This is a genomic window from Micromonospora sp. WMMB235 (assembly GCF_001855515.1).
In the GTDB taxonomy this organism is placed as follows: domain Bacteria; phylum Actinomycetota; class Actinomycetes; order Mycobacteriales; family Micromonosporaceae; genus Micromonospora; species Micromonospora aurantiaca.
The window spans coordinates 460,746-576,088 of the sequence record NZ_MDRX01000001.1; the positions used below are offsets into that span (position 1 = coordinate 460,746).

98 protein-coding genes and 1 riboswitch (1 of these 99 only partly in view) are annotated in these 115,343 nt (G+C 73.5%); of the genes, 66 read left to right on the forward strand and 32 right to left on the reverse strand.

Annotated elements, in window-relative coordinates; genetic code table 11:
• Positions 1 to 183 precede the first annotated feature (183 nt).
• From rph to mmsB, 7 genes are all read left to right on the forward strand, one after another.
• Complete coding sequence (gene rph, locus BFV98_RS01775) at positions 184 to 2,775, forward strand: rifamycin-inactivating phosphotransferase (protein ID WP_071094580.1); 2,592 nt, start codon at positions 184 to 186, stop codon at positions 2,773 to 2,775.
• Between the two features lie 48 nt (positions 2,776 to 2,823).
• Positions 2,824 to 3,192: a MerR family transcriptional regulator gene (locus BFV98_RS01780; protein ID WP_071094581.1), complete on the forward strand. Its 369-nt coding sequence runs from the start codon at positions 2,824 to 2,826 to the stop codon at positions 3,190 to 3,192.
• A gap of 42 nt (positions 3,193 to 3,234) precedes the next feature.
• Positions 3,235 to 4,329: a 12-oxophytodienoate reductase gene (locus BFV98_RS01785; protein ID WP_071094583.1), complete on the forward strand. Its 1,095-nt coding sequence runs from the start codon at positions 3,235 to 3,237 to the stop codon at positions 4,327 to 4,329.
• Positions 4,330 to 4,514: 185 nt separating this feature from the next.
• The gene (locus BFV98_RS01790) at positions 4,515 to 5,867 is read left to right on the forward strand and encodes an endo-1,4-beta-xylanase (protein ID WP_013286834.1); all 1,353 of its coding nucleotides are present in this window, start codon (positions 4,515 to 4,517) and stop codon (positions 5,865 to 5,867) included.
• A 201-nt stretch (positions 5,868 to 6,068) separates the two neighbouring features.
• Positions 6,069 to 7,208, forward strand: coding sequence for a multiple monosaccharide ABC transporter substrate-binding protein (chvE, locus tag BFV98_RS01795; RefSeq protein WP_071094585.1), 1,140 nt, complete (start codon positions 6,069 to 6,071; stop codon positions 7,206 to 7,208).
• A gap of 83 nt (positions 7,209 to 7,291) precedes the next feature.
• The gene (gene mmsA, locus BFV98_RS01800) at positions 7,292 to 8,830 is read left to right on the forward strand and encodes a multiple monosaccharide ABC transporter ATP-binding protein (protein WP_047890368.1); all 1,539 of its coding nucleotides are present in this window, start codon (positions 7,292 to 7,294) and stop codon (positions 8,828 to 8,830) included.
• The gene (gene mmsB, locus BFV98_RS01805) at positions 8,827 to 10,077 is read left to right on the forward strand and encodes a multiple monosaccharide ABC transporter permease (RefSeq protein ID WP_013286831.1); all 1,251 of its coding nucleotides are present in this window, start codon (positions 8,827 to 8,829) and stop codon (positions 10,075 to 10,077) included. Before mmsA ends, mmsB begins: the two co-directional genes overlap by 4 nt.
• 59 nt (positions 10,078 to 10,136) lie before the next feature.
• Here mmsB and BFV98_RS01810 read toward each other — a convergent pair whose 3' ends face one another.
• Positions 10,137 to 11,792 (reverse strand): glycoside hydrolase family 27 protein, encoded by a 1,656-nt coding sequence (locus BFV98_RS01810; protein ID WP_013286830.1) that lies wholly within the window; start codon positions 11,790 to 11,792, stop codon positions 10,137 to 10,139.
• 653 nt (positions 11,793 to 12,445) lie between these two features.
• On the opposite strand from BFV98_RS01810, the gene araB reads away from it, so the two are divergent.
• The 9 genes from araB (at position 12,446) to BFV98_RS01855 (ending at position 24,719) form a co-directional block, all read left to right on the forward strand.
• Positions 12,446 to 14,128 carry a ribulokinase gene (araB, locus tag BFV98_RS01815; RefSeq protein ID WP_030268479.1) on the forward strand — a complete coding sequence of 561 codons (1,683 nt, stop codon included), beginning with the start codon at positions 12,446 to 12,448 and terminating at the stop codon, positions 14,126 to 14,128.
• Complete coding sequence (locus tag BFV98_RS01820; protein ID WP_013286828.1) at positions 14,125 to 14,796, forward strand: L-ribulose-5-phosphate 4-epimerase; 672 nt, start codon at positions 14,125 to 14,127, stop codon at positions 14,794 to 14,796. The genes araB and BFV98_RS01820 overlap by 4 nt, the downstream gene beginning before the upstream one ends.
• A 97-nt stretch (positions 14,797 to 14,893) precedes the next feature.
• Entirely contained in the window at positions 14,894 to 15,889 is a 996-nt protein-coding gene (locus tag BFV98_RS01825) for an ABC transporter substrate-binding protein (RefSeq protein ID WP_013286827.1), read from the forward strand.
• Positions 15,890 to 15,961: 72 nt separating this feature from the next.
• Positions 15,962 to 17,503, forward strand: a complete 1,542-nt coding sequence (locus tag BFV98_RS01830; protein WP_013286826.1) for a sugar ABC transporter ATP-binding protein — start codon at positions 15,962 to 15,964, stop codon at positions 17,501 to 17,503.
• Complete coding sequence (locus BFV98_RS01835; protein WP_013286825.1) at positions 17,500 to 18,570, forward strand: ABC transporter permease; 1,071 nt, start codon at positions 17,500 to 17,502, stop codon at positions 18,568 to 18,570. Before BFV98_RS01830 ends, BFV98_RS01835 begins: the two co-directional genes overlap by 4 nt.
• Positions 18,567 to 19,559 (forward strand): galactofuranose ABC transporter, permease protein YjfF, encoded by a 993-nt coding sequence (gene yjfF, locus BFV98_RS01840; protein WP_013286824.1) that lies wholly within the window; start codon positions 18,567 to 18,569, stop codon positions 19,557 to 19,559. Before BFV98_RS01835 ends, yjfF begins: the two co-directional genes overlap by 4 nt.
• Positions 19,560 to 19,585: 26 nt before the next feature.
• Complete coding sequence (gene araA / locus BFV98_RS01845) at positions 19,586 to 21,088, forward strand: L-arabinose isomerase (RefSeq protein WP_013286823.1); 1,503 nt, start codon at positions 19,586 to 19,588, stop codon at positions 21,086 to 21,088.
• A gap of 248 nt (positions 21,089 to 21,336) precedes the next feature.
• Complete coding sequence (locus tag BFV98_RS01850; RefSeq protein WP_071094586.1) at positions 21,337 to 23,412, forward strand: RICIN domain-containing protein; 2,076 nt, start codon at positions 21,337 to 21,339, stop codon at positions 23,410 to 23,412.
• Positions 23,413 to 23,729: 317 nt separating this feature from the next.
• Positions 23,730 to 24,719 carry a LacI family DNA-binding transcriptional regulator gene (locus BFV98_RS01855; RefSeq protein ID WP_030268480.1) on the forward strand — a complete coding sequence of 330 codons (990 nt, stop codon included), beginning with the start codon at positions 23,730 to 23,732 and terminating at the stop codon, positions 24,717 to 24,719.
• 54 nt (positions 24,720 to 24,773) lie between these two features.
• On the opposite strand, the gene BFV98_RS01860 is transcribed toward BFV98_RS01855, so the two are convergent.
• Genes BFV98_RS01860 through BFV98_RS01870 form a run of 3 tightly spaced genes read right to left on the reverse strand, consistent with a single transcriptional unit; the run spans position 24,774 to position 27,168 of the window.
• Positions 24,774 to 25,376, reverse strand: a complete 603-nt coding sequence (locus tag BFV98_RS01860) for a copper resistance CopC family protein (RefSeq protein WP_071094587.1) — start codon at positions 25,374 to 25,376, stop codon at positions 24,774 to 24,776.
• 20 nt (positions 25,377 to 25,396) lie between these two features.
• Positions 25,397 to 26,614: a Dyp-type peroxidase gene (locus tag BFV98_RS01865; protein WP_071094589.1), complete on the reverse strand. Its 1,218-nt coding sequence runs from the start codon at positions 26,612 to 26,614 to the stop codon at positions 25,397 to 25,399.
• Complete coding sequence (locus BFV98_RS01870; RefSeq protein ID WP_030268483.1) at positions 26,611 to 27,168, reverse strand: copper chaperone PCu(A)C; 558 nt, start codon at positions 27,166 to 27,168, stop codon at positions 26,611 to 26,613. Before BFV98_RS01870 ends, BFV98_RS01865 begins: the two co-directional genes overlap by 4 nt.
• Before the next feature lie 229 nt (positions 27,169 to 27,397).
• Between BFV98_RS01870 and BFV98_RS01875 the strand changes: the two genes are divergently transcribed.
• Positions 27,398 to 27,802: a Fur family transcriptional regulator gene (locus tag BFV98_RS01875; protein WP_013286817.1), complete on the forward strand. Its 405-nt coding sequence runs from the start codon at positions 27,398 to 27,400 to the stop codon at positions 27,800 to 27,802.
• Positions 27,803 to 27,840: 38 nt separating this feature from the next.
• On the opposite strand, the gene BFV98_RS01880 is transcribed toward BFV98_RS01875, so the two are convergent.
• From BFV98_RS01880 to BFV98_RS01905, 6 genes are all read right to left on the reverse strand, one after another.
• The gene (locus BFV98_RS01880) at positions 27,841 to 28,233 is read right to left on the reverse strand and encodes an SCO5389 family protein (RefSeq protein ID WP_013286816.1); all 393 of its coding nucleotides are present in this window, start codon (positions 28,231 to 28,233) and stop codon (positions 27,841 to 27,843) included.
• Between the two features lie 139 nt (positions 28,234 to 28,372).
• On the reverse strand, positions 28,373 to 33,838 hold the full coding sequence (locus BFV98_RS01885; protein WP_071094591.1) for a carboxyl transferase domain-containing protein: 5,466 nt from the start codon (positions 33,836 to 33,838) through the stop codon (positions 28,373 to 28,375).
• Between the two features lie 235 nt (positions 33,839 to 34,073).
• On the reverse strand, positions 34,074 to 34,304 hold the full coding sequence (locus BFV98_RS01890; RefSeq protein WP_071094595.1) for a DUF2188 domain-containing protein: 231 nt from the start codon (positions 34,302 to 34,304) through the stop codon (positions 34,074 to 34,076).
• Positions 34,305 to 34,436: 132 nt separating this feature from the next.
• Entirely contained in the window at positions 34,437 to 35,816 is a 1,380-nt protein-coding gene (locus tag BFV98_RS01895) for a rhodanese-like domain-containing protein (protein WP_071094597.1), read from the reverse strand.
• A gap of 39 nt (positions 35,817 to 35,855) precedes the next feature.
• Positions 35,856 to 36,200 carry a rhodanese-like domain-containing protein gene (locus BFV98_RS01900; protein WP_047890381.1) on the reverse strand — a complete coding sequence of 115 codons (345 nt, stop codon included), beginning with the start codon at positions 36,198 to 36,200 and terminating at the stop codon, positions 35,856 to 35,858.
• Positions 36,201 to 36,250: 50 nt separating this feature from the next.
• Positions 36,251 to 36,565, reverse strand: coding sequence for a rhodanese-like domain-containing protein (locus BFV98_RS01905; protein ID WP_013286811.1), 315 nt, complete (start codon positions 36,563 to 36,565; stop codon positions 36,251 to 36,253).
• Between the two features lie 195 nt (positions 36,566 to 36,760).
• Here BFV98_RS01905 and BFV98_RS01910 point away from each other — a divergent pair, with 195 nt between their 5' ends.
• Entirely contained in the window at positions 36,761 to 37,411 is a 651-nt protein-coding gene (locus BFV98_RS01910) for a bifunctional 2-polyprenyl-6-hydroxyphenol methylase/3-demethylubiquinol 3-O-methyltransferase UbiG (RefSeq protein WP_013476448.1), read from the forward strand.
• Positions 37,412 to 37,423: 12 nt separating this feature from the next.
• Here the strand turns inward: BFV98_RS01910 and BFV98_RS01915 are convergent, their stop codons facing one another.
• From BFV98_RS01915 to BFV98_RS01940, 6 genes are all read right to left on the reverse strand, one after another.
• Entirely contained in the window at positions 37,424 to 38,626 is a 1,203-nt protein-coding gene (locus tag BFV98_RS01915) for a sugar efflux transporter (protein ID WP_221488058.1), read from the reverse strand.
• A gap of 68 nt (positions 38,627 to 38,694) precedes the next feature.
• Positions 38,695 to 39,000: a DUF2470 domain-containing protein gene (locus BFV98_RS01920; protein ID WP_083395218.1), complete on the reverse strand. Its 306-nt coding sequence runs from the start codon at positions 38,998 to 39,000 to the stop codon at positions 38,695 to 38,697.
• Complete coding sequence (locus BFV98_RS01925) at positions 38,997 to 40,535, reverse strand: heme ABC transporter ATP-binding protein (protein ID WP_013476449.1); 1,539 nt, start codon at positions 40,533 to 40,535, stop codon at positions 38,997 to 38,999. The genes BFV98_RS01920 and BFV98_RS01925 overlap by 4 nt, the downstream gene beginning before the upstream one ends.
• Entirely contained in the window at positions 40,532 to 41,635 is a 1,104-nt protein-coding gene (locus BFV98_RS01930) for an iron ABC transporter permease (RefSeq protein WP_030268495.1), read from the reverse strand. The genes BFV98_RS01925 and BFV98_RS01930 overlap by 4 nt, the downstream gene beginning before the upstream one ends.
• Complete coding sequence (locus BFV98_RS01935; RefSeq protein ID WP_255367959.1) at positions 41,632 to 42,666, reverse strand: hemin ABC transporter substrate-binding protein; 1,035 nt, start codon at positions 42,664 to 42,666, stop codon at positions 41,632 to 41,634. The genes BFV98_RS01930 and BFV98_RS01935 overlap by 4 nt, the downstream gene beginning before the upstream one ends.
• The gene (locus BFV98_RS01940) at positions 42,663 to 43,490 is read right to left on the reverse strand and encodes a neocarzinostatin apoprotein domain-containing protein (RefSeq protein WP_071094599.1); all 828 of its coding nucleotides are present in this window, start codon (positions 43,488 to 43,490) and stop codon (positions 42,663 to 42,665) included. Before BFV98_RS01940 ends, BFV98_RS01935 begins: the two co-directional genes overlap by 4 nt.
• A 193-nt stretch (positions 43,491 to 43,683) precedes the next feature.
• On the opposite strand from BFV98_RS01940, the gene BFV98_RS01945 reads away from it, so the two are divergent.
• The 3 genes from BFV98_RS01945 to BFV98_RS01955 all read left to right on the forward strand — a co-directional run bounded on the left by BFV98_RS01945 (position 43,684) and on the right by BFV98_RS01955 (position 47,332).
• A complete protein-coding gene (locus tag BFV98_RS01945; RefSeq protein WP_071094601.1) occupies positions 43,684 to 45,177 on the forward strand; it encodes an HtaA domain-containing protein in 1,494 nt (497 codons plus the stop codon).
• A 92-nt stretch (positions 45,178 to 45,269) separates the two neighbouring features.
• Positions 45,270 to 46,433: a WxL protein peptidoglycan domain-containing protein gene (locus BFV98_RS01950; protein ID WP_071094603.1), complete on the forward strand. Its 1,164-nt coding sequence runs from the start codon at positions 45,270 to 45,272 to the stop codon at positions 46,431 to 46,433.
• Positions 46,430 to 47,332 carry a hypothetical protein gene (locus BFV98_RS01955; RefSeq protein WP_071094605.1) on the forward strand — a complete coding sequence of 301 codons (903 nt, stop codon included), beginning with the start codon at positions 46,430 to 46,432 and terminating at the stop codon, positions 47,330 to 47,332. Before BFV98_RS01950 ends, BFV98_RS01955 begins: the two co-directional genes overlap by 4 nt.
• Here the strand turns inward: BFV98_RS01955 and BFV98_RS01960 are convergent.
• Positions 47,329 to 48,903 (reverse strand): FMN-binding glutamate synthase family protein, encoded by a 1,575-nt coding sequence (locus BFV98_RS01960; RefSeq protein ID WP_013286800.1) that lies wholly within the window; start codon positions 48,901 to 48,903, stop codon positions 47,329 to 47,331. The two genes, BFV98_RS01955 and BFV98_RS01960, sit on opposite strands and share 4 nt — an antisense overlap.
• A gap of 40 nt (positions 48,904 to 48,943) precedes the next feature.
• Between BFV98_RS01960 and BFV98_RS01965 the strand changes: the two genes are divergently transcribed.
• The 4 genes from BFV98_RS01965 to BFV98_RS01980 all read left to right on the forward strand — a co-directional run bounded on the left by BFV98_RS01965 (position 48,944) and on the right by BFV98_RS01980 (position 51,445).
• Positions 48,944 to 49,555 (forward strand): RNA polymerase sigma factor, encoded by a 612-nt coding sequence (locus BFV98_RS01965; protein ID WP_013286799.1) that lies wholly within the window; start codon positions 48,944 to 48,946, stop codon positions 49,553 to 49,555.
• On the forward strand, positions 49,548 to 50,261 hold the full coding sequence (locus BFV98_RS01970; protein WP_013286798.1) for a hypothetical protein: 714 nt from the start codon (positions 49,548 to 49,550) through the stop codon (positions 50,259 to 50,261). The genes BFV98_RS01965 and BFV98_RS01970 overlap by 8 nt, the downstream gene beginning before the upstream one ends.
• A 67-nt stretch (positions 50,262 to 50,328) precedes the next feature.
• Entirely contained in the window at positions 50,329 to 50,847 is a 519-nt protein-coding gene (locus tag BFV98_RS01975; protein ID WP_013286797.1) for a hypothetical protein, read from the forward strand.
• A 37-nt stretch (positions 50,848 to 50,884) separates the two neighbouring features.
• Entirely contained in the window at positions 50,885 to 51,445 is a 561-nt protein-coding gene (locus tag BFV98_RS01980; RefSeq protein ID WP_013286796.1) for a DUF5872 domain-containing protein, read from the forward strand.
• Positions 51,446 to 51,514: 69 nt separating this feature from the next.
• Here the strand turns inward: BFV98_RS01980 and BFV98_RS01985 are convergent, their stop codons facing one another.
• Positions 51,515 to 52,708, reverse strand: coding sequence for an endo-1,4-beta-xylanase (locus tag BFV98_RS01985; RefSeq protein ID WP_013286795.1), 1,194 nt, complete (start codon positions 52,706 to 52,708; stop codon positions 51,515 to 51,517).
• A 210-nt stretch (positions 52,709 to 52,918) separates the two neighbouring features.
• Positions 52,919 to 53,923, reverse strand: coding sequence for a LacI family DNA-binding transcriptional regulator (locus BFV98_RS01990; RefSeq protein ID WP_013286794.1), 1,005 nt, complete (start codon positions 53,921 to 53,923; stop codon positions 52,919 to 52,921).
• Positions 53,924 to 54,100: 177 nt separating this feature from the next.
• On the opposite strand from BFV98_RS01990, the gene BFV98_RS01995 reads away from it, so the two are divergent.
• From BFV98_RS01995 to BFV98_RS02025, 7 genes are all read left to right on the forward strand, one after another.
• Positions 54,101 to 55,369: an ABC transporter substrate-binding protein gene (locus tag BFV98_RS01995; RefSeq protein ID WP_232236588.1), complete on the forward strand. Its 1,269-nt coding sequence runs from the start codon at positions 54,101 to 54,103 to the stop codon at positions 55,367 to 55,369.
• Entirely contained in the window at positions 55,366 to 56,364 is a 999-nt protein-coding gene (locus tag BFV98_RS02000; protein WP_013286792.1) for a carbohydrate ABC transporter permease, read from the forward strand. The genes BFV98_RS01995 and BFV98_RS02000 overlap by 4 nt, the downstream gene beginning before the upstream one ends.
• Entirely contained in the window at positions 56,361 to 57,227 is an 867-nt protein-coding gene (locus tag BFV98_RS02005; protein ID WP_013286791.1) for a carbohydrate ABC transporter permease, read from the forward strand. The genes BFV98_RS02000 and BFV98_RS02005 overlap by 4 nt, the downstream gene beginning before the upstream one ends.
• Before the next feature lie 39 nt (positions 57,228 to 57,266).
• Complete coding sequence (locus tag BFV98_RS02010) at positions 57,267 to 59,591, forward strand: glycoside hydrolase family 3 N-terminal domain-containing protein (RefSeq protein ID WP_013286790.1); 2,325 nt, start codon at positions 57,267 to 57,269, stop codon at positions 59,589 to 59,591.
• Between the two features lie 206 nt (positions 59,592 to 59,797).
• Positions 59,798 to 60,904 carry a glycosyltransferase family 39 protein gene (locus tag BFV98_RS02015; RefSeq protein ID WP_071094607.1) on the forward strand — a complete coding sequence of 369 codons (1,107 nt, stop codon included), beginning with the start codon at positions 59,798 to 59,800 and terminating at the stop codon, positions 60,902 to 60,904.
• Between the two features lie 113 nt (positions 60,905 to 61,017).
• Positions 61,018 to 62,886: a glycosyltransferase family 2 protein gene (locus BFV98_RS02020; RefSeq protein WP_071094608.1), complete on the forward strand. Its 1,869-nt coding sequence runs from the start codon at positions 61,018 to 61,020 to the stop codon at positions 62,884 to 62,886.
• Positions 62,880 to 64,034 (forward strand): glycoside hydrolase family 26 protein, encoded by a 1,155-nt coding sequence (locus tag BFV98_RS02025; RefSeq protein WP_071094610.1) that lies wholly within the window; start codon positions 62,880 to 62,882, stop codon positions 64,032 to 64,034. Before BFV98_RS02020 ends, BFV98_RS02025 begins: the two co-directional genes overlap by 7 nt.
• Positions 64,035 to 64,321: 287 nt before the next feature.
• On the opposite strand, the gene BFV98_RS02030 is transcribed toward BFV98_RS02025, so the two are convergent.
• The gene (locus BFV98_RS02030; RefSeq protein WP_225319553.1) at positions 64,322 to 64,498 is read right to left on the reverse strand and encodes a hypothetical protein; all 177 of its coding nucleotides are present in this window, start codon (positions 64,496 to 64,498) and stop codon (positions 64,322 to 64,324) included.
• A 34-nt stretch (positions 64,499 to 64,532) separates the two neighbouring features.
• On the opposite strand from BFV98_RS02030, the gene BFV98_RS02035 reads away from it, so the two are divergent.
• Both BFV98_RS02035 and BFV98_RS02040 read left to right on the forward strand, forming a co-directional pair.
• The gene (locus tag BFV98_RS02035; RefSeq protein ID WP_114920619.1) at positions 64,533 to 65,765 is read left to right on the forward strand and encodes an RNA-guided endonuclease TnpB family protein; all 1,233 of its coding nucleotides are present in this window, start codon (positions 64,533 to 64,535) and stop codon (positions 65,763 to 65,765) included.
• A 53-nt stretch (positions 65,766 to 65,818) separates the two neighbouring features.
• Positions 65,819 to 66,034: a YwqG family protein gene (locus BFV98_RS02040; RefSeq protein ID WP_255367961.1), complete on the forward strand. Its 216-nt coding sequence runs from the start codon at positions 65,819 to 65,821 to the stop codon at positions 66,032 to 66,034.
• A gap of 13 nt (positions 66,035 to 66,047) precedes the next feature.
• Here the strand turns inward: BFV98_RS02040 and BFV98_RS02045 are convergent, their stop codons facing one another.
• Complete coding sequence (locus BFV98_RS02045; RefSeq protein WP_071094614.1) at positions 66,048 to 67,373, reverse strand: aminotransferase class V-fold PLP-dependent enzyme; 1,326 nt, start codon at positions 67,371 to 67,373, stop codon at positions 66,048 to 66,050.
• A gap of 140 nt (positions 67,374 to 67,513) precedes the next feature.
• Between BFV98_RS02045 and BFV98_RS02050 the strand changes: the two genes are divergently transcribed.
• Together BFV98_RS02050 and BFV98_RS02055 are read left to right on the forward strand one after the other, a co-directional pair.
• Positions 67,514 to 68,404 carry a lipase gene (locus tag BFV98_RS02050; RefSeq protein WP_013476469.1) on the forward strand — a complete coding sequence of 297 codons (891 nt, stop codon included), beginning with the start codon at positions 67,514 to 67,516 and terminating at the stop codon, positions 68,402 to 68,404.
• Positions 68,405 to 68,527: 123 nt separating this feature from the next.
• Positions 68,528 to 71,215 carry a LuxR family transcriptional regulator gene (locus BFV98_RS02055; protein ID WP_255367962.1) on the forward strand — a complete coding sequence of 896 codons (2,688 nt, stop codon included), beginning with the start codon at positions 68,528 to 68,530 and terminating at the stop codon, positions 71,213 to 71,215.
• A gap of 64 nt (positions 71,216 to 71,279) precedes the next feature.
• Here the strand turns inward: BFV98_RS02055 and BFV98_RS02060 are convergent, their stop codons facing one another.
• Positions 71,280 to 72,038, reverse strand: a complete 759-nt coding sequence (locus BFV98_RS02060) for a class I SAM-dependent methyltransferase (protein WP_071094617.1) — start codon at positions 72,036 to 72,038, stop codon at positions 71,280 to 71,282.
• A 181-nt stretch (positions 72,039 to 72,219) separates the two neighbouring features.
• Between BFV98_RS02060 and BFV98_RS02065 the strand changes: the two genes are divergently transcribed.
• The 24 genes from BFV98_RS02065 to BFV98_RS02180 all read left to right on the forward strand — a co-directional run bounded on the left by BFV98_RS02065 (position 72,220) and on the right by BFV98_RS02180 (position 97,574).
• Complete coding sequence (locus tag BFV98_RS02065) at positions 72,220 to 74,499, forward strand: FAD-dependent oxidoreductase (protein ID WP_071094619.1); 2,280 nt, start codon at positions 72,220 to 72,222, stop codon at positions 74,497 to 74,499.
• Complete coding sequence (locus tag BFV98_RS02070) at positions 74,496 to 74,816, forward strand: putative quinol monooxygenase (protein WP_013286778.1); 321 nt, start codon at positions 74,496 to 74,498, stop codon at positions 74,814 to 74,816. The genes BFV98_RS02065 and BFV98_RS02070 overlap by 4 nt, the downstream gene beginning before the upstream one ends.
• Positions 74,813 to 76,039, forward strand: coding sequence for a cytochrome P450 (locus BFV98_RS02075; protein WP_030268518.1), 1,227 nt, complete (start codon positions 74,813 to 74,815; stop codon positions 76,037 to 76,039). Before BFV98_RS02070 ends, BFV98_RS02075 begins: the two co-directional genes overlap by 4 nt.
• 38 nt (positions 76,040 to 76,077) lie before the next feature.
• Positions 76,078 to 76,743, forward strand: a complete 666-nt coding sequence (locus BFV98_RS02080) for a TcmI family type II polyketide cyclase (protein WP_071094620.1) — start codon at positions 76,078 to 76,080, stop codon at positions 76,741 to 76,743.
• Positions 76,744 to 76,863: 120 nt separating this feature from the next.
• A complete protein-coding gene (locus tag BFV98_RS02085) occupies positions 76,864 to 79,014 on the forward strand; it encodes a sigma-70 family RNA polymerase sigma factor (RefSeq protein WP_071094622.1) in 2,151 nt (716 codons plus the stop codon).
• A gap of 186 nt (positions 79,015 to 79,200) precedes the next feature.
• Positions 79,201 to 80,559, forward strand: a complete 1,359-nt coding sequence (locus tag BFV98_RS02090) for a pectinesterase family protein (protein ID WP_071094624.1) — start codon at positions 79,201 to 79,203, stop codon at positions 80,557 to 80,559.
• 20 nt (positions 80,560 to 80,579) lie between these two features.
• Positions 80,580 to 81,950, forward strand: coding sequence for a cellulose binding domain-containing protein (locus tag BFV98_RS02095; protein WP_013286773.1), 1,371 nt, complete (start codon positions 80,580 to 80,582; stop codon positions 81,948 to 81,950).
• Positions 81,951 to 82,076: 126 nt separating this feature from the next.
• Complete coding sequence (locus BFV98_RS02100) at positions 82,077 to 82,460, forward strand: DUF1622 domain-containing protein (RefSeq protein ID WP_013286772.1); 384 nt, start codon at positions 82,077 to 82,079, stop codon at positions 82,458 to 82,460.
• Between the two features lie 67 nt (positions 82,461 to 82,527).
• The gene (locus BFV98_RS02105; protein ID WP_013286771.1) at positions 82,528 to 84,609 is read left to right on the forward strand and encodes a heavy metal translocating P-type ATPase; all 2,082 of its coding nucleotides are present in this window, start codon (positions 82,528 to 82,530) and stop codon (positions 84,607 to 84,609) included.
• Positions 84,610 to 84,703: 94 nt separating this feature from the next.
• On the forward strand, positions 84,704 to 85,111 hold the full coding sequence (locus tag BFV98_RS02110) for a molybdopterin-binding protein (protein WP_013286770.1): 408 nt from the start codon (positions 84,704 to 84,706) through the stop codon (positions 85,109 to 85,111).
• On the forward strand, positions 85,108 to 85,890 hold the full coding sequence (gene modA, locus BFV98_RS02115) for a molybdate ABC transporter substrate-binding protein (protein ID WP_071094627.1): 783 nt from the start codon (positions 85,108 to 85,110) through the stop codon (positions 85,888 to 85,890). Before BFV98_RS02110 ends, modA begins: the two co-directional genes overlap by 4 nt.
• Complete coding sequence (locus tag BFV98_RS02120; RefSeq protein WP_071094629.1) at positions 85,887 to 86,684, forward strand: ABC transporter permease; 798 nt, start codon at positions 85,887 to 85,889, stop codon at positions 86,682 to 86,684. The genes modA and BFV98_RS02120 overlap by 4 nt, the downstream gene beginning before the upstream one ends.
• A complete protein-coding gene (locus BFV98_RS02125) occupies positions 86,681 to 87,733 on the forward strand; it encodes an ABC transporter ATP-binding protein (protein WP_071094630.1) in 1,053 nt (350 codons plus the stop codon). Before BFV98_RS02120 ends, BFV98_RS02125 begins: the two co-directional genes overlap by 4 nt.
• Positions 87,734 to 87,828: 95 nt before the next feature.
• Positions 87,829 to 88,101 carry a hypothetical protein gene (locus tag BFV98_RS02130; RefSeq protein ID WP_071094632.1) on the forward strand — a complete coding sequence of 91 codons (273 nt, stop codon included), beginning with the start codon at positions 87,829 to 87,831 and terminating at the stop codon, positions 88,099 to 88,101.
• 49 nt (positions 88,102 to 88,150) lie between these two features.
• The gene (locus BFV98_RS02135) at positions 88,151 to 89,170 is read left to right on the forward strand and encodes a zinc-binding alcohol dehydrogenase (RefSeq protein ID WP_369830060.1); all 1,020 of its coding nucleotides are present in this window, start codon (positions 88,151 to 88,153) and stop codon (positions 89,168 to 89,170) included.
• A 2-nt stretch (positions 89,171 to 89,172) separates the two neighbouring features.
• A complete protein-coding gene (locus BFV98_RS02140; protein WP_071094636.1) occupies positions 89,173 to 89,571 on the forward strand; it encodes a 6-carboxytetrahydropterin synthase in 399 nt (132 codons plus the stop codon).
• 4 nt (positions 89,572 to 89,575) lie between these two features.
• Positions 89,576 to 90,613 carry a glycosyltransferase family 4 protein gene (locus BFV98_RS02145; RefSeq protein ID WP_071094638.1) on the forward strand — a complete coding sequence of 346 codons (1,038 nt, stop codon included), beginning with the start codon at positions 89,576 to 89,578 and terminating at the stop codon, positions 90,611 to 90,613.
• Positions 90,610 to 91,419: a class I SAM-dependent methyltransferase gene (locus BFV98_RS02150; protein ID WP_071094640.1), complete on the forward strand. Its 810-nt coding sequence runs from the start codon at positions 90,610 to 90,612 to the stop codon at positions 91,417 to 91,419. The genes BFV98_RS02145 and BFV98_RS02150 overlap by 4 nt, the downstream gene beginning before the upstream one ends.
• A 102-nt stretch (positions 91,420 to 91,521) precedes the next feature.
• The gene (locus tag BFV98_RS02155; protein ID WP_174361799.1) at positions 91,522 to 92,463 is read left to right on the forward strand and encodes a lysylphosphatidylglycerol synthase transmembrane domain-containing protein; all 942 of its coding nucleotides are present in this window, start codon (positions 91,522 to 91,524) and stop codon (positions 92,461 to 92,463) included.
• Positions 92,464 to 92,532: 69 nt separating this feature from the next.
• Positions 92,533 to 93,162: a GTP cyclohydrolase II gene (ribA, locus tag BFV98_RS02160; protein ID WP_071094641.1), complete on the forward strand. Its 630-nt coding sequence runs from the start codon at positions 92,533 to 92,535 to the stop codon at positions 93,160 to 93,162.
• Positions 93,159 to 93,848, forward strand: a complete 690-nt coding sequence (locus BFV98_RS02165; protein ID WP_013286759.1) for a RibD family protein — start codon at positions 93,159 to 93,161, stop codon at positions 93,846 to 93,848. The genes ribA and BFV98_RS02165 overlap by 4 nt, the downstream gene beginning before the upstream one ends.
• Before the next feature lie 107 nt (positions 93,849 to 93,955).
• Positions 93,956 to 95,635, forward strand: coding sequence for an extracellular solute-binding protein (locus BFV98_RS02170; protein WP_071094643.1), 1,680 nt, complete (start codon positions 93,956 to 93,958; stop codon positions 95,633 to 95,635).
• On the forward strand, positions 95,632 to 96,657 hold the full coding sequence (locus BFV98_RS02175; RefSeq protein ID WP_013286757.1) for a sugar ABC transporter permease: 1,026 nt from the start codon (positions 95,632 to 95,634) through the stop codon (positions 96,655 to 96,657). The genes BFV98_RS02170 and BFV98_RS02175 overlap by 4 nt, the downstream gene beginning before the upstream one ends.
• Complete coding sequence (locus BFV98_RS02180; protein WP_013286756.1) at positions 96,654 to 97,574, forward strand: carbohydrate ABC transporter permease; 921 nt, start codon at positions 96,654 to 96,656, stop codon at positions 97,572 to 97,574. The genes BFV98_RS02175 and BFV98_RS02180 overlap by 4 nt, the downstream gene beginning before the upstream one ends.
• Before the next feature lie 13 nt (positions 97,575 to 97,587).
• Here the strand turns inward: BFV98_RS02180 and BFV98_RS02185 are convergent, their stop codons facing one another.
• The 6 genes from BFV98_RS02185 to BFV98_RS02205 form a co-directional block, all read right to left on the reverse strand.
• Entirely contained in the window at positions 97,588 to 98,325 is a 738-nt protein-coding gene (locus BFV98_RS02185; protein WP_013286755.1) for an amino acid ABC transporter ATP-binding protein, read from the reverse strand.
• Positions 98,322 to 99,092, reverse strand: a complete 771-nt coding sequence (locus BFV98_RS02190; protein ID WP_013286754.1) for an amino acid ABC transporter permease — start codon at positions 99,090 to 99,092, stop codon at positions 98,322 to 98,324. The genes BFV98_RS02185 and BFV98_RS02190 overlap by 4 nt, the downstream gene beginning before the upstream one ends.
• A gap of 38 nt (positions 99,093 to 99,130) precedes the next feature.
• Positions 99,131 to 99,985, reverse strand: a complete 855-nt coding sequence (locus tag BFV98_RS02195) for an ABC transporter substrate-binding protein (RefSeq protein ID WP_013286753.1) — start codon at positions 99,983 to 99,985, stop codon at positions 99,131 to 99,133.
• A 109-nt stretch (positions 99,986 to 100,094) separates the two neighbouring features.
• Entirely contained in the window at positions 100,095 to 100,220 is a 126-nt protein-coding gene (locus BFV98_RS32535; protein WP_013286752.1) for a hypothetical protein, read from the reverse strand.
• A 33-nt stretch (positions 100,221 to 100,253) separates the two neighbouring features.
• Positions 100,254 to 100,364, reverse strand: a riboswitch (SAM riboswitch).
• 55 nt (positions 100,365 to 100,419) lie between these two features.
• The gene (locus BFV98_RS02200; RefSeq protein WP_013286751.1) at positions 100,420 to 101,070 is read right to left on the reverse strand and encodes a hypothetical protein; all 651 of its coding nucleotides are present in this window, start codon (positions 101,068 to 101,070) and stop codon (positions 100,420 to 100,422) included.
• A gap of 108 nt (positions 101,071 to 101,178) precedes the next feature.
• Positions 101,179 to 102,654, reverse strand: coding sequence for an NAD(P)/FAD-dependent oxidoreductase (locus BFV98_RS02205; protein WP_013286750.1), 1,476 nt, complete (start codon positions 102,652 to 102,654; stop codon positions 101,179 to 101,181).
• A gap of 181 nt (positions 102,655 to 102,835) precedes the next feature.
• On the opposite strand from BFV98_RS02205, the gene BFV98_RS02210 reads away from it, so the two are divergent.
• Positions 102,836 to 104,080, forward strand: a complete 1,245-nt coding sequence (locus BFV98_RS02210; RefSeq protein ID WP_013286749.1) for a hypothetical protein — start codon at positions 102,836 to 102,838, stop codon at positions 104,078 to 104,080.
• A 76-nt stretch (positions 104,081 to 104,156) separates the two neighbouring features.
• Here BFV98_RS02210 and BFV98_RS02215 read toward each other — a convergent pair whose 3' ends face one another.
• Positions 104,157 to 106,706: a hypothetical protein gene (locus BFV98_RS02215; protein ID WP_071098717.1), complete on the reverse strand. Its 2,550-nt coding sequence runs from the start codon at positions 106,704 to 106,706 to the stop codon at positions 104,157 to 104,159.
• Positions 106,703 to 108,037: an SWIM zinc finger family protein gene (locus BFV98_RS02220; RefSeq protein ID WP_071094644.1), complete on the reverse strand. Its 1,335-nt coding sequence runs from the start codon at positions 108,035 to 108,037 to the stop codon at positions 106,703 to 106,705. Before BFV98_RS02220 ends, BFV98_RS02215 begins: the two co-directional genes overlap by 4 nt.
• A gap of 59 nt (positions 108,038 to 108,096) precedes the next feature.
• Between BFV98_RS02220 and BFV98_RS02225 the strand changes: the two genes are divergently transcribed.
• Positions 108,097 to 108,639, forward strand: a complete 543-nt coding sequence (locus BFV98_RS02225) for a GNAT family N-acetyltransferase (protein ID WP_071094646.1) — start codon at positions 108,097 to 108,099, stop codon at positions 108,637 to 108,639.
• A 37-nt stretch (positions 108,640 to 108,676) separates the two neighbouring features.
• Entirely contained in the window at positions 108,677 to 109,087 is a 411-nt protein-coding gene (locus BFV98_RS02230) for a hypothetical protein (RefSeq protein WP_013286745.1), read from the forward strand.
• Positions 109,088 to 109,133: 46 nt separating this feature from the next.
• Here the strand turns inward: BFV98_RS02230 and pgi are convergent, their stop codons facing one another.
• Positions 109,134 to 110,768 (reverse strand): glucose-6-phosphate isomerase, encoded by a 1,635-nt coding sequence (gene pgi / locus BFV98_RS02235; protein WP_071098718.1) that lies wholly within the window; start codon positions 110,766 to 110,768, stop codon positions 109,134 to 109,136.
• Positions 110,769 to 111,015: 247 nt separating this feature from the next.
• On the opposite strand from pgi, the gene BFV98_RS02240 reads away from it, so the two are divergent.
• The 3 genes from BFV98_RS02240 to BFV98_RS02250 all read left to right on the forward strand — a co-directional run bounded on the left by BFV98_RS02240 (position 111,016) and on the right by BFV98_RS02250 (position 114,901).
• Positions 111,016 to 112,956 (forward strand): ABC transporter ATP-binding protein, encoded by a 1,941-nt coding sequence (locus tag BFV98_RS02240; RefSeq protein ID WP_071094648.1) that lies wholly within the window; start codon positions 111,016 to 111,018, stop codon positions 112,954 to 112,956.
• A gap of 77 nt (positions 112,957 to 113,033) precedes the next feature.
• Positions 113,034 to 114,083: an aldo/keto reductase gene (locus BFV98_RS02245; protein WP_071094650.1), complete on the forward strand. Its 1,050-nt coding sequence runs from the start codon at positions 113,034 to 113,036 to the stop codon at positions 114,081 to 114,083.
• Between the two features lie 275 nt (positions 114,084 to 114,358).
• The gene (locus BFV98_RS02250) at positions 114,359 to 114,901 is read left to right on the forward strand and encodes an RNA 2'-phosphotransferase (protein ID WP_030268561.1); all 543 of its coding nucleotides are present in this window, start codon (positions 114,359 to 114,361) and stop codon (positions 114,899 to 114,901) included.
• A 7-nt stretch (positions 114,902 to 114,908) separates the two neighbouring features.
• On the opposite strand, the gene BFV98_RS02255 is transcribed toward BFV98_RS02250, so the two are convergent.
• A protein-coding gene (locus tag BFV98_RS02255) for a sulfite oxidase (RefSeq protein WP_071094651.1) crosses the window boundary here: on the reverse strand, positions 114,909 to 115,343 show its 3' portion. The gene runs 849 nt beyond the window's last position; the window shows 435 of its 1,284 coding nt (coding positions 850-1,284); the start codon falls outside the window, past its right edge — the gene reads right to left on this strand; its stop codon occupies positions 114,909 to 114,911.

Genomic DNA, 115,343 nt, shown 5'->3' on the forward strand with positions numbered 1-115,343 from the left:
TCTGACTCACGTGACGGCAGCGGGTCAGGGCAGGGGTTCGTGGTGCGGCAAAACGAAAGGCAAGGAGACAGCTCTCCTCGCCACTATCAACGTATATCGCACCCCGGGTCTTGCCGCAAGGCCCCGGTGATGCCGCAGAATCATCGGCCGATGCGGGTCGAGCTGCGAAAACGGGGGCACGGCATGACCGGACGGTACGTGTGGCAACTGCACGAGGTCGACGAGACGCGGATCGCCGCGGTCGGCGGCAAGGGCGCGCACCTGGGGGCGTTGACGCGGATCGACGGGGTGCGCGTACCCCCGGGTTTCTGCGTCACCACCGACGCCTTCCGGCTGGTGGCGCGGACGCCGTCGCTGGCCGGCCCGCTGGACCGGCTCGCCCGCGCGGACGCGGACGACCCGGCGGCGCTCCGGACGGCCGCAGCCGAGGTGCGTCGCGTCGTCGAGCGGACCGCGCTACCGGGCGACGTCGCGGCGGCGGTCACCGCCGCGCTGGCCGGGCTCGGCGCGGACGCCGCGTACGCCGTGCGGTCGAGCGCGACCGCCGAGGACCTGCCGACCGCCTCGTTCGCGGGCCAGCAGGACACCTACCTGAACGTGGTCGGCACGGCCGAGGTGCTGCGGCACGTGAGCCGCTGCTGGGCCTCGCTGTTCACCGACCGGGGGGTGACCTACCGGCGGCGCCACGGCATCGACGACCGTGCCGTGGACATGGCCGTGGTGGTGCAGCTGATGGTCGTCCCGGACGCGGCCGGGATCATGTTCACCGCCGACCCGGTGACCGGGAACCGGACGGTGGTCTCGGTGGAGGCCGGCTTCGGTCTCGGTGAGGCCCTGGTCTCCGGCCTGGTGAACCCGGACGTCTTCACGGTGCGCGACGGCGCGGTGGCCGGCCGGACGATCGGCGCGAAGGCGCGGGCGGTGCACGCGGTGCCCGGCGGCGGCACCCGGGAGACGCCAGTCGACCCGGCGCGGCAGGCCCAGCCCGCGCTGACCGACGCGCAGGCGGTACGCCTCGCCGGGCTGGGCCGGCGGATCGAGGCGCGCTTCGGGTGCCCGCAGGACATCGAGTGGGCCCTGACCGGCGACGACATCCACATCCTCCAGAGCCGGCCGATCACCACGCTGTTCCCGGTGCCGGCGGCCGCCGACGGGCGGTTCCACGTCTACCTGTCGGTCGGCCACCAGCAGATGATGACCGACGCGATGAAGCCGCTGGGCCTGTCGATGTGGCGGCTGACCGCCATGGCGCCGATGCACGAGGCGGGTGGGCGGCTGTTCGTCGACGCCACGCCGCACCTGTCCACCCCGGCGGGTCGTACCGCGTTCCTGGGCATGATCGGCCGGGCCGACCCGCTCACCCGGGACGCGCTGGACACGGTCCTCGCCCGGGACGTCGTGCCGACGGCGCCGGACCCGGCCCCGGCCGGCCCGCCCGTGGGCGGCCCGCCGCCCTCGATCGACACCGACCCGGCGATCGTCACCACGCTCGTCGAACGCAGCCGGGAGTCGATCGCCGCCCTGCGCCGCGACGTCCGCGGCCGCTCCGGGCCCGAGCTGTTCGACTTCCTGATCGAGGCGTTCGCCGAGCACAAGCGGGTGCTCACCGACCCGTTGAGCGCCCAGGTGATCATGGCGGGGATGCAGGCCACCTGGTGGCTCAACGACAAGCTGGGGGAGTGGCTCGGCGAACGCGACGCCGCCGACACGCTCACTCTCTCCGCGCCCGGCAACGTCACCGCCGAGATGGGCCTGGCGCTGCTCGACGTGGCGGACGTGGTCCGCGCGTACCCCGAGGTGGTGGCGTTCCTGCGGGACGCCGCCGGCGACGGGTTCCTGGACGAGCTGCCGAAGCTGCCCGGTGGCGTCGAGGCGCGCGACGCCATCGCCGGCTACCTCGACCGGTACGGCATGCGCTGCGTCGGCGAGATCGACATCACCCGGCCACGGTGGAGCGAGCGCCCGGCCACGCTCGTCCCGCTGATCCTGGACAACGTCCGCACCTTCGCCCCGGGCGCCGCCGCGCGCCGCTTCGCCCAGGGCCGGGAGCGGGCCGAGGCGAAGGCCCGGGAGGTGCGGGACCGCCTGCGCGCGCTGCCCGACGGCGAGCGCAGGGCCGCCGAGACGCAGGCCGTGATCGATCGGGTACGGACGTTCGCCGGCTACCGGGAGTACCCGAAGTACGACATCGTGAGCCGCTACGCCGTCTACAAGCAGGCGCTGATGGGCGAGGCCCGCCGGCTGGTGCGCGCCGGTGTGCTCGCCGGTCCGGAGGACGTCTTCTACCTCACCTTCGACGAGTTCCGCGAGGTCGCGGCCACCGGCTCTGTGGACGCCGCGCTGATCCGCAGGCGCCGGGAGGAGTTCCGGGCGCACCGGTCGCTCACCCCGCCCCGGGTGCTCACCTCCGACGGCGAGGCGCTGAACGGCTCGTACCGGCGCGACGACGTGCCACCGGGCGCCCTGGCCGGGCTGGCGGTCTCGGCCGGCGTCGTCGAGGGGCGGGCGCGGGTCGTGGCGGACCTGGCCGGCGCCGACCTGGAGCCGGGCGACATCCTCGTCACCGCACACACCGACCCGAGCTGGACGCCGCTGTTCGTGGCCGTCGCGGGCCTGGTGACGGAGGTCGGCGGGCTGATGACGCACGGCGCGGTGATCGCCCGTGAGTACGGCCTGCCCGCAGTGGTGGCGGTGCCGGACGCGACCCGGCTGATCCCGGACGGTGGGCGGATCCGCGTGCACGGCACCGACGGGTACGTCGAGCTGCTGTCCTGACCGGTGCGGCATGCTCGATGATGGAGGTCCGGCGAGCGGGGAGGCGCGATGCGGATCGGGGAGCTGTCGGCGCGGACCGGGGTGAGCGCCCGGTCCATCCGGTACTACGAGCAGCAGGGCCTGCTCGCCGCCGTGCGCACCGCGAGCGGGCAGCGGGTCTTCGCCGAGTCGGCCGTGGACCGGGTCCGGCTCATCCAGCGGCTGTTCGACGCGGGGCTGAGCAGCCGCCGGATGGCCGAGCTGCTGCCCTGCGTGACCGATCCGGAGGTCCGTACCTCGTGGCTCACCGACCGGCTGCGCGAGGAGCGGACCCGGATGACAGCCGAGATGGCACGGCTCGCGAACGCCGTCGCGGTGCTCGACGACGTGGTGTCCGACATGACAGTGACCGAGGACACCCGGGATCCGGCCGCCTGAGCGCTTGCCCTTGACACCGGTGTCAACTCCTAGCGTCGGGTCATGAACGCGACCCTGGACACCGGATCGCCGGTGACGCCGCTGCTGGAACCCGTCACCGTCGCCGGGCTGCCGTTGCCGTCCCGCTTCGTGATGGCGCCGATGACCCGTAACCGCGCGCCGGGCGGCGTGCCGACGCCGGAGATGGCCGACTACTACCGGCGCCGCGCCGCGGCCGGCATCGGCCTGATCGTCACCGAGGGTGTGCTGGTCGATCATCCCAGCGCGGGGCACGAGGACACCGTGCCCCGGATGACCGCCGGCGCGGCCGAGGCCGGCTGGCGGGGCGTGGTCGAGGCAGTGCACGCCGCCGGCGGCCGGATCGCCGCGCAGCTGTGGCACCTGGGCAGCCTGCGCGAACCGGTCGACGGCCGTCCGGCGTGGACCCCCTCGGGGGTACGCGAGCCGGGCCGCCCCGCGCCGTACGCGATGACCGCGGCCGACGTGGACACCCTGCTCGCGGCGTACGCGAATGCAGCAGAGGTCGCGGTACGGGCCGGGTTCGACGCGATCGAGATCCACGCCGCGCACGGTTACCTGCTCGACGAGTTCCTGTGGCCGTACACGAACCGCCGGACCGACGCGTTCGGCGGCTCGCCGGAGCGGCGGGCGGCGTTCCCGGCGGCGGTGGTGCGCGCGGTCCGCGCGCAGGTCCCGGCGCGTCACCCGGTGATCGTGCGGTTCTCCCAGTTCAAGGAGCGGGCGTTCGACGCGCGGATCGCCGAGACCCCGGCCGAGCTGGCGCAGATCCTCGGCGCGTTCGCCGAGGCCGGCGCGGACGTGCTGCACGCCTCGCAGCGCCGCTTCTGGCAGCCGGCGTTCCCCGGCTCGCCGCTGAACCTGGCCGGCTGGGCGAAGCGTCTCACCGGCCTGCCGTCGATCACCGTCGGCTCGGTCGGGCTGCGGCGGGACTTCCTGCGCCCGGACGGCCCGGAGTCGGTGGCGGGCCTGGCCGCGCGGCTGGCGGACGGGGAGTTCGACCTGGTCGCGCTGGGCCGCGCGCTGCTGGGCAACCCGGCCTGGGTGACGCACGCCGCCGCCGGATGGCTGGGCGAGATCGTCGACTACCGCAAGGCGCACGAGGACGTGTACCCGTAGGACCGGGATGAGCCGAAGGGGTTGACGCCGGGGGATGTTATCGCTCACAGTCGATGGCAGGGCATGAGCGCCGCAAGGCTCACCGGGCGAGCCGCGCTGGTCGTACCTCGACACCACCGCCACCGGACGCGGGGTCGGGGAGTCGCACCACCACCATCGCGCAACCCCCCGGAAGAGGAATCCGCATGAGACGAAAGAGAGCCTTGCTGACCACCGGCATCCTGGCCGGCGCGCTCGCCGCCGGGATGGCGGTGGCGCTGGCGCCGGCCGCGAGCGCCGGCACCACGCTGCGCGCGGCGGCGGCCGAGAAGGGCCGCTACTTCGGCGCCGCCGTCGCCACCGGCAAGCTGTCCGACAACACGTACGCCACTGTGCTGAACCGCGAGTTCAACTCCGTGGTGGCCGAGAACGAGATGAAGTGGGACGCCACCGAGCCGCAGCAGGGGCGGTTCAGCTACACCGGCGGCGACCGGTTGGTCAGCCACGCCCGCGCGAACGGCATGTCGGTACGCGGGCACACGCTGCTCTGGCACGCCCAGCAGCCGTCGTGGGCACAGGGCCTGTCCGGCAGCGCGCTGCGCAACGCCGCGATCAACCACGTCACCCAGGTGGCCACCCACTTCCGGGGGCAGATCTACGCCTGGGACGTGGTGAACGAGGCGTTCGCCGACGGCGGCAGCGGCGGGCGCCGCGACTCGAACCTGCAGCGCACCGGCAACGACTGGATCGAGGCGGCGTTCCGGGCGGCCCGCGCCGCGGATCCGGGCGCGAAGCTCTGCTACAACGACTACAACACCGACGGCATCAACGCGAAGTCGACGGGCATCTACAACATGGTCCGCGACTTCAAGTCGCGCGGCGTGCCGATCGACTGCGTCGGCTTCCAGTCGCACCTGGGCACCACGATCCCCGGCGACTACCAGGCCAACCTCCAGCGCTTCGCCGACCTGGGCGTCGAGGTGCAGATCACCGAGCTGGACGTGATGACCGGCGGCAACCAGGCGAACATCTACGCCGCCGTGACCCGCGCCTGCCTGGCGGTGTCGCGCTGCACCGGCATCACGGTCTGGGGCGTGCGGGACTGCGACTCGTGGCGCGGCTCGGACAACGCGCTGCTGTTCGACTGCGCGGGCAACAAGAAGGCGGCGTACAACGCGGTGCTCGACGCGCTGAACGCCGGCGGCAACAATCCGCCGCCGACCACGACCCCGCCGCCGAACAACCCGACCACCCCGCCGCCGGGTCAGGGCGGGTGTTCGGCCTCGGTGTCGCTGAACTCCTGGACCGGTGGGTTCGTGGCGACGGTGAAGGTGACCGCGGGCTCGTCGGGCACCCGGGGATGGACCGTCACCATGACGTTGCCGGGCGGCGCGAGCATCACCAACACCTGGAGCGCCACCGCGAGCGGGAGCAGCGGCACGGTGCGATTCGCGAACGTGAGCTACAACGGCCAGCTCGGCGCCGGTCAGAGCACCGAGTTCGGGTTCCAGGGCAACGGCAGCGGATCGGGCATGACGCCCACCTGCTCCGCGACCTGAGCCGGGCCACCGCGGGGGCGGCGCGCCGTCGCCTCCGCGGTGTTCCGCTACGTCGTCCCGTCCGACCTGGACTGTCGTCTCTGTTACGAGAAAGAGACATGCGCATTTCGCGCGATTGGTTGACGGGGCAACTTGTGAGCGTTAACACTCCCCGTGAGGGTTACCTGTGTCACAGGGACCGCCACGACAGGGAGGACGCTCGTGCGCAGACGACTTCTGGCCGCACTCAGCGGTGCCGCGCTCGCGATCAGCCTGGCCGCCTGCAGCGGCGAGGGCGCGGGAGGCGGCGGAGACACCAGCTCGGCCAAGCCCGGCGACCTGACGATCGGCGTCTCGATGCCGACGCAGACCTCGGAACGGTGGATCGCCGACGGCAACTCGGTGAAGGAGAAGCTCCAGGCCAAGGGCTACAAGGTCGACCTCCAGTACGCCGGGGACGACATCCCGACCCAGTCGCAGCAGATCGACCAGATGATCACGCAGGGCGCGGACGTGCTGGTCATCGCCCCGATCGACGGCACCGCGCTCAGCGGCCAGCTCCAGGCCGCCGCGGCGGCGAAGATCCCGGTCATCTCCTACGACCGGCTCATCCGCAACAGCCCGAACGTCAGCTTCTACGTCAGCTTCGACAACTACAAGGTCGGCGTGGCGCAGGCCAACGCGCTCCTGGTCGGGCTCGGCCTGCTCACCAAGGACGGCGCCAAGGGCACCGCCACCGGCCCGTTCAACGTGGAGCTGTTCGCCGGCTCGCTCGACGACAACAACGCCGGGTTCTTCTTCAACGGCGCGATGGACACGCTGAAGCCGTACTTCGACGCCGGGACGCTGAAGGTCAAGTCCGGGCAGACCAAGATCGAGCAGGCCGCCATCCTGCGCTGGCAGCAGGAGACCGCGCAGAAGCGGATGGAGGACCTGCTCACCTCCAGCTACAACGACGGCAGCAAGGTCGACGGCGTGCTGTCGCCGTTCGACGGCCTGTCCCGCGGCATCATCACCGCGCTGCAGAACGCCGGCTACCGCGGCGGCGCCAAGAAGATGCCGGTGGTGACCGGCCAGGACGCCGAGGTCGCCTCGGTCAAGCTGATCAACGACGGCGTGCAGAGCTCGACCGTCTTCAAGGACACCCGGCTGCTGGCCGAGCAGGCGGTGATCGCCGCCGAGGCGTTCCTGCGCAAGGAGGAGCCGAAGGCCAACGAGACCAAGGCGTACAACAACGGCGTCAAGGTCGTGCCGGCGTTCCTGCTGCCGGTGCAGACCGTCTACAAGGAGGACATCAAGTCCGTCCTGATCGACTCCGGCTACCTGACCGAGCAGGAGGTCGCCGCGGGCCGGGCCGGCTGACCCGCGGCGACGGGCCCGGCGGCCGCCCGCGCCACCGGGCCCGTCCGCTCCGGACACCACGACCACGAGCAGGACGGATATCCATGAGCGATCACATCCTCGAGATGCGTGGCATCACGAAGACCTTCCCGGGCGTGACCGCGCTCCAGGACGTCTCGCTCGCCGTACGGCGTGGCGAGATCCACGCGATCTGCGGTGAGAACGGCGCCGGGAAGTCGACCCTGATGAAGGTGCTGTCCGGCGTCTACCCGGCGGGCAGCTACGACGGCCAGATCGTCTTCGACGGCGAGCCGGTCGGGTTCCGGGGGATCCAGGACAGCGAGGCCCGCGGCATCGTCATCATCCACCAGGAACTCGCGCTGGTGCCCTACCTGTCGATCGCCGAGAACATCTTCCTCGGCAACGAGCGCCGCGGCCGCGGCGGGCTCATCGACTGGCACCGGACCAACGCGGAGGCCGCGGCGCTGCTGCGGTCGGTCGGGCTGCACGAGAACCCGGTCACCCCGGTCATCCAGCTCGGTGTTGGCAAGCAGCAGCTCGTGGAGATCGCCAAGGCGCTGTCCAAGAAGGTACGGCTGCTGATCCTCGACGAGCCCACAGCGGCACTCAACGACGTCGACTCCGCGCACCTGCTGGACCTGATGCGCCGGCTGCGCGACCAGGGCATCACCTGCATCATGATCTCGCACAAGCTCGGCGAGATCACCGCCGTCGCCGACTCGACCACAGTCATCCGCGACGGCCGTACCGTCGAGACGCTGGACATGTCCGACGGCGCCGTCACCCAGGACCGGATCATCCGCGGCATGGTCGGCCGCGACCTGGCCGCCTTCTACCCGACCCGCAGCGTGACCCCCGGCGACGAGGTGCTGCGCATCGAGGACTGGTCGGTGCGCCACCCGACGCAGGACCGCCTGGTCGTCGACCGGGCCTCGCTGCACGTGCGGGCCGGGGAGGTCGTCGGCATCGCCGGCCTGATGGGCGCCGGGCGCACCGAGCTGGCGATGAGCGTGTTCGGCCGGGCGTACGGCCGGGACATCAGGGGCCGGCTGTTCGTCAAGGGCCGCGAGGTACGGGCGCGCACTGTCGCCGAGGCCATCGCCAACGGCATCGCGTACGCCACCGAGGACCGCAAGCACTACGGCCTCAACCTGATCGACGACGTGCGGGGCAACGTCTCGGCCGCCGCGCTCGACAAGCTGGCCCGGCACGGCTGGATCGACGGCAACCGCGAGATCCAGGTCGCCGAGCGGGGCCGGCGCGACATGAACATCAAGGCGCCGACCGTGATGTCGGTGGTGGGCAAGCTCTCCGGCGGCAACCAGCAGAAGGTCGTGCTGGCGAAGTGGCTGTTCACCGACCCGGACGTGCTGATCCTCGACGAACCGACCCGGGGCATCGACGTCGGCGCGAAGTTCGAGATCTACACGATCGTCAACCGGCTGGTGGCCGACGGCAAGGCCGTCGTGCTCATCTCCTCCGAACTGCCCGAGCTGCTCGGCATGTGCGACCGCATCTACACCCTGGCGGCCGGCCGCATCACCGGGGAGATGCCGGTGGCCGAGGCCACCCAGGAGAACCTGATGGAACTCATGACCAAGGACAGGGATCTCGTCCGATGACCAGCACGAAGCCTCCCCCCGCCACGAAGATCGCCGCGCCGGACACCGGCGCGGCGGCGACCCTGCACACCGGCACCAGCGATCCGCGCGCGCTGATCCTGGGCAACCTGCGGCAGAGCGGCATCTACATCGCCCTGGTGGTGATCGTGGCGCTGTTCGCGGTCCTCACCGACGGCGTCTCGCTGAGCCCCGGCAACCTGACGAACATCGTCCTCCAGTACTCCTACATCCTGGTGCTCGCGATCGGCATGGTCATCGTGATCATCGGCGGCCACATCGACCTGTCCGTGGGATCGGTGGTGGCGCTCACCGGAGCGGTCTCTGCGGTGCTCGTCATCCGCGAGGGCATGCCCTGGTGGGCCGGCGTCCTGGCCGCGCTCGCGGTGGGCGTCGCGGTCGGTGCGTGGCACGGGCTCTGGGTCGCGTACGCCGGCATCCCGGCGTTCATCGTCACCCTGGCCGGCATGCTGTTGTTCCGGGGTCTGACGCTGCGCGTGCTGGACAACATCTCGCTGTCGCCGTTCCCGGAGGAGTACCAGCGGGTCGCCGCCGGGTTCCTCAACGGTCTGCTGGGCGGCCAGGGCTACGACGCCTTCACGCTGTTCATCGGCGCCTTCGCCGTGGTCGGGTATGCGGTGAGCGTGTTCCGGACCCGGGTCGCCCGGGTGCGCCACGAGCAGCCGGTGGAGTCGTTCCCGCTGTTCGTGCTGCGGATCGTGGTGGTCGGCGCCGTGGTCATGTGGTTCGCCTGGCAGCTCGCCCACGCCCGGGGCCTGCCGATCGTGCTGATCGTGCTCGCCGTGCTCGTGCTCGTCTACGGCCTGCTCACCCGCCGTACGGTGTTCGGCCGCCAGGTGTACGCCATCGGCGGCAACCTGCCCGCGGCGATGCTGTCCGGCGTACGGGTGAAGCGGGTCAACTTCTGGATCTTCGTCAACATGGGCTTCCTGTCCGCCGTGGCGGGCGTGATCTACTCGTCCCGGTCCAACGGGGCCCAGCCGGCGGCGGGCAACATGTTCGAGCTGGACGCGATCGCGGCGGCGTTCATCGGCGGCGCGGCCGTCACCGGCGGCGTCGGCACGGTGGTCGGCGCCATGGTGGGTGGCCTGATCATGGCGGTGATGAGCAACGGGATGCAGCTCATGGGCGTCGACCAGTCCGTCCAGTCGGTGGTCAAGGGCCTGGTGCTGCTCGTCGCGGTGGCGTTCGACATCTGGAACAAGCGCCGGGCCGCCGGCGCCCGGTGACGGCCGGCCGGACGCTCGCCCCTTCGTCCGGCCGACCGCCGTTCACCGGCCGTAGCCGCTCACGCCCGGCTCCACCGTTGGTTGGCGTTGCCGTGGCAGGTCCAGACGATCACCCGGGTGCCGTTGGCGGTGCCCGCGTTGTCGACGTCCAGGCACAGCGACGGGAAGCGCCCGTTGCTCACCGTGCCGTTGCCGTTGATGGTCCACTGCTGGTTGGTGCCGCCGTTGCAGTCCCAGATCTGCACCCGGGTGCCGGCCGTCGCGTTCGTCGGCACGTCCAGGCACTTGCCGAGCACCTGCAACGCCTGGCCGTTGGCGGTGAACTGCTGGTTGGCGTTGTTGTGGCAGTCCCAGATCAGCGTCCCGGTGCCGTTCGCGGTGCCGGCGTTGTCCACGTCGAGGCACCGGCCGGACGACTCGCTGCGCAGCCGGAACGTGGTCGGGACCGGCGGCGGCGTGGTGGTGCCGCCTCCGCTGACCCGGTAGACGACGGTGCCGTGCGCGGGCACGCTGGCGGAGATCGTGCCGGTGCTGGTGGAGGTGGCGTCGGTCCATGCGTCGCGCAGCGTGAAGGAGTTGCCGCTCTTGCCCACCGCCGCCGCGGTGGTGGAGACGGTGGTGGTCGAGCCGCCCTGGTTGAACAGGGCGACCGCCACGTCGCCGTTGGCCAGCGGCTTGGCCAGCACCCGCCGGGTGCCGTCGAAGGAGACCTGGGCCGCCTGACGGCCGAGCGTGTCCTGGTTGATCGCGACCAGGTTCGCGTTGCGCAGGATCGCCAGCGTGGCCGCGTTCGCCGACCGTACGTCGTTGCCCATCATCAGCGGCGCGGCGAGGACCGCCCAGAGCGCGAAGTGGCTGCGCATCTCGGTGTCGTTCATGCCCCCTCGGCCGACCTCGAGCATGTCCGGGTCGTTGAACCCGCCGGGCGCGGCGTACCCGGCCAGGGGCACCGTGACGTCGACGATGTTCTGGATGCCCATCGGGTAGCCGTTGGTCTGGCCGGTGTTCCACGCGTTGGTGATGTCCTCGGTGGTCCGCCAGAGGTTCGCCACGTCGCTCCAGTTGCGCTGCGGCCCGGTCTTGGCGTGGTAGCTGTTGGGGTTGATGCTGTAGACGATCGGCCGGCCGGTGGAGGCCAGCGCGTCGCGCATGATGCCGAACCGCGCCACCTGGTCGTTGATGGTGCCGGTGGACGAGCACCAGTCGTACTTCAGGTAGTCCACGCCCCAGGCGGCGAACTGCCGCGCGTCCTGGTACTCGTGGTTGAGGCTGCCGGTGGCGCCGGGGAACGCGCCGCCGACCTGGGCGCAGGTCTTGTCCAGCGGCACCTGGTAGATGCCGAACAGCAGGCCCCGGGCGTGCAGGTAGTCACCGAGCGACTTCATCCCGCTGGGGAACCGCTGCGGGTGGGCCTGGAGGTTGCCCTGCGAGTCCCGGTTCGGGTCGAACCAGCAGTCGTCCACGACGACGTACTTGTACCCGAGGTCGCGCAGGCCGTTGCTGACGATCGCGTCGGCGGTCTGGCGGATGAGGGTCTCGTTGATGTTGCAGCCGAAGGTGTTCCAGGTGTTCCACCCCATCGGCGGGGTGCGGGCGACGCCGTTGTCCAGCGCCCGGGCGGGACGCGGGGCCACGGCCTGGTCGGTGACTGTCGCGGCGAGCGCCACCGCCGCGACGCCCAGGACGGCGAGCGTCCGTCGGGTCCATCTGCGCACTGATCCTCCTCGGTCGCCGGGCGCCGGCCGTGCCGGCGTCCGGTTGGGAGCGGCCCGCCGATCGCGCGGCGTCGCCCGGGGTGCGCGGGGACGTACGCGGCACGGCAGTGGAGAGGGGCCGGCCGGTCACCGGCGGGCGCTCGTGGGTGGTGGGTCCGGCGGTCGACGGGGTCGCCGTCCGCGTCGCCGCCCGGCTGCGGCGCCGGGGTTTCCCGGACGGCGGCGCCACGAAGCAGGGATGGCGAGAATGTTATCGCTGACATCAAACCCTGTAAATAGCGAGACGGTCCGCCCGGCCCACGTCGGCGACCGTTCGCGCGGGTGTCGGGGCCGGGAAAAGTGCCGCTGAGGGGCGCTCTGTGACCTCGAGAGGCCCTCTCCGCGGGCCGGAGCCCGCAGCGCCGATCGCGGCGGTTCGACGATCCACGAAGGCATTGATTGTTGTCGCTAACAAGGCGCTCGCCGGGACTCGGCGGCCGGACCGGAAGCGCGTCCGTGTGGATCTCCTCCGGGTGCGGCCCCGCCGGTCCGTGCCGCCCGGCCGCGGTGGTCCGGCGAGGGCGGTTCCTCGTTACGTAGCTGTTGCCCGGAGGTGTCTTGACGGATGTATATGTGAGCGCTAACACTAACTCCGTGACACGGCGGAGGTGCAAATGAGCGAAGTGGACGCGTCCGACCGGTACGTGATCGGTGTCGACTTCGGCACGCTGTCCGGGCGGGCGCTCGTGGTCCGCGTCCGGGACGGCGCCGAACTCGGTACGGCGGTGCACGAGTACCGGCGCGGGGTCATCGAGACCGCGCTTCCCGACGGCGGCCCGGCGCTGCCCCCGGACTGGGCCCTCCAGGATCCGGACGACTACCGCGACGTGCTGCGCCACGCGGTGCCGGCCGCGCTCGCCGAAGCCGGCGTGGACCCGTCCCGGGTGGTGGGCATCGGCACCGACTTCACCGCCTGCACCGTGCTCCCGACGCTCGCCGACGGCACACCGCTGTGCGAGATCCCGCAACTGCGCGACCGCCCGCACGCCTGGGTGAAGCTCTGGAAGCACCACGCCGCGCAGCCGCACGCCGACCGGATCAACGCGCTGGCGGAAGAACGCGGCGAACCGTGGCTCGGCCGCTACGGCGGCAAGATCTCCGCGGAGTGGCAGTTCGCCAAGGGCCTGCAGATCCTGGAGGAGGACCCGGAGGTCTACCGGCGCGCCGAGCGCTTCGTCGAGGCCGCCGACTGGATCGTCTGGCAGCTGTGCGGCGCCGAGACCCGCAACGTCTGCACGGCCGGCTACAAGGGCATCCGGCAGGACGGCCGCTACCCGTCGCCGGACTACCTGGCCGCGCTCGACCCCGGATTCGCCGACTTCGTGACCAAGCTGGACGGTCCGCTGCTGCCGCTGGGCGCGCGGGCCGGCACGCTCAGCGCCCGCGCCGCGGCCTGGACCGGACTGCCCGAGGGCATCGCGGTCGCGGCGGGCAACGTCGACGCCCACGTCACCGCCGCGTCGGCCCAGGCGCTGCGGCCCGGCCGGCTGGTCGCCATCATGGGCACCTCCACCTGCCACGTCCTCAACGGCACCCACCCGGCCGAGGTGCCGGGCATGTGCGGCGTGGTCGACGGCGGGATCAGCCCCGGCGCCTGGGGTTTCGAGGCCGGGCAGAGCGGGGTGGGGGACATCTTCGGCTGGTTCGTCCGCCACGCCGCCCCGGCGGGGTTCGACTCGCACGAGCGGCTCACCGAGGCCGCCGCCGCCCAGCCGGTCGGCGCGCACGGGCTGGTGGCGCTGGACTGGTGGAACGGCAACCGGTCCCTGCTGGTCAACCACGACCTCAGCGGGATGATCATCGGGCTGACGCTGGCCACCCGGCCGCCGGACGTCTACCGGGCGCTGCTGGAGGCGACCGCGTACGGCACCCGGATGATCGTCGAGGCGTTCGGGCAGGCCGGGGTGCCGGTCGACGACCTGGTGGTGGCCGGTGGTCTCACCTCCAACCGGCTGCTCATGCAGATCTACGCCGACGTCACGAACCGGCCACTGAGCATCATCGGCTCCGCCCAGGGCCCGGCGCTCGGCTCGGCCATCCACGCGGCTGTCGCCGCCGGGGCGTACCCGACGATCCACGAGGCGTCCGCCGCGATGGGGCGCATCGACGAGGCCGTCTACCGGCCCGTACCGGAGAACGTGCGGGCCTACGACGCCCTCTACGCCGAGTACCGCGCGTTGCACGACCACTTCGGCCGCGGCGCGAACGACGTCATGCTCCGCCTGCGGGCGATCCGCAACGCGGCGGTCGACGCCGCCGCGGACCGCGCCGCCGCGACCCTGGAGGTGGTCGGATGAACAGCCAGGTCGACGCGCTACGCGAGACGGTGGCGCGCCTGCACCGCGAACTGACCCGCTACGACCTGGTGGCCTGGACCGCCGGGAACGTGTCGGCCCGCGTACCCGGTCAGGACCTGATGGTCATCAAGCCCAGCGGCGTCGACTACGACGACCTGACCGCGGCGGCCATGGTGGTCTGCGACCTCAACGGCGCCGTGGTCGACGGCGACGGCGCCCCGTCCAGCGACACCGCCGCGCACGCCTACGTCTACCGCGCGATGCCCGAGGTCGGCGGCGTCGTGCACACGCACAGCGGGTACGCCACCGCCTGGGCGGCCCGCGGCGAGGCGATCCCGTGCTGGCTGACCGCGCAGGCCGACGAGTTCGGCGGGGAGATCCCGATCGGGCCGTTCGCGCTGATCGGCGGCGACGACATCGGCAAGGGCATCGTCAGCACGCTGTCCGGGCACCGCTCACCCGCGGTGCTCATGCGCAACCACGGCGTCTTCACCATCGGCCGCGACGCCCGGGCGGCGGTCAAGGCCGCGGTGATGTGCGAGGACGTGGCCCGCACCGCACACCTGGCCCGCGCGCTCGGCCGGCCGGTGCCGATCGCGCCGGCCGACATCGACTCGCTCTACGACCGCTACCAGAACGTGTACGGCCAACGCCCGTCGGCGCACTGACCCCGGACCGCGCCGCGCACCCCCCACCACCACATCCGGGCCGCTCCGGTTTCCGCCGGTCGCGCGCCCGGAACATCCAACCCCCGGAGGAGAATCGATGAGAAGCAGGAGCACGGCACGCACTGTCATCGCGGCGTTCGCCGGCGTGCTGCTCGCCGCCAGCATGGCCGCGTGCGGCAACAGCGACACCGGCGGCGGTTCCGGCGACGGCAACGACAAGATCGTCCTGGGCTTCTCCCAGGTGGGCGCCGAGAGTGGCTGGCGCACCGCCAACACCACCTCGATCAAGGAGGCGGCGGCCGAGGCGGGCATCGAGCTGAAGTTCGACGACGCCCAGCAGAAGCAGGAGAACCAGATCAAGGCGATCCGCAACTTCATCCAGCAGAAGGTCGACGTGATCGCCTTCTCGCCGGTGGTGGAGTCCGGCTGGGACACCGTGCTCAAGGAGGCCAAGGACGCCAAGATCCCGGTGATCCTGACCGACCGCGCCGTCGACTCGGCCGACAAGTCGCTCTACAAGACGTTCCTCGGCTCGGACTTCGTCAAGGAGGGCCGCCTCGCGGGCGAGTGGCTGGTGGAGCAGAAGAAGGCGGCGTCCGGCCCGGTCAACATCGTCGAGCTGCAGGGCACGACCGGCTCGGCGCCGGCCAACGACCGGAAGAAGGGCTTCGCCGAGGCGATCGCCGCCAACCCGAACCTGAAGATCGTCGCCTCGCAGACCGGTGACTTCACCCGCGCCGGCGGCAAGCAGGTGATGGAGCAGTTCCTCAAGGCCAACCCGAAGATCGACGTGCTCTTCGCGCACAACGACGACATGGGCCTGGGCGCGCTCGAGGCGATCACCGCGGCGGGCAAGGAGCCCGGCAAGGACATCACCATCATCACCGTCGACGCGGTGAAGGACGGCATGCAGGCCCTCGCGGACGGCAAGTTCAACTTCATCGCCGAGTGCAGCCCGCTGCTCGGCCCGCAGCTGATGGACCTGGTCAAGAAGGTCAAGGCCGGCGAGGAGGTGCCCGCCCGGATCGAGACCGAGGAGACCACGTTCACCCAGGAGCAGGCCAAGGAGGCACTGCCCAACCGCAAGTACTGAGTCACCCGGGGGTCGCCGTCGCAACCGACGGCGGCCCCCGTACCACCACCGTCGAAGAAGAGGTCCGATGGGATGACGGGTAACCGTCCGGTCCTGACCATGACCGGCATCAGCAAGACCTTCCCCGGGGTCCGCGCGCTGCACGACGTCGACTTCCGGCTGTTCCCGGGCGAGGTCCACGCCCTGATGGGCGAGAACGGCGCCGGCAAGTCCACCCTGATCAAGGTGTTGACCGGCGTCTACGGGACCGACGCGGGCGTCGTCACGCTCGACGGCGAGCAGGTCTCGTTCACCGGTCCGATGCAGGCCGCCGCGGCCGGTGTCAGCACCGTCTACCAGGAGGTCAACCTCTGCACCAACCTGTCGGTGGCGGAGAACGTCTTCATCGGCCGGGAGCCCCGCCGGCTCGGCGCGGTGCGCTGGGGCGAGATGCGCCGCCGGGCCCGCGACCTGCTGGCCCGGCTCGATCTCGACCTCGACGTCTCCGCGCCGCTCGGCTCGTACTCGCTCGCGGTGCAGCAGATGGTCGCCATCGCCCGCGCGATCGACGTGCAGGCCCGGGTGCTGATCCTGGACGAGCCGACCTCCAGTCTGGACGCCGGCGAGGTGGCGCAGCTGTTCCGGATCATGCGGCAGCTGCGTGACGAGGGGATCGCGATCCTGTTCGTCACCCACTTCCTCGACCAGGTCTACGGCATCGCCGACCGGATCACGGTGCTGCGCAACGGCACGCTCGTGGGGGAGTACCGCACCGAGGAGCTGCCGCAGTTCAGCCTGGTCGAGAAGATGATCGGCCAGGAGCTGGACGTGCTGGAGCGGCTCGACGAGCAGCAGAAGCGCGCCACAGTCGACGCCGGTGGCGAGGCCCCGCTCGTGGACGCCGCCGAACTGGGCCGGCGTGGCGCTGTCGCCCCGTTCAGCCTCCGCATCCACGCCGGTGAGGTGGTCGGCCTGGCCGGCCTGCTCGGCTCCGGCCGGACCGAGGTGGCGCGGCTGATCTTCGGCGCCGACCGGGCCGACCACGGCCAGGTACGGCTCGACGGCGGCCGGGCGCCCGTGCGCAACCCGATGCAGGCCATCGGCCAGGGCGTCGGGTTCTGCTCGGAGAACCGCCGGGCCGAGGGCATCGTCCCGGAGCTGACGGTACGGGAGAACATGATCCTGGCGATGCAGGCCGCGCGCGGCTGGCTGCGTCCGATCCCGCGACGCCGCCAGGACGAACTGGTCCGCAGGTACGTGGAGGCGCTGAGCATCCGCCCGGCCAACCCGGAACTGCCGGTTCGCAACCTGTCCGGCGGCAACCAGCAGAAGGTGCTGCTGGCCCGCTGGCTGATCACCGAGCCGCGCCTGCTGATCCTGGACGAGCCGACCCGCGGCATCGACGTCGGTGCCAAGGCCGAGATCCAGAAGCTGGTGGTGCAGCTCTCCGACGGCGGCATGGCGGTGCTGTTCATCTCCGCCGAGCTGGAGGAGGTGCTGCGCCTGAGCCACCGGGTCGCGGTCATGCGCGACCGGGAGATGGTCGCCCAGCTCGACAACGACGACACGCTCGACGCCGACCGCGTCATGCGCACCATCGCCAGTGGAACGCCCCGGGAGGAGGTGACCCCATGACCGCCGTCGCCGACCGCCTCCGCCCGCTGACCGGCCACCGCCTGTTCTGGCCGGCGCTCGTGCTCGTGGTCATGATCGCCGCGAACACCGTCTACCGTCCCGGTTTCCTCGCCGTCGAGGTCAAGAACGGCCACCTGTACGGCACGCCGATCGACATCCTCCGGCTGAGCGCGCCGCTGATCCTGGTCGCGCTCGGGATGACGCTCGTCATCGCCACCGGCGGCATCGACCTGTCGGTCGGTTCGCTCTGCGCGATCAGCGGCGCGATCGCCTGCCTGCACATCAGCGGGGCGGCCGACCAGAACAGCCCGGCCACGGTGGCCACCGCGCTGGCCCTGGCCTTCGGCGCCGCGCTCGTGCTCGGCGCCTGGAACGGGATACTCGTGGCGGTCATCGGCATCCAGCCGATCATCGCCACGCTGATCCTCATGGTGGCCGGGCGGGGCATCGCCCAGCTGGTCACCGAGGGCCAGATCATCACGATCAACTCCGGTCCGTACCGGGCGATCGGGCTCGGGCACTTCCTGACGCTGCCGCTGGCCATCCTGATCGCGCTCGCCGCCGCGCTGCTCGTGGCCGCGTTCACCCGCCGCACGGCGCTCGGGCTGATCGTCGAGTCGGTCGGCGGCAACGCCGAGGCCAGCCGGCTCGCCGGCATCCGGTCGCGGCGCATCGTCTTCCTCGTCTACGTGATCAGCGCCGTCTGCGCCGCGCTCGCCGGTTTCATGGTCACCGCGAACGTCTCCAGCGCCGACGGCAACGCCGCCGGCCTGTGGATCGAACTCGACGCGATCCTGGCGGTCGTCATCGGCGGCACCTCACTGGCCGGCGGCCGGTTCTCCCTCGGCGGCACCGTCCTCGGCGCGCTGATCATCCAGACCCTGACCACCACCGTGTACGCCATGAACATCTCGCCGCAGACGTCGCTGCTGTTCAAGGCGGTCGTCGTCATCGCCGTCTGCCTCGTCCAGGCCCCGGCGTTCCGGGCCCGGCTGCGCCGGCGACGGCGCGGGACCGAACCCGGCCCGGCGGCACCGCAGCGGGAGAAGGAGCAGGTGCCGGCATGAGCAGCACGTCGTTGACCACCGGCCGGTCCTGGCGGCCCAGCCTGCCCCGCCGGCACGTCCCGGTGCTGGCCACGCTCGCCCTGCTGCTGGTCATGTACGGCATCGGCGTGTCCCAGTACCGCGCCTTCTCCAACGTCCAGGTCGTCTTCAACGTCTTCATCGACAACGGCTTCCTGCTCGTCGTCGCGGTCGGCATGACGTTCGTGATCCTCACCGGCGGCATCGACCTGTCCGTCGGCTCGGTGGTGGCGATGACCGCGATGGTGTCGGCCGCGCTGCTGCGCGACGGCCTGCCCGCGGCCCTGGTGCTGGTGATCGCGCTGCTGATCGGCCCGACGCTCGGTTTCCTGATGGGCTGCGCGATCCACTTCTTCGAGATCCAGCCGTTCATCGTGACACTCGCCGGGATGTTCTTCGCCCGGGGCATGTGCACGTTCATCAGCGACGCCTCCATCTCCATCACCGACGGTTTCTGGACCTCGATGTCGCAGCAGCGCATCGGCGACCCGGCTGGCAACTTCGTGTCGATCAGCGTGCTGATCGCGTTCGCGGTGGTGCTGATCGCGGCGTACGTGCTGGCGTACACCCGGTTCGGCCGCAACGTGTACGCGGTCGGCGGCAACGCGCAGTCGGCGCTGCTGATGGGCCTGCCGGTGGCGCGGACCCGGATCGCCGTCTACACGATCAGCGGGCTCTGCTCGGCGATCGGCGGCATCCTGCTGTCGTTCTACACGCTGTCCGGCGCGCCGCTGATCGCCGTCGGGATGGAGCTGGACGTGATCGCCGCCGTGGTGATCGGCGGCACCGTGCTCACCGGCGGTTCCGGGTACGTCTTCGGCACCGTGCTCGGCGTGCTGGTGCTGGGCGTGATCCAGACGCTGATCACGTTCGACGGCAGCCTCAACTCCTGGTGGACCAAGATCGTGATCGGTGGCCTGCTGTTCGCGTTCATCCTCCTCCAGCGCCTCATCGGCATCCGGTTCAAGTGACGGTTCCTAGCGCGGAAGGCAACAACATGGCAACTCACCCCCAGCCCGAGGTCTGGTTCCTCACCGGCAGCCAGGGCCTCTACGGCGAGGACACCCTGCGGCAGGTCGCCGAGCAGTCCCGGCAGATCGCCGCGCGCCTGGACGAGTCGCCGGACATCCCCGTACGCGTGGTCTGGAAGCCGGTCCTCACCTCCAGCGCGGACATCCTCGCCGCCTGCCGGGACGCGGCCGCGCAGGGCGCGGTCGGGGTGATCGCATGGATGCACACGTTCTCCCCGGCCAAGATGTGGATCTCCGGGCTGGACGCGCTGCGCACGCCGCTGCTGCACCTGCACACGCAGGCCAACGTGGCGCTGCCGTGGGACGACATCGACATGGACTTCATGAACCTCAACCAGGCCGCGCACGGCGACCGGGAGTTCGGGTTCATCCAGACCCGGCTCGGGGTGGCGCGCAAGACCGTCGCCGGGCACGTCACCGACCCCCGGGTCGTCGGGCGGGTCGCGGCCTGGGCCCGCGCCGCGATCGGCTGGTCGGCGGTGCGGACGCTGCGGCTGGCCCGCTTCGGCGACAACATGCGCGACGTCGCGGTCACCGAGGGGGACAAGGTCGAGGCGGAGCTGCGCTTCGGCGTCTCGGTCAACACCTACGGCGTCAACGACCTGGTCGCCGCCGTCGACCAGGTGCCCGACGCGCAGGTCGACGACCTGGTCAAGGAGTACGACGACACCTTCCGCGTCGCGTCCGAGCTGCGGCCCGGCGGGGACCGGCACGACTCGCTGCGGTACGCGGCGCGCCAGGAGCTGGGCCTGCGTGCCTTCCTCGACGCCGGCGGCTTCCGGGCGTTCACCACGAACTTCGAGGACCTCGGCGGACTGCGCCAGCTCCCCGGGATCGCGGTGCAGCGCCTGATGGCCGACGGCTACGGCTTCGGCGGCGAGGGGGACTGGAAGACCTCGGTGCTGGTGCACACGCTCAAGGCGATGGCCGTCGGCGTGCCGGGCGGCACCTCGTTCATGGAGGACTACACCTACGACCTGACGTTCGGTCAGGAGCTGATCCTCGGCGCGCACATGCTGGAGGTGTGCCCGAGCATCGCCGCCGACGTACCCAGCGCGGAGGTGCACCCGCTGAGCATCGGCGGGCGGGAGGACCCGGTACGCCTGGTCTTCGACGCCGCGCCCGGCCCGGCGGTCGTGCTGGGCATGGTGGACATGGGGGAGCGGTTCCGGCTGGTCGCCAACGCGGTGGACGTGGTGCCGCCGCCGCACCCGCTGCGCCGGCTGCCGGTGGCGCGCGCGGTGTGGCGTCCGCAGCCCGACCTGGCCGGCTCGGCGGAGGCGTGGATCACCGCGGGCGGGCCGCACCACACCGTCCTCTCCCAGGCCGTCGGCATGGAGGAGCTGCGCGACCTGGCCGCGATGGCCCGGACCGAGCTGGTGGTCATCGACGCCGAGACGCGCCCCCACCGCTTCGCGGACGAGCTGCGCTGGAACCAGGCGTACTACCGGCTCGCCCGGGGTTTCTGAGCCGCCACGGGCCGCCTCGGGCCGCCCGTGCGGCGGGGTCCGTGTTACGCCTTGACGAACGGCATGTTATCGCTCACAGTCGATGGATAGGGTCACCGGCACCGCTCGCGGGCCGTTCCGGGCGCGATCTGCGCCGCAGTTGCCAGGGATCCGACTCCCGCCTGGGTGGGCATCGCTGTTAGCGATAACGCTGCCGTCGTCGGCGCGTACTGCCGTGCCCGGGCTCCGGTCGACGAAGGAGGATCGTGGTGACGGCTCGACTGTCCCGTGGACGTGGACGCCTGTCCCGGTTGCTGGCCGGGGTGGTGGCACTGCTTGTCGGCGGCGTGGTGGTGGGCGCCGTGCCCGCGCCGGTATCGGCTGCCACAGTGGACACCAGCGCCTACTACGTGCTGGTGAACCGCAACAGCGGCAAGGCGCTGGACCTGTACAACCAGGCGACGAACGACGGGGCGCGGATCACCCAGTGGACGCGCAACGACGGCGCCTGGCAGCAGTGGCAGTTCGTGGACTCCGGCGGTGGCTACTACCGGCTGCGGTCCCGGCACTCCGGCAAGGTGCTGGACGTGACCGGCGCGTCCACAGCCAACGGCGCGGCGGTGGTGCAGTGGACGGACCACGGCGGCACCAACCAGCAGTTCCGGCTGGCCGACTCCGACAGCGGGTACGTCCGGCTGATCAACCGGAACTCGAACAAGGTGATGGAGGTGCAGAACGCCTCCACCGCCGACGGCGGCAACATCGTCCAGTACGACGACTGGAACGGCGCGAACCAGCAGTGGCAGCTCGTCCGCGTCGGCGACAACCCCGGCAACCCGGGCAACCCGGGCGGCAGCTTCACCAACCCGGCCGTCTGGCAGGACTTCGCCGACGTCGACATCATCCGGGTGGGCGACGTCTACTACATGTCCGCCTCCACCATGCACTACTCGCCCGGCGCGCCGGTGCTGCGTTCCTGGGACCTGGTGAACTGGGAGTTCGCCGGGCACTCGGTGCCGCGGCTGGAGTTCGGCACCAAGTACGACCTGAGCGCCAGCGAGCAGGCGTACGTGGACGGCATCTGGGCGTCGACGCTGAACTACCGGCCGAGCAACCGCACGTTCTACTGGGCCGGGTGCATCGACTTCGCGCAGACCCACATCTACACCGCCACCGCCGTGGACGGCGCGTGGAACCGCCTGACCACCATCCCCAACTGCTACTACGACGCCGGCATGCTGATCGACGACAACGACACCATGTACGTCGCGTACGGCAACGGCACGATCAGCGTGGCCCAGCTCTCCGCCGACGGGCGCAGCCAGGTCCGGGCCCAGCAGGTCTACCAGACGCCGTCGAGCATCGGCACGCTGGAGGGCGCGCGCTTCTACAAGCGCAACGGCGCGTACTACATCTGGCTGACCCGGCCGGCCAACGGCCAGTACGTGCTGAAGTCCACGAACGGCCCGTTCGGCCCGTACGAGCAGCGGCAGGTCCTGCTCAACCTGCCCGGCCCGATCTCCGGTGGCGGCGTGCCGCACCAGGGTGGGCTGGTGCAGACGCAGACGGGCGCCTGGTACTACATGGCGTTCACCGACGCGTACCCGGGCGGCCGGATGCCGACGCTGGCGCCGATCAGCTGGACCTCCGACGGCTGGCCGCAGGTGCAGACCGTCAACGGCGCCTGGGGCGCGAGCTACCCCAACCCGCTGCCGACCCGCCCGGTCAAGCCGCTCACCGGCACCGACACGTTCTCCGGCACCACGCTCGGCGTGCAGTACGAGTGGAACCACAACCCGGACAACAGCAGATGGTCGGTGAACAACGGCCTGCGGTTGCAGACCGCCACCGTCACGAACGACCTGTACCGGGCACGCAACACGCTCACCCACCGCATCCAGGGTCCGACCTCGACCGGCACGATCGAGCTGGACTACTCGACCATGCGCGACGGTGACCGGGCCGGCCTGGCGATGCTGCGGGACAGCTCGGCCTGGATCGGCGTACGGCGGGACAACGGCGCCACCCGCGTGGTGATGACGAACGGCCTGACCATGGGCTCGAACTGGAACACCACGAGCACCGGGACGGAGATCGCCAGTGCGGCGGTGTCCGGTGGGCGGATCTGGCTGCGGGCGAACGCCGACATCCGGCCCGGCTCGGGCCGGCAGGCGCGGTTCTCCTACAGCACCGACGGGGTGAACTTCGTGTCGCTCGGTAACGCGCTGACGCTCAACAACGCGTGGCAGTTCTTCATGGGCTACCGGTTCGGCTTCTTCAACTACGCCACCCAATCCCTCGGCGGCGCGGTGACGGTGCGGCAGTTCTCCCTGACGACACCGTGACAACGGTCACCATTCGCGGCCGTTGACACATCTTCGACAACCCGGGGTGCGGCTCCGGCAATCGCCGGAAATGCCGCACCCCGGGCGCAATTCCACCCGCTCCGAGCTGCCTGTTCGTGCCACTGCGTAACGGAAGGGAATGAGCCGCCTGTCGATTCCCCGATATCGCCGCGCCACGGCGGGAACGGGCGATCAACGGTGCCGATACCGATGGGACCGCTGGCGTAGACTGTCGCCACCCGGGACGGTCCGGTCGAGATCGACCGGGTGTGGCCGCGGGCAGTGGCGAAAGTGAGGTGGCCGTGCGCGGTCCTGCGATGACGGACGTGGCCCGCCTCGCCGGGGTGTCGCACCAGACGGTCTCCCGGGTTCTCAACGGGCATCCCAACGTGCGTGAGCAGACCCGGTTACGGGTGCAGGCCGCCATCACCGAACTCGGCTACCGGCCCAACCGCGCGGCCCGCGCGCTGGTGACCGGCCGGTCCCAGGTGATCGGCGTGGTCGCGCAGAACACCACGCTCTACGGCCCGGCGTCGCTGCTCGCGGCGCTGGAGCAGACCGCCGCCGAGGCCGGCTTCGCGGTGAGCGTCGGCAGCGTCCGCGACCTCGACCACCGCTCCATCTCGGCCGCCGTGGAACGGCACCTGGCACACCGGGTCGCCGGCATCGTGGTGATCGCGCCGGTCGAGTCCGCCGGGGAGGCGCTGGAACGGCTGCCCCAGGACGTACCGCTGGTGACTGTCGACGGCGACCCGCGGCGACCGATCCCGCTGGTCACAGTCGACCAGGTCGCCGGCGCCCGGGCCGCCACCGAGCACCTCCTCGCCGCCGGGCATCGCACGGTGTGGCACGTGTCCGGGCCGTCGGACTGGTTCGACAGCGCCGGCCGCATCGAGGGGTGGCGCGAGGCGCTGCGGCAGGCGGGAGCCGAGATCCCGCCGCTGGTCCCGGCCGACTGGTCGGCGGCGGCGGGCTACCGGTGTGGGCAGATGCTGGCCCGGATGCCGGAGGTCACCGCCGTCTTCACCGCCAACGACCATCTGGCGCTGGGCGTGCTGCGGGCGCTGCACGAGCACGGCCGCCGGGTTCCCGACGACATCAGCGTGGTCGGGTTCGACGACGTGCCCGAGGCGGCGTACTTCATCCCGCCGCTGACCACCGTCCGGCCGGACTTCGGCGCTGTCGCCGCGGCGAGTCTGGACCTGCTCCTGGCCCAGATCGAGTCGCAGACCGTCGGGCCGCTGCGGCAGACGATCGCGCCGACGCTGGTGCCGCGCCGCAGCGTCGGCCCGCCGCCCGCCCGCTGAGGCGGTAGCGGCCCGCCTGCCCGTGGCCGACCCCCGCCGTGCGAGGTCCGGTCGTCAGTGGTCCGTTCGGCGAGCGCGCGCCCGGCGTGCGACCAGCAGCACGATTCCGGTGATCACGAGCAGACCGGCGACCGCCCCACCCGCCAGCAGCGCGACCGGCGGGCCGTCGTCGCCGGACCGCGCGCCCGAGGCATCCGGCTCGTCCGCGCCGTACACGCCAGCCGACGCGGCAACCGCCGTCGGCGTGGGAGCCGCCGATGCGGGAGCCGACGGTGCGGGCGCCGCCGGGTCGGCCACTGTGAAGCGGTACGAACCCTGGACCGGGTGGCCGTCGCGGGAGACCACCCGGTACGCGACGGTGTAGGTGCCGTTGCCCAGCGGCTCGTCGATCGTCACCGTGCCGGTGGCGCCGTCCACCGCCGGTGCGGAGGTGGGCACCGTGCGCTGGGCCGCGTCGCTGACCGTGATGGTGGTGAAGGAGGGGTTCAGCCCCTGCAGGAACCGCAGCGTGACCTGCGTGGGCGCGGCGGTGAGCCGGGCGTCGCGCGCTGGGGTGGCCTCCTGGAGCGAGTTGTGGGCCGCCGCGGGCGTGGCCGGGACCAGCAGCAGCGCGGTGAGGGCCGCGGCGAGCAGCGCGGTGACGGAACGGGTACGCATGACGCGCCTTCCTGTGGTGGTCAGCCGAGCAGTTGCGAGCCGATCCAGCCGCCCTCGGGGCAGCCGGGCGGTACGGCGAACACGGCGGAGCCGATCGGGGTGGTCCACTCGTTGAGCAGGTCGCGCTCGGCGAGCCGGCGCTGGACGGGCAGGAACTGCCGGGCGATGTCGGCCTGGTACGAGGCGAAGACGAGCCCGCTGTCCGCGGTCCCCTCCGGGGTCGGCACGCCGTCGTAGTTGTACGGCCGGCGCAGGATCTTCTGCCGGTCGTCGGTGACGCGGGCGCGGGTCAGGTGCGAAAAGTCGGGGATCACGGTGAGCCCGTCCGGGCCGAGCGCGGCGAAGTCCGGCTCGTCGTGTTCGGCCCGGCCGGTCAGCGGCGCGCCGGTGTCGATGCGCCGCCCCACGGCGAGTTCCCGGTCGGCGCGGCCCAGCAGGTCCCAGGTCTCCAGGTTCATGCTGATCCGCCGCACCACGAGCGTGGTCGAGTCCCGCAACCAGTCCGGTCCGTCGGTCACCCACACCGCGGTGTCCGCGGGCGTGCCGGGCTTCGGGTTGGCGGTGCCGTCGAGCTGCCCGAACAGGTTGCGCTGGGTACGCCCCGGCTCGGCGCCGGCCGCCCGGCGGAAGCCCTGCTGCACCCAGCGGACGACGGCGAAGGGACGGCTGTCCTTGACCAGGACCCGCTGGGCGTGGGCGACGGTGAGCGGGTCGTCGGCGCAGATCTGGAGCAGCACGTCCCCGCCGGACCAGCGGGGTTGCAGCCGGTCGATGCCGAACGCGGGCAGCTCGGCCACCGAGGCGGGCCGCCGGCCGTCGAGCCCGGCGGCGGCGTAGAGCCCGGGACCGAAGCCGAACGTGACGGTCAGCCGGGCCGGCAGGACGCTCAGTTCCGGCTCGGTGTCGGCCAGCGCCGGGCGGCCCTGGGTGAGCCGGGCCGCGTCGTCGGAGAGCAGCCGCAGCATCCGCCCGAGCGCCGCCCGGTCGGTGCCGGGGCGCAGCGTGAACGCGACGAACGCCGCGTGCGCCTGCGGGTCGGTGGTGACCCCGGACTGCCGGGCGCCGTGGAACGGCTCGACCGCGCTGCCGACCTGGGCCACCGGGACGGCGTCGCCGGGGCGTACCCCGGGAGGGCCGGAACGGACGGCGGTGAGGGCGCCGGCGCCGGCCAGCGCGCCCCCGGCGGCCATCGCGCCTCCGGTGAGCAGGCCGCGCCGGCTCACCCGCCTGCCGGTCATGACGCCGGGCTCGGGCCGTGGCCGGGCGCGTAGCTCTCCTGGGCGCCGGTGAACGGCTTCGCCACGGCGGTGAACGTCTGGGTCCGGCCGTCGGCGAAGGTGAGCGTGATGTCGAGCTGGTCGCCGGGGCGCACCGGGCGGGTCAGGTCCATCAGCATCAGGTGGTCGCCGCCGGGTTCCAGGGCGGCCTGGGAGCGGGCGGCGACCACGACGCCGCCCTGCTTCTGCCGCATCGCCATCTTCCCGTCGGTCATGGCCATCTCGTGGATCTCGGCCCGGGACACGTCGGTGGTCACGCCGGTGATCGTGACGTCGGTGTCGCCGTCGTTGGCGAGCGTGGCGAACGCGGCGGTCATGCCCTTGTCGGCGGCCTTCACCCACGGGTCGCGGACGGTGAGCACGCCCGCCGCCGCGCTCGCCGACGCCGAGGCGGACGCCGACGTGGCGGCGGACGGCGTGCCGGAGGATCCGCAGGCGGTGACCGACGCGGCGAGCACGGCGGCGCCGATCAGGGCCGCCGGGCGCAGGAACCGGCGGCTGGTGGTGCTGGGCATGACGTAGTCCCCTCGAAGATCCGGTGTTCGTACCGTTTGTCGGCGCGGTACGCCGGATAGTTCCGGCCGGGGCGGTCGGGCATGTCACACCCCGGGCGGCGGGCCGTCACGGACCCGGGATCGGCGGTGCGCCCGGAAGGCATAATGGTTCCGGGTGTCACGTGGCGCGCCGGGCGCGGCCGCGGCCGGACGAGGGTGCCGGGCGGGCGCCCGGACGAGGGAGGCGACGGTGACCCAGGCGACGACCGGGGCGACCCGCAACACCCGTCAGCGCGCCGAGGTGCTGGCGCTGCTGCGGGAGTTGGACGGCTTCCACAGCGCGCAGCAGCTGCACCAGATGCTCGTCCAGCGGCAGGCGAAGGTCGGCCTCACCACGGTGTACCGGACGCTCCAGATGCTCGTCGACAACGGCGAGATCGACTCGGCCCGGCTGCCCGGCGGCGAGCACCTCTACCGGCGGTGCAGCCAGAGCCGCCATCACCACCACCTGGTCTGCCGCCGCTGCGGCCGGGCCGTGGAGGTGGCCGGCCCGGCCGTGGAGCGGTGGGCCGACCAGGTGGCCGCGCAGCACGGCTTCACCGACGTCGGGCACACCCTGGAGATCTTCGGCACCTGCGACCGCTGCGCCGCCTGAGCCGCCGCGGGCGGTGACCCGCCCGCGGCGCGTCGCCGTCAGCAGTTGCGCAGTGCCGGTGACTGGTTCAGCAACTGGCCGCGGCTGGAGGTGAACCGGCGGTACGCCTCGGAGCCGGCCGCGCCGGGGCGGAACGCCGCCACCCGGTGGCAGTTCTGGAACGCCAGCGTCACCCCGAAGTGCCGTTCCAGGCCGGCGCGGATCGCGTCGCTGGCCATCGCGCGCAGCAGTTGCCCGCGCTCGGCGTCGCCCGGCGGCGGCACCACGTTGTCGGCGAACTCGGCGTCGGACGCGGCCAGGTCGGCGGCCACCCGGCTGACCGTCTCCCAGGCGTACGGCAGGGAGTCGCGGACGCAGGCGACGAACGCCTCCTCGTCCACGGGACCGGTCTCGGCGGCGTGCAGCAGGGCGGGCGGAACGGTGAGCGACATAAGTCCTCCGTCATCGCTAGCGAACACGGTTTCCATTACCGATTGAGCACATCATGCGACGGCAGGCCCGTCAAGGACCGGCGCACGCGAAACGGCGGGCGGACCCGAAGGCCCGCCCGCCGCCCGGCGGTGCAACATGTCAGCGCAGGCGCGCCTCGATCTCCTTGATGACGCGGGGACGCAGCTCGGCGGCGCGGATCACCGCGTCGACCGAACCGACCTCGACCGCCCGCTGGATGCTGTGCACCCGGTCGAACTCGGCGGCCACCTCGCCCAGCTTCTCCGCCCGCACCGACGAGCGCAGCTCGTCCAGCTCGGCGGTGAGCGCCGCCCGCTCGGTGCCGGCCGCGGCGGTGACCTTCCCCTCCAGGTCGCGTACCCGGGGATCGGCGGCCGTACGGGCGGCGACCTCGCCGGCGAAGACCACGGCGGCGGCGGGCGCGCCACCGAGCACCGAGGCGAACGACCCCTCGATCGCCAGCACCGTCATGTCCGGGTTGAGTGCCTTGGAGAACACCACGAACGCGCCGCCGTGGTAGCGCGAGATCACGCAGAACACGATCGGGCCGCGGAAGTTGACGATCGCCCGGCCGATCTCCGCGCCGTACTCCAGTTGCAGCTTGCGCATCGACTCGGGCGAACCGTCGAAGCCGGAGAGGTTGGCGAGCACGACCAGCGGCCGGTTGCCGCTGGCCGCGTTGATCGCCCGCGCAGCCTTCTTCGACGAGCGCGGGAACAGCGTGCCCGCGGTGTACGTGTCCGGGCCGTCGGTGGGCGGGAAGCCGTGCCGGGGCACCGAGCGGGACTCGATGCCGAGCAGGCACACCGGGATGCCGCCGAGGTGCACGTCCTGCACCACAGCCGTCTCCGCGTCGGCCATGCCGGCCCACCGCTCCAGCACCGGGTGGTCCTGGTCGGCGAGCGCCCGCATCACGGTACGGATGTCGAACGGCTTCTTCCGGTCCGGGTTCGCGGTGGCGGAGAAGATCTCGCCCACCGTGGCGAAGTCGCTGCCGGCCACCGCGTGCGGGTAGCCGCAGATGTCCCGGTCCACCGGGTCCATCGTGACGGCCCGGCGCGGCGCGTCCTCGCCCGGCGCGACGTACGTGTGGTCGTAGTGCGCCATCAGCACGTCCCGCGCGGCCGGCAGGTTCGGCGCCCAGTACTGCGCCTGCCCGTTCGGGCCCATCACCCGGTCGTAGCCGCCGATGCCGAAGTTGTCCTCGGCCGAGACGCCGCCGGAGAAGTCGAGCGACTGCTTGCCGGTGAGCACCATCGCCGAGTCCGGCGTCATGACCAGCACGCCCTTGGTGTGCATGAGCATCGTCGCCTCGGCGTTCCAGTACGGCTGGGCGCCGACGTTGATGCCCGCCACCACGATGTTGATCTCACCGCCGTCCTGGGTGAACTCGACGATGCGCTTGAGCGCCGCGGCCACCCAGTCCATGTTCTCGGTGCCGGAGGTCATCGAGATGCGGGCGCCGGCGCTCAACGCGTACCACTCCAGCGGCACGCCCATCCGCTGCGCGAGGTCCAGCGCGGCGATCACCCGCCGGCACTCCGGCTCGGACAGCGCGCCGAGGGACTTGGTCGGGTCGCCGAGCAGCACCACCCGGGTCACGCCCTGCGGATGCCGCGGTGTCGGCGTGGTCACCACACCGGCCACGATCGCCGCGGTGTTGCGGCCCTTCGGCCGGTCCACCGGCACCAGCGCGTGACCGGCGTCCAGGTCGTGCTCGACGAAGTCGCCCAGCAGGCCGGTCAGCTCGTACGGGTACACCGTGTTGCGGCCGGCCGCCCGCAGCACCTTCAACCGGTAGTCGTCAAGCGGCTCGACCGGCTCGGCCGGCGGCTCGCCCACCGTCAGCTGCGCGTGCCCTGTGACGTCGAACGTGATCCGCACGCCGACCTTCGTCAGCTCGCCGGTACGGCGGTCGCGCTGCCGGGCGATGAACAGGATCTCCTCCAGCTCGGCGCCCACGGTGGTCGGGCGTACCCGCCCGGCGATCAGCTCCATCTCCTCGCGGGTCAGCTCGCTCGGCGGCCACACGTAGACGACGATCCGGTTGGTCGGGAACCGCGACTTCGACGGCCGCCGCGACTGCGCCCGGCGGATCGAGTCGATGCAGGCCGCCACCGTGTCCTCGGTGGTCGGCAGCGCCACCAGGCGGCCGTCCTGATCCCGCAGCTCGGTCAGGTCACGTACCTGCGCGAACGCGACCAGCCGCTGGTCGGACGGGTTCTGCCGGGCGACCGCCTGGAACAGGTAGACCTCCTCGTCCAGCGAGGGCAGCCGGGTCAGGTCGAACTCGCGCAGCCGTTCCAGTTGCATCCGCTGCGCGATGTACGGGTGCAGGCCGCGGATCAGCCGCTCCTCGGCCATCCCGCCGCCCTCGGCCGGACGGAACGTGACGTGGTGGTGCATCACCGCGCCGCCGCGCCCGGCGACGGTGGTGGTGAGTCGGCGTACCTGCTGCGGCAGCGGGTGTGCGTTCACCACGTCCAGCAGCGCGGCGGCGGCGGCGTCCAGGTCCTCGGGCTGGTTCTCCCAGGCCAGGTAGACGTCCGCGTCGACGGCCTCGCAGTCCCGGGCCACCTCGGCCAGGCCGCGCAGCGCCTCGCCGAGCGCGTCGAAGCGGACGGCGGCCGAGACGACACTCGACCCGTCCCGCCCGGCCACCACGAACGTGCAGCCACCGGCGGTGCGGGTGCGGACCTCCGTGAGCGCCTTGTTGCCGTAGTACCGGCGGGTCAGCACCTCCAGCATGGCCGCGTTGTCCAGGTCGTTGCGGACCAGGCGCTGACCGAGCAGCCGGACCAGCGGCTCGGTGCTGCGGACCATCTCGGCGATCCGCCCGGCGCGGTCCGGCGCGTCCGGCTGCGCGTCGAGGTGCCGCAGGTGGGTGCGGACCTGGGCGTAGACGCGGGCCCGGTTGCGGCGCAGCAGCGGCTGGGCGAACCAGGCGAACACCACGCCCCGGGCCAGGTCGGCGACCACCGGGAAGCGGACCTGGGTGGCCGCGACGAGGCGTTCCAGCGTGAGACCGGCCGGCTCGCGCAGCGCCTCGTCCGGCGGCGGCTCGCGCAGCCAGGAGCGCAGCAGCGCGGCGATCACCGCGGCGTCCGCGGCGGCCCGCTGCTGGGCCAGGAAGATCCGGAAGACCGCGGCCTCCAGCTCGGGCGAGCGGTCCAGTTCGGTGACGCCGTAGTGGGCGAGCGCCTTGGCCAGGCGGGCCCGGAACGACTCCGGGGAACCGGCCCGCTCGACGTCGAGGCTCTGCAGGTAGGTGTGGAAGTACTCGCGGGCGCTGTGCACGTGCCCGCCCGGCCCGTCGTCGCCGCCGGGCCGGTTACGGCTCAGCTCGGCCAGGTCGGCGAAGACGTTCACCAGTTCCAGTTCCTCGGCCAGCGGCCGGTGCCCGGCCTCGGTGGCCGCCCGCCGCGCGTCCAGGTAGTCGTCGAGCACCCGGCGCTCGTCGTGCGGGTCCACGTCGTAGCCGAGCAGCAGCGAGCAGAGGTCCTCCTGGCCGCGTTCGGCGCGGGACCGCGCGGGCACGTCGGCGGGCGCGGTGGGCAGGTCCAGCTCGACAGCCGGTCCGGCCGGCCCGGCGGCCGCCTCGGCGTCGTCCTCCGCGACCGGCTCCAGGCGCAGCAGCGGCGCCCCGGCCTCCACCTGGGTGCCCACCGCGACCGACGACTCCTTGAGGCGGGCCCGGAACGGCGCCCGCAGCACCGTCTCCATCTTCATCGCCTCCAGCACCAGCACCGGCGCGCCGGCCTCGACCTCCGCGCCGACCTGAAGCGGCGTGGCGACCACCAGCGCCGGCATGGGGGAGCGCAGCACGCCGCCCTCGTCGCGGCTGACCCGGTGCGTCACGCCGTCCACCTCGACCAGGTGCACCGGGCCGTGGGTGTCGGTGAGCAGGCGGAACCGGGCGCCGTTGACGGCGATCTGACCGGTGTGCCGGTCGAAGCGGTCCAGCTCGACGTCGGCGGTGCGCACGTCGCCACCGGCCTCGACACCGACCCGGAAGCGGTGCGCGCCGACCCGGGCCACCCGCATCCGGTAGGTCACGCCGCGCAGCTTCAGGTCCAGCGGCCGGCCGCTGCGGTGCTGCACCTGCGGGCGTCCACCGGCCGCGGTGGACAGCAGCCGCTGCCGTTCGGCGGTCTCGTCCTCCTCGTACGCCTCGATCGCGGCTGCCGCCAGCGCGACGGCGGAGTGCCGGTGCGCGACCAGGCGGCCCTCGCCGCGCACCCGGTCGATCCAGCCGGTGTCCGCGCTGGCGTCGATCACCTCGGGCTGGTCGAGCAGGTCGAGCACGAAGCTCTTGTTCGTCGCGCCGCCGGCGATGACCACAATGGTGTTCGCCATCGCCCGGCGCAGGCGGCCCAGCGCCTCGTCCCGGTCCCGGCCGTACGCGATGATCTTCGCGATCATGGAGTCGAAGTCGGCCGGGATGGTGTCGCCCTCGCTGACCCCGGTGTCGACCCGGATACCCGGCCCGGCGGGCAGGTCGAGCCGGGTGATCCGGCCGGGGGAGGGCGCGAAGTCGCGGTCCGGGTCCTCGGCGTTGAGCCGGGCCTCGATCGCGTGGCCGCGCTCGACCGGCGGCTCGCCGGTGAGCCGGCCGCCGCCGGCCACGTGCAGCTGCGCCTTGACCAGGTCGAACCCGGTGGTGGACTCGGTGATCGGGTGCTCGACCTGCAGGCGCGTGTTGACCTCCAGGAACGCGAACAGCCGGTCGCCCGGGTGGTAGAGGAACTCGACTGTGGCCGCGCCCCGGTAGCCGACGGCGACCGCCAGCCGCTCCGCCGACGCCTTCAGCTCCGCGGTCTGCTCCGGGCTCAGCACCGGCGACGCGGACTCCTCGATCACCTTCTGGTTGCGCCGCTGCACCGAGCAGTCCCGTACGCCGAGCGCCCACGCGGTGCCCTGGCCGTCGGCGATCACCTGGACCTCGACGTGCCGGGCGCCGGTGACCAGGCGCTCCAGGAACACCACGCCGCTGCCGAACGCGCGAGCCGCCTCCTGGCTGGTGCGCTCGTAGGCGTCGGCCAGCTCGGCGTCGCTGCGGATCACCCGGATGCCGCGCCCGCCGCCACCGGCGGTCGCCTTGAGCATCAGCGGGTAGCCGATCGAGGCCGCCGCGCGCAGCGCGTCGTCCAAGCTCTCCACCGCGCCGCGGCTCCACGGCGCGACCGGCACGCCGACCTCCTCGGCGATCAGCTTCGCGCCGATCTTGTCGCCGAGCTTGCGCATGGCGTCGGGGCTCGGTCCGACGAACGTCACGCCGATCTTCTCGCACAGTTCGGCGAACGCCGGATCCTCGGCCACGAAACCCCAGCCCACCCACGCGGCGTCCGCGCCGGTCTCGACCAGCGCGCGCTCCAGGGCCTTGAGGTCGAGGTACGGGCGGGCCGACGCGGGGCCCAGGTCGTAGGCGACGTCCGCCTCGCGGACGAAGGTGGCGGTACGGTCTACGTCGGTGTACAGCGCGACGGTCTCGATCCGGCTGCCGGTCTCCGCGGCCAGTTCCCGGACCGCGTGGATGAGCCGCATCGCGGCCTCACCACGGTTGACGATGGCGACACGGGTGAACACGTGACCGTCCCCTTCGGTTGACCCACGGTGGCGCGCCGGGCGCGGCGATGCCCCCGGCTCGCCTCACCTTTCCGCCTATGCGCGGGCGGCGCCATGTCGTAACGGCCGAAGCCTGAGCGGGGACCGTTGTAGGAACCGAACAAAAGTTTTTAGCCAGCCACTCACTACCCGCCGGTACGCGATACGGCGCCGGACCCGCTCGGGTCCGGCGCCGTACATCGCCTGCGCTGCGTGCTCAGCCCGGGATCTCCCGGGGGTCGCGGCTGCGGGGGTACGTGTTCTTCTCGCCGATCGTGCCGTCCTGCTTCTTGATCACGTGCTCGGTGCCGCGCTCGGCCGCCATCTCCCGGCCGGCCGCCTCGGCCTCCGCCTTGGTGTCGTGGCGGCTGGTCGCGCGCTCGTTGCCCTCCGGGCGGTTCTTCCACTGCCCGTCCTGCTGGTAGGTGTCGATGTCGCCCTTCGCCATGCCGTCAGCTCCCTCGTTCGCGTGTCCGATGACAAATGTCTGCCCATGCGAGGGGAGTGCTAATCCTGGCGGCGCGATCGGACGGTCCGGGCCGGGCGGGGGAGGTGCCCCAACCCGGGCCGGACCGGTGGGTCACGCGGCGGCGTGCAGGCCCTGCCAGGCGCCGTAGCCGCCGAGCAGGTCGGACACGTCGGCGTGACCGGCGTTGCGCAGCAGGCTGGCGGCCACCGAGGAGCGGTAGCCGCCGGCGCAGTGCACGACGACGGGGCGGCCGGTGGGCACCTCGCCGAGGCGGTGGGTCAGCTCGGCCAGCGGGATGTGCCGGGAGCCGTCCACCGCGCCCTGCTCCCGCTCGCCGGCGTTGCGGACGTCCAGCACCACCGGCGCGTCCGGACCGTCGAGGGCCGCGCGCAGCTCGGTGGCGGTGACCCGGCTGGCCCGGGTCATCTCGGCGACCATCTCCAGGAAGGCGCCCTCGGGTTCGCGCAGGTAGCCGATCACCCGGTCGAAGCCGATCCGGGCGAGGCGGACGACGATCTCCTCCTCCCGGTCCTGCGGGGCCACCACGAGCACCGGCCGGTCGGGTGCCACGACACTGCCGGCGGTCTCGGCGAACCGGCCGTCGGCCGGGACGTTGAGCGCGCCGCGCAGGTGCCCGGTGGCGTACTCCTGCGGGTCGCGGGCGTCGACCACGACGGCGCCGTCGGCCCGGGCGGCCAGGAACTCGGCCGGGGTGAGTGGGCGGGCCGGCCGGGCGTGGTCGAACAGCTCACGCGCCTTGCGGTTGAGCACCGCGTCGAAGGCGAAGTAACCCGGCGCGGCCGGCTGCCCGCCGGTGACCAGGGCGAGGAAGCGCTCCTCGCTCATCGGCGCGCAGGCGTAGTTGGTGCGGCGCTGCTCGCCGATGGTGGACTGCCGCTCGGTGGACAGGTTCTTGCCGCAGGCCGAGCCGGCGCCGTGGGCGGGGAAGACGCGCACCTCGTCGGGCAGGCCCATCAGCTTGTGCTGCACGCTGTCGTAGAGCATGCGGCCGAGTTCCTCGGCGGTCACGCCGAACGAGGCGAGCAGGTCGGGCCGGCCCACGTCGCCGATGAACAGCGCGTCGCCGGTCAGCACGCCGTACGGGACCGGGTCGTCGGCGCGCTCGTAGACCAGGATGCTGATCGACTCGGGCGTGTGGCCCGGGGTCTCCATGATCTCCAGCGTCACGTCGCCGAGGCTGATCCGTTCGCCGTCGGCGAGCTTGCGGCTCGGGTACTCGGTCTCGGCCCGGCTCCCGTAGCCGATCCACGCGCCGGTCGCGGCGGCCACCTCCAGGTGCCCGGCGAGGAAGTCGGCGTGGAAGTGGGTGTTGACGACCCCCTCGATCGTCAGGCCGTGCGCCTTGGCGTCGGTGAGGTACTCGTCGATGTCCCGGCGCGGGTCGACGAGCACGGCCCGGCCGGTGCGGTCGTCGGCGATCAGGTACGAGGCCTGGGACAGGCAGTCGAGGTAGTACTGGGTGAACAACATCGGCCGTGCTCCTTCTCCTGGTGATGGACGGGCGTCTGCTCAGGCCACGTGGCCCGGCCTGCCGCCCTTGGCTCGTACCGCCAGCCCGGCGTTCGTCCACGCCCGCATGCCGCCGGTCAGGTCGTGCACCTCGTGGCCTGCCGCGGCGAGCAGCTTGGCTGCCCGTCGCGACCGCGCGCCGGAGCGGCAGACGGTCACCACGGGCCGGTCCGCCGGCACCTCGGACAGCCGGCCCGCGAGCTGGCCGAGCGGGATGTGCCGGGCGCCGGGGGCGTGTCCGGCCCGCCACTCGGCCGGCTCGCGGACGTCGAGCAGCAGCGCGCCCGCGCCGGACAGCGCCGCCGCCTCCGCCGGGGTGACCCGGGCGACGCGAGGGCCGAGCAGGCGGCGGAGGAAGCCGGTGCGCGGAGCGGCTGCCGTCTCCGGCCGGCCGGTCACGGCCGGCTGCCAGCGGTGACCGGGCGGCCCGAGCGCACCCAGGCGGAGGTGCCGCCGGCCACCGACAGGGCGGTGATGCCGGCGCGTTCCAGCAGCTCGGCGCCGACCCGGCTCCGCCCGCCGGCCTCGCAGATCACGTAGACGGGGCCGGTGCGCGGCACCTGCGCCATCTGGGTGGCCAGGTGGCCCAGCGGCACACAACGGGCACCCGGGACGTGTCCGCCGAGGTACTCGGCGGTCTCCCGGACGTCGATGACAGTCGCCCCGTCGGCGTGGGCGGTGGCGAACGTGGTCACGTCGACCTCGTGCATGGGCGTTCTCCTTCCGGATCCATATACCCCCGGGGGTATCTGCTCTCGACGGTAGCGCAGCGTCCGGCCGCCCGCCACCCCCCCGCTCGTCCGGTGTGCTCGTTTGCCGGAACGGCAAGGTTCCTTGCTGTCCGATCGGCGGCGGCGCACGATGGCGTGACCGGACGGGAGACGGCCGGCGGCGAGGAGGCGGACATGACGGGGCACCACCACGAGCAGCCGGCGGCGGACACCGACCCGGCCCGGTTCTGGGACGAGCGGTACGGCCAGCGGGACCGGATCTGGAGCGGCCGGGTGAACCCGGTCCTCGCCGAGGTCGCCGGCGCGCTGCCGCCCGGCACCGTGCTCGACCTGGGCTCCGGTGAGGGCGGCGACGCGGTGTGGCTCGCGTCGAAGGGATGGCGGGTTACCGCCGTGGACATCTCGTCCGTCGCGCTGGACCGGCTCACCGTCGAGGCCGAGCGGGCCGGGGTGGCGGACCGGATCACCACCGTCCGGCACGACCTGACCCAGGGCTTCCCGCCCGGCCGGTACGACCTGGTGTCCGCGCAGTTCTTCCAGTCGCCGCTGGTCCTGCCCCGGGAGAAGGTGCTGCCCCCGGCGGCCGAGGCGGTCGCGCCCGGCGGCCGGCTGCTCGTCGTCGAGCACGGCGCGCCGCCGCCCTGGGCCGGGCCCGACACCGGCCACCACCGGTTCGCCAGCCCGGAGGAGATCCTGGCCGCGATGAACCTCGACCCGGACGGCTGGGACACCGAGCGGCTGGGCGCGGCGCGCCGTACCGCCACCGGCCCGGACGGCCGGACCGGCGAGCTGATCGACCACGTGGTGCTGGTGCGGCGCCGCTGACCGCCGGGCCGGTCAGGCCCGCGCGTGCGGCCGGGTCAGCAGCAGCACCAGCAGCCCGGCCGCGCACAGCGCGGTGCTCATTCCGTACGCCCACCGGTAGCCGACCTGCGCGGAGAGCCCGAGCAGCGGACCGGCGAGCATGGCGCCGATCGGGAACGTGTTGGTGAACAGCGTGGTGGCCCGGCCCGGCTCGCCCGGCAGCAGATCCTGCACGTAGGCGATGCCGACACCGGACACCGCGGCGATGAACAGCGCGTTCACCGGCTGCGCGAGCAACAGGACCGCCACGCCCGGCGCCGTCGCGGCGGTCGCGTAGTAGGCGACCCCGCAGGCGCCGCCGACCAGGATCAGCGGCCGCAGCCGGACCCGCGCGGTCAGTGCGCCCAGCCCGAGCATCAGCGGGATCTCCAGCGCCGCGCACAGGCCCAGCACCAGCCCGGCGCGGGAGGGGTCGTCGTTCAGTTCGGCGTCGATGAACAGCGGCAGCGCCTGCACGGCGAGCGTCAGCGGGCACTGGAGCAGGACGAACGCGAGCGCCGTCAGCGCCAGCCGCAGCCGGGACGCGCCGGGCGGGGCGGGCACCGCGCCGTCCGGATCGCCGGGGACCGGCCGCGCCGGCAGCGGCAGCTCCTCCAGCCGGAACGCGGCCACCAGCGCGGCCAGCGCGTACATGACGGCGGCCATGCCGTAGACCAGGCGGAAGCCGCCGACGTCGAGCAGCACCGCGGCCAGCGCCGGCCCGGCCACCCAGGCCAGCGAGAACACGGTACGCATGAGGCTGACGCCGAACGCGGCCCGCCCCGGATCGTCCCTGTCGAACAGCGCCCGGGTGTACGCGAACGACTGCGGGAACAGCGAGTTCGCCAGCGCGGTGGCTGTCGCGGTCAGCCCCAGCAGGATCCAGTAGTCCCGGACGTACGCGGTCGTCCCCGCGCCCACCACACCGGCCAGCGCGGCGCCGACCAGCAGCGCGCGCCGGATCGGCAGGCGGTCCGACAGCCGGCCGATCAGCGCGGAGGCGACCACCCCGGACAGCGGGGCGACGACCAGGAACACGGTCACCCGTAACGGACTGGCGTGGACCTCGCGGTCGAGGAACAGCGACAGGAACGGCAGCACCACGGCGGTGGACAGACCGACGGTCAGGAAGACCACGCCCAGCGGGAGCAGCCGGAATCGGCCGGCGCGCACCGCCGGCCTCGTGTCCACAGCCATGCGGCGGACTGTACGCCGCGGCGGTGCGGCAGCCGACCGGGTTTCCGCAGCCCGGACGGTCCCGGTGCTCAGCCGGCCGGCCGGGGCGGTACGCCGGCCCGCTCGCAGGCCTCCCGGTACATGCGCACCACCTCCCGGCGGATCTGCGCCCGTTCGGCGAGCCGGTGGGCGAACGGGACGCGCACCGGGACCTCCGTGCCGCCGACCGTGACGGCGAAGTCGATGCCGTCGGCGTCCAGGCCGGTGGTGCGGGCCGCGGTGGCGTCCGGCCGGCCGCCGAGCGTACGGCAGATCAGCAGCGCGTCCCCGGCGTGGTCGTCGTTCATGTGCCGGCTGACGGCGGCGACCACCTCCGGCGGGAAACCGGCGCTCACGCGGCGCCCTCCCGGCCGCTCGCCGCCACCAGGCGACCCAGGTCGGTGAAGACCGCGATGTTGTGCTCGTACGCCACCAGCACCTCGTCGCGCAGCGCGGCCCGGCCGGCCTCGTCCAGCGCGAGCGCGTCCAGCCTCGCCCGGTAGGCGTCCTTGTACGACTTCGGGTCGCTGATCCCCGGGAACGTGTAGAACGACGCCCCGGCCTCCTCGGTCACCCCGTAGTACCGGGCCACGCAGCGCCCGATGTGCCGCCCGCCGGACAGGTCGCCGAGATAGCGGATGTAGTGGTGCGCGATGAACCGCTCGGGCGATCCGGCGCAGGCCGAGGTGATCCGCGCGGCGTACGCGACAGCGGCCGGAACAGGCTCCATCACCTCGCGCCAGCGCGGGCCGAGCAGGAACCGCAGGTCGGCGGCGAGCGCGGGCAGCCGGGTCAGCGCGTCGTCGACGAACGGGCCGGCCAGCGGGTCGTCGCGCATCGTGTCCGCCACGCCCTCCAGCGCCGCGTAGATGCCGTGGTGCGCGACGACGAGCGCGGTGTAGCCGGCGACGTCGAGTTCACCGGCGGTGAGCGCGGAGACGTACCGCTGGGACTCGGCGCTCCGGTGCGCGTCGCGTGTCTCGGCGCGCAGCCGGGCCGCGAACGTCTGTGTATCCATCTGCTGTCTCTCCTCGTCGGCTGACGGTCCTGCGGGCCGGCCGCGTCGGGGCACGATCAGCGGCAGCTCGTCACGGGGGTGGGGGACGACGTCGATGTCGTACCGGTAGACCTCGCTGAGCAGCGGGGCGGTGAGCACCTCGCGCGGTGTCCCGGCGGCGCGGACGCGTCCGTCGCCGAGCAGGGTCACGGTGTCCGCGTACGCCCCGGTCAGCGTCAGGTCGTGCAGCACCACGACCACGGCGTCCCCGGCGCGGGCCCGCTCCCGGGCGATGCGCATGACCAGTTCCTGGTGCCGCAGGTCGAGCGCGGCGGTCGGCTCGTCGAGCAGCAGCGTGGTGGCCCGCTGCGCCAGGACCCGGGCCAGCGCGGCGCGGGCCTGCTCGCCACCGGACAGCGCGGGGTACGGCCGGGCCGCGAAACGGGCGACGTCGCAGCGTTCGAGCACGTCGGCGACGACGGCGTCGTCCTGTTCCCGCTCCGGCCGCCCCGCCCACGGCGCCCGGCCCATCCGCACCACCTCCCCGACCGTGAACGGGAAGCTCAGCGTGTTGCGCTGGGTGAGCACGGCGCGGCGCCAGGCCAGCTCCACCGGGCTCCACGACTCGCGGGGCAGCCCGTCGACCTCGATCCGGCCGGCGGCGGCCGGCACGTCACCGCTGATCGCGCCGAGCAGCGTCGACTTCCCGGCGCCGTTCGGCCCGACCAGGGCGTGCACCTCGCCGGCGCGTACCTGAAGGTCGATCCCGTCGAGCACGGTCCGGCCGGCGCGCTCGACGCGCAGCCCGGCCACCCGGATCCGGAGGTGCCCGGCGGGCGCCGGGCGCGGCGGCCGGGCGGCGGCGAACCGGCGCGGCGTACGTGGGAGGCTCATCCCCAGCCTCCGGCCCGGTCGCGGGTGCGGCGCAGCAGCCAGAAGAACGCCGGGCCGCCGATGACCGCGGTGAGCACGCCGAGGGGCAGCTCCTGGTGCTCGACGAGGGTACGCGCCGCGAGGTCGGCGCCGATCACCACGACGGCCCCGCCGAGCGCGCTGGCGATCAGCAGCACCCGGTGGCCCGGTCCGGCGACCATCCGGATCAGGTGCGGCACGACCAGTCCGACGAAGCTGATGATGCCGGTGAACGCGACAGCGGCGGCGCCGAGAAGCGCGGTGACGACGATCAGCCGCAGCCGCAGGCGTTCGACGTTCACGCCGAGGTGCCGGGCGGCGGGTTCGCCGAGGGCGAGCAGGTCGAGGCGGCGCGCGTCGGCGCAGGCGACGGCGAGCCCGGCGAGCAGGCACGGCGCGGCGAGACCCACGGCCGTCCAGCTGGCCTGGGCGAGGCTGCCGAGGTTCCAGAACGCGATGGCCTGCACGCCGGACTGGTCGGTGACGAACATGAGCAGCCCGATCACCGAGCCGGCGACCGCGTTGACGGCGACGCCGGTCAGGACCAGCGTCACCACCTCGGTCCGGCCCCCGGAGCGGGCCAGCGCGTACACCAGGTAGGTGGTGGCGAGGCCGCCGGCGAAGGCGGCGAGCGGCACGGTCCATCCGCCCAGGACGGTGACGCCGGTGACGATGGCCAGGGCGGCGCCGACGGCCGCGCCGGCCGACACCCCGATGACGCCGGGCTCGGCGAGCGGGTTGCCGAAGACGCCCTGCATGACCGCGCCCGCGCAGCCGAGGGCGGCGCCGACGACGGCCGCCAGCAGCACCCGGGGGAAGCGGACGATCCAGAGCGCGTTCTCGCCCTGCGCCGCCGACGGCAGCGGACCGAGGTCCAGCCCGAGGCGGTGCAGCACGGAGCCGAGCACCTCGGCGGGGGAGATCGCCACCTGGCCGCGCCCGGCGGCCAGCAGGGCGACGAGCACGAGGGCGACGCCGAGCCCGGCCACCAGCACGGTGCCCCGCCGGCCGGGGGACCGGGGCGCGCCGGTGACCGTCGCCGGGGCGGCGGCGGGCGCGGGCCGCTTCCGTAGCGTGGTCACGACGGGTCCTCGCAGGAGTAGACGGCGCGGGCCAGCGCCTGGACGACCCGGCCGGAGCGGACGCCGAAGGTGAGCAGCGTGCCGTCGGCCATGTCGACGACGCGCCGGTTCGCCCCGGCCGGCGTCTGCGCCACGCCGGGCAGCTTCACCAGGCCGTCGACGCCGCCGACGGAGGCGAGCCCGGCGCTCATCACCAGGATCACGTCGGGCGCGGCGTTGATGAGGCCCTCGCTGGTCAGCGGACGGAACCTGGACAGCCCGGCGACGCTGCCGGCGTCGACGCCGCCGATCGCCTCGATCATCGCGTCGGACCCGGCGCCCCGGCCGCCGATCAGGTACACCCCGGCGGTGCCGCGCAGGTAGAGGAACGCGATCCGTGGCGCTCGGCCCGCCGGGGCGGTACGCCGGGCCTCGGCGGTCTCGCTCTGCACGCGGGTCACCAGCCGCTCCCCGGCCCCGGGTACGCCGAGCGCCGCCGCGACCGCGCGGATGTGGGCCGGTACGCCGTCGAGGGTCGGCTCGGCGCGTACCTGGACGACCGGGATACCGGCGGCGCGGAGCTGGCGCAGCACCTCGGGCGGTCCGACGCCGTCGTCGACGAGCACGACGCTCGGGTCGAGGTCGAGCACCGCCTCGGCGGAGAGGTCGTGCCCGCCCGGGGTGACCACCGGCAGGTGCGCGGCGGCGGGGAACGTGGTCGAGGTGTCCCGCCCGATGACGTTGCCGCCCAGGCCGAGGCCGAAGACGATCTCGGCGATCGAGCCGTGCAGGTTCACCGGGAGGATGCGGCTGACGTCGTCCACAGTCACCGTCGTGCCGTCGCCGGAGCGTACGGTGGCCGGCAGCGCTGGTGTGGGCGCCGGGCGGACCGGGTCGACGTCGGCGTCGTCCACCGTGGCGGTGACCGGCCCGCAGCCGGCGGCGGACGGCGTACCCGATCGGCCCGGCGCGGCGCAGCCGGTCGCCGCCATGGTCACCGCGAGCAGCGCGACGAGCGGTCCCCGGCCTGGTCGCGGGTGCGGGCGGCTCACCGGCCGGCACCGCGACGGCGCCGCCACCCGCCGAGGCCGAGCAGGACGGCCAGGGCCAGTGCGGCGGCCATCACCCCGGCGGTCCATCCGCGTCCGGCCCCGGAGGTGTCGCTGACCCGCGTGACGTGGAGGTCGGAGGCCGCGGCCTGCGACGGCGCCCCGGCCCCGGTCGCGGCGCCCGTCACCCCTGCCGCCCCCGCTGCGGCCGGCGCGCTGCCGGAGGCGGCCGGGGCCGGTGCGTCCTGCGCGGTGGTGGTCCGGGGCGCGGCGGCGGGCGTGGTCGCCTTCGGCGCCGGACCGGCCTTCGGCGGGGCGCTCGTGGCGCCGGCGGCGAACGTGACCGGCACCCGTACGTCCTGGGACCGGTCGGAGGCCCGGGTGTGGTCGGCGCGGGTGACGACCGCGCAGCGCCGGACGGTGCAGTCGACGTCGCCGATGGTGGGGGTCACCTTGACCGTCACCGAGAAGGAGCCGCCCGGGCCGTACGGCTTCGGCAGGCCCTCGGCGTAGGCGGGCGGGTTCGACGAGATCCACTGCGAGGCGCCCAGGCTGCCGGTGGTGTCGGCGCCGCCGCCGCACGGGGTGGCCGCCACGCCCGGTCCGTTGTCGACGCAGTACGCGACGTAGATGCCCTTGTCGACGTCGTAGCCGCGCCCGGAGACGGACACGGTGGCGCCGGAGCGGCTCAGGCCGGTGCTCGGGGTGACGGTGAGCTTCTGACCGCCGCTGCCGGTGGCGGTGCCGGCGTGAGCCGGCGCGGGCGTGGCGACGACGGCGGCGGTGAGCAGAACGGTGGTCAGGATGGTGCGGCGCCGTGCTCGCATCGGGCTCCTCACACGACAGGTCCGGCCGGGTGCACCGACCGGGCAATAACTTAGGTTTGGCTAACCTAAGCGGCAAAAGCGCAGGTGGCAAGGGGTCCGTTCGGTTGAAGATCTTGGGACGCTTCGTCGATCACCCGATCATATTAGGTTTGCCTAACCTAATGTCTTCGCTTCCCCTCCCGAGAGGAACAGCATGTTCAGATCCAGAGCCGGAGCCCTCCGGTCGATGCGCTGGGCGGCGGTGCTCGCCCTCGGCGTGTCGAGTGCGCTCGTGGGCGCCGGACCCGCCTCGGCGGCCGAGGCCGAGATCACCAGTGGCAGCCTGACCTGGGGTTTCAAGGCCAGCTTCCGCAACTACGTCAAGGCCGGCAACGGGGACCCGCCGATCGCTGTCAGCAACGGCGCCACTGTCAACGCCGACGGCACGTTCACGTTCCCGTCGACCGGCGGCACGCACGACGCCGCCGCCGGTACGACCAACGCCACGTACGGCGGCACAGTGGTCTTCTCGTACCCGGCGCACCTGCTGACCATCACGCTGGCCAACCCGACCGTCGCCGTCTCCGGCGGCACCGCCTCGCTGAAGGCGGACGTCGACCTGGCCACCACGATGACCGAGCCGGTCTCGGTGAAGCAGGCCACCGTCGCCACCCTCACCGGCAGTCCCGCCGCCGGCGGGAACACGGTGACCGGCAGCAACCTCGCCGCGGCGCTCACCAGCGTGGGAGCCGGCGCCTTCAACGGCTTCTACGCCGCCGGTGAGGCGCTGGACCCGGTGTCGTTCACGTTCACCACGGCAGGCGGCACCGCGCCCGCCACCCCGGCGGTGACCGTCGACCCGGCCCAGGGCCTCGACCCCGCCGGCGCGACTGTCACCGTACGCGGCACCGGCTTCGACCCGGACTTCAACGACGGGGCCGGCATCTACGTCTCGTTCGGACCGAAGGTCGACGAGCACTGGGCCAACGCCGGCGTCCTCCAGGTCACCAAGTGGGTCAACAAGACCAACGAGCCGACCGACGCCCGGGACCGGATGGCCGCCGACGGCAGCTTCACCACGACGCTGCCGATCAGCGCCGTCTACACCGACCGCAACGGCGACGAGGTGGACTGCACCGAGGTGCAGTGCTACGTCATCACGTTCGCCGCCCGCGGTTCGGCCGACCGCCGCCAGGACACGTTCACCCCGATCACCTTCACCCGGACCGGGGCGGGCGGGAACTCGGCCCAGCAGCGGATCACCAGCACCGTGACCGGCGGTCCGCTCAGCCTGAGCGTCGCCGGCGCGACAGTCGCCCTGCCGCCGGTCGGCAAGGGCGAGTACGCCCGGGCGCCGCTGAACACGGCCACGGTGGCCGACCTGCGCGGCGCCGGCACCGGCTGGAGCCTGGTCGGACAGGTCTCCGAATTCACCTCCGCCGCCGGTGGCGTCATCGCCGGGAACTACCTCGGCTGGGCGCCGACGGCGAGCGTGGTGGACGACCCGCTGGGCGGCACGACCGGTGCCGTCACCCCGGGCGCGGTGGCCGCTCCCGGCGCCGGTCTCGGTGAGGCCCGGGCCCTGTGCACGGCCGGAGCCGGGACCAGCAACGGCGTCTTCGCCTGCGGCGCCGAGCTCAACCTCGGTGTGCCGGCGTCCGCCGCGGCGGGTGACTACGTCGCCACGCTCACCCTGACCCTCTCCTGATTCACCGACCGGGTCGGACCTGGTGGGGCGCGGGCACGTCGCCCGTGCCCCACCAGCCGCCTCCCGGCGACCACCTCGCAGCGGAGCACGGAATGCCCCTCCTCACGCCCTCCACCCGCACCCCGCGGCGGCGCACGCCCGGCCCGGCCGCGCGGTTCGGCGCCGCGCTCGCCGCCGTGCTGCTCGCGGTGCTGCTCGGGCCGCCGGCCGCCGGCGAGGCCGCCCCCCGGCCCGCACCGTCCGCCGACCCCGGTGCCGTCCGCTGGGCGGTCCAGCCGTCCGGGCCCGGCGGGCCGACCGGGCGCAACTACTTCACGTACGACCTGGCGCCCGGCGACAGCGTCACCGACCACGTCGGCGTCACCAACCTCGGTGACCGACCGCTCACCTTCGCGGTGTACGGCACCGACGCGTACACCACCACCGACGGCGCCTTCGCGCTGCTGCCCTCCGACCGGGCCGCCACCGACGTCGGCGCCTGGATCGGCGTCGAGCGGCGAAGCTGGACCGTCCAGCCCGGCAGGCGCGCGGACATCCCGTTCCGCCTCACGGTGCCGCGCAACGCCACGCCGGGCGACCACACCGGCGGCGTGATCGCCGCGGTCGCCCAGGACGGCGTGACCGCCGACGGGCAGCGGGTCCGGCTCGACCAGCGGATCGCCGCCCGGCTCTACCTCCGTGTGGCCGGCGAGGTCCGCCCCGCCGTGACTGTCGAATCGGTACGCGTCGGCTACGACACCCCGCTCAACCCGATCGGCCGCGCCGACCTCACAGTCACCTACCGGATCCGCAACAGCGGCAACGTCCGCGTCGGCGGCACCGGCGCGGTGGTCGTCGACGGCCCCGGTGGCTGGACGCTGTCCCGGACCAGCCCGGTCGACCTGCCGGAGCTGCTGCCCGGCGCCGAGTTCACTGTCACCGAGCGGGTCACCGGGGTGCCGCCCGCGCTGCGGCTGACCGCGACAGTCGACCTCGCACCCACCACCGTCGACACCGCGCTGCCCCCGGTGCAGCGCACCGCGAGCGTGTGGGCGACGCCCTGGCTGCTGATCGCCGCACTGGCGGCCGCCGGAGCCTGGCTCTACCTGCGTCGCCGTCGTCGCCGTCCCACCTCGGCCGCGCCCTCCACCACGCCCGGGCCGGCGTCGGTGTCCGAGCCCTCGGCCGCTCCCGCCGGGCCGGCGGATGCGTCCGGGGCCTCCGTCGCGGGGACGGCCGAACCCCCGGCGGGCGGCGCGGCGGCCGGTGCCCGGTGACCCCGGTCCTGCCGGCCGCCGCCGCGATCCTCGCGCTGGCCGCGCCGGCCCCGGCGCCGCCGTACACCCCGGACGGCACCGCCGTCGCCGCCCCGGCCGCGCCCTCGTCCACTGCGGCCTCCGCGGCGCCGCGGCCCGCTGTCGTCGTGCCGTCCGGCCCGCTGACTGTCGGGCAGCGGGTCACCGTCACGCTGCGCGGCTGGCCGGCCGGCCCGGTCCACCTCACGGTCTGCGGCAACGACGCCCACCGGGGCGCGCTCGACTGCGCCAACGAGCAGGCCACCACCGTCCAGGTGCCGGCGGGCACGACGGCGGTGCCGATCGTGCTGGCGGCACCGCCCGTCGCCTGTCCCTGCGTACTGCGCGCGCATGCCCTGACCGGCACCGTCCAGGCCACCGCCGCGCTGCCGGTCAGCGGCGTGACCGCCGCCCCGGCGCCCGCGCCGGCCGCCACGCCGCGACTGCACCTCGACGAGCTGCGCGTCGCCGGCCGCCGCCCGCTGCGGGAATGGTTCGGGCTGCCCGAGACGCTCACCGTACGCGTCGCGCTGCGCAACCCCGGCCCGGCCGACGTGGTCGACCCGACGTTCACGCTGCTGTTCGGCCGGCCCGGACGGGCGCACACCATCGTCGCCGCCCCGCCCCTGGGCACCATCGACCCAGGGGAGGTCCGGACGTACGAGATCCCGGTGCCGGTGGACGTCGCCGTGCTCGGGGCACACGAACTCCACGGCCGCGTCGACCTGCCGGAACGGCCGGTGGCCTTCGTGGTCGAGACCAGCCGCCACCCCTGGGGACTGCTCGGTGCGGCGGCGCTCCTGGTGGTGGCGCCGGTCGTGCTCCGGCCGCGCCCGCCGCGCCGCCGGGGCCGGCACCGCACCGGCGAGGGAACCGGCTAGCCGACGGCGGTGGGGGAGGGCGGCGCGCTGCCGCCCTGCGGCGCCTCGGCCGTCATCAGCCGCACGATCTCCGCCCGGTCGGCTGCCGACGGCATCCCCCACTCCGGCCGGTAGCCGAACGCCCGGTCCAGCGGGATCGACGAGGTCCGGCCGTCGAGGATCTCCACCGCGTCGGTGCCGATCAGGCCGGGATGCTCGACGCCGCACGCCTCGGCCACCTTGACCAGGTCGCGGCGCAGCGTACGGATGTAGTTCGCGGCCCGCACCGACTTGCGGGCCGGGTCCAGACCCCGGGCCAGCCACGCGTTCTGGGTGGCGACGCCGGTCGGGCAGGTGTCGGTGTGGCACTTCTGCGCCTGGATGCAGCCGATCGCCAGCATCGCCTCCCGCCCGACGTTGACCATGTCGGCGCCGAGCGCGAACGCCACCACCGCGTTGTCCGGCAGGCCGAGCTTGCCGGCGCCGACGAACACCACGCTCTCGTGCAGGTCGCGTTCGGCGAAGGTGCGGTAGACCCGGGAGAAGCCCTGCTGGAACGGCAGCGAGACCGAGTCGCTGAAGATCAGCGGCGCGGCGCCGGTGCCGCCCTCGCCCCCGTCGACAGTCACGAAGTCCACGCCGCGCCCGGTGTCGCGCATCAGCGTGGCCAGCTCCTCCCAGAACCCGAGGTCACCGACGGCGGACTTGATGCCGACCGGCAGGCCGGTCTCGGCGGCGAGCAGCTCCACCCAGTCGAGCAGACTGTCGCAGTCGGAGAACTCGGCGTGCCGGGACGGGCTGACGCAGTCCCGCCCGGCCGGGATGCCCCGGGTGGCGGCGATCTCGGCGGAGACCTTCGCCGCCGGCAGCAGGCCGCCGAGGCTCGGCTTGGCGCCCTGACTGAGCTTGATCTCCAGCGCGCGTACCGGCGCCGACGCCACCAGGTCCTTGAGCCGTTCCAGGCTGAACCGGCCCTGCTCGTCGCGGCAGCCGAAGTACGCGGTGCCGAGCTGGAAGACCAGCTCACCGCCGTTGCGGTGGTACGGCGACAGCCCGCCCTCGCCGGTGTTGTGCAGGCAGCCGGCCAGTGCGGCGCCCCGGTTGAGCGCCTCCACCGCGTTGCCGGACAGCGAACCGAAGCTCATCCCGGAGATGTTCACCACCGACTCCGGCCGGAACGCCTGCGCCCGGCCGCGCGCCGCGCCGAGCACCTTGGCGCAGGGCAGCGTCACGTCGTGCCCGGCGGTCGGCGTCGACGGCGGTACCGCCCGGCCGAACGTACGGTGCTTGATGATCGGATAGCCGGAGGTGTGCTCGATGTCGTTGTCGGTGCCGAAACCGAAGTAGTTGTTCTCCTGCTTGGCCGAGGCGTACACCCAGCGCCGCTGGTCGCGGGTGAACGGCCGCTCCTCGTCGTTGCCGGCCACGATGTACTGCCGCAGCTCCGGGCCGATCGACTCGATCAGGTACCGCGCCCGGCCCAGCACGGGGAAGTTGCGGCGCAGCGCGTGGTCGCGTTGCAGCAGGTCCCGGGCCGCCAGCGCGGCGACGGCGGCGACGGCTGCGGGTACGGCTCTTCTCGCCCAGCTCATCCCGCCACTCTTTCCGGCCCGGCACCCGGTCAAACGCCTGATGGAACCCGGCCGCCCCGGGCGGTGTCATGAAAGCGGACCGACGGCGGAGGCTGCCCTGGACGACGACGAACTCGTCACCCGCGTACGCGCCGGCGACCGGGAGGCGTACGACGCCCTGGTCGCCCGGCACACCGCGTCCGCGTACCGGACGGCGGTGCTGCTCGGCGCCGGTCCGGACGCCGAGGACGTGGTCCAGGAGGCGTTCGTGAAGGCGTACCGGAAACTGTCCCGCTACCGGGCCGAGGCGTCGTTCCGGTCCTGGCTGCTCGCGATCGTCGCCAACGAGACCCGGAACCTGCACCGTGCCCGCACCCGGCGGGACGGGCTGGCGCTGCGCGCGGCGGCGGCGGAGCCGGTCGCGGCGGTCACCGGCGACGACGGGCTCGACGCCGTGCTGGCGGCCGAGCGCCGCGCCGCGCTGGTGGGTGCGCTGCGGCGGTTGCCCGTCCGCGACCGCGAGGTGATCGTCTGCCGCTATCTGCTCGACCTCGGCGAGGACGAGACGGTGACAGTGCTGGGGGTGGCCCGGGGCACCGTGAAGTCACGGACCCACCGGGCGCTGGCGAAGCTGCGGGCCCTGCTGGACCGGGAGGTGGCGCACCGTGGATGACCTGGAACGGGAGCTGCGGGAGCTGACCGGCTGGCTGGAGCCGGCGCGGACGCCGGATCTGACCGCCCGGGTCCGGGCCCGGCTCGACGCGCCCGCGCCGCGCCGCCGGTGGCGATACGTGCTGGCCGGCGCGCTCGCCGCCCTGCTGGTGGCGGCGCTGCCGCCGGGGCGGGCCGCGGTCGCCGGCGCGGTGACCGGGCTGCTGCGGTTCTCCGGGGTCGTCATCGACACCGCACCCGCGCCGCCACCGGCCGGTACGCCGTCGCCGTTGCCCGCGCAGCACCAGGTTGCGCTCGCCGAGGCGCAGCGGCAGGTCCGCTTCCCGATCCGCGTCCCGGCCCGGCTCGGCGTGCCGGAACGGGTGCTGGTCGCCGATCCGGACGGTGCCGGCGCCCACCGGGTCGTCAGCCTCCTCTACCGGGGCGGGACGGTCCGGCTGGACGCGTTCGACGGCTCGCTCGACATCGTGTTCCACAAGCGGTCGGTCGGGGCGGACGTGACGCTCACCCAGGTCGGCGGCGAGTTCGCGATCTGGGTCGGTGGGCCGCACGCGCTCGCGTACGTGGACCGGTCCGGGACGGAACGGGTCGCCACCGCGCGGTTGTCCGCCGCCACGCTGATCTGGGAGCGGGCCGGGGTGAGCTACCGGCTGGAGGGCGACCTCACCCGCGAACAGGCGCTGGACGTTGCGTCCTCGTTGGAGTGAGGGCGCCGGGAACCCCGGGGCGCCGGGCGGTGTCCTGTTGACGAGAGTCGTCGACGGGGGAGGCCGGATGTCCGTTCCGAGAAGAGTCCTGCTGGTGTCGGTCCTGCTGCTGGCCGGGTGCACCGGCCCGGCCGGCGTGCCCGACACGGCCCCGGGCACCACGCCCGCCACCGGCCCGGCCGCGCCGTCGGCCTGTGCCGAGCGGCTGGAGACCGGCCGGCTACCGGACTGGGCGGACGCCGGGTTCACCGGCGACACCCGGGTGCGGCACGTCTTCGGCACCGGGGGCGACATCGTGGCGATCCTGTTCGCGTACCCGCTGGTGCAGGCGCGCGGGGACGGCGCGAACAACAAGATCCTCTGGGTGGCCCGCCCCGATCCCGGCCGGTCCGAACCGGCGCAACTCAGCCCCCTGGTGATCACCGCGACGCTCGACGGGACGGGTGCCCGGGCCGTCCGGGAGGTGCCCGGCGGACCCGGGCCGTCCATCGTCGACCTGCCGGCCGCCGGGTGCTGGCGGCTGCGGCTGGACTGGTCGGGCCGCACCGACACGATGGATCTGGTCTATCGACCGGCGCTCGGCTGACCGGCATGGCCGCTCCCGGTCCGGGTAACGCTGCGTCATGGCGAAGTACACCGAGCCGGAACTGCGGGAGCGCCTCAAGGCCGAGATCCGCGCCTCCGACAAGGGCGGACGGCCGGGGCAGTGGTCGGCCCGCAAGTCGCAGCTGCTGACGAACGAGTACAAGAAGGCCGGCGGGGGATTCGAGGGCCCGAAGGACGCACGGCAGCGCTCGCTGCAACGCTGGGGCGGCGAGAAGTGGCAGACCCGCAGCGGCGATACGCGCGCCCGCAACGGCGGCGAAACCCGCCGTTACCTGCCCAAACAGGCGTGGGAGGAGCTGTCGGAGAACGAGCGGCGCGCCACCGACACCCGCAAGCGCCGCGCGTCGCGCTCCGGCCGCCAGTACGTGCCGAACACCGGCCCGGCGAAGCGGGCCCGCCGGGACGCCACGGCCGCCGAGCAGATCAACGAGTTGCCGGTTACCGAGGCGGTCAAGCTGGTCCGTGACCTCGACACCCGTCAGCTCGACGCGGCGCTGCGCCGGGAACGCGGCGGCAAGGCCCGCAAGACGCTCATCGGGCGGCTGGAGTCGGAACTGGGCCGGCGCCGGGCGGCGTGAGCGTGTGCCGGCCGGGCACAGGCGGCGGGGCCGGTCACCGGACCGGCCCCGCCGTGGTGCGCCGGTCGTCTAGCGGCGCGGGTGCTGCGGGATGCGCGGCAGCACGTATGGCGGACCGGAGAAGATCAGGTCGGCCTTCAGCTCGTGGTACGCCCGCTTCGGCTGGTAGTTCTCGTCGTAGACGGTGGCCAGGCCCTCCGGCGGGTCGGAGAACGCGCCGGGTACCCAGGAGTGCTTGTCGGTGAAGCCCCAGAGGGTGAACGACAGGCAGTGCCGCTCGGCCAGGCAGGCCTGCATCAGCACGCTGAAGTTCGCCGCGGACGCCTGCAGACGCGGGTTGATCTCCGCGGAGTCGCCGGCCTCCACCCCCTCGGTGATCTGGCTGCGCACGTCCACCTCGGTGAGGGCCGTGGCCAGCCCGAGCCCGGCGAACTTGCGCAGGGCCGCGGCCACCTGGAGCGTGCTGAAGTTGCCGTACTGGGTGCCGAGGTGGCCCTGTGCGCCCACGCCGTCGATCGGCACGCCCTTGGCCCGCAGGTCACGGGCCATGTCGTAGACGAACTGCGTCTTGTCGTCGGCCGGGTTGCCGGAGCCGAACGCCTCGATGTTGTAGTCGTTGTAGAACAGCAGCGCCTTCGGGTCGGCGGCGCGGGCCCAGCGGAACGCGTCGGCGATGTAGCCGGGCCCGAGGTTCTGCGCCCAGAACCCCTTGTAGTGCAGGGTGGACGGGGTGTCCCAGGGGTCGCTGACCGCCTCGTTCACCACGTCCCACTGCCAGATCTTGCCCTTGAAGTGGGTGACCACGGCGGTGATGTGGTTGCGCAGGATCTGGCGCAGCTCGGCCTTGCTGATCGAGCCGTCCGCGACGCCGCTGGTCAGCCACGCCGGCAACTGGTTGTGCCAGACCAGCACGTGGCCCCGGACCCGCTGGTTGTTCTTGCGGGCGAAGTCGATCAGCTCGTCGGCCGGCCCCCAGTTGTATGTGCCCCGGGTGGGTTCGAGGCTCTCCCACTTCATGACGTTCTCGGCGGTGACGGTGGAGAACTCGGACGCGGCCAGCTCGCGGTACCGCGGCTCGGCGGCGTCGTTGAGGGCGGCCATGTCGACGGCGGTGCCCACGTACAGGCCGTGGCGCTTGGCCAGCTCGCGCAGGCTCTGCGCGGCCGGGTCGTAGGGGCGGCCGGCCGTCGCGGGGACGACGTTGAGGGCGGTGGCGGTCGCGACGGCGACGGCGCCGGCGGCGAGCCAACGTCTCAGCTTCATGGTCGTTCCTTTCGGGAGGGTGCGCGCGGCCGGAGGCCGGCGGTGGCGGTGCCGGGAACGCCGCGGCGTGGAACGGACCGGCGGGCGCCCGGGTGGACGGACGGTGCGGGCTTCCGAAACTTCCGGTCTCGCTTCCGGAAGTAGCCCGAAACATTACGGACGCCGATAGCCGTCCGTCAATCACCCGGGCCGGGAGGGTGAGGTGGCGCCTCAGCGCAGCGGGCGGCAGGAGGCCCGGACGACCAGCTCGGTGGGGAGCCGGATGTGCGTGTCCCGCTCGACGCCCGCGATGAGGTCGATCAGCAGACGCAGTGACTCGGCGCCCATGCGTTGCAGCGGCTGCCGGATCGTGGTGAGGGGAGGGTCGACGAGCGCCGACTCCGGGATGTTGTCGAAGCCGATGACCGACAGGTCGTCCGGTACGCCGAGGCCGAGGCCGCGGGCGACGTCCACCGTGGAGATGGCCGAGAGGTCGTTGCCGGCGAAGATCGCGGTGGGCCGGTCGGGGAGCGCGAGCAGCTCGGCGGCCGTGCTCGCGGCGCTCTCGGTGCGGAACCCGCCGACCCGCACGAGCCGCTCGTCCACCGTCAGGCCCGCGTCGGCCATCGCCTTGCGGAACCCGGCCTCGCGCAGGCGGGCCGACTCCAGGTCGGGGCGGCCGCTGATGTGCGCGATCCGCCGGTGCCCGAGCGACAGCAGGTAGTCGGTGGCCAGCACCGCGCCGGCGAAGTTGTCGGAGTCGACGGTGGGCAGACCGGACGGGCCGGTGTGCGGGTCGACGGCCACCACGTGGAAGCCGTGCTTGGTCTCGACCACTGTCGGCGTCACGATCACCGCGCCGTCGATGAGTGTGCCGGACAGCCGGGCCAGCGAGCGCCGCTCCCACCCTATGGCCGCGCCCTCCCCGTCACCGCTGGAGTAGGCGAGCAACTGGTAGCCGCTGCCGGCGACCTCCCGGGACGCGCCCTTGAGCAGCTCGGTCGAGAACGGCTCGAACTCGGCGACCAGGATGCCCAGCACGTTCGTGCGGTGGCTGCGCAGGCTCTGCGCCCCCAGGCTGGCCTCGTACCCGAGCTCGTGGATGACCTGCTGGACGCGCTCGACGGTGGCCTGCGCGACGCCGTATCGGCCATTGACAACCTTGGATACGGTTGCCACCGAGACGCCGGCCGTACGTGCCACGTCCGACATCTTGACGCGCTCCTGGAACACCACGCCGACGATGATAGAGGGCTCTCTCAGGTCGATCGAAGACGATGTCGAAAACGTTATCGATACCGATTGACTTCACGTTACGGCCCTGTAAAACTCCCCGGCAGGTAACCCGACTGAGTGGTCGAGGAGACATCTATGGTGATGAAGCGCCGTGCTGGCGCCGTCCTGGCACTGTTTGTGACAAGTGCTCTGCTGGCCTCCGCGTGCAGTGGTGGTGGCGACGAGGAGAAGGCCGCCGAGAGTGAGCTGTACAAGAACCCGGTGACGTTGACCTGGTGGCACAACGCGTCGCAGGACGGGCCCGGCAAGACGTACTGGGAGAAGGTCGCCAAGGACTTCTCCACGGCCCACCCGACCGTCAAGATCGAGATCGAGGCGATCGAGACGAACCAGCTCCAGCGCACCCGGCTCCCCGCCGCGCTGCTGAGCAACGACCCGCCGGACATCTTCCAGGCGTGGGGCGGCGGCGAGATGCGCGAGCAGGTCGAGGCCGACTACCTCAAGGACATCACCGACCAGGTGAAGGGCGAGGTCGCCGACATCGGCAACGCCGCCGAGATCTGGCAGGTCGAAGGCAAGCAGTACGGCCTGCCGTACCGGATGGGCATCGAGGGCATCTGGTACAACAAGGACATGTTCGCGAAGGCGGGCATCACGGCGCCGCCGACCACCTTCGAGGAACTCAACGCCGCGGTCACCAAGCTCAAGACCATCAACGTCATCCCGATCGCCCTCGGCGCCGGTGACAAGTGGCCCGCCGCGCACTGGTGGTACAACTTCGCGCTGCGTGCCTGCTCGGTCGACACGCTGAAGAAGGCGACCAAGGACCGGAACTTCGACGACCCGTGCTTCGTCAAGGCCGGCCAGGACCTCAAGACCTTCATCGACACCAAGCCGTTCCAGAACAACTTCATCGCCACGCCGGGTCAGAACGACCCGACCAGCGCCAACGGCCTGCTCGCGAACGGCAAGGCCGCGATGGAGCTGATGGGTGACTGGAACCGCGGCACCCTGGACACCGTCGCCACCGACAAGGCGGCCCTGGGCAAGTTCCTCGGCTGGTTCCCGGTGCCGGCGATCTCCGGCTCCGCCGGTGACCCGAAGGCGGCCCTCGGCGGCGGCGACGGGTTCGCCTGCTCCAAGAACGCCCCGGCCGAGTGCGTCGAGTTCCTCAAGTACCTCGTCAGCCCCGAGGTGCAGAAGGGCTACGCCGCCACCGGCACCGGCCTGCCCGTCGCCAAGGGCGCGGCCGACGGTGTCACCGACCCGGCCCTGAAGTCGATCCTCCAGGCCACGTCCGACGCCACCTACGTGCAGCTCTGGCTGGACACCGCCTACGGCAGCACCGTCGGCACCGCGATGAACGACGCGATCGTCGCGATCTTCGCCGGCAACGGGACACCTGAGAAGGTCGTCTCGGCCATGAAGGCGGCCGCAAGCAAGTGACGTCCGCATCGCAGACCCGTACGCCCGCCGTCGGTGCGCAAGCGCCGCCGGCGGGCCTCCGGCCCGGCGCACGGGCCGCCTCCCGCCGCGCCGAGACCCGTCGCAAGTGGTACGAGATCATCGGGCTGACCACGCCCGCGATCGTCATCTACGTGATGTTCGTGCTGGTGCCGATGGGCTTCGCGTTCTACTACAGCCTGTTCCGCTGGCGCGGCGTCGGCCCGCCCACCGAGTACGTCGGCTTCCGCAACTACACGCTCGCCTTCCAGGACCCGATCTTCCTCGACGCGCTGCGCAACAACGCGATCATCGTGTTCGGGTCGCTGCTGATCCAGGGCCCGGTCGCGCTGGGCATCGCCCTCCTGCTCAACCGCCGCTTCCGCGGGCGCTCGGCGTTCCGCCTGCTGGTGTTCGTGCCGTACGTGCTGGCCGAGGTCACCGTCGGCATCATGTGGAAGCTGATCCTGACCGAGAACGGCACGCTCGACGCGCTGCTGCAGTCGATCGGGCTCGGCGGGCTGGTGCAGGCGTGGCTGGCCGACCTGGACGTGGTGATCTGGACGCTGCTGTTCGTCCTCACCTGGAAGTACGTCGGCTTCGCCATCATCCTGCTGCTCGCCGGCCTGTCGAACGTGCCGCAGGAGTTGAACGAGGCCGCGGAGATCGACGGCGCGAGCTGGTGGCAGATCCAGCGCCACGTCACGCTGCCGCTGCTCGGCCCCACCATCCGGATCTGGATGTTCCTGTCGATGATCGGCTCGTTGCAGGTCTTCGACATGGTCTGGGTGACCTCGGTGCCGGCCGTGCGCTCGCTCGGCGCCTCGGCCACCATGGCGACGTACATGGTGGACAACGGCTTCTTCGCCCGGCTCTGGGGCTACGGCAACGCGGTGGCCGTGATCCTGTTCGCCATCTCCTTCGTCGCGGCGCTGCTGTTCCAGCGTTTCCTGCTCCGCCGTGACATCGAGGGCGCCATCACCCGGAAGGGGAAGTGACAGTGGCCGTGAACTCCGTACCCGCCCCCTCGGCCGGGCGCCGGCCGGTCCAGTGGAGCGCGCCGCTGACGTACGCGCTCGCGCTCGCGGTCGCGGCCGTCTCGATCGCACCCGTCGTGTACGTCGTCGTCGGCGGTTTCCGGACCACGCCGCAGATCGTGAACGACCCGGCCGGCCTGCCGGACCCGTGGGTCTGGGAGAACTACTACCGGGTGCTGACGCAGAGCGGCTTCTGGAAACAGGCGTTCAACAGCGCCGTGGTCGCCCTCGGCACCACGCTCGGCGTGGTGGTGCTCGGCATGGCCGCCGCGTTCGTGCTCGCCCGGTACACGTTCCGGGGCCGCGAGGGGCTCTACACCTTCTTCACCCTCGGCCTGCTGTTCCCGGCCGGCGCGGCGATCCTGCCGCTGTACCTCATGCTGCGCGACCTGAACCTGATCAACTCCTACTACGCGGTGATCCTCCCGCAGGTGGCCTTCTCGTTGCCGCTGACGATCGTCATCCTGCGGCCGTTCCTGTCGGCCATCCCGCGGGAGCTGGAGGACGCGGCCGCCATCGACGGCGCCGGCCGGCTCGGCTTTCTCTGGCGGATCGTGCTGCCGCTGTCGCGGCCCGCGGTCGTCACCGTCGGCATCCTCGCGTTCGTGGCGAGCTGGAACGCGTTCCTCCTGCCGCTGCTCGTCCTGGGGGACGTCAACCTGCACACCCTGCCGCTGGGCGTGCAGAACTTCTCCAGCCAGTACACCACCGACACCGCGGGCGTCCTCGCCTTCACGTCGCTGGCGATGTTGCCGGCGCTGCTGTTCTTCACCCTGGCGGAGAAGCAGATCGTGGGCGGCCTCCAGGGCGCGGTCAAGGGCTGAGCGGCAGCGGTACCAGCACAACCAGTGGAAAGGCACACCATGACAGAGGTCCACGCGGTGGTGGACGGGCCGGTACCGGCTCAGGCAGGTTCGGACCACGACCGGCCGGACGGGCACGACGCCGAGGCGCGCGTACGGGAACTGCTCGCTCGCATGACGATCGAGGAGAAGGTCGCGCAGCTCGTCGGGTTCTGGGAGAAGGAGGACGGTGAGGCGGTCGCGCCACTGCAGGGCGAGTTCGCCGACACCGGCCGGCTCGAGGACTTCTCCCGGCACGGGCTGGGTCACCTCACCCGCGCCTACGGCACCCGCCCGGTCGACGCCGCGGCCCGCGCGGCCTGGCTGTGGAAGTTCCAGCGGGACCTGGTGACCGGCACCCGGCTGGGCATCCCGGCGATCGTGCACGAGGAGTGCCTGACCGGCCTGTCGGCGTGGAAGGCGGCCACCTTCCCGACGCCGCTGGCCTGGGGCGCCGCGTTCGATCCCGATCTGGTCGCCGAGATGGCGGCGGCGATCGGGGCCTCGATGCGCGCGCTCGGCATCCACCAGGGACTGTCCCCGGTGCTCGACGTGATCCGGGATCCCCGCTGGGGCCGGGTCGACGAGTGCATCGCCGAGGACCCGTACCTCGTCGGCACCATCGGCACCTCGTACGTGCGAGGGCTCCAGTCGCAGGGCGTGCTCGCGACGCTGAAGCACTTCGCCGGCTACTCCGGCTCGCGGGCCGGGCGCAACTTCGGCCCGGTGCACGCCGGTCCCCGGGAACTCGCCGACGTGCTGCTGCCTCCGTTCGAGATGGCGATCCTCGACGGTGACGCGCGCAGCGTCATGCACTCGTACGCGGAGATCGACGGCGTGCCGGTCGCCGCCGACCCGACGATGCTCACCGACCTGCTGCGGGACCGGTGGGGGTTCGACGGGACCGTGGTGGCCGATTACTACGGGGTCGCCTTCCTCAACCTGCTGCACCACGTCGCGGCCGACAACGCGGACGCGGCCGTGCAGGCGCTGAGCGCGGGCCTCGACATCGAGCTGCCCACCGGCGACGCCTACCTGACCCTGACCGAGACGGTGCGGGCCGGCAAGGTCGACGAGGCGCTGGTCGACCGGGCGGTGCTGCGGGTCCTGCGCCAGAAGCAGGAACTCGGACTGCTCGACGCCACGTTCGACGACGAGCCGCCGGGCGCGATCGACCTCGACTCGCCGGAGCACCGGGCGATCGCCCGCCGGCTCGCCGAGGAGTCGGTCGTCCTGGTCGCCAACGAGGGCGTGCTCCCGCTGCCGGCGGGCCGGCGGGTGGCCGTGGTCGGCCCGAACGCCGACCGGCAGGGCGCGCTGTTCGGCTGCTACTCGTTCCTCAACCACGTGCTGGCCCACCACCCGGGCGTGGAGACCGGGTTCGAGGTGCCGACAGTGCTGGAGGCGGTGCGTGCCGAGTTCGGCGCCGACCGGGTCACCTTCGCGGCCGGCTGCGAGGTGGACTCGGCGGACCGGTCCGGGTTCGACGAGGCGGTCGCCGCCGCGTCCGCCGCCGACGTGGCAGTTCTCGTGGTCGGCGACCACGCGAGCCTGTTCGGCCGCGGCACCGTCGGCGAGGGCTGCGACCGGGACGACCTGGAGCTGCCCGGCGTGCAGCGGCAGCTCGTCGAGGCGGTGCTGGACACCGGCACCCCGGTCGTCCTCGTGCTGCTCACCGGCCGCCCGTACGCGCTCGGCTGGGCGCTGTCCCGGTGCGCGGCGGTGGTGCAGACGTTCTTCCCGGGCGAGGAGGGCGCCGGGGCGATCGCGGGTGTGCTCTCCGGGCGGGTCAACCCGTCCGGCCGGCTGCCGGTCAGCCTGCCCGGCTCGGCCGGCGCGCAGCCGTACTCGTACCTGCACCCGGAGCTGGGGGAGGGCATGAACGGGACCAACCTGCCGGCGACTCCGGTGGCGCCGTTCGGGCACGGGCTGTCCTACAGCACGTTCGCGTACACCGATCTGACCGTGCCGGCCGAGGTGCCGACCGACGGGGCGCTGCGGGTGTCGGTGCGCGTGACGAACACCGGCCCGGTCGCCGGTGACGACGTGGTGCAGCTCTACGGCCGCGACCTGGTCGCCTCGGTGACCCGGCCGGTCGCGCAGCTGCTCGGCTACCGGCGGGTGCGCCTGGAGCCGGGCGCCTCGGTGACCGTCGAGCTGACCGTCCCCACCACGCGGCTGGCGTTCACCGGCCGCACGCTCACCCGGGTGGTGGAGCCCGGGGAGGTCGACGTCTGGGTCGGCACGAGCGCCCGGCGCGACGCCCAGGCGCGGACGACGCTGACCGGCGACACCGCCGCGATCACCGCCGCCTCGCCCCGCTGGACGACGACCGACCTTCGCTGAGCCGGGTCCGCCGGTCGTCCACGGGGCGGCCGGCGGACCCTTTCAGGGCATATTGGCGTTATGCCGTTTTTGACTCAGTAGGCTCCAGGATGTCATCCAGCCCGTGACCCGGGGCTTCCGGTGCCGCCCGCCACGCGCGGATCGCGCCTCGCCGCCCGGTCGGCTGGATCCCCGTCGCCGGCACCCACAGGGATGCGTGAGTCACGATGATGGACGCGGACACAATGGTCCTGCCCCGGCTCGGGGACGCCACGGTCGAGGATCCGTGGGGCGAGGACCGGCCGCGCCGGGTCACCGTCCGCGCCGCGACCGGCGTGCTCCGGTGGCGGATCGTGGCGTGGCTGGTGCCGGCGGTCCTGATGGGTGCGCTCGGCGCCGCGCGGATCACGGAATCCGGGGCGAGCGCCGGAGAACTCGCGACCCGGCGCGCGGCCACGTCGCCCTGGCCGGGGATCGGCGTCACGCTGACCGGCGACGACCTCGCGCTCGGGCCGTACCACCTGCTCATGCGCGGCTGGGCGGCGCTGTTCGGCGCGGCGGACCTCGCGCTGCGCGTACCGTCCCTGCTGGCCATGGTCGGTGCCGCGGCGCTCGTCGGCGCGCTCGCCGCCCGGATCGCCACGCCCGCCGCGGGCCTGCTCGCCGGCGTGATCTTCGCGGTGCTGCCGGCCTCGATCCGGTACGCGCAGGAGGCGCAGCCGTACGCCCTGGCGGTGTTCGCCGCCGTGCTCGCCACCTGGCTGCTGGTGCCCGCGCTCGACCGGCCGGGCGCGCGCCGGCTAGTGCCCTACGCGGGCGCGGTGCTGCTGCTGGGCGTGTGCCAGCCGGTGGCGTTGCTGCTGCTCGCCGGCCACGGCTGGGTCGTGCTGGCGTTCCGTCGCCGCTGTGCTCTCCGGTGGCTGGCCGCCGCGGCCCTCGGGCTGCTCCCGGTCGCCGCGCTGCTCGCCTCCGGCCTGAGTGACGGCGGGCGCCTCGCGTCCGGCGCCCGTCCCGGTGCCGCAGTGCTCGCGGCCGCGCCCGGGGACCTGTTCGGCGTCGCCGCGCTCGGCGGCGTGCTGGCCGGGCTGGCCCTGTTCAGCCTCCCGCTGCGGTACGCCGCCGCGGTCTGCACCGCCTGGGCGCTGGTGCCGGTGCTCGGGCTGCTGGCGCTGGCGCAGGCAGTGCCGGTCTGGTCGGCGGTGAACCTGCTGTTCACGGTGCCGGCCTGGGCGGTGCTCGGCGGGGTGGCCCTGTCCCGGGCGCGTGCCGCCGGGGTCGTCGCCGTGCTGGTGCTCGTCGCGCTGCTCGCCGTGGCGGCCCAGCTTCCCGGCTGACCGCGTGACCGGTCGACGAACGGGCGATGTCTGCCGGATTCGCCCTTTTTGCGGTTGATTGTCGGCTTAGCATTCGGTCGGCTCCTGAGCCGGAAGCAGACCATGGGGGAAACGTGGCCGTCGCCGCCGATACACGCCCGTCCCGCGCCACGACGGCCGGGCCGCCGGGCGCCCGCCCGATCGCACCCGTCCCGCCCGGGACGCCGGCCGATCCGGACCGCCGGCAGCGCAACGTCCGCGCCCGCCTGGCGTACGCGCGCTGCGGGGCCACCGCCGGTCCGCTGCGCCCGCCCCGACGCCCCGACGCGGCGGTCGAGTTCCGGCCCACCGCCTCGGTCACCGCGCGGCTGGTGCTGACGCTGCTGGTGCTCGTCAACAGCGCCGCCGGGCTGGTCTTCGTCGGCTGGCTGCTGCTGCCCCAGCACGTACCCGGCCCCGGCGTCGTCGGGCTCGGCGGCTGGCAGACAGTCGCCGCCCGGCTCGCGTTCTGCGTCGTCGTCGGCGTCGAGCTGATCCGCCTGGCGCAGAACGTGGTGGTCTGGGTATTCGCCTTCCACGCCCGGGATCCGGTGCCTGTCGACCCGCCGGTCGGCCTGCGGGTCGCCCTGCTCACCACCATCGTGCCGAGCAAGGAGCCGATCGAGGTCGCCGAGCGGACGCTGCGCCGGCTGCGGGAGATCGTCTACTGCGGGCACGTCGACGTGTGGATCCTCGACGAGGGCGACGACCCGGCGGTACGGGCGATGGCCGCGCGGCTGGGCGTACGCCACTTCACCCGCAAGGGCCGGCCCGAGTACAACCGGCCCGGCGGCGAGTTCCGGGCCCGCACCAAGTCCGGCAACCACAACGCCTGGCGGGCCGAGCACGAGCACCGCTACGACGTGGTCGCCAACGTCGACCCGGACCACGTGCCGCTGCCGAACTTCCTGGAACGCACGCTCGGCTACTTCCGCGACCCGGACGTCGCGTTCGTGGTGACCCCCCAGGTGTACGGCAACATGCACCAGAACTTCGTCGCCCACGGCGCCTCGGTGCAGCAGTACCTCTACAACGGGCTGATCGCCCGTGGCGGCAACGGCCTGGACGCGCCGCTGCTGACCGGCACCGGGCACCTCTACCGGCCGGCGGCCTGGCGGACCATCGGCGGCTACCAGGACTCGATCATCGAGGACCACCTCACCAGCATCCGCGTGCACGCCGCCGTCAACCCTTCCACCGGCAACCGGTGGAAGGGCGTCTACACCCCGGACGTGGTGGCGCTCGGCGAGGGACCGACCTCCTGGGCGGACTACTTCAACCAGCAGAAGCGCTGGGCGGCCGGGATCTGCGAGATCCTGCTCCGGCGCGAGCTGCGCACACCGCGCGACCTGCCGTCCCGTCGTCGCTGGCAGTACCGGCTGCTCCAGTTCTACTACCCGAGCGTGGCGGTGAGCCTGCTGCTGGGTAACGCGGCCACCGCGCTGTACCTGCTGACCGGCGTCGACGCGGGTCGCCTCGACCCGCAGGTCTGGGCGACGCTGTGGGGGTCCACCATCGGCACCTGGTTCCTGCTCTGGCTGTGGCTGCGCCGCTTCAACATCGCCCCGCACGAGCGGGAGGAGGTGGGCATGGCCGGCATGGCGCTCGCGCTGTTCGCCGGACCGGTCTACGTGGCCGCGGCGGTGGGCGCCCTGCTGCGCCGCAAACTCGGCTTCGTGGTCACCGCCAAGGGCGCGCTGCGCACCGTCGAGTCGCCGCGTACGTTCCGGCTGCACCTGTGCTGGGCGCTCGCCGCCGCCGGACTGCTCGCGGCGAGCTTCGCGCTGGACCACGACTACCCACTTCTGCGGGTCTGGCCGGCGCTGACACTGCTGACCGGGCTCGCGCCGCCGTTGATCTCCTGGGTGGAGAGTCTGCGGGCGCGCCGGGACCGGGTAGCCGGCGTGATCCGGGAGCCCCAGGTGGTGCCCCGGACCGTGGCCGAGGGTGGTGTGCCGTGCTGAGGCCGACGCTGCCCCGGATGGGACTGGCGCTGGCCGGAGTGCTGCTGCTCGCGTACGCCTTCGTGGTGGCGCCGGGCGCATGGAGCGACCCGGCCACCGACGCCGCGGTGCGGCGGCCCGCCCCGGCGACGCCGCAGGCGAGCACCGACGTGCCGGCGGCGGTCGTGCCGAGCCCGCGCGGCGGCCCGTTCCCGCCGGCCGGGCAGGCGTTCTTCGGGGTGATGACCGACAAGGGACCGTACGACTTCGCGCCGGTCGACCGGTTCGCCGACGCGGCCGGGCGGTCGCCGCAGGTGATGCTCTTCGGCGCGGACTGGGCGTCGGCCGCGTTCGACCGGAGCCTGTTCGACCGGATCGCCGAGCGGGGCATGATGCCGATGCTCGGCTGGGAGCCGTGGGACCACACGGTCGACAAGGCGGCCCGCCGCACCGAGCTGACCGACAGGCAGATCGACCGGCTGCGCGCCACCCAGCCGGACTACCGGCTGTCCCGGATCGCGCGCGGCGACTTCGACGCGTACCTGCGCTCCTGGGCCGACGGCGTCCGGTCGCTGGGCTACCCGGTGGCGATCCGCTTCGCGCACGAGATGAACGGCGACTGGTACCCCTGGTGCGAGCGGGCCAACGGCAACCGCCCCGGCGACTACGTCCGCGCCTGGCGGCACGTGCACGACGTCTTCGCCGAGGCCGGCGCCACGAACGTCACCTGGGTGTGGAGCCCGAACGCCCGCTGGGACAAGACGACCGCCGGGCTCACCGGCCTCTACCCGGGCGACGAGTACGTCGACTGGGTCGGTGTCACCGGCTACTACGGCAGCGGCGCCTTCACCAAGACGTACTGGTCGTTCGACCAGATCTTCGGCCCGACGATCGCGGAGATCCGCAAGGTCACCGGCAAGCTGCTCGTGGTCACCGAGACCGGCGCCGCCGACGCCGCCGGGCACAAGGCCCGGTGGATCCGGGACACGTTCCGCGCCCTGCCCCGCTACCCGGGCCTCATCGGGCTGATCTGGTTCGAGGTGGACAAGGAGAAGGACTGGCGCATCGCCGGTTCACCGGCGGCGGCGACCGCGTTCGCCGAGGCGGTGGCCGCCGAGCGCTACGACGTGACCTGGTCACCGGCGGTGCGGCCACGCGAAGGCCCCTGACCTGGAGCCGTTCCTCGCCCCCGAGCACGAGATGTACGCCGCCGTCCAGGCGGACCTGCCGGACTGGCTGGACCGCTCGGAGGAGTGGCTCAGCGCCACCCAGATCCGGCTGCTGCGCGACATGCCGCACCTCAATGAGTGCGCTGGCCGAGCAGCTCTGGCCGGAGCGGCAGTCGTGGCTGCCGGAGGACGTCTTCATCGGCGGCTACCGAAGTGCGGGCCAGTGCTCCGGCCTTCAGGCGGGGGAAGGCCCGCGCTGGGAGGGCCGCCAAGGCCCGAGCAGTGCCTTAACCTCGCGCCCGCTCGTTCTGCTCGGCCACGGGGACCGGCACGATGGCAGCGATCCGGCGTCCGTGGTTGGTCACGTAAAGGGTCTTGCCGTAGACGGCGACGCCGTTGAGCGCTCCGGCGAGCGTCTTGCGCAGCTCGCGGACGCTGATCTCATTTTCGCGGGTGTCACTCATAGTCGCCATCGTAACCTTGTGTACACTTGTGTGTGTGCAGCTCCGGTACAACTACCGCGTGTACCCGACGCCTGGCCAGCAGATCGAGCTGGCGCGGGCGTTCGGGTGCGCGCGGGTTGTGTTCAACGACGGGCTGCGCCTGCGTCAGCAGGCCCGGGAGGCGGGGGAGAAGTACATCTCCGACGGGGAGCTGTCCCGGCGTCTGATCACCGAGGCGAAGGCGACGCCGGAACGCGCGTGGCTGGGAGAGGTTTCCACCGTGGTGTTGCAGCAGGCACTGGCGGACCTGAACACCGCGTACCGCAACTTCTTCAACTCGATCACGGGCAAGCGCAAGGGCCGCAAGGTCGCACCTCCCCGGTTCCGCTCCCGCAAGGACAACCGGCAGGCCATCCGCTTCACGAAGAACTCCCGGTTCAAGGTCCTCGACAACGACCGGCTGCGGTTGCCGAAGATCGGCGACCTCGCAGTCCGCTGGTCCCGGACGCTGCCCTCAGACCCGTCATCGGTGGCGATCATCCGGGATGCGGCCGGACGGTACTTCGCGTCGTTCGTCGTGCAGACGGGCGAGGACGAGGCGTTACCGCCGGTCGACTCCGAGGTCGGGATCGACCTGGGCCTGACCCACTTCGCGGTGCTCTCGGACGGCACGAAGGTGGCGGCGCCGACGTTCCTGCGCCGGGCCGCGCGCAAGCTCAAGCGGTTGCAACACGACCTGTCCCGCAAGCAGAAGGGCTCGGCCAACCGCAAGAAGGCCGTCGTCAAGGTCGCACGGGCGCACGGGCGGGTGGCCGACATGCGGCGGGACTGGCAGCACAAGCTGTCCACGGCGATCATCCGCGAGAACCAAGCGGTGTACGTCGAGGACCTGTGCGTCGTCGGTCTCGGCCGGACGCGGCTCGCGAAGTCCGTGCACGACGCGGGCTGGGCCAGCTTCACCGCCATGATGGAGTACAAGGCCGCCCGGTACGGACGCACCTTCGGCCGGGTGGATCGGTTCTTCCCGTCCACCCGCATGTGCTCCGACTGTGGCCGGATCAACGAGAAGATGGCGCTCAACGTCCGAGCGTGGGACTGCCCCTGCGGGGCAGCCCACGACCGGGACGTGAACGCCGCGAAGAACGTCAAGGCCGCCGGGCAGGCGGACTTCAACGCCCGTGGAGCGCACGTAAGACCGGGGCTCGTCCCGGCGGCGCGCAACGAAGCGGGAACCCACCCGGACGCCGCGTGTTCCACGCGCAGCGTGGAGGGAATCTCCGTCCCTTAGGGCGGAGAGGATGTCAAACCATCTCGGCGCAGGACCCGCCCGAGGTGATCATGATGGAGCGGGAGCGGCAGGCGAGGTCGCTACCCCGCCAGGAGCAGATGGTGGCTCTGTACGAGGAGGAGCAGCGGGTGATGCGCGAGTGGGTGCCACTGGCCCAGTTCGGCGTACCGGACGAGGAGTACGTCAACGCGCGGTTCCTGATCCGCCACGACGACCTCGCCGCCCGGCGGTTCGACAGGGTGCTGTCCTTCTGCGAGTTCACCGAGTGACAGCCGGAGCGGCTCAGACCAGCGTGCGGACCGCCCGCAGCGCCGCCTCCACGTCCTGCTCGCCGTTCGCGATCGTCGCGCCGAAGCGCAGATACGACGGCCGGTAGGGCGTGCTGCTGGCGATCACGCCGGCCGACCGCAGCCGGTCCACCGCCCGGTCCGCCGGCACGCCCGGCACCTCGCAGCAGACCACCCCGGCGGACAGGTCGGCGTCGCGCGGCGTGACCAGCCGGACGCCCCGGATCCCGGCCAGCCCCTCCTTGAGGAGGTCCGCGAGTTCCCGGGTGCGCCCGGCGACCCGGGCCGGGCCGATGCGCCGGTGGAACGCGAACGCGTCGGCGAGCGCCCAGCGGTGCTCGAAGCTGTGGTAGCCGCCGGGCGTGTGCGCCGGGCCCGGTGGCACGGGCTGCCCACCGGTGCCGCCGGCGAGCCAGCGACCGATGCCGCGCCTGTCGAAGCTGGGGATCACCGGCGTCATTCGGGCCCACGCCCGCTCGGCGGCCCAGACCAGGCCGGTGCCGCGCGGCCCGAGCAGCCACTTGTGGCAGCCGGAGACGAGTACGTCGCAGCCGAGCTGCTCCGGTGTGGACGCGTCGGCGCCGAAGCCGTGCACCGCGTCGAGGCAGAGCAACGCCTCCGGGCTGCGCTCGCGGACCGCCTCGGCCAGCCGGCGTACCGGCAGCTTCACGCCGGTGCTGGAGTGCACCCAGGTCAGCGCCACCACCCGGGTACGCGGGGTGAGCGCCGCGGTCAGTCCCGCGACCATCTCGTCCGCCCCGGCCGTGGCCGCGTCGCGGTAGAGGCGGGCCCGGCGTACGGTCGCCCCGTCGCGTTCGGCGCGCAACCGCAGCGATTCGTGGGTGGCGTAGAAGTCGTGCTCGGTGGTCAGCACCTCCTCGCCCGGTCGCAGGCGGATCGCGCTGTAGACCAGGCCGAGGCCCATGGTCGTGGAGTCGGTGAGCGCGATGTGGTCCGAGCGGGCGCCGAGATGCCCGGCCGCCGCGGCGAGCACCGCCCGGTCCAGCCGTTCCTCGTTCGCGGCCAGGTAGCCGGAGGCGTCCCGGTCGAGGCCGGCGCGGTGGGTGGCCACGGCGGCCCGTACCGGGGCCGGGTGCGGGGCGAAGACGAACGTGGCCAGGTGCGCCCGGGAGCGGTCGAGCGCGAACTGGGCGCGGACGCTGTCCCAACTGGCCGGATCCAGGGCGGGCGCGTCGTCGGACACCGCGGTCCCGGCCGCCGGGCGGTCCGGGTCGCAGCCGGTGGCCAGGCCGGTGACGCCCGCCGCCGCTGTGGCGCCGAGCAGGTGCCGCCGGGTCAGGCGCCGTCGGGTCGGATGCATGGGGTCAATCGTCCGCCGTGCATGTCACGGCCGGGTCACCGTCGGTGCCGGGGGACCGGTGATTTCACCGATGCGCGTCGGCGGTCCGGGCGCGGATGCTGACGCATGTCGATGTAATTCCGGCGCAAGGAGTGACCGACGTGCCCACCACCATCCGTTCCCGTACCCCCGTCCGTGCCCTGGCTCGCCTCGCCGTGGCCGCACTGCTCGCCACCGGCGGCGCCCTCGCCGTCCCGGTCGCCGCGAACGCGGCCAGCCCCTACGAGCGCGGCCCGGCGCCCACGAACGCCATCCTGGAGGCCAGTCGCGGGCCGTTCGCCACCTCCTCGATCAACGTCTCCTCGTTGAGCGTCACCGGCTTCGGCGGCGGCGTCATCTACTACCCGACCAGCACCGCCGAGGGCACTTTCGGCGCGGTCGCCATCTCGCCCGGCTACACCGCCTCGTGGTCCAGCCTGAGCTGGCTGGGGCCGCGGATCGCCTCGCACGGCTTCGTGGTGATCGGCATCGAGACCAACACGCGGCTGGACCAGCCGGACAGCCGGGGCCGCCAGCTCCTGGCCGCGCTGGACTACCTGACCCAGCGCAGCTCGGTCCGGGGCCGGATCGACTCCTCCCGGCTGGCAGTGGCCGGGCACTCGATGGGTGGTGGCGGCAGCCTGGAGGCCGCGGCGGCCCGGCCGTCGTTGCAGGCCGCCGTCCCGCTCGCACCGTGGAACCTGGACAAGACCTGGTCCGACGTACGGGTGCCGACGCTCATCATCGGCGGCGAGAGCGACAGCGTGGCACCGGTGGCGAGCCACTCGATCCCGTTCTACAACAGCATCCCGGCGTCCTCGGAGAAGGCGTACCTGGAGCTGAACGGCGCGAGCCACTTCTTCCCGCAGACCGTGAACACGCCGACGGCGAAGCAGACGGTCGCGTGGCTGAAGCGGTTCGTCGACGACGACACCCGCTACGAGCAGTTCCTCTGCCCCGGTCCGACCGGGTCGGCGATCGAGGAGTACCGCAACACCTGCCCCAGCTCCTGATCCCCTCCGCTCCCGGGGTGGTCGCCACGGCGGCCACCCCGGGAGCGTGTCCGCCTCTTTTCCGACGGGTTGCCCATCTGTGACACTGCATGCATGGTTTCTGCATCGACAGTGCATATAGCCTTGCGGGGCCGGGACGACGAGTGCGACGCGATCCGCCGGCTCCTCGACCGCGACGACGGCGGCGCCCTGCTGTTCCACGGGCCGCCCGGCTCCGGGCGCAGCGCCCTGCTGGCGTACGCCCGCAGGTCGGCCGGGCAGCGCGCGGTGCTCGCCGGCGGCGGCCTGGCCGACGAGGCGACACTGCCCTACGCCGGGCTGCACCGCCTGCTCGACCCGGTGCTGGACGCGGACACCGCACTCCCGGTGCGGCAACGCCGGCTGCTGCGCCGGGCGCTGGGCGGCGACGGGTGCCCGGCCGAGCAGCGGCTGGCCCTGGCCGCGGCGGTGCGCTCCCTGCTCGCCGCCGTAGCCGCGGACCGGCCGATGCTGTGCACGGTGGACGACCTCGACACCGGCGATCCGCAGAGCGCCTGGACGCTCGCCGTGGTGGCGCGCCGGCTGCGCCGGCTGCCGGTGGCGATGCTGCTGACCGCGACCGCACCGGCCACCGTCGACGGCGTACCCGCTCACCGGCTGCGCCCGTTGGACGCCCACGAGTGCCACGCGATGCTCTCCGGGCTCCGCGAGCGGCCACCCGCGCCGGTCGCCGCCGCACTTGCCGCGCTCAGCCGGGGCAGCCCGGCGGCGCTGACCGACCTGGCCGGCACGCTCACCCCGGCCCAGTGGCGGGGCGAGGCGCCGCTGCCCGACGCGCCGCCCGTGGACGGCGCGCTCGCCGCCGCGTACCGGGCCCGCCTGGACCGGCTGCCGGTCCCGACCCGGCGGATGGTGCTGCTCGCCGCGCTCGACCCCGGCGACGACCCGGGCACCCTGGTCCGCGCCGCGTGGGCGGCCGGGCTGACCGTCGAGGCGCTCGCTCCCGCCGAGGCCGCCGGACTGCTGCGCACCGGGCCGGGCGGGGTGACGTTCCCGCACCCGCTCGCCCGCACGATGATCACCGCCGTCGCGCCGCTCGCCGACCTGCGCGCGGCGCACCTGCTGCTGGCCGGCACGCTCGCCGAGGGCACGCTGGGCCGGGCGCTGCGCCACGCCACCGCCGCCGACTGTCCCTCCGACGTGCTCGCCGCCGAGCTGACCGCGGCTGTCGAGGAGGTGCCGGACCGCGCCGCCGCGGCGGTCGTGCTGCGCCGCGCCGCCGAACTGAGCCCCGACCCCGGCCGCGCCGCCGAACTGACAGTCGCGGCCGCGCGGTGCGCCTGGACAGCAGGCGACCCGGACCAGGCCCGAGGGCTGCTGCGACGCCTGCCCGGCGCGTCGCCCGCCGAGGGCCGGGCCGACCTGCTCCGCGGCGACATGCAGCTGCGCTGCGACGCGCCCGCCGCCGCGGTCGCCACGCTGCTGGCCGCCGCCGACGCGGTCGCGCCGGCCGACCGGCGGGCCGCGCTGCTGGCGCTGGTCCGGGCCGGCGAGGCCATCTGCGTCACCGGCGACCAGTACCGGTACGCCGAGGTGGCCCGCCGGGCCGAGGCGCTGCGGCGGCCCGGCGACCCGCCCGAGCTCGACCTGCTGGCCACGTTCGCCTCGGGCGTCGGGGCGACGCTGCGCGGCGACCACGCACGCGGCGGCCCGGCGCTGCGCCGGGTCGTCGTCCTCGGCGGCCGGCTGACCGGGCCCGCGCTCACCCCCGACGCGCTCGTCTGCGCCGCCGCGGCCGCACTGCTGGTCGCAGTGGACGGTCCCGCGCACCGGCTCGCCGGCCGGGCGGCCGAGGTGGCCCGCTCACGCGGCGAGCTGTCCCTGCTGCCCCGGGCGCTGGAGCTGCGGGCGGTCGCCGAGTACTGGCTGGGCCGGCACGAGGCCGCGGCGGAGACCGCCCGCGAGGGCGTGCGCGCGGCCCGCGCCACGGGCCAGCACGTGTGCGCCCAGGTGCACCTCGGCATCCTCGCCGTGCTGGCCGCGGTCCGCGCCGACCGGGACGCCGCGCTGGCCCGGATCGCCGAGATCGGTGACGGGGCCGCGCCGGGGAGCCGGCCGGACGCCTACGCCCGCTGGGCGCTCGGCGTGCTCGACCTGATCGACGGCCGGTACGCCGACGCGGTGGCCCGGCTGTCCGCGCTGGCCCGTACCCGCACCGGCCGGGGGCAGGTGCTGGTCCAGGTGATGGCCACGCCGTACCTCGTGGAGGCCGCCGCCCACGACGGCGGGCGGCCGGCCGCCGCGCTCGCCGTGTTCGACCACTGGGCCAGCAGCACGGCGAGCCCGTCGCGGCGGGCGCTCGCCGCGCGCTGCCGGGCGCTGCTCGCGCCACGTGGCGGCCCGGAGGCCGAACGGGAGTTCCACGCGGCGCTGCGGCTGCACCCGGCCGACACCGACCGGTTCGAGCGCGCCCGCACCGAGCTGCTGTTCGGCCGCGAGCTGCGCCGCCGGCGCCGGCCCCGGGACGCCCGTGCGCACCTGCACCGGGCCCGGGAGGCGTTCACCCTGCTCGGCGCCGCCGTCTGGGCCGACCGGGCGGGGGAGGAGCTGCGCGCGGCGGGGGAGTCGGTCGGGCCGGTGCGGCACGGCCCGGAGCAGTTGCTGACCGGGCAGCAACTGCACATCGCCCGGCTGGTCGCGGAAGGGGCGACCAACCGGGAGATCGCCACCCGCATGTGCCTGTCCACCCGGACCGTCGACCACCATCTGCGCAACGTCTTCCACCGGCTGGGCGTGCGCTCGCGTACCGAACTGGCCCGACTGCTGTCCTGACCGCCCGCCGCCCTCGGGCGCCCGCGCGGCGTCGGTCGCCGCCGGGCCGGCTGCGCCGCCGGGGTCAGCGCAGTGCGGCCACCGCGGCGTCCGCGCCGCCGCGCCACAGCACGCCGGCCTCGGTGAAGCCCGCCGCGCGCAGCGCGTCCAGGTGCCAGGTCGCGGGCGGGTTCCACTCCGGGCTGTGCCCGGTCGGGTAGATCTGCCGCCGCTTCTCCACCAGCGGCCCGAGCACCGGATCGTCGGCTGCCTGCTCCCACCAGTCCGACCAGGACAGCGCCGCGCCCGCGCGGTGCCGGGCCGCCCGCAGCTCGCCGGCCCGCGTGTGCAGCCGGTCGGTCAGCGTCGGCATCCCCTCGTCGGGCATGTGGTCGGCGTTGACGAACACCCCGCCGGGGCGCAGCACGTCGCGGATCTCGCCGTACAACCGCGCGAGGCGCGGGCCGTCGAGCCAGTGCAGGGCGGTCGCGGTGAGCACGGCGTCGTAGTCGCGGTGCGGCAGTGCGGCGGCCCAGTCGGGCCGGTTGAGGTCGGCGGTCACCACAGTGGCCCGCCCGGCCAGCGCCGCCTCGGCGAGGGTGAGCAGCACCGGGTCGAGGTCGAGCACCGTCACCTCGGCGTCCGGCCGGCGGGCCAGCGTCCGCAGGCTGATCGATCCGGTGCCGCCCGCGAGGTCGAGGACGCGTGGCGGCCGGTCGCCGGCGACCGCCTCGACGGCGTCGAGCATCGCCGCGAAGCGGTGCTCCCGGTCGGGCAGGTACGCCTCCTGCTGCCGGTCCCAGCTCTCCTGCCAGGCCCGCACGTCCAAATCGTAAGGAGTCATGCCGCTCACGATAGTTACCGCCGGTGGACCTGTCGAGGCTTGTTGCCAAAGTTTTGCAATAAGCGCCGCCGTCCCGGCGGCGTCACCGGGACCGGACGTGCGGCGGGTCGACGGTGACGAGCGGGTGACGCGCGCTGCGGCAGGGTCGCGGCACGACGACGGCACCGTTCGAGGGGGCTGCATGATCAGGACGATGCTCCGGCTGCGCGCGCGCACCGGCTGCGAGCCCGCGGTCGGGCCGGCCTTCGAGACGGTCGCCGGGCAGCTCGGCGCGCTGGCCGGCAACCTGCGGCACGAGCTGCTGCGCGACGCCCTCGACCCGCGCGGCTTCGTCGTCGTCACCGAGTGGGCCGACGAGGCGGCGCTGCGCGCGTACCGGCGGGGGCCGGTGGCGGCCCGCCTGGCCGACCTGCTCCGGCCGCTGACCGAGCCGGACGGCGACCCCGGCTACCCGCTGATGCGCGAGACCGGGGACGGGACGGGCCCGGTCTACGTGGACGTCGAACTGACAGTGCCGCTCGACCGGCTCGCCGAGTTCCACAGCGGCTACCCCGAGGTGGTCCGGCGGATGGCGGCGATACCCGGCTACCGCCGCGAACAACTGCTGCGGGAGCCCGGCTCGGACATCCACCACATCTTCGCCGAGTGGGACGGCGCCGCGCCGTTCCTCGCCTGGATCGGCGACCCGGCCCACGCCTCGGCGCAGGCCGGGCCGATCGCGCCGTTCCTTCTCGACATCCGGCGCCGGCTGTTCCACGTCGTGCCCGACGCGGACGGCCGCCGACAACCCACCACGGGCTGGGAGGCCGACGTGCACAGGACAACAGACGTACTCGTCGTCGGGGCGGGGCCCACCGGGCTGACCGCCGCCGTCGAACTGGCCCGGCGGGGCATCGACTGCCTGGTGATCGACAAGCAGGCCACCCCGCCCGGCCACGCCGACAAGGCGATCGGTGTGCACTGCCGCACCATGGAGATCTGGGAGGAGCAGGGCGTCGTCCGCGAGGCCATGGACGCCGGCATCTGGCTCACCGGCAACACGGTCTTCGTCAACGGCGAGCAGACCCACCGGATGAGCTGGGAACTGCCCGGCCTGCCGTACGCCCACCTCGGCCTGCCGCAGTACGAGACCGAACGGATCCTCACCGCCCGGCTGGCCACCCTCGGGGTCCGCCCGCAGCGCGGTGCCGAACTCGTCGACTTCACCCAGGACGCCGACGGCGTGACCGCCACCGTCCGCACCGCCGACGGCGGCACCGAGACGGTACGCGCGGCGTACCTGGTCGGCGCCGACGGCGCGCACAGCCGGGTGCGGGAGCGGCTCGGGCTCACCTTCACCGGCGGGCTCGGCCGGTTCCCGCAACTGTTCATGCTGGTGGACGTCGACGTGGACTGGGACATGCCGGACGGGCACCTGCTGCGGTTCCTGCACATGACCGACGGGCAGATGGACGGGATGCTCGTCTGCGTACCGCTGCGCGGCGAGCACCGCTACCGCATCGCCACGCTCGCCCCGCCCCGGTTCTTCGCCCAGACCGGCGGGCGCGACGCCCCGCCCGGGTTCAGCGAGGAACTCGACGAACCGACCATCTCCGACGTGCAGGCCGCGCTGGACCGCCTCGCGCCACCGGGCACCCGGGCGAGCAACCTGCGCTGGTCGTCGGTGTTCCGGATCAGCCACGGCATCGTCGACCGCTACCGCGACGGTCGCGTGTTCGTCGCCGGGGACGCCGCCCACCTGCACCCGCCGGCCGGCGGCCAGGGCATGAACACCGGCATCCAGGACACCTGGAACCTCGCCTGGAAGCTCGCCCTGGCGGTACGCGGTCTCGCCGCGCCCGGCCTGCTCGACAGCTACGAGACCGAGCGGCGGCCGGAGGGCGAGGAGATCGTCGGCCGGGCGGTACGGATGGCCGGCACCGAGGAAGTGGACCGCGCCGACCTGGAACGGCAGTTCCTCCAGGAGATGTCCATGCTGCTCAGCTACGCCGGCAGCCCGCTGGTCGGGGAGACCGTCGCCGACCCGGCCGCGCTCGGTGACGCGCCCCGCCCCGGCGACATCGCGCCCGACGTCGACGGGCTGCGCCGGCGCGGCGTCGGCCACCCGCTGCGGCTGCGCGATCTGACCCGGGGCACCCGGCACACGCTGCTGCTCTACGCCGACCGCACGGCCGACGCGGGGCAGTTGGCCGCGTTCACCGGTTTGTGCGCCGACGCGCGCCGGCTCGCCGGCGGGGAAGTCGAGGCGTACCTGCTGCTCGACCCGGACGCCGACGAACCGCGACTTCTCGACCCGCCCGTGGTGCGCGACGCCGAGCGCCGCTTCCGCGCTGCGTACGGGCTGGACGGCACCGGCCTGTACCTGATCCGCCCGGACGGGCACATCGGGTTCCGGGGCGCGCCGGTCGACCCCGACGCGCTGCGCAAGCACCTGCACCTGGTGTTCGGGAGCGCCCGGTGAGCCGGGTCCGGACCGTGCTGTCGATGCGGACCCGGGAGGGCTGCGAGGAGCGCTTCGAGGCGGAGTGGCTCACCGCCGCCGAACAGATCCGCACCCTGGACGGCTGCCTGCACCAGGACCTGGTCCGCGACGCCGACGACCCGCGCAGCTATCTGATCATCAGCGACTGGGCGGACCGCGAGCGGCTCGACGCGTTCGGGCGCAGCTCGCACCGGGACCGGCTGCTGAGCATCATCCGTGAGCTGCGGGAGTCCGCCGACCGGCACACCTACCAGGTGCTGCACAGCGTGACCGGCGAGCCGGGGGAGGGGCGATGACCGACGACGTGGTGCCGGCGAGCGAGCTCTACACCGACGCGTTCGCTGCCGACCCGTACCCCACCCTGGCCCGGCTGCGCGCCGAGCGGCCGGTCTGCCCGGTCGGCTCGCCGCGCTTCGACTCCTGGCTCATCACCCGCTTCGACGACGCGCGCACCGCGCTGACCGACCCGCGCCTGTCCAAGGACCTGTACGGACCGGAGCAGCACTACCTGAAGATCTTCGGCCCGAACTCCGAGGGTCTGAACCGCAACATGCTCAACTCCGACCCGCCGGAGCACACCCGGCTGCGCCGGGTGGTGTCGCAGGCGTTCGCGCCCCGGCGGATCGAGGCGCTGCGCCCCCGGGTGGCGTCGATCGTCGACCAGCTCATCGACAAGATGGCGCCGCACGGCGAGGCGGACCTGATGCACGACTTCGCCATCCCGCTGCCGATGACAGTCATCTGCGAACTGCTCGGCGTGCCGCCCGCCGACCACGGCCGGGTGCTCGACTGGACCCAGGTCATCCGCACCTCCGGCTCCACCAGCCGGCCCCCCGCCGAGGAGCGGGCGGCGGTGCAGGAGGCCCAGCTCCGGCTGCACCACTACCTGGCCGGGCTGGTCCGCGCCAAACGCGACGACCCGGCCGACGACATCATCGGCGCGCTGATCAAGGCGGTCGACCAGGACGGGACGCTGTCCGAGGCGGAACTGGTCACCACCACGTTCCTGCTGCTGTTCGCCGGGCACCAGACCACCGCCGACTTCCTCGGCAACGCCGTACTGGCCCTGCTGACCCACCCCGAGCAGATGGAACTGCTGCGCGCCACGCCGCGTCTGCTGCCCGCCGCGATCGAGGAGCTGTTGCGCTTCGACGGGCCGCTGCCCGTGGCCAGCCCGCGCATCGCCACCGAGGACGTCGACTACCAGGACGTACGCATCCCGCGCGGCGCGATCGTCGGGGTCGCGATCAACGCGGCCAACCACGACCCGGCGCACTTCGCCGACCCGGACCGGCTGGACCTGCGCCGGGTGCGGGGCCCGCACCTCGGGTTCGGTCACGGCGTCCACTACTGCCTGGGCGTCTCACTGGCCCGGATGGAGGCCGAACTCGCGCTCGGCGCGCTGCTGCGCCGGCTGCCCGGACTGCGTCTCGGCGTGCCGCTGGCCGAGGTGCGCCGGCTCCCCGCCGCCTCGCCGTTCCGCGGCCTGCTGGAACTGCCTGTCACCTTCACCGCGTGACGGCGCCGCCGTCCGAACCCACCCACCAAGGAGCAGTCATGGTCTTCCGCAACGTGATCGTCTGTCACATGGTCCCCGGCAGCGAGCAGATCGTCGGCGGCGTGTTCGGCCACTACGACCAGGCCACCCGGCCGCAGGATCTGGGCGTCATCGGCCGGTACCTGCTGTCGCACCGCGACCTCTACATCCACGTGATCGAGCGGGAGCAGGACCCGCGGATCTCCGGGCAGACCCGCGGCCTGCCCGCCTTCCAGAAGATCGCCGAGGAGATCGGCCCGTACGTCACGCCCTACCCGCGCTACTGGAAGAACCCGTCGGACTCGGTGGCGAAGGAGTTCTACCACTGGGCGCCCGAGGGCGAGCCGCCAGCCGACACCACGCTCACCGTGATCGTCGGGCGGATCAAGCCGGGCGCCGAGCCGGACGTGGCACGGGTCTTCGCCGAGTCCGACGCCGGGTCGCTCCCGGCCGACCTCGGGGTCACCGGGCGCTGGCTCTACTCGATCGACGACGTCTACGTGCACCTGCTCGAACAGGAGTCGTCGGCGGCCGAGGCCACCCGGGACCAGCACGGCGACAAGCCCGCGTTCGGCAAGGTGATGCAGGATCTGGGCCCGTACATCGAGCCGTACCGGCCGGACCGGTGGCAGGGCCCGCAGGACTCGGTGGCCACCGTCTTCTACCGCTGGCAGGCCCAGGACTGAGCGCCCCGGACGCGACCACGAGCGGGGTTTACAACCCGGTGACCCTGTGCCAGCCTCGTGGGCGCGCTCCCACGATCGCCGGCGGTGGCACGTCTCCCGGGAGCCGGAGGGCGGTGCGCCGTGACGGCGGCGGTGGACGTCGAACTGGTGACGGCGGCACGCCAGGGTGACCGGGCCGCGCTCACCGCGCTTCTCGCCGCCCATCTGCCGCTGGTGTACAACGTGGTCGGACGCGCGCTGGCCGGGCACGCCGATGTCGACGACGTGGTGCAGGAGGTCATGCTCCGCGTCGTCGAGCGGCTGCCCACGCTGCGCGAGCCGGACCGGTTCCGCGCCTGGCTGGTCACCATCGCCATCCGCCAGGTCCGCGAACACGCCCGCCGCCGGGCCGGGGCCCGCCAGGTGCCGCTGGATCCGTACGCGGAGGTGCCGGATCCGGACGCGGACACCGCGGGCGCGGCCCTGTCCGAGGTGGACCGGGACGCCCGGCGACGGGACGTGCTCTCCGCGGTCGCCTGGCTCGACGCCGACGACCGTGAGGTGCTCGCGCTGTGGTGGCGGGAGCTGGACGGGGAGCTGACCCGCGGCGACGTGGGCGAGGCACTCGGGGTCGGCGCCTCCCACGCGGCGGTCCGGATCCAGCGGATGCGCTCCCGGCTCGCGCAGGCGTACACCGTCCTGGCCGCGTGGCGGGCCCGGCCGCGCTGCCCCGGCCTGGCCGTCGCCGCTCGGGCGTGGGACGGCACGCTCGTGCCGCTGTGGCGCAAACGGCTGAGCCGGCATGTCCTGGCCTGCCCGGCCTGCCTCGCCGCGGGCGGACGCCGCGGCACGCCGGAGCAGATCCTGCCCGGCCTGGCCGGGCTGGCGGTGCCGGCCGGCCTGGCCGCCGGACTGCGCGCGGCGCTCGAAGCGCAACCGGCGGTGGTGGCGGTCCCGCCCGTGGCGCCGGCCGCGGTGGGCGGCCTGCGGCGGGCGTTGTCGTCGAAGGCGGCGGTCGCCGCCGGCACGGTCGCGGTCCTGGCCGTCACCGCGCTCACCCTTGCCGTGCGCCACGAGCCGGACGGCCGGGACGGTGTGGTGGCCGCCGCGCCGACGCTCCCGGTCCGGGGCGGGCCGTCGGCCGCCGCAACGCCGTCCGCTTCCCCGTCCGCCGTCCCGTCGCCGCGTCCGTCGCGTGCGCTCACCGGCGTGACCGACGCCGACATCGTCGTCGCCCCGGACGGCAGCGACGACGGCGACGGCAGCCTCCGCCGCCCGTACGCCACGCTGAACCGGGCGGCCGAGGTGGTCCGGCCCGGCCAGACCATCGCCCTGCGCGGTGGCACGTACCGGATGACCGAGCCGGTGACCATCGGTACGGACGGCACGGCGGACCGGCGCATCGTGCTCAGCGCATACCGGGGCGAGCGGCCGGTGCTCGACGCCGCCGCGGTGCCCGCGGACGCCTGGGCCGTCACCCAGCGGACCGCCTGGTGGACCGTGCAGGACATCGAGGTACGCGGCTCCCGCAGCCACGCCTGGGTCTGCCGGGCCTGCTCCCACACCGTGTTCCGTCGCCTGTCCGTGCACGACAACGCCCGTTCCGGCCTGACGCTGCGCGACCCGGGCACAGTGGGCAACCAGGTGCTCGACAGCGACTTCTTCCGCAGCTACGACCCGGCGGACCCGGGCGGCGCCGGCGTGGGGCTCGCGGTCAAGTTCGGCGACGGCGCGGGCAACGTGCTGCGCGGCAACCGGACCTTCCACAACGCCGACGACGGCATCGACCTCGGCGGCTTCGCCGACCCGGTCACCGTGGAGCGGAACTGGTCCTACGGCAACGGGCAGAACCGGTGGGGCGTGACCGGCTGGGACAGCAACGGGTACGGCTTCTCGCTCGGCGGCGGGGAACCGGTCCCGGCCGGTCACCGGGTGCGGGACAACGCCGCCTGGGGCAATCGGGGGCACGGATTCGGTGTGGAGGCCAACGCCGGCCGGATCGACCTCACCGGCAACACCGCGTTCCGCAACGGTGGCGCCGGCTTCGACCTGACCGGCGCCGGCGGCACGGCCCGGTGGAACCTGGCCCTGGACAACCGGACGCCGGCCCGGGGCGGTGAGCGCGTCGCCGCCACCGGAAACTCGTGGGACGACGACGGCTGGAGCGCCGCCCGGCTGCGGTCCACCGACCCGCGCACGGCCGAGGGCCCGCGCCGCGCCGACGGGACGTTGCCGTCCACCGGCTACCTCGGCACCGGCACCCGGCTCGGCGCCGACCTGACAGCCCGCTGAGGCGCCCGGCGGAAAACCGGCGCGAGAAAAAGCGTTGTCGCGGCCGGACCGCCCCGTCTGTGTGGTGACGGGTAGCCGGGCAGCATCCGTCACCGGGCACCGGCTGCCGCCGTGAGGGCCGCCGCCAGCGATGGCGGTGACGGCGGAGGCCGACACACCGCACACCCAGGATCCCCGGGGAGAACCGTGAGACATCTCGTCCGACGACGGGCGGCGGCCCTGTTCGCCGTCCTCGTCACCACCACCGCGACCGCCGCCGTCGGCGTCGCCACCGCCGGCCCGTCCCAGGCCGCCGCGGGTTGCCAGGTCGGCTACCGGGTCACCGCGCAGTGGGCCGGCGGCTTCACCGCCGCCGTCACCATCCGGAATCTCGGCGACAGCCTCACCGGCTGGCGTCTCGGCTGGACGTTCCCGGCCGGGCAGTCAGTCACCCAGGCGTGGGGCTTCACCACCAGCTCGACAGGCGCGTCAGTGGTCGCGGCCAACGTCGACTGGAACGCCACCATCGGCACCGGCGCGAGCGTCGAGGCCGGGTTCAACGGCACCTGGAACGGCGTCACGAACCCGAGCCCGGCCACGTTCACGCTCAACGGCGTCACCTGCACCGGCTCGTCCGGCTCGCCCACGCCCACCGCCGCGCCGACGTCACCGCCGCCGACCGGCACGGCGACCGTGGCGGCCGACGGCACCGGCACCTACCGCACCGTGCAGGAGGCCGTCGACGCGGTGCCGGCGAACAACACCACACGGCGGGTCGTCACCATCAAGCCGGGCACCTACCGCCAGGTGGTGCGCGTGCCGTCGAACAAACCCCACATCACGTTCCGGGGACTCGGCACGTCGCCGGCGAACACCGTGATCGTCTTCAACAACTCGGCGAACAGCAGCGGCACCTCCGGCAGCGCCAGCATGTTCGTCGACGGGTCCGACTTCGTGGCGGAGAACCTGACCATCGCCAACGACTTCGACGAGGGCTCGGTGACCAGCGGCCAGCAGGCGGTCGCGCTGCACCTCAACGCCGACCGTGCGGTGCTGCGCAACGTACGCCTCCTCGGCGACCAGGACACCTTCCTGGTCAACGACCGCACCCGGGCGTACGTGGTCGACTCCTACGTCGAGGGCACCACCGACTTCATCTTCGGCGGCGGCACGATCGTCTTCCACGCCTGCACCATCCACGAGAAGCGTTCCAGCGGCGGCACCGTCACCGCCGCCAGCACGGACGCCGCCAAGAACTACGGCTTCCTGTTCTACCGGTCGACGATCACCGGCACCGGGAACAACAACACCACCCTCGGCCGGCCGTGGCGCCAGGGCGCGCAGGTGCTCTACCGGGAGTCCACGCTCAGCGGCACGGTCCGCAACGCCCAGCCGTGGACGAACATGGGCGACGCCACCTGGCAGAACGCCCGCTTCTCCGAATACCGCAACACCGGCCCCGGCGCGACGGTCAACGGCAACCGGCCGCAGCTCAGCGACGCCCAGGCCGCCACCTACACACCGCAGAGATACCTCGCCGGCACCGACGGGTGGAACCCGTTGTGATCACGATGTTGGAGAACGGCATGACTGTCACGAAGAAGGGCCGGCCCTGGCGTACCGCGCTGGTGCTCGGCACGACCGCGGCGCTGGCGGCGCTCGGCGCGGTCACCGCGGTCACCGCCCAGGCGGCGGCCGGCTGCCGGGTCGACTACCGGGTCAGCAGCGAGTGGAGCGGCGGCTTCAACGCCGACGTGACGATCACGAACCTGGGCGACGCGGTGAACGGCTGGCGGCTGGCCTGGACGTTCCCGGCCGGCCAGCAGGTCACCCAGTCGTGGAACGCCACCGTTACGGCCGGGACGTCGAGCGTCACCGCGACGAACGTCGACTGGAACGCCGCCCTGCCGGCCGGGGGGAGCGTCTCGTTCGGCTTCACCGGCTCGCGCGGCGCCACGAACCCGGCGCCCACCGTGTTCACGCTCAACGGCACCGCCTGCACCGGCGGGGTCACCCCGACGACCGGTGCGCCGTCCCCGACGCCGACCACGCCGCCGGCCGGTGTGCCGTACTCGAACGCGCCGGACGGGTTCGCCGGCGCGGCCGGCACCACCGGCGGGGCGGCCGGCGCCACGGTCACCGTGACCAGCCAGGCCGACCTGGAGCGGTACGCGGCGTCCAGCACGCCGTACGTCATCCGGGTCGGCGCGGCGATCACGGTCAGCCCGTACGGCCGGGAGATCCCGGTCGGCTCGAACAAGACGATCGTCGGAGTCGGGCGGAACGGGCAGATCGTCAACGGCGGATTCCACCTCGGCGCCGGCACCGCCAACGTCATCATCCGCAACCTGACCATCCGGGACACCCGGGTGGCCTCGGACGACCCGGACGACAAGGACTTCGACTACGACGGCATCCAGATGGACACCGCGAACCGGATCTGGATCGACCACAACACGATCACGCGGATGAACGACGGCCTGATCGACAGCCGGAAGGACACCACGAACCTGACCGTGTCCTGGAACGTCATCGCCGAGGGCAACAAGGCGTTCGGCATCGGCTGGACGGACAACGTCACCGCCCGGATCACCATGCACCACAACTGGATCCACGACACGAACGTGCGCAATCCCAGCACCGACAACGTCCAGTACGCCCACTTCTTCAACAACTACCTGCAGAACATCAGGGGGTACGGCAACTACTCCCGGGGCCGTACCAAGCTGGTGATCGAGAACAGCTACTACGAGAACGTGAAGGACCCCTACTACCGGGACGACACCGCGGAACTACGCCAGAGCGGCAGCGTCTGCGTCGGCTGCACCGGTCAGCGGGAGACCGGCGGCTCGGCGTTCACCCCGTCGAGTTTCTACTCCTACCGCCTCGACCCCGCCGCGCAGGTTCCCGCACTGCTGCGCACGTACGCCGGGCCGCAGGCCGCCATCGGGCAGTGACCGGGCCGGCCGGGACGGCGGCGCACCCGCCCCGCCGTCCCGGCCGGACGTCCCCCCACCGGCTGCCCGACCGGCAAACCCGCTCGCGGGCGTGGCCGACGGGTCAGGCTGGTGCGGGGGTGCCGGGTGCCGACGAAGGAGATCGTCCAGCACGTCGGGGCACTGCTCGACCTGGCCGGGGTGCTCGTCATCGCGGTCGGCGTCGCGGTCGCCACGGCGGTGTTCGCGGTGCGCTGCGCCCGGACCCGCCAGGTGGTCGCGCACTACCGGGCGTACCGGCAGGGGGTCGGCCGGGCCATCCTGCTCGGCCTGGAGTTCCTGGTCGGCGGCGACATCATCCGTACGGTGGCGGTGTCGCCCACCTTCACCAGCGTCGGCGTGCTGGCGCTGATCGTGCTGGTCCGCACGTTCCTGAGTTTCTCGCTGGAGGTGGAGCTGGACGGCCGCTGGCCCTGGCAGGGCCGTCCTCCGGCGGACCGGCCGAGCGTCGGCGCCCGCCCCCAGCGCTGACCACCGCGCCGACCGGACGCCGGCGGTTACCCCCAGGGGGTATGGTGGCGGATGGAGGTGACGCCCGATGGAGCACGGAACCGGCCACCACGGAGGCCACGACACCGGCGGCCACGGCGGCGGTCAGGACGACCACGGCGGCGGGCACGGCGCGCACGCCGGGCACGACCCGGAGCAGTTCCGCCGCCGCTTCTGGCTCAGCCTGGCGCTGACGGTACCGATCGTCGCCACCAGCCACATGGTGATGGACTGGTTCGGCTACTCGCTCGAGTTCCCGGGCGTGCGCTGGGTCGGCCCGGTGCTCGGCACTGTGGTGTTCGCGTACGGCGGCTGGCCGTTCCTCACCGGCGGGCTGCGTGAGCTGCGCGAACGTGCCCCCGGCATGATGCTGCTGATCTCGATGGCGATCGTCGTCGCGTACCTCGCCTCGGCCGCCACCAGCCTCGGCCTGTTCGACCTCGACTTCTGGTGGGAGCTGGCCGCGCTGGTCACCATCATGCTGCTCGGGCACTGGCAGGAGATGCGGGCGGTCGGGCAGGCGCGCGGCGCGCTCGGTGCCCTCGCGGCGCTGCTGCCCGACGACGCCGAGCGCCTGGACGACGCCGGGCGGCCGCATCCGGTGCCGGTCGGCGAGCTGCGGGTGGGCGACCTGGTGCTGGTGCGCCCCGGCGGGCGGGTGCCGGCCGACGGCCGGATCGTCGAGGGCGCCGCCGAGCTGGACGAGTCGATGATCACGGGGGAGTCGCGGCCGGTGGCCCGCGCCGCCGGGGACCGGGTGGTCGCCGGCACCGTCGCCACCGACTCCACCCTCCGGGTACGCGTCGAGGCGGTCGGCGCGGACACCGCGCTGGCCGGCATCGGGCGGCTCGTCGCCGAGGCGCAGGCCTCCGGCGGGCGCGCGCAGGTGCTCGCCGACCGGTTCGCCGCGCTGCTGTTCTACCTGGCGGCGTTCGCCGGCCTCGCGACGTTCGCGGTCTGGGCGCTGCTCGGCGACCCCGACCAGGCGGTGGTACGGACCGTGACCGTGCTGGTGATCGCCTGCCCGCACGCGCTCGGCCTGGCCATCCCGCTGGTGGTGGCGCTGTCCACAGCGCTGTCGGCCCGCGCCGGCATCCTGGTCAAGGACCGGCTCGCGCTGGAGCGGATGCGCACCGTCGACACGGTCCTGTTCGACAAGACCGGCACGCTCACCACCGGCCGGCACACGGTGACCGGGGTGGCCACCACCGGCGGGACGGACGAGACGGCCGCCCTGGCGCTGGCCGGCGCGGTGGAGGCCGACAGCGAGCACCCGCTGGCCCGGGCGCTGGTGGCCGCCGCCGACGCCCGCGGCGCCCGTCCCGCCGCGCGCGGCTTCCGGGCGCTGACCGGCCGGGGAGTGCGCGCCACTGTGGATGGCGTGGACTGGGCGGTCGGCGGGCCGGCGCTGCTGCGCGAACTCGACGCCGCGGTGCCGGACGACCTGGCCCGGGCCGCGCAGGAGTGGTCGGGCCGGGGTGCCGCGGTGCTGCACCTGGTCCGCCTGCCCGAGGGTGGCCCGCCGGAGGTGACCGCCGCGTTCGGGCTGGAGGACCAGGTCCGCCCGGAGGCGCGGGCCGCCGTGGCCGAGCTGCGCGACCTCGGCGTACGCAAGATCGTGATGATCACCGGCGACGCGCGCCCGGTCGCCGAGGCGGTCGCCGCCGACCTCGGGTTCCGGCCCGGCGTCGACGAGGTCTTCGCCGAGGTGCTCCCGGCCGACAAGGACAAGGCGGTGGCCGAGCTGCGCGGCCGGGGACTGACGGTGGCGATGGTCGGCGACGGCGTGAACGACGCACCGGCGCTCGCCCGCGCCGACGTCGGGCTGGCCATCGGCGCGGGCACCGACGTGGCGATCGAGTCCGCCGGGGTGGTGCTCGCCGGCTCCGACCCGCGCGGCGTCGGCGGCGTGATCCGGCTGTCCCGCGCCTCGTACCGGAAGATGCGGCAGAACCTGGCCTGGGCGGCCGGCTACAACGTGGTGGCGATCCCGCTCGCCGCCGGTGTCCTCGCCTGGGCGGGGGTCGCGCTCAGTCCGGCGCTGGGCGCGGTGCTGATGTCCGCCTCGACGATCGTGGTGGCGCTCAACGCCCAGCTGCTGCGGCGGGTCCGGATCACCCCGGCCGACTGAACCGCAGTTCCGGGTACCGAGGCGCATCACGGTTCGCGGATGCGAGCTACCACGCCCCTTCCGGCTCGCACCTGCGGGCCGCTAGGGTGAGCGCGTGACGGTGTTCCGGATCGGCGAGGCAGCCGAACTGCTCGGGGTCAGCGCGGACACGGTCCGCCGCTGGATCGACGCCGGCAAGCTGCCGGCCACCCGCGACGAGCACGGCCACCGGGTGCTCGACGGCGCCGACGTGGCAGCGTTCGTCCGCGCCCCCGGCCACCCCGAGCTGTCCTCGGCCCGCAACCGGCTGCGCGGCATCGTCACCGCCGTCGTCAAGGACACCGTGATGGCCCAGGTGGACATCCAGGCCGGGCCGTTCCGTGTGGTGTCGCTGATGAGCCGCGAGGCCGTGGACGACCTCGACCTCCAGGTCGGCTCCGTCGCCGTCGCGGTGATCAAGTCGACCACCGTCGTGGTCGAGCGCGCCCCCGCCACCACCCCCAGGGGAAGGACAAGCCCGTGACCGTACGGTGGATCCGCGCCGCGCTCGCCGCCGCGCTGGTGGGGGCGCTGGGCCTGACCGCCTGCGGCGGCGCGGACGAACCGGCCGGTCCCGACGGTGCCGGTCCGGTGACCGTGTTCGCCGCCGCCTCGCTCACCGAGTCGTTCACCACGCTCGGCAAGGACTACGAGGCCGCCCACCCGGGCAGCAGCGTCACGTTCAACTTCGGCGGCAGCTCGGGCCTCGCCACCCAGATCACCCAGGGCGCACCCGCCGACGTGTTCGCGGCCGCCTCCCCGGCCACCATGAAGACGGTCACCGACGCCGGTGACGCCGACGGCGAACCTGCTGTGCTGGTCCGCAATCAGCTCGTCGTCGCCGTACCCCGTGGTAACCCGGCCCGGGTCGGCGGCCTGGCCGACCTCGCCCGCCCCGGCGTCAAGGTGGCGCTCTGCGCCGAGCAGGTGCCCTGCGGCGCCGCCGCGCGTACCGCCCTGGACGCCGCGGGCGTGCGGCTCACCCCCGCCACGCTCGAACAGGACGTCAAGGGCGCGCTGGCCAAGCTGCGTCTCGGCGAGGTCGACGCGGCACTGGTCTACCGCACCGACGTCCGCGCCGCCCCCGGGCTCGACGCGGTCGAGTTCCCCGAGTCGGCGCGCGCGGTGAACGACTACCCGATCGTGGTGCTGCGCGCCGCCGGGAACCCGGCCGGCGCCCGCGCCTTCGTCGACTTCGTCCGCTCCGACGCCGGGATCGCCGTGCTCACCGCCGCCGGGTTCCAGGCGCCGCCCGGCGCATGAGCCGCACCGTACGCCGGCAGCGGGTGCCGATCGCCCTGCTCGTGCCCGCCGGGCTCGGCCTGACCTTCCTCGTCCTGCCGCTTGCCGGCCTGCTGCACCGGACGCCCTGGACCACGCTGCCCCAGCGGCTGGCCGAGCCGGGTGTGCTCACCGCGCTGCGGCTGTCGCTGGAGACCGCCACCGTCGCCACGCTGCTCTGCGTGGCGCTCGGCGTACCCCTGGCCTGGCTCTTGGCGCGGGTGGAGTTCCCCGGCCGGCGGCTGGTCCGGGCGCTGGTCACGGTGCCGCTGGTGCTGCCGCCGGTGGTCGGCGGCGTGGCGCTGCTGCTGGTCTTCGGCCGGCGCGGGCTGGTCGGGTCGTGGCTCGACGAGACGTTCGGGGTGACGCTGCCGTTCACCACCGCCGGGGTGGTGCTGGCCGAGGCGTTCGTGGCCATGCCGTTCCTGGTCATCGCCGTCGAGGGGGCGCTTCGCGGCGCCGACCCCCGGTACGAGGAGGCCGCCGCCACGCTCGGCGCCGGACGGTTCACCACCTTCACCCGGGTCACGCTGCCGCTCGTCGCCCCGGGCGTGGCGGCCGGGGCGGTGCTGTGCTGGGCTCGCGCGCTCGGTGAGTTCGGGGCCACCATCACGTTCGCCGGCAACTATCCCGGCCGCACCCAGACCATGCCGCTGGCGGTCTACCTGGCGCTGGAGACCGACCTGCAGGCCGCGATCGTGCTGAGCCTGATCCTGCTCACCGTCTCCGTGGTCATCCTCGCCGCCCTGCGCGACAAATGGGTCGGGACGACATGAGTGTGCTGGACGCGCATCTGGTCGCCGAGCGGGACGGGTTCACCCTCGACGTGCGGCTGCGCATCGCCGCCGGTGAGGTGGTGGCGCTGCTCGGCCCCAACGGCGCCGGCAAGACCACAGCGCTGCGGGTGCTCGCCGGGCTGCACCCCCTCACCGCCGGGCACCTCACGCTCGGCGGCGCCGACCTGGACCGGCCGGACCGCCGGGTGTGGACGCCGCCGGAGCGGCGGCCGGTCGGCGTGGTGTTCCAGGACTACCTGCTGTTCCCGCACCTCAGCGCGTTGGACAACGTGGCGTTCGGGCCGCGCCGCCGGGGCGCGGACAAGCGCGCCGCCCGCGCCCGTGCCCAGGAGTGGCTGGACCGGGTCGGCCTCGGCGACCAGGCCCGGCGCCGGCCCCGGCAGCTCTCCGGCGGGCAGGCGCAGCGGGTCGCGCTGGCCCGCGCGCTCGCCGTCGACCCGGCGCTGCTGCTGCTCGACGAGCCGCTCGCCGCGCTCGACGCCCGGACCCGGCTGGACACCCGCGCCGAACTCCAGCGCCACCTCGGCGCGCACCCCGGCGCGACGCTGCTCGTCACCCACGACCCCCTCGACGCCCTGGTGCTCGCCGACCGACTGGTCATCGTGGAGCACGGCCGGGTGGTGCAGGAGGGCGACGCCGCAACCGTCACGGCCCGGCCGCGCACCGACTACGTGGCCCGGCTGGTCGGCCTCAACCTGCACCGCGGCCGCGCCGACGGACACACCGTGACCGTCGGTGAGCTGACGCTCACCACCGCCGACACCGTCCACGGTGAGGCGTTCGTGGCGTACCCGCCGGCCGCCGTCGCGCTGCACCCGTCCCGGCCCGAGGGCAGCCCGCGCAACGTCTGGGCCGCCACCGTCACCGGCGTGCAACGCCACGGCGACAACCTGCGCGTGCAACTGGCCGGGCCGGTCGAGGTCGCCGCCGACGTCACGCCCGCCGCCGCGGCCCATCTCGGACTGATCCCCGGCCGGTCGGTCTGGGCCGCGGTCAAGGCAGCCGAGACGCAGGCCTATCCGGCGTGACAAACACCGCTGGTCGCGACATGTGCGCAGGTGAGAGGTTTGATCTGCGCTCAACCGGTCACTGGGACGGTAGCGACGACGCAAAGGGGGACACGGTGCCCGACACGATCCGCAACAGGTCCAGTCTGGACGCCGACCTGCCACGGGGAGTCACCGACCCGTTGCTCTGGCGGGCCGCGTACGACGTTGCAGTCGCCCACCGGCCCGACGAGTCCGGCCGGTGCGAGAGCCTGCTGTGTGACGGCCAGGTAGCGCCGTGTGACGCGCTGACCGCCGCCCACCGGGCCATGGAACTGGCCGGGGACCGGCACGCCGACCGGGCCGAGCCCGAGACCTGGCGTACGGAGCAGCGTCGGCGCGCCGCCTGAGCATCGGGTCGCGGGCGGTTCGAACCGTGGACGCCCCGCTTCCGTGTTTATGATCGACAACTCGGTCGGAATGCGGGGAAGAGGAGAGTTCGTGACGGTCGACGCCCACGCGTTCTGGCTCCGCGCCCCCGGCCAGGGCGAGATCCGGCCGGTCCGGCTCGCCGCGCCCGGCCCCGGTGAGGTGCTGGTCCGCACGCGCTTCTCCGGCGTCAGCCGCGGCACCGAGACGCTCGTGTTCACCGGCCGCGTCCCGGCCGACCAGCACGACGCGATGCGGGCGCCGTTCCAGGAGGGCGACTTCCCGGCCCCGGTCAAGTACGGCTACCTGAGCGTCGGCACCGTCGAGGCGGGCGACGAGCGGCTGCTCGGCCGTACCGTCTTCTGCCTCTACCCGCACCAGAGCGCGTACGTGGTCCCGGCCGACGCCGTGACCGTCGTGCCGGACGGTGTGCCGGCGCAGCGCGCGGTGCTGGCCGGCACCGTGGAGACCGCTGTGAACGCGCTCTGGGACGCCGCGCCGCTGGTCGGCGACCGGGTCACGGTGATCGGCGGCGGGATGGTCGGCTGCGCGGTCACCGCGCTGCTGGCCCGTTTCCCCGGCGTCCGGGTCGAACTCGTCGACGCCGACCCGGCCCGCGCCGACGTGGCCTCCGCGCTCGGCGCCGGCTTCGCCACGCCCGCCGACGCGACCGGCGAGCGCGACCTCGTGGTGCACGCCAGCGCCACCGCCGACGGGCTGCAACGCGGCCTGGAACTGCTGCGCCCCGAGGGCACGGTGCTGGAGCTGAGCTGGTACGGCGACCGGCCGGTCACGCTGGCGCTGGGCGGCGCGTTCCACTCCCGACGGCTGGGCATCCGCAGCAGCCAGGTCGGCACCGTGTCGCCCCGGCGGGCCGGCCGCAGCTACGCCGACCGGCTCGCGCTGGCCCTGGACCTGCTGGCCGACCCGGTGTTCGACGCGCTGCTCACCGGCCGGTCCCGCTTCGACGACCTGCCCGACGTGCTGGACCGGCTCGCCTCTGGCGAGCTGCCGGCGCTGTGCCATCTCATCACCTACGGCGAGGAGTGATCGTGTTCAGCGTGACCGTCCGGGACCACATGATGGTCGCCCACAGCTTCCGCGGCGAGGTCTTCGGCCCGGCCCAGCGGCTGCACGGGGCGACGTTCGTCGTCGACGCCACGTTCCGCCGCGCCGAGCTGGACGACGACGGGATCGTGGTCGACATCGGGCTGGCCACCGAGCAGCTCAAGGCCGTGCTCGCCGAGCTGAACTACCGCAACCTCGACGACGAGCCCGCCTTCACCGGGGTGAACACCACCACCGAGGTGCTCGCGCGGACGATCGCCGACCGACTCGCCGACGGGGTGCACGCCGGCCGGCTGGGGGAGGGCGCGCGCGGGCTCGCCGGGATCACCGTCACCCTGCACGAGTCGCACATCGCGTGGGCGAGCTACGAGCGGTCGCTCTGACCGGATGACAGTCGTCCACGTGGTGCTGCCGGGCGACATCGACGACCCGGCGGACCCCAGCGGCGGCAACGCCTACGACCGGCACGCCTGCCGGGGCCTGGCCGCGCGTGGCTGGACGGTACGGGAGCACATGGTCCCCGGCGGCTGGCCACACCCGGGGCCACGGGAACGCGCCGACCTGGCCGGGCTGCTCGGCGGGCTGCCCGACGGCGTCCCGGTGCTGCTCGACGGCCTGGTGGCCTCGACCGTGCCGGACGTGCTCGCCCCGCACGCCGCGCGGCTGCGCCTGGTGATCCTGGTGCACCTGCCGATCGAGGGCGAGACGGAGGCACGGTCACTGGCGGCGGCCACCGCAGTGGTCGCCACCAGCGCGTGGACCCGCGACCGGCTGCTCGACCGCTACCGGCTGCGCCCCGAACGGGTGACCGTCGCGCCACCCGGCGTCGACCCGGCGCCCGTCGCCGACGGCACGCCCGGCGGGGGACGGCTGCTCTGCGTCGCGGCGGTCACCCCGGTGAAGGGCCACGACGTGCTCGCCGCCGCGCTCACCGAGGTGGCCGACCTGGACTGGACCTGCGACTGGGTCGGTCCGACGGACCGGGACCGCGCGTTCGCCGACCGGCTGCGCGGACGGCTCACCGCTACCGGTCTCGCCGGCCGGGTCCGGCTCACCGGTCCGCGCACCGGACCCGACCTGGCCGCCACGTACGCGGCAGCCGATCTGCTGGTTCAGCCCTCCCGGCGGGAGACGTACGGGATGGTGGTCACCGAGGTGCTGGCCCGGGGCGTACCGGTGCTGGCGAGCGACACCGGCGGCCTGCCGGACACGCTCGGGCACGCCCCCGGCGGCGAGCGACCCGGCCTGCTGGTGCCGCCGGGTGACCCGGGCGCGACCGCCGCGGCGCTGCGCCGCTGGCTCACCGACCCGGGCCTGCGGGACCGGCTGCGCCGCGCCGCCCGGCAGCGGCGGCACACCCTCACCGGCTGGCCGGTCACCGTGGACCGGCTGGCGACGGCACTCAAGGAGGCGACCGCGGCATGACCACCTCACTCCCGCCCGGCTTCGCGGACTGGCTACGACTGCGCGAGCCCGCCGACGCGGCGGCCCGCAGCGCCGAGCTGGCCGACGCGGTCCGCGACCGGCTGCCCGCCGGCCGGCCGATCGTCGTGCACGACCTGGGCAGCGGCACCGGCTCGATGGCCCGCTGGCTCGCGCCCCGGCTGCCCGGCCCGCAGCGCTGGGTGCTGCACGAACGCGACGCGGACCTGCTGGCGCTGGCCCGGGCCGGACGGCTCACCGCCGCCGACGGCACCGAGGTCTCGGTGACCACGCGCGGCTCCGACGTCACCCGGCTGACCGCCGCCGACCTGGCCGACGCCCACCTGGTCACCGCGTCCGCGCTGCTGGACATGCTCACCGCCGAGGAGGTCGAGCGGATGGCGGCGGCCTGCGCCGGCCACCCGACGCTGTTCGCGCTCACCGTGACCGGACGGGCCGAGTTCACTCCGCCGGACCCGCTGGACGCCGAGCTGACCGCCGCGTTCAACGCCCACCAGCGTCGTACCGTCGACGGCCGGGTCCTGCTCGGGCCGGACGCCGTGGACGTCACGGTGGCCGCGTTCCGCCGTCACGGCGTCGAGACGCTCGTGCGGCCGACCCCGTGGCGGCTGGGCCCGGAGCAGGCGGAACTGGCCGCGGAGTGGCTCACCGGCTGGGTCGACGCGGCGGTCGAGGAACGACCGCATCTGTCCGGGCCCGCCGCGACGTATCAGAAGTGGCGGCTCACCGAGGCCGCCGCCGGCCGGCTCGAGGTGGTGCTGCACCACGCCGACCTGCTCGCCGGCTGAACCGTACCGGCTGCTGGCACGTGACAACCGGTGGGAACAAGGGAGGACCGTTTGTCACACGTCGCCGTCGCCGGACCCGTACCGGCCGTCGCATCCGTACCGATCCGGCCACGCCGGGCCCGGCTGAACGGAGCCTGGGTACGCCCGCTGCTCGGGCTGGCGGTGCTCGCCGCGCTCGTCGCCTCGGTGGGCACCGGCCCGTTCCTGGCCGGGCTGCGGCTGATCGACGCGCCGGCGCTGGCCGCCGCGCTCGGCATCGGCGTGATCACCACCGTCTGCTGCGCCTGGCGCTGGTCGCTCGTCGCCGGTGGGCTGGGCGTACGGCTGCCGATGCGCGCCGCGGTGGCGCACTGCTACCGGGCGGTCTTCCTCAACTCCACGCTCCCCGGCGGCGTGCTCGGCGACGTGCACCGGGCGGTACGGCACGGCCGCGACGCCGGGGACGTGGCCCGCGGCGTCCGGGCGGTGGTGTGGGAGCGCACCGCCGGGCAGGTGGTGCAGGTGGTCATCGCGGTGGCGCTGCTCGCCGCGTTCCCGTCGCCGGTGCGCCGGTACCTGCCGGCCCTCGCGGCCGTGCTCGCCGTGGTCGCGCTGGCGCTGGTGCTCGCCGCCCGCGCGGTGCCCCGCTCCGGGGCGTCCCGGCTCGCCCGGGCCGCCCGGACGGCTGTCGCCGACGTCCGCTCCGGGGTGCTGGGCCGCCGGACCTGGGCCGGCGTGGTGGTCGCCTCGACCGTGGTGTTCGCCGGTCACCTGGCCACGTTCGTGGTGGCGGCCCGCACGGCCGGCGCGGAGGCACCGCTGTCGCACCTGCTGCCGCTGACGCTGCTCGCCCTGCTGGCCATGGCGGTGCCGTTGAACGTCGGTGGTTTCGGGCCGCGCGAGGGAGTGGCCGCGTGGGCGTTCGCCTCGGCCGGGCTGACCGCCGCGCAGGGTGTGGCGACCGGCACGGTGTACGGCGCGCTGGTCCTCGTGGCCAGCCTTCCCGGCGCCGCGGTGCTGCTGGCACGGCGGATGCCTCGGCGCGAGCCCGGCAACTGTCGGTGATCCCGCCTACGGTGGGGGAGCGAGGTGTGCGTCGCCGGGTCCGCCCGGCGACCGGAGGACAGGAGAACCATGGACGAAACGCTGCCCGCCGCGACGGTCCGGACCCGCGTGACGGTTCCGCTCCGGTTCCCCGACGGCTACGTGACCACGGCCCGCGTGCACACCTTCCACGGTCTCGTCGACGGCCGCGAGCACCTGGCGTTCGGGCTCGGTGAGCACGCCGAAGCCGACCCGCCGCTGGTCCGCCCGCACAGCGAGTGCCTCACCGGGGACGTGTTCGGCAGCCAGCGCTGCGACTGCGGCCCGCAGTTGCGCGAGGCGGTCGAGCGGATCGCCGAGGCCGGTGGCTACCTGCTCTACCTGCGGCAGGAGGGGCGCGGCATCGGCCTGTACGCCAAGCTCGACGCGTACGCCCTCCAGGACGGCGGCCTCGACACGTACGAGGCGAACCTGGCGCTCGGGCGCGGTGCGGACGAGCGCGACTACACGGTGGCCGCGCAGATGCTCGCCGCGCTGGGCGTGGACCGGGTGGCCCTGCTCAGCAACAACCCGGACAAGGCGGCGCAGCTCGAACGGCTGGGCGTGACGGTGGCCGACCGGGTGTCCACCGGTGTGCACCTGTCACCGGCGAACGCGGGCTATCTGGCGGCCAAGGTGACCCGCGCCGACCATGCCCTCGACCTGCCGTTCGTGCCGTGACGACCCGCCCGTACGTGCTGCTCAGCTGCGCGATGTCGATCGACGGCTACATCGACGACGCGACGACCGAGCGGCTGCTGCTGTCGAACGACGACGACCTGGACCGGGTCGACGCGACCCGGGCCGGGTGCGACGCGATCATGGTGGGCGCGGCCACCGTCCGCCGCGACGACCCTCGCCTGCTGGTGCGCAGCGAGCGCCGGCGCGCCGAGCGGGTGGCGCGCGGGTTGCCGCCGTCGCCGGTGAAGGTGACTGTCACCGGCAGCGGCGACCTCGATCCGCAGGCCCGGTTCTTCACCGCCGGTGACGGGCTCAAGCTGGTGTACTGCCCGAGCGGCGTGGTGGACAAGGCCCGCGAGCAGGTGGGCGCGGTGTCCACGGTGGTGGACGCCGGTGATCCGGCCACTCCGGAGGCGGTGGTGGCCGACCTGGCCGGGCGCGGGGTGGCGCGCCTGATGGTGGAGGGCGGCGGCTCGGTGCACCGCCAGTTCCTGACCGCCGGCCTGGCCGACGAGTTGCACCTGGTGGTGGCGCCGTTCTTCGTGGGGGACGGGCGGGCGCCGCGCTTCGTCGGGGACGGCCACTTCCCGTGGCACCCGGGGCGCCGGGCCCGGGTGGTCGAGGTGCGCCAGATCGGCGACGTGGTCCTCACCCGCTACGCGTTGTCCGACCGCTGCCCGGCCTGACCGCCGTGTCGATCCGGTCCGCCCTTGTGCAAGCTCATCGACGTGATTAGTTTGTTGACCATCCATACGAACTAATCCACTGCGCTTCCCTTCCCGAAGGGGGACCGATGACCGCGCACCACCCCGACCCGGGCTCCTCCCGCCGCCGCTTCCTCGGCCTGGTCGGCCTCGGCGTGGCCGCCACCGCCACCGGCCCGCTGCTCGCCGGCTGCTCGGAGAAGCCGGCCGGCTCCGGCGCCGCCCAGGACCTCGACGCCGTCTCCGGCCTGCTGCCCACCCGCAAGGACCTGCCCGGCGCCGTCAAGCCCGACATCGTGGGCACCCGTCCGGTGCCCGACGGCTACACCCGCTATCCGGCGAACCTCGTCGACGCCATCACCGACAAGCCCGGCACCAGCGGCAAGCAGGTCACCGCGATGACCCCCGCCTGGGGGCCGGCGCCGCCCGGAGTCGCGCAGAGCGCCTACCTCCAGGCCGTGAACGCCGAGCTGGGCGTGCCCGTCAACTTCACCATCCAGGACGGCGCCACCTACGCCGACAAGCTCAACGCGATGCTCGGCGCGCGGGACGTACCGGACCTGCTGTGCGTGCCGGGGTGGGAGGTGGAGAAGATCCCGCGCTTCGCCGAGGCGATCAAGGTGCTCTTCGAGGACCTGACCGACCACCTCAAGGGCGACGCCGCCGGCGCGTACCCGATGCTGGCGAGCTTCCCCACCGGGGCCTGGCGGCGCGCGGTCTGGAACGAGCGGATCATGTCCGTGCCGAACCCCACGGACGGGCCGTTCCCCTGGGCGCTGTTCACCCGCAAGGACCTGCTCGACGCGCGTGGCCTGGCCGTGCCGGCGAACCTCGACGACCTGCTCGCCGTGGCCAAGCAGGTCACCGACCCGGCGCGCAAGGTGTGGGCGTTCAACGACGTCTTCGCCATGATCCAGATGTTCCACAAGGTGCCGGGCCACAAGGGCGGGTGGCGGGTCAAGCCCGACGGCACCCCCGAGTTCAAGTACGAGACCCCGGAGTTCCGCCGCGCACTGGAGGTCATGGCCAAGATCTACGCGGACGGCCTGGTCCACCCGGACATCGTGGCCAGCAAGGGCGCGGACGCCAAGCAGCTGTTCGCCAAGAACGGCGCGATCGTGTTCCACCAGGACGGCGTCGGATTCTGGCAGGGCGCCCAGGCCGAGCACCAGAAGACCAACCCCAGGCTGAACATCCAGCCGGTGCCGATCTTCTCCGCCACCGGCGGCGACCCGCTGGTCTGGGGCGACGACGAGCCGATCTCCTACACCTTCGTCAAGAAGGGCCTCGGCAAGGACCGGGTTCAGGAACTGCTGCGGATCATCAACTGGTGCTCCGCGCCGCTGGGCAGCCAGGAGGCCCAGCTACGGGACTTCGGCGTCGCGGGCAAACACCACACCCCGTCGCCGAACGGTCCCGTCAAGACCGACCTGGCGTTCAAGGAGATCGCCAACCAGTACTTCTTCATCAGCGGCCGCAACCCCACCATCGGGCCGTTCCCGGACACCCCGCGCTTCGTGCCGGACGTGCTCGCGTACTCCAACGAGATGGTCAAGCACATGGAGCCCAACCCCTGGGCCGGGGTGAAGCTGGAGATGCCCGCGGCCTACAAGGCCAACCAGGTGCCCACCGAGGACAAGTTCACCGACGTGCTGCGCGGTCGCCGACCGCTGAGCGACGTGGACGCCATCGTCGCGGAGTGGAAGGCGAACGGCGGCGAGGAGGCCCGCAAACTGCTCGCCGACTCGCTGCCCAAGGAGGGCCGGTGAACGAGCCGGCCGTCCTGGCCGGGCCCGAACGGGCCCGGCCGGACGCGCCGGCCCCACCGGGCCGTCCGCCCCGCCGTCGCCCGTCCCGCCGCCGGGTGCCGCTGCGCACCCGGCTGCGCCGGGACTGGCAACTGCTCGCCATGGTGGTGCCCGGCTTCCTCGTGCTGCTGATCTTCAGTTACCTGCCGATCGCCGGCAACGTGATCGCGTTCCAGGACTACAACCCGTACCTGGGCGACAACCCGTGGCAGGCGTTCCTGCACAGCGACTGGATCGGCTTCGGGCAGTTCCAGCTGCTGTTCGACGACCCGGCGTTCTGGGACGCGTTCCGCAACACGCTGGCGATCACCGCGTTCCAGCTCGTCTTCTTCTTCCCGCTGCCGATCCTGCTGGCCATCGCGCTGCACAACCTGATGTCCAGCCGGCTGCGCGGCCTGATCCAGACGATCGTCTACCTGCCGCACTTCTTCAGCTGGGTGCTGGTGGTCACGTTCTTCGTCGCGATGCTCGGCGGCGCCGGGCTGCTCGCCCAGAGCATGCGCGAGGCCGGGATGCAACCGTGGAACGTGATGACCAACCCGGACACGTTCATCGTCCTGGTCACCGTCGAGGCGGTGTGGAAGGACGTCGGCTGGGGCACCATCGTCTTCCTCGCCGCGCTGTCCACCATCGACCAGAATCTCTACGAGGCCGCCGCCGCGGACGGCGCCGGCCGGTGGCGGCGGCTGTGGCACATCACGCTGCCCGGCCTGCGCCCGGTGATCGTGCTGCTGCTCATCCTGCGCCTGGGCGACGCGCTCTCGGTCGGCTTCGAGCAGTTCCTGCTGCAACGCGACGCCGTCGGCCGGCAGGCCGCCGAGGTGCTCGACACCTTCGTCTACCACTTCTCCATCGCCACCGGGAACTACGGCTACGGCGCGGCGGCCGGACTCTTCAAGGCCGTCATCGGGCTGGTGCTGATCCTGGCCGCGAACCGCGTGGCGCACATGCTCGGCGAACGAGGGATCTACTCGAAGTCATGACCACGCTCATCCGCCGGGCGTCCGGCACCCGATCCCGCCGGCCGGTGTGGCAGGAACCGCCCACCCCGGTCGGCCAGGGGCTCAAGGCCGTCGCGCTCACACTGCTGGTGGCGGGCGTGCTGTTCCCGCTCTGGGTGATCCTGGTGACCAGCCTCTCCTCCCGGGAGACCATCGCGCGGGCCGGCGGCCTGGTGGTCGTGCCCCGGGGGATCGACACGTCCGCGTACGAGACCATCTTCGCCGGTGGCGCGGTCACCCGGGCGCTGTGGATCAGCACGCTCGTCACCGTGATCGGCACCGCCATCGCGTTGACGGTCACCGTGCTCGCCGCGTACGGGCTGTCCCGGCCGGGCTCGCTGGGCCACCGCTGGCTGCTGGCGTACTTCCTGATCCCGTTCCTGGTCTATCCGCCGCTGGTGCCGCGCTACCTGGTGGTCACCGGGCTGGGCCTGAAGGACACCATCTGGGCGCTGGTCCTGCCGCCGGCGATCAGCGTGTTCAACCTGGTCGTGGTGCGCGGGTTCTTCCAGGGCATCCCGTCGGAACTGCTGGACAGCGCCCGCATCGACGGCGCGAGCGACTTCCGGACGCTCGCGCGCATCGTGCTGCCGCTGTCCCGCGCGGTGATCGCCGTGGTCGGCCTGTTCTACGCGGTCAGCTACTGGAACGTCTGGTTCGACGCTCTGCTGTTCATCGACCGCAACGACATGTACCCGATCCAGCGGGTGCTCCAGAGCTACCTGCTGGCCGGGCAGGCCCCGCACACCTCCGGCGCGAGCAGCGGGGTGACCATGCCGCCGACCGAGGCGATCAAGATGGCGGTGGTGGTGCTGACGGTCGCCCCGATCGTCGCTGTCTACCCGTTCATCCAGCGGCACTTCGTCAAGGGCGTGCTGATCGGCGCGGTGAAGGGCTGAGGCCGCAGGTCCGTCAGAGCACCTGGGACAGGAAGCGCCGCAGCCGCGGGTGCTCCGGTGCCTCGAACACCGCCTCCGGCGGCCCGGCCTCCAGCACCACGCCCGCGTCCATGAACGCCACCGTGTCGGCGACGCTGCGCGCGAACCCCATCTCGTGGGTGACCACGACCATCGTCATCCCGGCGGCGGCCAGGTCCGCCATCACCGCCAGTACGCCCTTGACCAGCTCCGGGTCCAGCGCGCTGGTCGCCTCGTCGAACAGCATCACCTGCGGGCGCAGCGCGAGCGCCCGTGCGATGGCGACGCGCTGCTGCTGGCCGCCGGAGAGCTGCGCGGGCCGCGCGTCCGCCTTGCCGGCCAGGCCGACCAGGTCGAGCTGGGCGCGGGCCAGCGCCACCGCCTCGTCCTCGCTCAGCTTCTTGAGCTTGCGCAGCGCCAGCGTGATGTTGCGCAGCACGCTCAGGTGCGGGAACAGGTTGAACTGCTGGAACACCATGCCGATGCGCTGACGCAGCGCGTCCGGGTCGTCGCGCAGCACGCTGCGCCCGTCCAGCAGCACGTCACCGCGGTCCGGCTCGATCAGCCGGTTGACGGTGCGCAGCAGCGTCGACTTGCCGGAGCCGGACGGGCCGATGACGCAGGCCGCGCGGCCCCGGGCCACGTCGAGGTCCGCGCCGCGCAGCACCCGGTGCGCGCCGAAGGCCAGGTGCACGTCGCGGACGGCCAGGCTGACCGAGGTCGTGGTGGTCATCGCGGGTCCTTTCCGGACGGGGTGAGGTCGGCCGGCTCGGTGTCGGGCTCGGGCGGCGCGGCGGGGCGGCCCTGCCGCAGGCGCCGGTCCAGCCAGTTGACCGCGTGGGTCAGCGGCACGGTCAGCACCAGGTAGAACAACCCGGCCAGCAGCAGCGCGGACTGGTTGCCGGTGTTGGCCGCGTAGTCCTGCCCGATCCGGAACAGCTCCCGCTGGCTGGCCAGCAGGCCGAGGAAGTAGACCAGGCTGGAGTCCTTGATCAGCGCGATGAGCTGGTTGACCCAGGCGGGCAGCACCCGGCGTACTCCCTGCGGGATGATCACCAGGCGCATCGCCTCACCCCACGAGAAGCCGAGCGCCCGCGCGCCCTCCAACTGGGCGGCCTCGACGCTCAGGATGCCGGCCCGGAAGATCTCACCGAGGTAGGCGGCGGCGATCAGGGACAGCGCCAGCACGCCGAGCGGATAGGGGTTCGGGCCCCACACCTGCATGCCGAGCGGCGCCAGGCCCACGCCGATGAGCAGGATGGTCGCCGCGGCCGGCAGGCCGCGGAACACGTCGGTGTAGACCCGCGCCGGCCACCGCAACCATCGGGTACGCGAGATGCCGGCGACGGCCAGCAGCATGCCCAGCACCGAGCCGAGCAGGGCGGCGGAGACCGCCAGGGTGAGCGTGTTGGGCAGCCCGACGGTGAGCATCTCGGGCAGCGCCTCGCGCATCGAGTCCCAGTCGAAGAACGTCTCCCACAGCGTGCTCAGTGGATCCATGTCCGCTCCGTCCGCCCCGCTCGTGCTCGGTTACCGGTTCAGGAGGCGGCCGACGGCGACGGCACCGCCACCGACCCGCTGCCCGGCTTGAAGTCGGCCGGGACCGGCCGCCCCGGGTAGTACTCGGCCTGCAGGCGGCTCCACGTGCCGTCGGCGATGACCTCGTCGAGGCCCTTGTTCAGCGCCTCGCGCAGCTTGTCGTCGCCCTTCGCCACCGCGTACGCGGTCGGGGTGGGGCTGAGCTGCTTCGCCGCGACCTTGATCTTGCCGTTGCTGTCGGCGGCGGACTTGTCGCCGATCTCGGCCGGGGCGATCCAGGCGTCGGCGGTACCGGCCTTGAGCTGGTTGATCGCGCTGTTGTAGTCGGGCACCCGCACCGGGTCGAGGTTCTGCTTGGTGGCGTAGTCGTCCTGCACGGTGCCCTGGACCACCACCACGCGCTTGCCGGCGAGCTGGTCGAAGCCGGTGATCGGTGAGCCGGCCGGCACGTCCAGGCCGAAGTAGCCGAAGTCGTAGCCGTTGCCGAAGTCCACTGTCTTCTTCCGCGCCTCGGTGATCGTGATCGAGGAGCTGCCCACGTCGAACTTGCCGCTGTTGACCTGGGCGAGCAGGCCGGAGAAGTCGGTGCCGACGAACTCCACCTTCAGGTCGATCTTGGCGGCCACGGCACGCAGCAGCTCGTTGTCGAAGCCGGTGAACTTGCCGTCCTTCAGGAAGACGTTCGGCGGGGCGTCGGTGAGCGTGCCGGCGCGGATCACGCCGGGCTGGAGCAGGCCGTACGGGTTGTCGGCCGCGGTGGTGTCGTCGTTGCCGCAGGCGGTGAGCGCGGTGACGGCGAGCAGGGCGGCCGCGCCGACGGCGACGGCACGGGTCAGGACGGTACGGAAACGCACGATGTCTCTCCAGAGTGGATGGACGCGCGGGGTGCGCGTCGGCGCCGGCCCGCCGGACGGACGGCCGGGCCGGAGAAGGGTGGATCGGGGAAAGGAGGGTGGCGTTCGCTCAGCGCGCGAGGCGACAGGCGTCGCTGCACACCCGCATCAGGTCGACATGGCGGCGCTTGACCAGCGCGAAGCGGGCCGGGTACGCGGCGACGTCGCCGGATGGGGTGGAGGGTGGTGCGGACATCGGTCTCCCTGGTCTGGTGCTGACCTGGGTGCCAGGCCACGCTTGCACCGGCGGCTGCCGGTGCCTGGTCTTCACCCGGGGCACCCCACCGCGGAGGAGGGTTGCCGGCCAGCGAGCCGGGGCTTCGCGCTGGCGCTCATGACCTGCCCAGAAGGCTAGCAGCACCGCCGCGGCGGTCGTCCAGCGGTTATGACCACCCTCACGCGCCGGGGCCTTCAGCCGGTTCCGTTCCGGCCGGACCGCGGAGCCGGTCCTCGATGTCCGGGATGACGAAGCAGATCTCCAACGTCTTCAACTCGGCCCAGAACCGCAGCACGACGCTCCGCCAGGCGGCGCCACCCGCGACGGCGAGCAGAGCCGGCCCGGCGAGGACCGCCGCGGTCCCGCCGAACCCGCGACCGGCTTCGACAACGGCCAGGACCGCGCCGAGAAGCAGCGGCACCGTGGCGTTCCGCATCATCAGCCCGATCGCCCGCATCCGTGTCGCCTCGGCGGCCACCTCCCGGTTGTGCAACTCGGCCGCTGCGAGCAGCACCCCCCAGGGCGCGGTGAGCATCCGCGAGCCGGCCGCGCCGAGGGCCTGCTCCGCGAACACCCGGCGGGCGTCGAATCGGCCCCAGTTCCAGAACGGCAGTGCCCGGTCGACGACACGACCGAGGCCGTACGTGGCGTTGCCCAGCACGTAGGCGAGCAGCAGGGCCAGGAGCAGGAGCAGCGGCGTGGGCTGCCGGCTCAGGTCGTCCAGCCGCACCCAGTCCTGCCGGACCGCGAGGTAGGCGGACAGCGTGAGGTAGAGCGACCCGGGGGTGAGGTAGGTGAAGAGGTCGAAGATGCCGATGCTGAAGGTCATCAGTCCTCGCAGGGCCCGGAGGTGGCGACGCCGGAAGGGGGCCGGTCCCGGTCCACGCTAGGTGACCGGCACAACGCCGCCCGTCACGACCACCTCACGCCCGGGGCCTCACCGCCGGGCCGGGACGACCGGCGCGTCCCGGCCGGTGCCGTGCCGCGACGGGCTGCGCTGCTCGTGGTAGTCCTGCTCGACGTTGACGGTCCAGACGTCGTGCTCCGCGCCGTGCGCGATGTTCTCCGCGGTCAGCATCGCGGTGAGCATGGAGTGGTCGGCGTTGTTGTACCGGTGCATGCCGTTGCGGCCGACCGGGTGCACGTTCGGCACGTTCGCTGCGAGCCAGTCCCGGATCACGTCGACGTTGCGCTGGTACCGCTCGTCGTAGACCGGGTACGCCTTCGGCATCCGGACCACGTAGCCCGCCTCCACGCACCCGGGCTTGACCAGGCCCAGCCGTTCCAGCTCGGCGGTGGCGAACGCGATCAGTTCGGCGTCCGGCGTCCGCCACATCTCGTCGCCCTCGAACACGAAGTACTCCAGCCCCAGGCAGGTCCGCCCGTCCTTCACCAGGTACGGCGACCAGGAGCCGAAGTTCTGGATCCGGCCCACCCGGGCCGCCGGGTCGTGCACGTAGATCCAGTTGTCCGGGAACGAGAACTCCTCCGGCACCACCAGCGCCACGGTCAGGAAGTCCCGGTACCGCAGGTCGTCGGCGGCGGCCCGCACCTCGGGCGGCGCCTCCGGGCGCATCGCCCGCACCAGCGCGGAGATCGGCATCGAGGAGATCACGTGCGCAGCCGGCTCGGTGCGCTCCCCGCCCGCGTCGGCCACCGTCACGGCGGTGGCCCGCCGCGCGGCCGGATCCCGGTGCACCTCGGTCACCCAGACGCCGGTACGAACGGTGCCGCCGCGCTTGGCCACCTCCTCGGCGCAGCGCTCCCACATCATCCCGGGGCCGTGCTTCGGGTACTGGAACTCCTCGATCAGGCTGGTCACGTCGGTGCGGTTGCGCCGGGGCAGCAGCGCGTTGCGCACCGCCGTCGCCAGCGACAGGTTCTTGATCCGCTGGGCGGCCCAGTCGGCCTGCAACCGGTCCGCCGGCATCCCCCAGACCTTCTCCGTGTACGTCTTGAAGAAGATCGAGTAGAGCCGCCAGCCGAACCGCGCCGACACCCACCCCTCGAAGTGCGACTGGTCCTTCGGCGGGCGCAGCCGGGCCCGGCCGTACGAGCCCAGACAGCGCGCCGCCTCCAGCAGGCCGAGGTTGCGCAGCGCGTTGCCGGCGCTGAGCGGGTAGTCGAACAGCGCGCCCCGGTAGTAGATCCGGCTCATCCGTGGCCTGAGCAGGAAGTCCTCGTCGGGGAGGATCTCGTGCCAGAAGTCCTCGACCCGGGACACCTTGGTGAAGAAGCGGTGCCCGCCGATGTCGAAGCGCCAGCCGTCGCGCTCCACCGTCCGGCTGATCCCGCCCACCACGTCGTCGGCCTCGTAGACCCGGACCGGCTCGCCGTGCCGCAGCAGCTCGTACGCGGCGGTCAGCCCGGCCGGCCCCGCCCCGATGATCACGGTCCCGTCGCCGTCGCCCATGCCGTACGCGCCCCCCGCCTGCCGATGCGGCAGCGCGCATACCCACCCTGGCGGCGTCCTCACCTGCCGATCAGCGCCGATCCGCGACGGCTGCGCCGGGTGTGGACCGGTCCGGACGGGGAACGCGCACCGGGTTTTGCGGCCGGGCGAGTCGGCCCGAGGGCCGGACGGTGGGAGCGCGATGGCGGACGAACGGCGGGTCGACCCCGGCGGCGGGGCGCGCGCCGGGCGTACCCGGTGGTGGTCGCGGGGAGTCTCGGTCGCCCGCCGGCTGCCCGAGCCGTGGGGATTCGTGCTCGCCGTCTTCGCCGGCTCGAAGCTCGTGCTCAGCCTGATCGGCGTGCTGGTGCTCACCGCCTGGGACGGAGTGCCGGGCGCGCCGCCGGCCGACGAGACCGCGATGCGGGCCCAGCAGGACGCGATCTCGTCCCACCGTTGGTTCTCGCTCTGGTTCGCCTGGGACTCGTTCCTCTACGAGCACCTGGCCCGGCTGCCGCTGGACCGGCCCTGGCCCGACTTCGGCTTCCCGCTGCTGTACCCGTTCCTGGCCCGGCCGCTCGCGCCGCTGCTCGGCGGGCACACCGCATGGGCGCTGCTGCTCGTGAGCAACGTGGCGCTGGTGTTCCAGCTCTACTACGCGTACCGGCTGGGGGGCCGGCTGCTCGGCGGCGCGGGAGCGGCCGACGGCCGGCGAGCGGTCCGGTACCTGCTGCTCCTGCCGACGGCGTTCCTGTTCCAGGCGGCGCTGACCGAGTCGCTGTTCGTCTGCCTCGCGCTGGCCGCCTTCTGGTACGCCGAGCGGAGCCGCTGGCTGCTCGTCGGCGTCGTCGGCTACTTCCTGGCGATGAGCCGCTCGGTCGGGTTCCTCGTGGTGGTGCCGCTGGCGCTGGTGCTGCTGCGTGAACACGGCTGGCGGGCCGGACCCCGGGCGTGGCCGCGGCTGCTGCGGCAGGGCTGGCCGCTGCTGCTGGTCCCGGCGGGCTGGCTGACGTTCATGGCCTTCTGCCGCTGGCAGAGCGGCGACTGGTTCGCCTACCAGCACGCCCAGGAGACCGGCTGGGGGATCCGGCTGCAGAACCCGATCGCGACGGCCGCGTCCGCGCTGACCGGCGGCAACTCGGCCGACGCGCTGCGGGTCTGGATCGCGGTGGCGACGCTGGCGGTGGCGGTCGTCGGGCTGCGCCGCCGCGCCGACTGGCCGTACCTGGTCTACACGCTCGTCATGGTGCTGGTGCCGCTGTCGATGGGGCCGCCGGTGTACAAGAGCCTGCTGCGCTACCTGCTCGCCGCCTTCCCGGTCGCGTTCGTGCTGGCCCGCTGGTCGCGGCGGCCCGGCCTCGACGGCTGGCTCACCGCCGCGCTGGCGCTGCTCCAGGGCGCGTTGTTCGCGGTCTGGCTCACGTACTGGACCCACCTGATCATCTGACCGCCGTGGCTGTGGCCGTGGGCGCTGCCCGGCGGTTGACACCCGACGACGCCAGCCCGTGCGACGACGTGCCGGCTCAGGCGGCCAGGGCGGTGGTGAGCCGGCGGGCCTCGGCGACGAGCCGGCTGCCGCCGCCCCGGGCCACCACGTCGGCCAGCCCCGGTACCTCGATCCGCACGCCCGTCGCGGTCGCCGTGTCCGCCGCCAGCGCCAGCAGGTCCGGCGTGCCCCGGGGCGGCGTCGGCGCGCCGAGCAGCGGCGGCAACGCCGAGGCGAGCAGCCGCCACACGCTCAGCGGGGCGCCCGCCGCCACCGCGTCGCGCAGCGGCGTGACCGCCCGGGTCAGCGTCACCTGCCCGCCGGACGCCAGCGCGCCGAGGTGCCCGCCGGTCGCCGGCGCGTCCAGGTCACCGGCGGCGGCCAGGATCAGCACCGCGTCGAGCGCGGCCACCCGGTCCGCCTCGTGGCGGGCGCACAACCCGTAGGCCAGCGCCAGATCGAGGGCCGGTCCGCCCGCGCCCGTGCACTCGGCCAGCACCGGCAGGGCCGCGGCGTGCCCGAGGGTGTCCTCCTGCGCCGCGCCGGCCACCTCGGGCAGCAGGTGAGCGGCGACCACGCCCCGGTGGCCGGGCAGGACGGCCGGCCAGACGTCACCCCAGCCGTCGGTCCACCGGCCGATCGGCGTGGGCGTCAGGGTGAGCAGGCCGAGCCGGTCCTCGACGCCGTCCGGCGGGGTGAGCGCGACGAGCGTCCGGCCCTCGGGCAACTGGTCGTAGCCCCAGTCGTACCCGGCCGACCGCGCCCGCCGGCCCACCGTCACCACCTGCTGCGCGGGGGCCGGCACGGCGTCGCCGCGCAGCCAGCGGGCCAGCTCGTCACCGGCCGGCGTGCGCAGCGCCGCGGCGCGTTCGGCAAGCGGCCCGTCGACGCCGGCCGGCAGGCGCAGCAGAGCCTGCGCGAGATCCCAGCGCCACACCGGACGGTCACCCAGCGCCGCCAGCCGTTCGTAGAGCGCCACCGGCTCGATCGCCCCGGTGACCGAGGTCGGCGCGGACAGCAGGCCCGGATCGTCGCGTCCGTCCAGCCGCTGCCCGATCTCGGCCAGCCGGGTGCAGGCGAGCTGGACGGGCGCGGGCCGGCGTGTGGCCGGAACCGGCGGACCACCCCGGAACGGGAGCGGCGCGCGCGGGCGGGACTCGGCCAGCAGCGTGCTCCACTGGTCGCGCCGGGTCGCCGCCTCGGCCGCGCCGCAGACGGCCAGCAGGAGCCCGTGCATCTGGACCGAGATGTTGAACACCGACCAGGGATGGTCGTACGCGCCGACCCGCTCGCGGCGCACCACAGGCGGGAGCGCCGCCGCGAGCCGTTCGCGGTCGGCGGTGCCGAGCCGGACCAGCCCGTCCATGACGCGTTCCGCCGTCAGCGCGGGCCAGCGTCGGCCGAGCGACGCCGCGACCTCCTCCACCAGTTCGTCCACGTCCTGGATCGGCGGCGGCGCGGCCGCTGCCGGCAGCGGCGGCGGCAGGTCGTCGCGGGCCTCGGCCACTGAGGCGACGGCCACCGGCCGGTGACCGTGGCGCTGCGCCAGCGTCAGCGCGCGCTCACGCAGGCCGGCGTCCGGATGGCCGGCCGCCACGGCGAGCACCGCACCGATCTCCGGGGCCCGGTCCGGGTGCTGCCGGGCCAGCCGGTCGAGCCAGGACACCTGCGCCCGGACCAGCGCCTTCTCCGGCCGGGCCAGCACCGTCCGGGCGGCCTCCCACAGCGCCTCGGGCTCGGCGACGTCACCGGCCTGCCGCAGCGTCCGCTGGGCGGCGCGGGCCACCGGCCCGGGGCCGTCGGCGAGCAGCCGCAGGTAGGCGCTCGACCGCACGGCCACCTCGTCCGGGGTCGGCGCCAGCAGGTCGTGCAGGACCAGGAACGGGCGCAGCGCGCCCGGCCGGTCGCCGCGCAGCAGCCTGCCCAGGACGCCGTTGAGCAGGACCGCCCGGTCGAGCCGGCCCTCCGCGGCCAGCGCCACCAGTGCCCGGGGCACCGCCTCCGTGCCCGTACCGTCGCCGCGGGCCAGCTCGGTGCCCACCCCGTCCACCTCGAACAGGCGCGGCAACAGCGCGTCGAGGAACGGGTCCGCGCGCAGCCGGTCCACGGTCGGCGGTCGCGTCCCGCGCGGGTCCGGCCAGCCCTGCGCCGCGGCCCAGCCTCGCACGAAGTCGTCCCCGGTCGGCGGCGGAGCCTTCTCGGCCGTCAGGAGGCCGGCGACGAACCGCCAGCCCGCGACCATCCGGTCCCGGGGGAGCCGGTCGGCCAGCTTGTACGCCACGTCGGCCAGCCAGGTCACCCCGCGTTCCCGGGCGACGTCGACCACCGGCGCCGCGTCGACGCCGTTCAGCCAGACCGAGCGGCGGCCGAGCAGCGCGGCCACCTTCGTCGGGGTGCTCAGCGTCCCCACCGCTGCGACCGCCAGCGTCGCCGCCTCGCCCTGCCACCACCAGGCGTCCCGCCTGCGGCGCACGTCGGCGACCAGCTCGTCGCCGAGTGCCCGCCGGGCCGGCTCGTCCAACCCGGCCAGGGCCGACCGGACCTGCGACATCCTGCCGCGCACCACCGCCTCGGCGAAGCCGGTCACGACAGCGCCCCCACCGGCGCCGCGACCATCGACACGGCCAGCGCGTGCCGGCACGGCCCCCGCTGCCCGCGGTGCCGCGCCCACCAGCGGCAGGAACAGGAGTACGCGCCGTCCGGGTGCCGGCGTACCCGGTAGGTCTCGGCATCGGTGCGTACCGTCGCGTTCTCGCCGTCGCGCTCGACGGCGCCGCGCTCGACGAGCGCACGCGCGCCGACCAGCCGCGGGTTGTCCCGCTCCGCGCGGCCCGCGTCGTAGGGCATCACCCGGTGGAAGTACGCCCCGTCCGCCACGTCGTACCCGACCCGCCCGGCGGTGCCCAGCTGGGCGAGCGCGGCACGCACCCGCTCGTCGGGCAGCGCGGCGGCGTCGGCCAGCGCGGCGACGTCGATCGCCGGATCCCAGTTGAGCAGCGCGCCGACCAGCTCCGCGTCGTCGACCACGTCGTCACCGGCGAGCGCCGCCAGTGCGGCGCCCTCACCGGAGAACCCCCGGTACGGCTCGGGGGACAGCGTCAGCGACAGCCGCAACGCCCCGGTGTCCAGCTCCCACGTGCTCGGCACGGCGGGGGAACCGGTGCGCACCGCCGGGCCGTACACCCGCAGGGTGCGCGCGTGCCGCAGCACGCCGCGCAGCGCCGCGAGCCGGCCCGCGCCGGCCAGGCAGACAGCGCCCGGCACCGGGCGGGAGGTCAGCCGCAGCGTACGCCCGGCGGGCACCGCCCACAGCACACTCCGGTCACCGGCGGCGGGCAGCCGGCGCAGGAACGCCGCCGCCTCCGCCGCCGCGATCTCGGCGCGCGGCTCGAAGCCGGCGGTGAGCACGTGCACCTCGGCGAAGCCGCGCAGCCAGCGGCCGGGCAGCGGCACCTTCCGCTCGACCACCGAGCCGTCCATGGTGGAGACGGTCAGGTCGTCCGGGCCGACCGCCACGTGCAGCGGCTCGATGCCGCCCACCCGGGCCAGCGCCTCCCGCAGCGGCGGGTTCACGTCCACGTTCGTGGTGCCGTGGCCGCTGATCTCCCCGTCCAGCCCGGCCGGCAGCACGTCCATCCGCGCGTACACCCCGCAGCAGCCGGAGAACGACTCGAACCGCAGGCGGCCGCGGCTGCCGGTCACCACCGGGTCCAGACTGGCCGGGTTGACCGGCTGGTGGTAGCGGGTGCGGGCCACCTCGGCGACGGCGAGCAGCCCGGCCGCCGCCGCGGCGGGAGCGGTGAGGAAACCGGCGAAGAAGCGCGGGTTGGCCGCCGGGCCGCCGCAGGTCTGCAGGTCGAGACCGGCGGCGCGCAGCGCGGACGGCTGAAGATATCGGTACGTCTGGACGGCGTTCACGGCGCAGACCGTAGAGGGACCGACCGACAAAAGCGCGACGGTCCTGCTAGCTTCCCCTGATGTTCGCCCACGCCCTCACCGACGACGCCGAGCTGCGTCCACTGTCGCCCTGGCACGCCGACGAGTTCCTGGCCAACCTCGACCGCTGCCGCGACCACATCTCGCCCTGGGTCGGCGCGTCCTTCGTCGCCACCGACGCCGAGTCGGCCCGCAAGGTCCTCCAGGCGTACGCCGACCGGTGGGCCCGCGACGACGGCGGCATCTGGGGCATCTGGCAGCGCGGCACGCTCGTCGGCGGCGTGCTGTTCGTGTCGCTGAGCACCGAACGCGGGGTGTGCGAGGCCGGCTGCTGGCTGGAACCCGGCGCCGAGGGACAGGGCCTGGTCACCCGCGCCGCCCGCTTCGTCATCGACTGGGCGGTACGGGAGCGCGGCATCCACCGCGTCGAGTGGGTCACGAAGGCCGGCAACGAGCGCAGCATCGCCGTCGCGCGGCGGCTCGGCATGAGCCGCGACGGCGTCATGCGCGGCGCCGCACCGATGCCCGACGGCCGCGCCGACCTGGAGGTCTGGTCCGTGCTGGCGCCGGAGTGGACCGCCTGACCGGGAAATTGTCGTACCCGGACGTGAACATCTGTCCATGGCTGTCCCCGCACTGGCCGACCGGTCCCCCCAGCCGCGCGCCCTGCCGCTGCGCGAGGTCCGCACCCGGCTCACCCAGCTCGTCTCCCTGGCCGAGCTGACCGACACCGTCACAGTCGTCACCCGCGACGGCGATCCCCGGCCGGTCGCCGCGATCGTGCCCGCGTCCGCCGCCCGCACCGGCGCCCAGGCCCGCGCCGACGCCGAACGCGTCGCCGCGATCAGCGCCGGCTGGGCCCGCCGCCTGGAGGAGCTGCACCGGCAGTCCAGCCGGCGGCACGCCGCCGAGCTGCGGGCGCTGGCCGACGCGCTCGCCGAGGCGTGGGCCGAACTCGACCGCCGCGCGCCGGCCGGCGACGCGGCGCTGACCCGGCTGCGCGCCGCGCACGCCGACCTGCTGCGCCGCTGACCCGTGGCGTCCCGCCCGGTCTACGCGGGACGCCACGGGCGCGCGGTCAGCTCCGGCCGCGCTCGGCCCGGTAGCGGCGGATCAGCTCGGCGGTCGAGGTGTCCACGTCGGCCAGGTCCGGGTCCGGCCCGGTGAGCTTCGGCGCGAGCTGGTTGGCCATCACCTTGCCCAGCTCCACACCCCACTGGTCGAAGGCGTTGATGTCCCAGATCGCGGCCTCGGTGAACGTGATGTGCTCGTAGAGCGCGATCAGCTGACCCAGCGTCGCCGGGGTGAGCTTCGGCGCCAGGATCGAGGTGGTCGGGTGGTTGCCCGTCATCACCCGGTGCGCCACCACCTCGGGCGCGGTGCCCTCGGCCTCCACCTGCTCCCGGGTCCGCCCGAACGCCAGCGCGGCGGTCTGGGCGAAGAAGTTCGACATGAACAGGTCGTGCATGTCGCCCAGGTCGTGGTTGGGCCGGCTGAACGCGATGAAGTCCGCCGGGATCAGCCGGGTGCCCTGGTGGATGAGCTGGTAGAACGCGTGCTGCCCGTTGGTGCCCGGCTCGCCCCAGAAGATCTCCCCGGTCGGGTACGTCACCGGCGAGCCGTCGACGCGTACCGACTTGCCGTTGCTCTCCATGGTGAGCTGCTGGAGGTAGGCGGGGAACCGGTGCAGGTACTGCGAGTAGGGCAGCACCGCGTGGGTCTCCGCGCCGAGGAAGTCGGTGTACCAGACGTTGAGCAGGCCGAGCAGCGCCGGCACGTTGCGCTCCACCGGGGCGGACCGGAAGTGCTCGTCGACCGCGTGGTAGCCGGCCAGCATCTCGCGGAACCGGTCCGGCCCGATCGCCAGCATGACCGACAGGCCGACCGCGGACGGCAGCGAGTAGCGTCCGCCCACCCAGTCCCAGAAGCCGAACATGTTCTCCGGGTCGATGCCGAAGTCGCGGACCCGCTGCTCGTTGGTGCTGACCGCGACGAAGTGCCGGGCGATCGCGTCGTCGTCGGCGTCCAGCCCGGCCAGCAGCCAGCGCCGCGCCTGGTCGGCGTTGGCGAGCGTCTCCTGGGTGGAGAACGTCTTGGACACCACGACGAACAGCGTGCTCGCCGGGTCCAGGTCGGCGGTCTTGTCGTGGATGTCGGTCGGGTCGATGTTCGACACGAACCGGCAGCTGATGCCCGCGTCGCGGTACGCCTTCAGCGCCTCGTACGCCATCACCGGCCCGAGGTCGGAGCCGCCGATGCCGATGTTCACGACGGTGGTGATCCGCTCGCCGGTGTGGCCCCGCCACGAGCCGGAGCGCACCCGCTGCGCGAACGCCGACATGCGGTCCAGCACGGCGTGCACGTCGGCGACCACGTCCTGGCCGTCCACGGTGAGCGACGCGTCCGCCGGCAGGCGCAGCGCGGTGTGCAGCACCGCCCGGTCCTCGGTGACGTTGATGTGCCGGCCGGCGAACATGGCCGCGATCCGGTCGGTCAGGCCGACCCGCTCGGCGAGCGCGCCGAGCAGCGCGATGGTCTCGTCGGTGACCAGGTTCTTGCTGTAGTCCACGTGCAGGTCGGCGACCTCACCGGTGAGCCGCTCACCCCGCTGCCCGTCGGCGGCGAACAGGTCGCGCAGGTGCGTGGCGCGCATCGCCTCGGCGTGCTTGCGCAGCGCCTGCCATTCGTCGGTGGTGGTGACGTCCACAGCCATCGGGTCGATCTTCTCCTTCACGACGGGCGGTCGGCCGGCGCGCGCCGGCGAACCTCACAAGCCTGCCACCCGGACCGGTCGCGCGCGACGCGACCCGGCGGCGACCACCGTGCGGGCGGGTCTTTCCGGTCACCGCCGCGGGACACGCCGTTGGGACGTCTGTACGACACGCCGGTTACTGAATGACATATTTCGATAGCGGAAAGTAGTATCCAGCGTTGCTGCCCGAACGCGTCGAGGGGGTGCCATGGCCGGGGTGATCCACCCTCGTCCACCGTCCGACCCGGAGGAGCCGGCGGGGGAGACGACCCTGCCCGAGCTCGTCGATCCGCACTGGATGCACCGGGCCACCGAGCTGGCCCACACCGGATTCTGGTCGGTGGCACGCCGGCTGCCCGCGTTGATCCGCGAGGCGATCAGTCTCGCCTGGGCGACCAGCCGCCGGGACACCGCCGCGTCGCTGGGTCTCAACGTCGCCGCCGGTGTGCTCACCACGCTGGGCCTGCTCGCCACCACCGGAGTGCTCCACCAGCTGTTCGCAGCCGGCCCGACACCGGACCGCATCCGGGCGGCGCTGCCCGCCCTGACGCTGGCGGCGGCCGCCGTCGCCGGGCGCGGCGCACTGACCATCGCCGCCGGATGGGCGCAGGCCCGGCTCGTACCGCAGATCAACTTCACAGTGGAGCGGCGGCTGTTCGAGACGACGTCAGCGGTGGAGCTGGCCGCCTTCGACGACGCCGGTTTCGCCGAGGAGATGGACCGCGCCCGCGACCGGGGACTGGTCGAGGCGGGCTCCCTGGTCAACGACACGGTCAACCTGGTCACCGGTGTGGTCGGCGTGATCGCCACGGCTACCGCGGTGACGATCATCCACCCGCTTCTGCTGCCCTGCCTGGTCGTCGCCGCCGCGCCGGAGGCGGTGACGGCGGTGCGGATGGCCCGCCGCCAGCACGTCGACTGGCTCGCCCGGATCACCCGGCGGCGACGCAAGTGGATGCTGGGCGACCTGATGGCCAACCGGCACACCGCGGCCGAGATCCGCGCCTACCAGATGCGCGACTTCCTGCTCTCGGAGTACCACCTCATGACGCGCCTGGAGACCCGCGCCGAGTTGCGCCTGGCCCGGGCGCAGACGATCACCCGGGCGATCGGCCTGTCCGTCACTGGGATCGCCACGTTCGGGCTCTACGCGGTTCTGGGGACGTTGCTCGTCGGGGGCGTGGTGGCGCTCGCGGCGGCGGCCACCGCGCTGCTGGCGCTCCAGTCCGCGCGTACGAGCCTGCGCACGGCGATCTTCGCCACCAACTCGCTCTACGAGGACGCCCTCTACTACCAGGACTACCGCGACTTCCTCGACCGGGCGACCCGGCGGATCCCGGCCGGCGGGCACCTGCCGGTCGACGGGTTCACGCGCATCGACGTCGAACGGGTCAGCCTGCGCTACCCGGACACCGACAGCGCGGCGGTCGACGAGGTCAGCCTCACGGTCCGGCGCGGTGAGGTGATCGCGCTGGTGGGGGAGAACGGCTCCGGCAAGACCACCCTCGCGAAGCTGATCGCCGGCCTGTACCGGCCCACCGGCGGCACGATCCGCTGGGACGGCGTGGACGCCGCCGAACTGGACCCACGGCAGACCGCCGCCCAGGTCGCGGTGATGAGCCAGGACTGGTGGAGGTTCCCGTTCACCGCCCGGCAGAACATCCGCGTCGGCCGCCACGACCGTGCCGGCGGGCCCGGGCCCAGCGTGGAGACCGCCGCCCGCGACGCCGCCGCCCACGACATGATCAGCGAGCTGCCGTTCGGGTACGACACGCTGCTGGACCGGCAGTTCAAGGACGGCCAGGACCTGTCCGGTGGGCAGTGGCAGCGGCTGGTGGCCGCACGCGGCCTCTACCGTGACGCCCGGCTGCTGATCTGCGACGAGCCGTCCGCGGCGCTTGACGCGCGTGCCGAGCACGCCCTCTTCCAGCACCTGCGGCGGCACCCGGACCGGGCCGTCGTGCTGATCACCCACCGGCTCGCCAACGTCCGGCACGCCGACCGGATCTTCGTGATGGACCACGGCCGGCTCGTGCAGTCAGGCGACCACGACACGCTGATGGCCCAGGGCGGGCTCTACCGAGAGCTGTTCGAGTTGCAGGCGGCCGGCTACCTCGCCGGCAGCGCGGAACCCGCGGCCGAGAGTTGACCTCCAGCGCACTCGAACTCCTACCGTGACCGGACCGCGCGCCACCCGGCCGGCGCGGTGCAACCCAGGGAGTTCACATGCGCTATCGCGTCCTCGGCGGCACCGGCATCGAGGTCAGCGTCCACTGCCTCGGCGCCATGATGTTCGGCGCGGTCGGCAACCCCGACCACGACGACTGTGCCCGGATCGTCCACAAGGCACTCGATCAGGGGATCAACTTCGTGGACACCGCCGACATGTACTCGGCCGGCGAGTCGGAGGAGATCGTCGGCAAGGCTCTGCGCGGCCGCCGCGACGACGTGGTGCTCGCCACGAAGGTCCACTTCCCGATGGGGGAGGGGCCCAACCGGGGCGGCAACTCGCGACGCTGGATCGTCCGGGCGGTCGAGGACAGCCTGCGCCGGCTCGGCACCGACTGGATCGACCTCTACCAGGTGCACCGTCCCGACCACACCACCGACGTCGAGGAGACGCTCGGCGCGTTGACCGACCTGGTCCGGGCCGGGAAGATCCGCGCGTTCGGCTGCTCGACCTTCCCGGCCGAGGAGATCGTGGAGGCGCACCACGTCGCCGAGCGGCGGGCGCTCGGCCGCTTCCGCACCGAGCAGCCGCCGTACTCGATCCTGGCGCGCGGCATCGAGACGTCGGTGCTGCCGGTCTGCCGCCGCTACCGGATGGGTGTGCTGGTGTGGAGCCCGCTGGCCTCCGGGTTCCTGTCCGGCCGGTACCGGCAGGGCCGGCCCGTCGACCTCGGCGCGGGCCGCCCGGCGCTCACCCCGGCCCGGTTCGACCCGGCGCTGCCGGGCAACACCGCCAAGTACGCCGCCGTGGAGGAACTGGTCGCGCTCGCCGACGAGGTGGGCTGCACGCTGCCGCAACTCGCCGTGGCGTTCGCCGCCGCGCACCCGGCGGTCACCTCGACCATCATCGGACCGCGCACGATGGAGCAACTGGACGCGCTGCTCGCCGGGGCGGAGCTGACGCTCGACGACGCGGTGCTGGACCGGATCGACGAGATCGTCCCGCCCGGTACGAACCTCTACCAGCCCGATGGCGCCTGGTCCCCGCCCACGCTGACCGACCCGTCCCACCGCCGCCGCCCCCTCCCGGAGCGGGCCGCAGCCTGACCCTCGCCCCTCCCGCCTCCGTCCCGACCCTCGGCGCCCCGGCTCGTCGATCATGGGCTTCCTGCCCCGGCAAAGAGTGCGAACCGGGCATCCGAGGGGCCGAAACCGCAAGATCGACGGGGCGAGGCGGGGCGAGGCGACGCGGGAAAGGCGGGGGCGAGGCCAGGCGACGCGGGAGCGGCGGGGGAGGCGAGGCCGGGAGGGCGAGGGCTGAGGGGGAGGGCGGGCAGGGGAACTGCGTCGACAAGGGGCGAGGGCGGAATCAGACTGGGCGGGTGGAACATCGCGATCTCGTTCGGGTGAGCAAGCGGCTGTCGCTGGCATTGCGGCACCGGCCTGACACGTTTGGGCTGCTCCTCGACCGGGCGGGCTGGGTGCCGGTGGCCGACGTGCTCGCCGGGCTGAGGATCAGCCGCGCCCAGCTGGACGCCGTGGTCGCGGGCAACGACAAGCAGCGCTTCGCCGTGGAGGCCGGTCCGGACGGGGCCGACCGGATCCGCGCCAACCAGGGGCACTCGATTCCGGTCGACCTCGGCCTCACCCCGGCCGCGCCGCCGCCCCGGCTGTTCCACGGCACCGGCGAGGCCGTGCTGGACGCGATCCGGGCGCAGGGGCTGCGCCGGGGCGGGCGGCACCACGTACACCTGTCGCCTGACGTGGCGACGGCCCGGCGCGTCGGTGCGCGCCGGGGCGGCGCGGTGGTGGTGCTGACCGTGGACGCGGCGGCGATGGCCGAGGCCGGGTACCTGTTCTACCGCTCGGCCAACGGGGTGTGGCTCACCGACACCGTGCCGCCGCCCTACCTCAGCACCACCTGAGCGGCGGTCAGCAGGCGGTCACCGGGTGGGCCACGACGGCGTCGAACAGGTACGCGAGGTCGTTCGGCGCGGCCCGGTCGGGCTGGACGGCGCCCGTGCAGTCGGTGGCGCGGGCGCGCAGGACGTGCCGGCCCGCTGCCGGGGGGCACCACCTGACGGTCCAGCGCTGCCAGGCTCCGCCCCGGTCCGCGGCGACCAGGTCGGCGGGGCGCCACCCGTCGCCGGTGTCCACCTCGACGTGCGCGATCGGGCCGTTGCCGGACCAGGAACGGCCGGTCAGCAGCATCTCCTCGCCGGCCGGCACCCGGGCGTCCCAGGGCAGCTCGAACGCGCTGCGTACCGGCTGGGCGGTGAGCACTGTGCCGTCGGCCGGGTGGCCGGGGCCGAACATCCGGTAGAACTGCGTGTTCCACGGCGAGAACAGGGGAGTGGTGGAGACCTC

Coding starts and splice junctions, on each gene's coding strand:
- BFV98_RS02230 (WP_013286745.1), top strand. CDS start 108,677: ATGGCTGTCCCCGCACTGGCCGACCGGTCCCCCCAGCCGCGCGCCCTG.
- BFV98_RS02185 (WP_013286755.1), bottom strand. CDS start 98,325: ATGACCACCACGACCTCGGTCAGCCTGGCCGTCCGCGACGTGCACCTG.
- BFV98_RS02190 (WP_013286754.1), bottom strand. CDS start 99,092: ATGGATCCACTGAGCACGCTGTGGGAGACGTTCTTCGACTGGGACTCG.
- ribA (WP_071094641.1), top strand. CDS start 92,533: ATGGACGAAACGCTGCCCGCCGCGACGGTCCGGACCCGCGTGACGGTT.
- BFV98_RS01785 (WP_071094583.1), top strand. CDS start 3,235: ATGAACGCGACCCTGGACACCGGATCGCCGGTGACGCCGCTGCTGGAA.
- BFV98_RS01985 (WP_013286795.1), bottom strand. CDS start 52,708: ATGAAGCTGAGACGTTGGCTCGCCGCCGGCGCCGTCGCCGTCGCGACC.
- BFV98_RS02240 (WP_071094648.1), top strand. CDS start 111,016: ATGGCCGGGGTGATCCACCCTCGTCCACCGTCCGACCCGGAGGAGCCG.
- BFV98_RS02105 (WP_013286771.1), top strand. CDS start 82,528: ATGGAGCACGGAACCGGCCACCACGGAGGCCACGACACCGGCGGCCAC.
- BFV98_RS02045 (WP_071094614.1), bottom strand. CDS start 67,373: ATGCATCCGACCCGACGGCGCCTGACCCGGCGGCACCTGCTCGGCGCC.
- BFV98_RS02135 (WP_369830060.1), top strand. CDS start 88,151: ATGATCGACAACTCGGTCGGAATGCGGGGAAGAGGAGAGTTCGTGACG.
- BFV98_RS02170 (WP_071094643.1), top strand. CDS start 93,956: ATGACCGCGCACCACCCCGACCCGGGCTCCTCCCGCCGCCGCTTCCTC.
- araB (WP_030268479.1), top strand. CDS start 12,446: ATGAGCGAAGTGGACGCGTCCGACCGGTACGTGATCGGTGTCGACTTC.
- BFV98_RS01860 (WP_071094587.1), bottom strand. CDS start 25,376: ATGCGTACCCGTTCCGTCACCGCGCTGCTCGCCGCGGCCCTCACCGCG.
- BFV98_RS01865 (WP_071094589.1), bottom strand. CDS start 26,614: ATGACCGGCAGGCGGGTGAGCCGGCGCGGCCTGCTCACCGGAGGCGCG.
- pgi (WP_071098718.1), bottom strand. CDS start 110,768: ATGGCTGTGGACGTCACCACCACCGACGAATGGCAGGCGCTGCGCAAG.
- BFV98_RS01910 (WP_013476448.1), top strand. CDS start 36,761: ATGACGGGGCACCACCACGAGCAGCCGGCGGCGGACACCGACCCGGCC.
- mmsB (WP_013286831.1), top strand. CDS start 8,827: ATGACCAGCACGAAGCCTCCCCCCGCCACGAAGATCGCCGCGCCGGAC.
- BFV98_RS02060 (WP_071094617.1), bottom strand. CDS start 72,038: ATGACTCCTTACGATTTGGACGTGCGGGCCTGGCAGGAGAGCTGGGAC.
- BFV98_RS01940 (WP_071094599.1), bottom strand. CDS start 43,490: ATGCGAGCACGGCGCCGCACCATCCTGACCACCGTTCTGCTCACCGCC.
- BFV98_RS01915 (WP_221488058.1), bottom strand. CDS start 38,626: ATGGCTGTGGACACGAGGCCGGCGGTGCGCGCCGGCCGATTCCGGCTG.
- BFV98_RS02095 (WP_013286773.1), top strand. CDS start 80,580: ATGACTGTCACGAAGAAGGGCCGGCCCTGGCGTACCGCGCTGGTGCTC.
- BFV98_RS01830 (WP_013286826.1), top strand. CDS start 15,962: ATGACGGGTAACCGTCCGGTCCTGACCATGACCGGCATCAGCAAGACC.
- BFV98_RS01950 (WP_071094603.1), top strand. CDS start 45,270: ATGCCCCTCCTCACGCCCTCCACCCGCACCCCGCGGCGGCGCACGCCC.
- BFV98_RS02205 (WP_013286750.1), bottom strand. CDS start 102,654: ATGGGCGACGGCGACGGGACCGTGATCATCGGGGCGGGGCCGGCCGGG.
- BFV98_RS01980 (WP_013286796.1), top strand. CDS start 50,885: ATGGCGAAGTACACCGAGCCGGAACTGCGGGAGCGCCTCAAGGCCGAG.
- BFV98_RS02065 (WP_071094619.1), top strand. CDS start 72,220: ATGATCAGGACGATGCTCCGGCTGCGCGCGCGCACCGGCTGCGAGCCC.
- mmsA (WP_047890368.1), top strand. CDS start 7,292: ATGAGCGATCACATCCTCGAGATGCGTGGCATCACGAAGACCTTCCCG.
- BFV98_RS02080 (WP_071094620.1), top strand. CDS start 76,078: ATGGTCTTCCGCAACGTGATCGTCTGTCACATGGTCCCCGGCAGCGAG.
- BFV98_RS01880 (WP_013286816.1), bottom strand. CDS start 28,233: ATGTCGCTCACCGTTCCGCCCGCCCTGCTGCACGCCGCCGAGACCGGT.
- yjfF (WP_013286824.1), top strand. CDS start 18,567: ATGAGCAGCACGTCGTTGACCACCGGCCGGTCCTGGCGGCCCAGCCTG.
- BFV98_RS02245 (WP_071094650.1), top strand. CDS start 113,034: ATGCGCTATCGCGTCCTCGGCGGCACCGGCATCGAGGTCAGCGTCCAC.
- BFV98_RS01890 (WP_071094595.1), bottom strand. CDS start 34,304: ATGGCGAAGGGCGACATCGACACCTACCAGCAGGACGGGCAGTGGAAG.
- BFV98_RS01945 (WP_071094601.1), top strand. CDS start 43,684: ATGTTCAGATCCAGAGCCGGAGCCCTCCGGTCGATGCGCTGGGCGGCG.
- BFV98_RS01925 (WP_013476449.1), bottom strand. CDS start 40,535: ATGAGCCTCCCACGTACGCCGCGCCGGTTCGCCGCCGCCCGGCCGCCG.
- BFV98_RS01870 (WP_030268483.1), bottom strand. CDS start 27,168: ATGCCCAGCACCACCAGCCGCCGGTTCCTGCGCCCGGCGGCCCTGATC.
- BFV98_RS02200 (WP_013286751.1), bottom strand. CDS start 101,070: ATGACCTTCAGCATCGGCATCTTCGACCTCTTCACCTACCTCACCCCC.
- BFV98_RS02120 (WP_071094629.1), top strand. CDS start 85,887: ATGAGCCGCACCGTACGCCGGCAGCGGGTGCCGATCGCCCTGCTCGTG.
- BFV98_RS02040 (WP_255367961.1), top strand. CDS start 65,819: ATGGAGCGGGAGCGGCAGGCGAGGTCGCTACCCCGCCAGGAGCAGATG.
- BFV98_RS32535 (WP_013286752.1), bottom strand. CDS start 100,220: ATGTCCGCACCACCCTCCACCCCATCCGGCGACGTCGCCGCGTACCCG.
- BFV98_RS01790 (WP_013286834.1), top strand. CDS start 4,515: ATGAGACGAAAGAGAGCCTTGCTGACCACCGGCATCCTGGCCGGCGCG.
- BFV98_RS01975 (WP_013286797.1), top strand. CDS start 50,329: ATGTCCGTTCCGAGAAGAGTCCTGCTGGTGTCGGTCCTGCTGCTGGCC.
- BFV98_RS01965 (WP_013286799.1), top strand. CDS start 48,944: ATGGAACCCGGCCGCCCCGGGCGGTGTCATGAAAGCGGACCGACGGCG.
- rph (WP_071094580.1), top strand. CDS start 184: ATGACCGGACGGTACGTGTGGCAACTGCACGAGGTCGACGAGACGCGG.
- BFV98_RS02225 (WP_071094646.1), top strand. CDS start 108,097: ATGTTCGCCCACGCCCTCACCGACGACGCCGAGCTGCGTCCACTGTCG.
- BFV98_RS02015 (WP_071094607.1), top strand. CDS start 59,798: ATGATGGACGCGGACACAATGGTCCTGCCCCGGCTCGGGGACGCCACG.
- BFV98_RS02125 (WP_071094630.1), top strand. CDS start 86,681: ATGAGTGTGCTGGACGCGCATCTGGTCGCCGAGCGGGACGGGTTCACC.
- araA (WP_013286823.1), top strand. CDS start 19,586: ATGGCAACTCACCCCCAGCCCGAGGTCTGGTTCCTCACCGGCAGCCAG.
- BFV98_RS01835 (WP_013286825.1), top strand. CDS start 17,500: ATGACCGCCGTCGCCGACCGCCTCCGCCCGCTGACCGGCCACCGCCTG.
- BFV98_RS02145 (WP_071094638.1), top strand. CDS start 89,576: ATGACAGTCGTCCACGTGGTGCTGCCGGGCGACATCGACGACCCGGCG.
- BFV98_RS02030 (WP_225319553.1), bottom strand. CDS start 64,498: ATGAGTGACACCCGCGAAAATGAGATCAGCGTCCGCGAGCTGCGCAAG.
- BFV98_RS01825 (WP_013286827.1), top strand. CDS start 14,894: ATGAGAAGCAGGAGCACGGCACGCACTGTCATCGCGGCGTTCGCCGGC.
- BFV98_RS02180 (WP_013286756.1), top strand. CDS start 96,654: ATGACCACGCTCATCCGCCGGGCGTCCGGCACCCGATCCCGCCGGCCG.
- BFV98_RS02075 (WP_030268518.1), top strand. CDS start 74,813: ATGACCGACGACGTGGTGCCGGCGAGCGAGCTCTACACCGACGCGTTC.
- BFV98_RS01820 (WP_013286828.1), top strand. CDS start 14,125: ATGAACAGCCAGGTCGACGCGCTACGCGAGACGGTGGCGCGCCTGCAC.
- BFV98_RS01855 (WP_030268480.1), top strand. CDS start 23,730: ATGACGGACGTGGCCCGCCTCGCCGGGGTGTCGCACCAGACGGTCTCC.
- BFV98_RS01780 (WP_071094581.1), top strand. CDS start 2,824: ATGCGGATCGGGGAGCTGTCGGCGCGGACCGGGGTGAGCGCCCGGTCC.
- BFV98_RS01960 (WP_013286800.1), bottom strand. CDS start 48,903: ATGAGCTGGGCGAGAAGAGCCGTACCCGCAGCCGTCGCCGCCGTCGCC.
- BFV98_RS02150 (WP_071094640.1), top strand. CDS start 90,610: ATGACCACCTCACTCCCGCCCGGCTTCGCGGACTGGCTACGACTGCGC.
- BFV98_RS02210 (WP_013286749.1), top strand. CDS start 102,836: ATGGCGGACGAACGGCGGGTCGACCCCGGCGGCGGGGCGCGCGCCGGG.
- BFV98_RS02010 (WP_013286790.1), top strand. CDS start 57,267: ATGACAGAGGTCCACGCGGTGGTGGACGGGCCGGTACCGGCTCAGGCA.
- BFV98_RS01895 (WP_071094597.1), bottom strand. CDS start 35,816: ATGTTGTTCACCCAGTACTACCTCGACTGCCTGTCCCAGGCCTCGTAC.
- BFV98_RS01905 (WP_013286811.1), bottom strand. CDS start 36,565: ATGCACGAGGTCGACGTGACCACGTTCGCCACCGCCCACGCCGACGGG.